This is a genomic window from Xanthomonas vesicatoria ATCC 35937 (assembly GCF_001908725.1).
GTDB lineage: Bacteria > Pseudomonadota > Gammaproteobacteria > Xanthomonadales > Xanthomonadaceae > Xanthomonas > Xanthomonas vesicatoria.
The window spans coordinates 288,358-403,700 of sequence record NZ_CP018725.1 but is presented as its reverse complement, the minus strand read 5'-3'; the positions used below and the strand labels follow the sequence as shown (position 1 = coordinate 403,700).

Annotated in this window: 92 protein-coding genes and 1 riboswitch (1 of these 93 running past the window's edge); of the genes, 55 read left to right on the top strand and 37 right to left on the bottom strand. The window is 63.6% G+C overall.

Annotated features, from left to right (window positions below):
- Positions 1 to 940 carry the end of a S8 family peptidase gene (locus BJD12_RS01655; RefSeq protein WP_005990966.1) on the top strand. It extends 1,820 nt beyond the left edge of the window, so only the last 940 of its 2,760 coding nucleotides appear in the window; its start codon lies beyond the left edge, outside the window; it ends in the stop codon at positions 938 to 940.
- Positions 941 to 1,367: 427 nt separating this feature from the next.
- Here the strand turns inward: BJD12_RS01655 and BJD12_RS01650 are convergent, their stop codons facing one another.
- Positions 1,368 to 11,567: an autotransporter-associated beta strand repeat-containing protein gene (locus BJD12_RS01650; RefSeq protein WP_005990967.1), complete on the bottom strand. Its 10,200-nt coding sequence runs from the start codon at positions 11,565 to 11,567 to the stop codon at positions 1,368 to 1,370.
- A gap of 708 nt (positions 11,568 to 12,275) precedes the next feature.
- Between BJD12_RS01650 and BJD12_RS01645 the strand changes: the two genes are divergently transcribed.
- A complete protein-coding gene (locus tag BJD12_RS01645; protein WP_039422259.1) occupies positions 12,276 to 14,087 on the top strand; it encodes an EAL domain-containing protein in 1,812 nt (603 codons plus the stop codon).
- Positions 14,088 to 14,202: 115 nt separating this feature from the next.
- On the opposite strand, the gene BJD12_RS01640 is transcribed toward BJD12_RS01645, so the two are convergent.
- The 10 genes from BJD12_RS01640 to BJD12_RS01590 all read right to left on the bottom strand — a co-directional run bounded on the left by BJD12_RS01640 (position 14,203) and on the right by BJD12_RS01590 (position 27,360).
- Positions 14,203 to 15,123 (bottom strand): M14 family metallopeptidase, encoded by a 921-nt coding sequence (locus tag BJD12_RS01640; protein ID WP_039422261.1) that lies wholly within the window; start codon positions 15,121 to 15,123, stop codon positions 14,203 to 14,205.
- Between the two features lie 111 nt (positions 15,124 to 15,234).
- Positions 15,235 to 15,744: a ferritin-like domain-containing protein gene (locus BJD12_RS01635; RefSeq protein ID WP_039422264.1), complete on the bottom strand. Its 510-nt coding sequence runs from the start codon at positions 15,742 to 15,744 to the stop codon at positions 15,235 to 15,237.
- 592 nt (positions 15,745 to 16,336) lie between these two features.
- On the bottom strand, positions 16,337 to 16,594 hold the full coding sequence (locus BJD12_RS01630) for a KGG domain-containing protein (protein WP_005990975.1): 258 nt from the start codon (positions 16,592 to 16,594) through the stop codon (positions 16,337 to 16,339).
- A gap of 612 nt (positions 16,595 to 17,206) precedes the next feature.
- Positions 17,207 to 17,953, bottom strand: a complete 747-nt coding sequence (cobA, locus tag BJD12_RS01625) for a uroporphyrinogen-III C-methyltransferase (RefSeq protein WP_005990977.1) — start codon at positions 17,951 to 17,953, stop codon at positions 17,207 to 17,209.
- 65 nt (positions 17,954 to 18,018) lie between these two features.
- On the bottom strand, positions 18,019 to 20,754 hold the full coding sequence (locus BJD12_RS01620; RefSeq protein WP_074059296.1) for a nitrate reductase: 2,736 nt from the start codon (positions 20,752 to 20,754) through the stop codon (positions 18,019 to 18,021).
- A 68-nt stretch (positions 20,755 to 20,822) separates the two neighbouring features.
- Positions 20,823 to 21,188 carry a nitrite reductase small subunit NirD gene (gene nirD, locus BJD12_RS01615; protein ID WP_005990981.1) on the bottom strand — a complete coding sequence of 122 codons (366 nt, stop codon included), beginning with the start codon at positions 21,186 to 21,188 and terminating at the stop codon, positions 20,823 to 20,825.
- Positions 21,185 to 23,602, bottom strand: coding sequence for a nitrite reductase large subunit NirB (gene nirB / locus BJD12_RS01610; protein ID WP_228861067.1), 2,418 nt, complete (start codon positions 23,600 to 23,602; stop codon positions 21,185 to 21,187). Before nirB ends, nirD begins: the two co-directional genes overlap by 4 nt.
- 58 nt (positions 23,603 to 23,660) lie before the next feature.
- Positions 23,661 to 24,830, bottom strand: coding sequence for a nitrate/nitrite transporter (locus tag BJD12_RS01605; RefSeq protein ID WP_172797238.1), 1,170 nt, complete (start codon positions 24,828 to 24,830; stop codon positions 23,661 to 23,663).
- Positions 24,831 to 25,697: 867 nt separating this feature from the next.
- Positions 25,698 to 26,783, bottom strand: a complete 1,086-nt coding sequence (locus tag BJD12_RS01595) for a CmpA/NrtA family ABC transporter substrate-binding protein (RefSeq protein ID WP_005990985.1) — start codon at positions 26,781 to 26,783, stop codon at positions 25,698 to 25,700.
- A gap of 4 nt (positions 26,784 to 26,787) precedes the next feature.
- Positions 26,788 to 27,360: an ANTAR domain-containing response regulator gene (locus BJD12_RS01590; RefSeq protein WP_039422298.1), complete on the bottom strand. Its 573-nt coding sequence runs from the start codon at positions 27,358 to 27,360 to the stop codon at positions 26,788 to 26,790.
- A gap of 83 nt (positions 27,361 to 27,443) precedes the next feature.
- On the opposite strand from BJD12_RS01590, the gene BJD12_RS01585 reads away from it, so the two are divergent.
- Positions 27,444 to 28,448, top strand: coding sequence for an NAD(P)-dependent oxidoreductase (locus BJD12_RS01585; protein WP_005990989.1), 1,005 nt, complete (start codon positions 27,444 to 27,446; stop codon positions 28,446 to 28,448).
- A 143-nt stretch (positions 28,449 to 28,591) separates the two neighbouring features.
- Here BJD12_RS01585 and BJD12_RS01580 read toward each other — a convergent pair whose 3' ends face one another.
- The 3 genes from BJD12_RS01580 to BJD12_RS01570 are packed head-to-tail and all read right to left on the bottom strand — an operon-like array spanning position 28,592 to position 30,798.
- Positions 28,592 to 28,954: a hypothetical protein gene (locus BJD12_RS01580; RefSeq protein WP_005990991.1), complete on the bottom strand. Its 363-nt coding sequence runs from the start codon at positions 28,952 to 28,954 to the stop codon at positions 28,592 to 28,594.
- Positions 28,938 to 29,507 (bottom strand): molybdenum cofactor guanylyltransferase, encoded by a 570-nt coding sequence (locus tag BJD12_RS01575; RefSeq protein WP_005990993.1) that lies wholly within the window; start codon positions 29,505 to 29,507, stop codon positions 28,938 to 28,940. The genes BJD12_RS01580 and BJD12_RS01575 overlap by 17 nt, the downstream gene beginning before the upstream one ends.
- Before the next feature lie 34 nt (positions 29,508 to 29,541).
- On the bottom strand, positions 29,542 to 30,798 hold the full coding sequence (locus BJD12_RS01570) for a molybdopterin molybdotransferase MoeA (protein WP_005990996.1): 1,257 nt from the start codon (positions 30,796 to 30,798) through the stop codon (positions 29,542 to 29,544).
- Between the two features lie 211 nt (positions 30,799 to 31,009).
- Between BJD12_RS01570 and BJD12_RS01565 the strand changes: the two genes are divergently transcribed.
- Complete coding sequence (locus BJD12_RS01565; RefSeq protein ID WP_042827853.1) at positions 31,010 to 31,285, top strand: hypothetical protein; 276 nt, start codon at positions 31,010 to 31,012, stop codon at positions 31,283 to 31,285.
- A 236-nt stretch (positions 31,286 to 31,521) separates the two neighbouring features.
- Here the strand turns inward: BJD12_RS01565 and xth are convergent, their stop codons facing one another.
- Positions 31,522 to 32,562, bottom strand: coding sequence for an exodeoxyribonuclease III (gene xth, locus BJD12_RS01560; RefSeq protein ID WP_005990999.1), 1,041 nt, complete (start codon positions 32,560 to 32,562; stop codon positions 31,522 to 31,524).
- Positions 32,563 to 32,727: 165 nt separating this feature from the next.
- On the opposite strand from xth, the gene BJD12_RS01555 reads away from it, so the two are divergent.
- On the top strand, positions 32,728 to 33,483 hold the full coding sequence (locus BJD12_RS01555; RefSeq protein ID WP_005991001.1) for an OBAP family protein: 756 nt from the start codon (positions 32,728 to 32,730) through the stop codon (positions 33,481 to 33,483).
- A gap of 227 nt (positions 33,484 to 33,710) precedes the next feature.
- Here the strand turns inward: BJD12_RS01555 and BJD12_RS01550 are convergent, their stop codons facing one another.
- Positions 33,711 to 34,286, bottom strand: a complete 576-nt coding sequence (locus BJD12_RS01550) for a DUF4142 domain-containing protein (protein WP_039422279.1) — start codon at positions 34,284 to 34,286, stop codon at positions 33,711 to 33,713.
- Positions 34,287 to 34,537: 251 nt separating this feature from the next.
- On the opposite strand from BJD12_RS01550, the gene moeB reads away from it, so the two are divergent.
- Complete coding sequence (gene moeB / locus BJD12_RS01545) at positions 34,538 to 35,680, top strand: molybdopterin-synthase adenylyltransferase MoeB (RefSeq protein ID WP_039422303.1); 1,143 nt, start codon at positions 34,538 to 34,540, stop codon at positions 35,678 to 35,680.
- Between the two features lie 404 nt (positions 35,681 to 36,084).
- Here moeB and BJD12_RS01540 read toward each other — a convergent pair whose 3' ends face one another.
- The 8 genes from BJD12_RS01540 to ndk form a co-directional block, all read right to left on the bottom strand.
- Positions 36,085 to 37,305, bottom strand: coding sequence for a molybdopterin molybdotransferase MoeA (locus tag BJD12_RS01540; protein WP_005991007.1), 1,221 nt, complete (start codon positions 37,303 to 37,305; stop codon positions 36,085 to 36,087).
- Positions 37,306 to 37,463: 158 nt separating this feature from the next.
- The gene (gene der / locus BJD12_RS01535; RefSeq protein WP_005991009.1) at positions 37,464 to 38,861 is read right to left on the bottom strand and encodes a ribosome biogenesis GTPase Der; all 1,398 of its coding nucleotides are present in this window, start codon (positions 38,859 to 38,861) and stop codon (positions 37,464 to 37,466) included.
- 10 nt (positions 38,862 to 38,871) lie between these two features.
- Positions 38,872 to 40,089, bottom strand: a complete 1,218-nt coding sequence (gene bamB, locus BJD12_RS01530; RefSeq protein ID WP_005991011.1) for an outer membrane protein assembly factor BamB — start codon at positions 40,087 to 40,089, stop codon at positions 38,872 to 38,874.
- A complete protein-coding gene (locus BJD12_RS01525) occupies positions 40,089 to 40,727 on the bottom strand; it encodes a YfgM family protein (RefSeq protein WP_005991013.1) in 639 nt (212 codons plus the stop codon). The genes bamB and BJD12_RS01525 overlap by 1 nt, the downstream gene beginning before the upstream one ends.
- 70 nt (positions 40,728 to 40,797) lie before the next feature.
- Complete coding sequence (locus BJD12_RS01520; protein ID WP_005991015.1) at positions 40,798 to 41,658, bottom strand: helix-turn-helix domain-containing protein; 861 nt, start codon at positions 41,656 to 41,658, stop codon at positions 40,798 to 40,800.
- A complete protein-coding gene (gene pilW, locus BJD12_RS01515; RefSeq protein WP_005991017.1) occupies positions 41,655 to 42,443 on the bottom strand; it encodes a type IV pilus biogenesis/stability protein PilW in 789 nt (262 codons plus the stop codon). The genes BJD12_RS01520 and pilW overlap by 4 nt, the downstream gene beginning before the upstream one ends.
- Before the next feature lie 10 nt (positions 42,444 to 42,453).
- Positions 42,454 to 43,659, bottom strand: coding sequence for a dual-specificity RNA methyltransferase RlmN (gene rlmN / locus BJD12_RS01510; protein ID WP_005991019.1), 1,206 nt, complete (start codon positions 43,657 to 43,659; stop codon positions 42,454 to 42,456).
- A gap of 18 nt (positions 43,660 to 43,677) precedes the next feature.
- Positions 43,678 to 44,103: a nucleoside-diphosphate kinase gene (ndk, locus tag BJD12_RS01505; protein ID WP_002812972.1), complete on the bottom strand. Its 426-nt coding sequence runs from the start codon at positions 44,101 to 44,103 to the stop codon at positions 43,678 to 43,680.
- Between the two features lie 219 nt (positions 44,104 to 44,322).
- On the opposite strand from ndk, the gene BJD12_RS01500 reads away from it, so the two are divergent.
- From BJD12_RS01500 to BJD12_RS01490, 3 genes are all read left to right on the top strand, one after another.
- Positions 44,323 to 44,955 (top strand): TetR/AcrR family transcriptional regulator, encoded by a 633-nt coding sequence (locus BJD12_RS01500; protein ID WP_005991020.1) that lies wholly within the window; start codon positions 44,323 to 44,325, stop codon positions 44,953 to 44,955.
- Between the two features lie 23 nt (positions 44,956 to 44,978).
- Positions 44,979 to 47,351 carry a 3-hydroxyacyl-CoA dehydrogenase/enoyl-CoA hydratase family protein gene (locus tag BJD12_RS01495; protein WP_005991022.1) on the top strand — a complete coding sequence of 791 codons (2,373 nt, stop codon included), beginning with the start codon at positions 44,979 to 44,981 and terminating at the stop codon, positions 47,349 to 47,351.
- A 162-nt stretch (positions 47,352 to 47,513) separates the two neighbouring features.
- Positions 47,514 to 48,719: an acetyl-CoA C-acyltransferase gene (locus BJD12_RS01490; protein ID WP_005991024.1), complete on the top strand. Its 1,206-nt coding sequence runs from the start codon at positions 47,514 to 47,516 to the stop codon at positions 48,717 to 48,719.
- A 320-nt stretch (positions 48,720 to 49,039) separates the two neighbouring features.
- Here the strand turns inward: BJD12_RS01490 and crcB are convergent, their stop codons facing one another.
- The 5 genes from crcB to BJD12_RS01465 all read right to left on the bottom strand — a co-directional run bounded on the left by crcB (position 49,040) and on the right by BJD12_RS01465 (position 56,548).
- Positions 49,040 to 49,441: a fluoride efflux transporter CrcB gene (gene crcB, locus BJD12_RS01485; RefSeq protein WP_005991026.1), complete on the bottom strand. Its 402-nt coding sequence runs from the start codon at positions 49,439 to 49,441 to the stop codon at positions 49,040 to 49,042.
- Between the two features lie 114 nt (positions 49,442 to 49,555).
- Positions 49,556 to 49,624, bottom strand: a riboswitch (Fluoride riboswitch).
- Between the two features lie 2 nt (positions 49,625 to 49,626).
- Positions 49,627 to 50,916: a replication-associated recombination protein A gene (locus BJD12_RS01480; RefSeq protein ID WP_172797285.1), complete on the bottom strand. Its 1,290-nt coding sequence runs from the start codon at positions 50,914 to 50,916 to the stop codon at positions 49,627 to 49,629.
- A 335-nt stretch (positions 50,917 to 51,251) separates the two neighbouring features.
- Positions 51,252 to 51,923, bottom strand: coding sequence for an outer membrane lipoprotein periplasmic chaperone LolA (lolA, locus tag BJD12_RS01475; RefSeq protein WP_005991030.1), 672 nt, complete (start codon positions 51,921 to 51,923; stop codon positions 51,252 to 51,254).
- Between the two features lie 57 nt (positions 51,924 to 51,980).
- Positions 51,981 to 53,900, bottom strand: coding sequence for a DUF3857 domain-containing transglutaminase family protein (locus BJD12_RS01470; RefSeq protein WP_005991032.1), 1,920 nt, complete (start codon positions 53,898 to 53,900; stop codon positions 51,981 to 51,983).
- Positions 53,901 to 54,190: 290 nt separating this feature from the next.
- On the bottom strand, positions 54,191 to 56,548 hold the full coding sequence (locus BJD12_RS01465; RefSeq protein WP_005991034.1) for a DNA translocase FtsK: 2,358 nt from the start codon (positions 56,546 to 56,548) through the stop codon (positions 54,191 to 54,193).
- Between the two features lie 284 nt (positions 56,549 to 56,832).
- On the opposite strand from BJD12_RS01465, the gene trxB reads away from it, so the two are divergent.
- The 4 genes from trxB (at position 56,833) to infA (ending at position 60,069) form a co-directional block, all read left to right on the top strand.
- On the top strand, positions 56,833 to 57,801 hold the full coding sequence (gene trxB / locus BJD12_RS01460; protein WP_005991036.1) for a thioredoxin-disulfide reductase: 969 nt from the start codon (positions 56,833 to 56,835) through the stop codon (positions 57,799 to 57,801).
- A 57-nt stretch (positions 57,802 to 57,858) separates the two neighbouring features.
- On the top strand, positions 57,859 to 58,977 hold the full coding sequence (locus BJD12_RS01455) for a GNAT family N-acetyltransferase (protein ID WP_005991040.1): 1,119 nt from the start codon (positions 57,859 to 57,861) through the stop codon (positions 58,975 to 58,977).
- A gap of 43 nt (positions 58,978 to 59,020) precedes the next feature.
- Complete coding sequence (aat, locus tag BJD12_RS01450) at positions 59,021 to 59,770, top strand: leucyl/phenylalanyl-tRNA--protein transferase (RefSeq protein ID WP_005991042.1); 750 nt, start codon at positions 59,021 to 59,023, stop codon at positions 59,768 to 59,770.
- Between the two features lie 80 nt (positions 59,771 to 59,850).
- Positions 59,851 to 60,069: a translation initiation factor IF-1 gene (gene infA, locus BJD12_RS01445; RefSeq protein ID WP_002813418.1), complete on the top strand. Its 219-nt coding sequence runs from the start codon at positions 59,851 to 59,853 to the stop codon at positions 60,067 to 60,069.
- Positions 60,070 to 60,178: 109 nt separating this feature from the next.
- On the opposite strand, the gene BJD12_RS01440 is transcribed toward infA, so the two are convergent.
- From BJD12_RS01440 to clpS, 3 genes are all read right to left on the bottom strand, one after another.
- Entirely contained in the window at positions 60,179 to 60,430 is a 252-nt protein-coding gene (locus BJD12_RS01440) for a hypothetical protein (protein WP_005991046.1), read from the bottom strand.
- A 172-nt stretch (positions 60,431 to 60,602) separates the two neighbouring features.
- Positions 60,603 to 62,885 carry an ATP-dependent Clp protease ATP-binding subunit ClpA gene (gene clpA, locus BJD12_RS01435; protein WP_005991048.1) on the bottom strand — a complete coding sequence of 761 codons (2,283 nt, stop codon included), beginning with the start codon at positions 62,883 to 62,885 and terminating at the stop codon, positions 60,603 to 60,605.
- Positions 62,886 to 63,027: 142 nt separating this feature from the next.
- On the bottom strand, positions 63,028 to 63,348 hold the full coding sequence (gene clpS / locus BJD12_RS01430) for an ATP-dependent Clp protease adapter ClpS (protein WP_016901748.1): 321 nt from the start codon (positions 63,346 to 63,348) through the stop codon (positions 63,028 to 63,030).
- A gap of 250 nt (positions 63,349 to 63,598) precedes the next feature.
- Between clpS and BJD12_RS01425 the strand changes: the two genes are divergently transcribed.
- The 6 genes from BJD12_RS01425 (at position 63,599) to BJD12_RS01400 (ending at position 68,457) form a co-directional block, all read left to right on the top strand.
- The gene (locus tag BJD12_RS01425; protein WP_005991052.1) at positions 63,599 to 64,057 is read left to right on the top strand and encodes an NUDIX hydrolase; all 459 of its coding nucleotides are present in this window, start codon (positions 63,599 to 63,601) and stop codon (positions 64,055 to 64,057) included.
- Positions 64,054 to 65,190: a tRNA 2-thiouridine(34) synthase MnmA gene (gene mnmA, locus BJD12_RS01420; RefSeq protein WP_005991054.1), complete on the top strand. Its 1,137-nt coding sequence runs from the start codon at positions 64,054 to 64,056 to the stop codon at positions 65,188 to 65,190. The genes BJD12_RS01425 and mnmA overlap by 4 nt, the downstream gene beginning before the upstream one ends.
- The gene (gene hflD / locus BJD12_RS01415; RefSeq protein ID WP_042827854.1) at positions 65,190 to 65,804 is read left to right on the top strand and encodes a high frequency lysogenization protein HflD; all 615 of its coding nucleotides are present in this window, start codon (positions 65,190 to 65,192) and stop codon (positions 65,802 to 65,804) included. The genes mnmA and hflD overlap by 1 nt, the downstream gene beginning before the upstream one ends.
- A gap of 145 nt (positions 65,805 to 65,949) precedes the next feature.
- The gene (locus BJD12_RS01410; protein WP_039421776.1) at positions 65,950 to 67,140 is read left to right on the top strand and encodes a methyl-accepting chemotaxis protein; all 1,191 of its coding nucleotides are present in this window, start codon (positions 65,950 to 65,952) and stop codon (positions 67,138 to 67,140) included.
- 86 nt (positions 67,141 to 67,226) lie between these two features.
- Positions 67,227 to 67,514 (top strand): hypothetical protein, encoded by a 288-nt coding sequence (locus tag BJD12_RS01405; RefSeq protein ID WP_005991059.1) that lies wholly within the window; start codon positions 67,227 to 67,229, stop codon positions 67,512 to 67,514.
- Positions 67,515 to 67,773: 259 nt separating this feature from the next.
- Positions 67,774 to 68,457 (top strand): hypothetical protein, encoded by a 684-nt coding sequence (locus BJD12_RS01400; protein ID WP_005991060.1) that lies wholly within the window; start codon positions 67,774 to 67,776, stop codon positions 68,455 to 68,457.
- A 472-nt stretch (positions 68,458 to 68,929) separates the two neighbouring features.
- Here BJD12_RS01400 and BJD12_RS01395 read toward each other — a convergent pair whose 3' ends face one another.
- Positions 68,930 to 71,716, bottom strand: a complete 2,787-nt coding sequence (locus tag BJD12_RS01395) for an EAL domain-containing protein (protein WP_172797181.1) — start codon at positions 71,714 to 71,716, stop codon at positions 68,930 to 68,932.
- Between the two features lie 119 nt (positions 71,717 to 71,835).
- Between BJD12_RS01395 and BJD12_RS01390 the strand changes: the two genes are divergently transcribed.
- Entirely contained in the window at positions 71,836 to 73,968 is a 2,133-nt protein-coding gene (locus tag BJD12_RS01390; RefSeq protein ID WP_039421783.1) for a sensor histidine kinase, read from the top strand.
- 3 nt (positions 73,969 to 73,971) lie between these two features.
- Positions 73,972 to 75,693, top strand: coding sequence for an EAL domain-containing protein (locus tag BJD12_RS01385; RefSeq protein WP_042828795.1), 1,722 nt, complete (start codon positions 73,972 to 73,974; stop codon positions 75,691 to 75,693).
- 216 nt (positions 75,694 to 75,909) lie between these two features.
- Here BJD12_RS01385 and BJD12_RS01380 read toward each other — a convergent pair whose 3' ends face one another.
- The 4 genes from BJD12_RS01380 to flgA form a co-directional block, all read right to left on the bottom strand.
- Positions 75,910 to 77,136 (bottom strand): ATP-binding protein, encoded by a 1,227-nt coding sequence (locus BJD12_RS01380; protein WP_005998229.1) that lies wholly within the window; start codon positions 77,134 to 77,136, stop codon positions 75,910 to 75,912.
- 314 nt (positions 77,137 to 77,450) lie between these two features.
- Complete coding sequence (locus BJD12_RS01375; RefSeq protein WP_005998232.1) at positions 77,451 to 77,783, bottom strand: flagellar protein FlgN; 333 nt, start codon at positions 77,781 to 77,783, stop codon at positions 77,451 to 77,453.
- Between the two features lie 15 nt (positions 77,784 to 77,798).
- Positions 77,799 to 78,110, bottom strand: coding sequence for a flagellar biosynthesis anti-sigma factor FlgM (gene flgM, locus BJD12_RS01370; RefSeq protein ID WP_005998234.1), 312 nt, complete (start codon positions 78,108 to 78,110; stop codon positions 77,799 to 77,801).
- A gap of 66 nt (positions 78,111 to 78,176) precedes the next feature.
- Positions 78,177 to 78,821: a flagellar basal body P-ring formation chaperone FlgA gene (gene flgA / locus BJD12_RS01365; RefSeq protein ID WP_005998236.1), complete on the bottom strand. Its 645-nt coding sequence runs from the start codon at positions 78,819 to 78,821 to the stop codon at positions 78,177 to 78,179.
- A 356-nt stretch (positions 78,822 to 79,177) separates the two neighbouring features.
- Between flgA and BJD12_RS01360 the strand changes: the two genes are divergently transcribed.
- The 34 genes from BJD12_RS01360 to BJD12_RS01190 all read left to right on the top strand — a co-directional run bounded on the left by BJD12_RS01360 (position 79,178) and on the right by BJD12_RS01190 (position 115,299).
- Positions 79,178 to 80,122 (top strand): chemotaxis protein, encoded by a 945-nt coding sequence (locus BJD12_RS01360; protein ID WP_005998238.1) that lies wholly within the window; start codon positions 79,178 to 79,180, stop codon positions 80,120 to 80,122.
- A 647-nt stretch (positions 80,123 to 80,769) separates the two neighbouring features.
- Entirely contained in the window at positions 80,770 to 81,171 is a 402-nt protein-coding gene (flgB, locus tag BJD12_RS01355; protein WP_005998241.1) for a flagellar basal body rod protein FlgB, read from the top strand.
- A 3-nt stretch (positions 81,172 to 81,174) separates the two neighbouring features.
- Entirely contained in the window at positions 81,175 to 81,582 is a 408-nt protein-coding gene (gene flgC / locus BJD12_RS01350; protein ID WP_005998243.1) for a flagellar basal body rod protein FlgC, read from the top strand.
- A 40-nt stretch (positions 81,583 to 81,622) separates the two neighbouring features.
- On the top strand, positions 81,623 to 82,294 hold the full coding sequence (locus BJD12_RS01345) for a flagellar hook assembly protein FlgD (RefSeq protein WP_005998245.1): 672 nt from the start codon (positions 81,623 to 81,625) through the stop codon (positions 82,292 to 82,294).
- Positions 82,295 to 82,325: 31 nt separating this feature from the next.
- The gene (gene flgE / locus BJD12_RS01340; RefSeq protein WP_005998247.1) at positions 82,326 to 83,549 is read left to right on the top strand and encodes a flagellar hook protein FlgE; all 1,224 of its coding nucleotides are present in this window, start codon (positions 82,326 to 82,328) and stop codon (positions 83,547 to 83,549) included.
- 150 nt (positions 83,550 to 83,699) lie between these two features.
- The gene (gene flgF, locus BJD12_RS01335) at positions 83,700 to 84,455 is read left to right on the top strand and encodes a flagellar basal-body rod protein FlgF (RefSeq protein WP_005998249.1); all 756 of its coding nucleotides are present in this window, start codon (positions 83,700 to 83,702) and stop codon (positions 84,453 to 84,455) included.
- A gap of 888 nt (positions 84,456 to 85,343) precedes the next feature.
- Entirely contained in the window at positions 85,344 to 86,129 is a 786-nt protein-coding gene (flgG, locus tag BJD12_RS01320) for a flagellar basal-body rod protein FlgG (RefSeq protein WP_005994332.1), read from the top strand.
- Between the two features lie 38 nt (positions 86,130 to 86,167).
- Positions 86,168 to 86,860 (top strand): flagellar basal body L-ring protein FlgH, encoded by a 693-nt coding sequence (flgH, locus tag BJD12_RS01315; protein WP_005994329.1) that lies wholly within the window; start codon positions 86,168 to 86,170, stop codon positions 86,858 to 86,860.
- Between the two features lie 10 nt (positions 86,861 to 86,870).
- On the top strand, positions 86,871 to 87,989 hold the full coding sequence (locus BJD12_RS01310; RefSeq protein WP_005994327.1) for a flagellar basal body P-ring protein FlgI: 1,119 nt from the start codon (positions 86,871 to 86,873) through the stop codon (positions 87,987 to 87,989).
- A 1-nt stretch (position 87,990) separates the two neighbouring features.
- The gene (gene flgJ, locus BJD12_RS01305) at positions 87,991 to 89,169 is read left to right on the top strand and encodes a flagellar assembly peptidoglycan hydrolase FlgJ (protein WP_005994325.1); all 1,179 of its coding nucleotides are present in this window, start codon (positions 87,991 to 87,993) and stop codon (positions 89,167 to 89,169) included.
- 11 nt (positions 89,170 to 89,180) lie between these two features.
- Positions 89,181 to 91,055 carry a flagellar hook-associated protein FlgK gene (gene flgK / locus BJD12_RS01300; protein ID WP_005994323.1) on the top strand — a complete coding sequence of 625 codons (1,875 nt, stop codon included), beginning with the start codon at positions 89,181 to 89,183 and terminating at the stop codon, positions 91,053 to 91,055.
- Positions 91,055 to 92,260 carry a flagellar hook-associated protein FlgL gene (gene flgL / locus BJD12_RS01295; RefSeq protein ID WP_005994321.1) on the top strand — a complete coding sequence of 402 codons (1,206 nt, stop codon included), beginning with the start codon at positions 91,055 to 91,057 and terminating at the stop codon, positions 92,258 to 92,260. Before flgK ends, flgL begins: the two co-directional genes overlap by 1 nt.
- A gap of 318 nt (positions 92,261 to 92,578) precedes the next feature.
- Positions 92,579 to 93,778, top strand: a complete 1,200-nt coding sequence (locus tag BJD12_RS01290; RefSeq protein WP_005994319.1) for a flagellin — start codon at positions 92,579 to 92,581, stop codon at positions 93,776 to 93,778.
- A 235-nt stretch (positions 93,779 to 94,013) separates the two neighbouring features.
- Positions 94,014 to 95,339: a flagellar filament capping protein FliD gene (fliD, locus tag BJD12_RS01285; RefSeq protein WP_058562343.1), complete on the top strand. Its 1,326-nt coding sequence runs from the start codon at positions 94,014 to 94,016 to the stop codon at positions 95,337 to 95,339.
- A 150-nt stretch (positions 95,340 to 95,489) separates the two neighbouring features.
- Positions 95,490 to 95,903 carry a flagellar export chaperone FliS gene (gene fliS / locus BJD12_RS01280; RefSeq protein ID WP_039421861.1) on the top strand — a complete coding sequence of 138 codons (414 nt, stop codon included), beginning with the start codon at positions 95,490 to 95,492 and terminating at the stop codon, positions 95,901 to 95,903.
- A gap of 8 nt (positions 95,904 to 95,911) precedes the next feature.
- Positions 95,912 to 96,205: a hypothetical protein gene (locus BJD12_RS01275; protein WP_058562342.1), complete on the top strand. Its 294-nt coding sequence runs from the start codon at positions 95,912 to 95,914 to the stop codon at positions 96,203 to 96,205.
- Positions 96,205 to 96,771: a PilZ domain-containing protein gene (locus BJD12_RS01270; protein WP_039421865.1), complete on the top strand. Its 567-nt coding sequence runs from the start codon at positions 96,205 to 96,207 to the stop codon at positions 96,769 to 96,771. The genes BJD12_RS01275 and BJD12_RS01270 overlap by 1 nt, the downstream gene beginning before the upstream one ends.
- Positions 96,772 to 96,840: 69 nt before the next feature.
- Complete coding sequence (locus BJD12_RS01265) at positions 96,841 to 97,473, top strand: response regulator transcription factor (protein ID WP_003482986.1); 633 nt, start codon at positions 96,841 to 96,843, stop codon at positions 97,471 to 97,473.
- A gap of 253 nt (positions 97,474 to 97,726) precedes the next feature.
- Positions 97,727 to 99,130, top strand: a complete 1,404-nt coding sequence (gene rpoN, locus BJD12_RS01260; RefSeq protein WP_005997155.1) for an RNA polymerase factor sigma-54 — start codon at positions 97,727 to 97,729, stop codon at positions 99,128 to 99,130.
- 8 nt (positions 99,131 to 99,138) lie between these two features.
- On the top strand, positions 99,139 to 99,522 hold the full coding sequence (locus tag BJD12_RS01255; protein ID WP_005997154.1) for a response regulator: 384 nt from the start codon (positions 99,139 to 99,141) through the stop codon (positions 99,520 to 99,522).
- Entirely contained in the window at positions 99,515 to 100,999 is a 1,485-nt protein-coding gene (locus BJD12_RS01250; protein WP_005997153.1) for a sigma-54 dependent transcriptional regulator, read from the top strand. Before BJD12_RS01255 ends, BJD12_RS01250 begins: the two co-directional genes overlap by 8 nt.
- Before the next feature lie 117 nt (positions 101,000 to 101,116).
- Positions 101,117 to 102,226 (top strand): DegT/DnrJ/EryC1/StrS family aminotransferase, encoded by a 1,110-nt coding sequence (locus BJD12_RS01245; protein WP_005997152.1) that lies wholly within the window; start codon positions 101,117 to 101,119, stop codon positions 102,224 to 102,226.
- A gap of 64 nt (positions 102,227 to 102,290) precedes the next feature.
- On the top strand, positions 102,291 to 102,515 hold the full coding sequence (locus tag BJD12_RS01240) for an acyl carrier protein (RefSeq protein ID WP_005997151.1): 225 nt from the start codon (positions 102,291 to 102,293) through the stop codon (positions 102,513 to 102,515).
- Between the two features lies 1 nt (position 102,516).
- The gene (locus BJD12_RS01235) at positions 102,517 to 103,557 is read left to right on the top strand and encodes a ketoacyl-ACP synthase III (RefSeq protein ID WP_005997150.1); all 1,041 of its coding nucleotides are present in this window, start codon (positions 102,517 to 102,519) and stop codon (positions 103,555 to 103,557) included.
- Positions 103,497 to 104,321 carry an SDR family NAD(P)-dependent oxidoreductase gene (locus BJD12_RS01230; RefSeq protein ID WP_228862732.1) on the top strand — a complete coding sequence of 275 codons (825 nt, stop codon included), beginning with the start codon at positions 103,497 to 103,499 and terminating at the stop codon, positions 104,319 to 104,321. The genes BJD12_RS01235 and BJD12_RS01230 overlap by 61 nt, the downstream gene beginning before the upstream one ends.
- Positions 104,318 to 105,097: an SDR family NAD(P)-dependent oxidoreductase gene (locus tag BJD12_RS01225; RefSeq protein WP_005997148.1), complete on the top strand. Its 780-nt coding sequence runs from the start codon at positions 104,318 to 104,320 to the stop codon at positions 105,095 to 105,097. Before BJD12_RS01230 ends, BJD12_RS01225 begins: the two co-directional genes overlap by 4 nt.
- Positions 105,094 to 105,759, top strand: coding sequence for a NeuD/PglB/VioB family sugar acetyltransferase (locus BJD12_RS01220; RefSeq protein WP_005997147.1), 666 nt, complete (start codon positions 105,094 to 105,096; stop codon positions 105,757 to 105,759). Before BJD12_RS01225 ends, BJD12_RS01220 begins: the two co-directional genes overlap by 4 nt.
- A gap of 12 nt (positions 105,760 to 105,771) precedes the next feature.
- Complete coding sequence (locus tag BJD12_RS01215; protein ID WP_039421873.1) at positions 105,772 to 106,917, top strand: aromatic ring-hydroxylating oxygenase subunit alpha; 1,146 nt, start codon at positions 105,772 to 105,774, stop codon at positions 106,915 to 106,917.
- A complete protein-coding gene (locus BJD12_RS01210) occupies positions 106,907 to 107,530 on the top strand; it encodes an LbetaH domain-containing protein (RefSeq protein WP_005997144.1) in 624 nt (207 codons plus the stop codon). The genes BJD12_RS01215 and BJD12_RS01210 overlap by 11 nt, the downstream gene beginning before the upstream one ends.
- Positions 107,527 to 109,050 carry an FkbM family methyltransferase gene (locus tag BJD12_RS01205; RefSeq protein ID WP_005997142.1) on the top strand — a complete coding sequence of 508 codons (1,524 nt, stop codon included), beginning with the start codon at positions 107,527 to 107,529 and terminating at the stop codon, positions 109,048 to 109,050. The genes BJD12_RS01210 and BJD12_RS01205 overlap by 4 nt, the downstream gene beginning before the upstream one ends.
- Positions 109,051 to 109,235: 185 nt before the next feature.
- Positions 109,236 to 110,294, top strand: a complete 1,059-nt coding sequence (locus BJD12_RS01200; protein WP_074059294.1) for a hypothetical protein — start codon at positions 109,236 to 109,238, stop codon at positions 110,292 to 110,294.
- A gap of 18 nt (positions 110,295 to 110,312) precedes the next feature.
- Positions 110,313 to 111,107 carry a class I SAM-dependent methyltransferase gene (locus BJD12_RS24025; protein WP_155759264.1) on the top strand — a complete coding sequence of 265 codons (795 nt, stop codon included), beginning with the start codon at positions 110,313 to 110,315 and terminating at the stop codon, positions 111,105 to 111,107.
- Positions 111,104 to 111,658 carry a class I SAM-dependent methyltransferase gene (locus BJD12_RS01195; RefSeq protein WP_005997137.1) on the top strand — a complete coding sequence of 185 codons (555 nt, stop codon included), beginning with the start codon at positions 111,104 to 111,106 and terminating at the stop codon, positions 111,656 to 111,658. Before BJD12_RS24025 ends, BJD12_RS01195 begins: the two co-directional genes overlap by 4 nt.
- Before the next feature lie 143 nt (positions 111,659 to 111,801).
- Complete coding sequence (locus BJD12_RS01190) at positions 111,802 to 115,299, top strand: glycosyltransferase (RefSeq protein WP_042828641.1); 3,498 nt, start codon at positions 111,802 to 111,804, stop codon at positions 115,297 to 115,299.
- Positions 115,300 to 115,343: the final 44 nt, after the last annotated feature.

Below are 115,343 nucleotides of genomic sequence, written 5' to 3'. Positions count from 1 at the left end.
GGTCGCCGCATCGCTGCCGACCCTGGCCGGCCAGGTGCATGGCATCGAGCGCACGCTGGGCTTCCAGTCGGCACTCAACGATGCACGCGTGGCTGCCGACCGCCTGCCCTACCTGGCCGACACCACCACGCTGACCACCTGGATGCAGGGCAGCTACCTGGATGGCGATCTGAGCCGCAGCGGGTTCGCCTCGGCCGACTACACCCAGCAAGCCACCACCTTCGGCGTGGACCTGCCGGTCGGCAATGCCGGCACGGTCGTGGGCGCGGCGGTGACCTCTGGCCAGGACCGCGCGCACATCGATGCATCGGCCAGCCGTCTGCGCGCGGACCGTTATGCGATGACCGCGTATCTGTATCAGCCCATCGGCCAGGCGTATGTGTCGGGCATCGGTTCGTATGGCATGAGCAATGTGGACACCGAGCGCAACGTGCAGGCCGGCAGCGTCGGCGAGCGCTTGCAGGACCGTCGCCACGACACCAACTGGTCGCTGCGTGCGGAAGTCGGCCTGCTGCCGCATGCCGGGCTGTCGCCTTTCGTCGCTGCAGGCGTGGTCAGCCAGACCCAGGACGCCTTCAGCGAAGCATCGCTGACCGGTCTGGGCCTGAGCGCCGGTAGCGACACCTTGCGCGCGGGATATGGCGAGGTGGGCGTGCGCGGTCATCTGGCACGCGGCAAGTGGGGCTTCGATGGTCTGGTCGCCTACCGCTCGTTGCTGGGCAACCCCAACGCCGACTTTACCGCCTGGTTCACCGGCTTGCCGGAGGCGCGCTTCAACGTTGCCGGGACGCCGGTGTCGAAGCAGGCCGTGCGCGCCTCGGTCGGCGTGCGTTATCAGGTCAACGACGCGTTCTCGCTGTACGGCAATGTAGGTGCCGAGCGTGGTCGTTCCGATTCCAACAGCATCAACGCCAATGTCGGTCTGCGCTGGCAGTTCTGATCCAGCGATGGCGGCGGTGACGCGACAGCATCCGCTGGCCGTGTAACGCCGGCGACGACGAAGGCCCCGGCACGCCGGGGCCTTCGTGCGTCTGGCTTGTCGAAGCGCGCAGCCCATGGCCGGCACCCCTGTGTGCATGTGTCCCGATGCGGCTGCAATGCGACGAAGTTGCTCGGGGCGATGCAGCGGGATGCAGAAAAACGCCTGAAAACTTTTGCGTCCGATCGATGCGCGATGTTGCCATGCGGGTTATCGCCGTGATCTATCGTTGATCCCGCCCCACGGTCACCCGCCCCTGCGTGCTCGTGGGTACGGACACGCTTGCGCTAGTCGACGACGACGTCTTGGTGCGCGCCTGACCAGGCGGATCGGCACACAACAAAAGCCCCGGCATGCCGGGGCTTTGGCGTTCACTGCGTAGAGCCGATCAGAAACTCCAGCCCCAGGTCACCTGCCCGCCATACGCGGTCTGTCCATCGCCATCGAGTCCCTGCAACGACAGCGACATGCGGCTGTTGGGCGAGGTGATCAGGCTGACGCCCAACTCGCCGATGGCGGCATTCTTGGCCAGCGTGACGCTTTGCACCGAAAACTCCGAGTCGGTGCCGATGAAGCCCGCCGAACGCTGCACCGCGCGATCACCGAACGCGTGCCGCCACCCCACCGAAGCATAGAGTGCGGCCTGCTGACCAAGCTCCCAACGTCCGCGCACACCCAGGGTACTGGTGGTGAACTCGTCCTTGGCACTGTCCACCGACAGCCCGGCGATCCCGCCGCGCTCAACGAATCCGTCGGTCTTCAGATGGGTGTAGTCGGCGGCAATGAAGGGGCTATATACCGCATTGGCGGTGCGCAGATTCCACGACGCCTCCAACGACACGGTCACGGCAGTGGCATCGTATTCGCTGCTGAGGCGTTCTTCGAGCACGCCGGGCAGCATCACCCGACGCGTGCCGTCCACGCTGTAGTCCGCATAGTCCACAGCGCCCTGTAGCGAAAACGCGGACCAATCGGCCTGCCCATACACACCGACATGTGTGCCATCGATATCGGCGCGATCGCCCCATTCGCGCGACCAGCTTTCGATGTCCTGGCTACCCACCGCCACACCGAACACGCTGCGCTCGCCGATGCGGCGCTCTGCACCGGCCATGATGCCGTTGTCTTCGCGGCGCACCGAAATCGCATTGGCATCGCCGTCGACACGGTTGGGCAGGCTACGCCCGGTGATCCACACGGTGGTGTCGCCGATGCGGGTGTCCTGGCTGTCACCGCGTAGATGGCTGCCGATGCCGCTGTTGAGAAAGCGGCTGTCCAGCATGGCGGTTGCGGTACTGGCATGGCTTTCCCCCGACAGCGATGCGAAGGCGGTGGCGACGGCCTGCGGGTCGTCCGGCAGACGCACCACGGCCTGATACACCGGGCTATTGATCGACAGGCCATCGACCGCAGCGGCAGTGGACTGCTGGTTGGGCGTGGTCACCGCATCCACCATGCCGACGGTATTGCGTCCCAGCGACACCGACAACCCGGTTGCGCTGGTGCTGACGTTGGGGTCGATAAACGCATAATCGGAGAAGACGTTTGTGAATTGCCCGGTGAGCCCGCCGGCGGCGTTGATCACCGGAATCTCGGTGAACAGCGGCAGGTCGGCTGCACGCACCAGTACCAACGTGCTGCCTGGTGCCACCGTGGCAGCGCCGCCCACGGCGAGTGGGGCGACCACACCACCGGCGCCCGGAGTGACCTGCAAGGTGGAGCCGGTTCCGATCGTCGCGTCGCCGCCGACGCCGATGGTGCCGTTGCCGCCGCCGATCGCCACGGTGCCGCCGGATGTACTGAGGCTGCCGATGCTGCCGCTGCCGGTCAGCGTGCCACCCGGCCCGACGCTCACCGGCCCACCGATGGCAGCGCCGGGATTGGCCGGATTGCCCACGCTCAAGGTACCGGCGTTGACCTCGGTCGGTCCTGTGAAGCTGCTGCTGTTTGCGGTGAGCAACAACGTGCCCGTGCCGAGCTTGACGAACCGGCCGACCCCGAACAGCCTGCCTGCGTAGGTCCCGTTGCTGTTCTGCAGGAACGTCAGCGTGCTGTTGTTGACGATATCGCCCTGCAAGCTGCCGGTGTTGCCGATCAAGGTACCGGCATTGATGGTGGTCCCGCCTAGATAAGTATTGGCTCCATCCAGCGTGACCGCACCGGTGCCGTTCTTGATCAGCGCACCGCTGCCGGAGACGCTGCCGGCAAAACTACCGTCGTCCGCCTGATCGAAGACCAGCACTGCGTTGTCGAGGATGTTGCCTTGCAGGCTGGTGGTGGTGCCCTGCAACGTGCCCGCGGCAACGGTGGTGCCGCCGCTGTAGGTGTTGGCAGCGGCCAGCGTGAGTGCGCCGGCGCCCTGCTTCACCACAGTGCCGGTGCCGCTGACGACGCCGGTAAATGTGCCATCGGCCGCCTGGTCGAACACCAGCGTGGCGTTGTCCACCACGTCGCCCTGCAGACTGTCGGTCGTGCCGATCAAGCTGCCGGCACTCACCAACGTGCCGCCGGTATAGCTATTGGCACCGGTCAGCTGCAGCGTGCCGCTGCCGGCCTTCTCCAGCGAGCCGGTCCCGCTGACCACGCCGGCATAGACCCCGCCGGTGGTCTGGTTGAACACCAGTGCCGCATTGTTGACGATGTCGCCCTGCACGCTGGTGCTGTCGCCGATCAGGCTGCCCGCCGCGATCGTCGTGCCGCCACTGTAGCCATTCGCACCGTTGAGCAACAGCGCACCCGCGCCGTCCTTGACCACGTTGCCGGTGCCGGTGATCGAACCGCTGAACACGCCATCGGCTGCCTGATTGAAGACCACGGTGGCGTTGTCGACGATCGCGCCTTGCAAGCTCGCGCTATTGCCTGCCAGCGTGCCGGCATTGACCGTGGTGCCGCCGGTATACGTGTTGCCGCCGTCCAACGTCAGCGTGCCGGTATTGGTCTTGATCAACGCACCGCTGCCACCGATGGCCCCAGCCAATGTCAGATCGGCCGGGTTGTCGACGGTCAGCGCCGCGCCCAGGTTGACCGCGTTGCCCAGCGCTGCGGCAACTGCATTGCTGAGCACCGAGTCGCCTGTCACCGACAACGGACCGCTGCCCAAGGCGGTGTTGCTGCCCACTGCCAGCGTGCCGGCGTTCAACACGGTGCCGCCCACGTAGCTGTTGTTGCCTGTGAGCGTGAGCGTGCTGGTGCCGTTCTTGATCAAGCCGCCCGCGCCGCTGACCGGCCCGGACAAGCTCAGGTCGTTGCTGCCGAGCAGGTTCAATGCGCCGTCGAGGATCACCGCATTGCCGACCGCCACGGCCTGATTGCTATCGAGGCTGGTGCCTGCTGCGGCGGTCAACGCCCCAGTGCCCAATGCCTGCGCATCGCCCAGTACGAGCGTGCCGCCACCGAGCGAGGTGCCGCCGGTGTAGCTGTTGGCTGCGTCGAGTACCAGGGTACCGGTGTCGAGTTTCTGCAGTGCGCCTGCGCCGCCGATGGCGACATCGATCGTGCCGGTCACGCCGGGGTCGACACGGATGATGGTGTTGGCGGCATTGGCGCTCAAGCCACCTGCCCCGCCGTCGCTCAGCACGTAGCCATCGGTGACGAACTGCATGCCGGTGATGCCTTGGGTGCCTTGCACGCCGACGGTGCCGGCAGTGCCGGCGAACACCGCAAAGCTGTTCTGCCAGGTGTCGTTGGTCAGGCCGTCGATCGATGTCCAGTTGGTGCCGCCGGCCGTCCATGCAGCGCTGCCGCCATCGATGCTGCCGTTGGCGACGGTTTGCGCACCATCCCAGAACTGCACGTTGCTGCCCGGCGCCAGCACCACCACGTTGACCTGCTGGGCCAGCGCGGTCTGCAGCGTCAGCTGGGTCGGGTCGATGGTGCCGGGCAGCGTGCCAATACCCAGGCCGTTGTCGGTCAATGCACCGCTGTAGTCGATCAGGCGATACACACCGGTGCCGAAGCCGCCGATGTCGGTGATGCTGAGCGTGCCATCCAACGTGAGGTCGCCGTTGACCGCCAGCACACCGGTCTGGCTCGGGATGCCCAGGAACGCATCGAGCGTGGCGTTGGACGCCATGCTCAAACTGCCGGTGGTCAGCAATGCGCCACTGCTCACCACCAGACGGCCGCCATCGTTGAGGGTCACCGCCGCATCGACCACGCCGCTGCCGCTCAAGCTGCCGCCCGCGCCAACGTTCAGGCCGCCCGCGCTGGCCAGCGCGCCATCCACATCCAGCGTGCCGCCAAGGACCTGCGTGATGCCGCCCAGCACGCTGGTGCCGGTGAGCTGCAGCGTGCCGGTGCCCACCTTGTCCAGGTTGCCGGCACCGCTCAAACTGCCGGCGAACGTACCTCCGGCATTGTTGACGCCCAGCTGCAGCGTGTTGCCGCCGAGGATGTCGACCGCGCCCAGCCCGGTCACCGCGCCCAGCGCTGCACTGCTGCCCAACGACAGCCCGGCACCTGCCGCAACATCCACCGTGCTGGTGGCGCCCAGGTTGCCGGTGGCAGAGGTGGCAAGCACACCGGCCTGTACCGCCACAGGGCCGCTGAAGCTGTTGGCACCTGCCAGGGTCAAGGTGCCCAGCCCGGTCTTGGTGAGCGCGCCGGTGCCACTGAGCGTGCTGGTCAGTGCCAGATCCGCGGCGCTGGCGATGGTCAGGTCTGCGCCGAGGTTGACACTGTTGCCCAGCGCCAAGGCAATCGCATTGCTCAAGGTGGAGTTGCCCAACACCGACAGGCTGCCAACACCCAGTGCCGTATTGCTGCCGACCGCCAACGTGCCCGCGTTCAACACGCTGCCACCGACGTAGCTGTTGCTGCCGTCGAGCGTGAGCGTGGTGGCGCCATTCTTGATCAGGCTGCCGGCGCCGCTGACCGAACCAGCCAAGGTCAAATTGTTGCTGCCGAGCAGGTTCAGCGCGCCATCCAGCACCACTGCATTGCCGACCGCCAATACCTGATTGCTATCGAGGTTGGTGCCTGCTGCAGCGGTCAACGTGCCTGTGCCGAGTGCTTGCGCATCGCCCAGCACCAAGGTGCCACCAGCGAGCGAGGTGCCGCCGGTATAGCTATTGGCCGCGTCGAGCACCAGGGTACCGGTGTCGAGTTTTTGCACACCACCGGGACCGGAGATGGCGACGTCGATTGTCGCGGTGGCGCCAGGATCGACGCGTATCGCAGTGAGTGAATTGGCTACCGCCAGCGTACCGGCGCCGGCATCGTTCAACAGGTAGCCATCGGTTGCGAACTGCAGGCCGCCAACGCTTTGCGCGCCTTGCACGCCGACGGTGCCGGCAGTGCCGGAAAACACTGCAAAATCGCCTTGCCAGGTGCTGTTGGCGCTGCCGTCCTGGCCGGTCCAGTTGGTGGTAGCGCCCCACACACCCGAGCCGCCATCGACCGTGCCATTGGCCGTGGTCTGCACGCCATCCCAGAACTGCACGATGCTGCCGGGCGCGGTGACCACCAGATTGATCTGCTGGCCGATCGCGGTCTGCAATGCCAGCTGGCTGATATCGACGCTGCCGGGAATGCTGCCGAACAGCACACCGTTATTGGTGAGCAAACCGGTGTAATCGATCAACCGATACACACCGGTGCCAAAGCCGCCGATGTCGATGACATTGAGCGTGCCGTCCAGGGTGAGATTGCCGTTGACCGCAAGCAGGCGCGTCGTGCTTGGCGCCGCCAGCGACACGTCCATCACGGCGCCCGGTGCCAACGTCAGCCCACCCATGCTCAGCGAGGACCCGCTGCTCAAGGCCAGCCGGCCGCCATTGCCGATGGTCACATCGCTGCCGATGCTGCCGCTGGGGCCGGTACCGGTGAGCGTGCCGCCGGCGACCACATTCAACGCGCTCGTGCCCAGGCTGCCTACCACATCCAAGATGCCGCCGCTCACCTGCGTGGCGCCGCCGGTCACGCTGGTGCCGAGCAGGTTCACGGTGCCCGGGCCAACCTTGTCAAGATTGCCGCCACCGCCCAGGCTGCCGGCGAAATTGCCGCTGCCCAGCTGCAAGGTGGCGCCTGCATCGGTATCGACGCTGCCCGCACCGGTGAGTGCGTTGATCAGGCCGCCGTTGGTCAGGTTCAAGGACGCGCCGGCCGCCACATCCACGTTACTGGCGTTGCCGAGCGATGCGGCCGTGCTGGCCACCACGGTGCCGGCCTGGATCGCCAGCGGGCCGGTGTTGGTATTGTTGCCGCTCAGCGTCAAGGTGCCGAGGCCGGTCTTGGTCAGCGCGCCCGCACCGCTGATGGTGCCGCTGGCCAGCATGTCCGCCGTGTTGTCGACGGTAAGCGCTGCAGACAGATCGATGCCATTGCTCAAGGCCACCGCGATGGCGTTGCTCAACACCGAATCGCCGGTGACCGACAAGCTGCCGGTGCCCAGCGCGTTGTCGGCCCCCACCGCAATCGTGCCGGCGTTGAGCGTGGTGCCGCCGCTGTAGGTGTTGCTGCCATTGAGCGACACCGTGGTGGTGCCGTTCTTGACCAGGCTGCCGGTGCCGCTGATGGCGCCGTTCAAGGCCAGGTCGTTGCTGCCGATCAGCGAGAGCTGGCTGTTCAGTTGCACGCTATTGCCGACAGCGAGCACCGTGTTGGCATCCAGTTCGCTTGCGCCACTGACCACCAGGCCGCCCACACCCAAGGCTGCAGCGTTGCCAAGCACCAGGCGGCCGGCATCCAGGGTGACGCCGCCACTGAAGGTATTAGCGTTGCCCAGAGTCAGTGTTGCAGCCCCTTGTTTAGCGAGACTGCCGATTCCGCTGACGACGCCATCGAGCGTGATGTCCTGCGTACCGGGCAGCGTCAATGCGCCGTTCAAGGCAAGTGCATTGGCCAGCGCCACGGCCGTGGTGGCATCGAGCGTCGTGCCGCCCGCAGCGGTGAGCGTGCCGGTACCCAATGCCGCATCGTTGCCGACTACCACGCCACCTGCCTGCAGCTGCAACCCGCCACCCCAGGTGTTGTTGCCAGCAAGCGTGAGCGTCTGCGTGCCGGTCTTGATCAAGCTTCCTGCACCATCGATCACGCCGTTGAGCGTGAGCGCTTGGCCGTCGATAGCGAGCGCGCCATTCACCGTAACGGCGTTCTGCAAGGTTGCAGCAATGGCGGCGCTGAGCAGCGTGCCATCGGCCGCGATGAGCGCACCGCTCCCCAGCGCTGTATCACTGCCAATGATCAGCGAACCTGCGTTCAACAACGTGCCACCGGCATAACCATTGTTGCCGGTCAGCGTCAACGCGCCGCTGCCCTGCTTGATCAGGCTGCCGGCACCGCTCACCGTGCCGGTCAAGTCGAGCGCGTTGTTGCCGGTCAGCGATAGCGCACCATTCAACACGACGTCGTTGCCTACCGTGGCTGCAGTGGTTGCCTGCAACTGCGTGCCGTTGGCAGCGCTCAACGCGCCACTTCCCAAGGCCGCACCGCTGTCGATCAGCAAGGCGCCTGCATTGAGATCTACGCCGCCGGCAAAGGTATTGGCGCCGGTCAGCGTCAGCGCAGCGCCGCCATTCTTTACCAGGCCGCCGGCACCGCTGACGCCTCCATTGAGCACAAGGTCCTGGCTGCCGCCAAGCAACAGATCGGCATTCAGTACGATGTCGTTGGCGAGCACGCGTGCAGCGGTGCTATCGAGCTGGCCGCCGGCAACGGTGAGGCTGCCTGTACCCAGTGCGGCATCGCTGCCTAGCACCAGGCTGCCCGCAGTCAGCAGCGTGCCACCGGTGTAGGTGTTGTTTCCTGACAGGGTCAAGCTGGCGGGGCCGAGTTTGTCCAGACTTCCGACACCGCTGATGCCGCCAGTGAGCGTCAGCGCGTTGCTGCCGCCGATGCTGACCAAACCTGTCAGCGCGATGGCATTAGCAAGCGTGCTCACCGCGACGTTATCCAGCGTGGTGCCGGCCGCTGCGGTCAATGCGCCTGCGCCCAGTGCCGTGTCGCTACCAACAACAAGCTTGCCCGCGCTCAGCAAGGTGCCGCCCGCATATAGATTGTTGCCGCTGAGGGTGAGATCGCCGCTACCGGTTTTCACCAGGCTGCCGGTACCGCTGATACCGCCGCCCAGCGTCAGCGCCTGCGCGCCATTGAGCGTCAACGTATTGCTATTCAACGCGATGGCATTGGCTAGCGTGGTAGGCGTGGTGCCCTGCAGATTGGCGTTGCCGCCGAGGCTGAGTGCGCCGCTGCCAAGCGCACCGTTATTGGTCACCTGCAAGGTGCCGCCGGCAAGCGTGGTGCCGCCACTGTAGGTGTTCAAGCCGCCGAGTGTGAGCGTACCGGTGCCGAGCTTGCTCAACGCACCGGTGCCGCTGATCGAACCACTCAAATTCAGTGCGGTGCCATTGCTGGCCACGCCCAGAATGCCGGTGAGCGCAATCGTATTGCCCAGCGTTGCCGCTGTGCTTGCATCGAGCACACCGCCGCTGGCGGTCAGAGTGCCGGTGCCCAATGCGGCGTTGGAGCCGACCACCAGGCGCCCGTTGCTCAGCGTGGTGCCACCGGTATAGCCGTTGACATTGGTCAAGGTGAGATCGCCGGCGCCGCTCTTGATCAGGCTGCCACTGCCATTGATGGCGCCGCCAAGGGTCAGTGCCTGCGCGCCGGTCCACGTCAATGGCCCGGCAAGATTGACGGCGTTGGTTACCGCCAGCGATGCGCCGGTGCTGAGACTGGAGGCGCCGGTGACATTCAACGCACCATTGCCCAGCGCGGTGGCAGTGCCCAATTGCAGGGTGCCCGCTGCCAGCGTTGTGCCGCCGCCATAGGTGTTGGCACCGTTGAGCGTCAGCGTGCCGGTGCCGGTCTTGTTGATGCCGCCGGTTCCGGCAAGCGCACCGGTCAAGGTGAGTGCATTGCCACTGGCGCCCAGCCCCAGGGTGGTATTGAGTGCAAACGCATTGTTCAAGGTCAACGGTGCGGTGGTGTCCAGCAGCCCGCCTGCTGCAGTGACGGTGCCGGTGCCGAGCGCGCCGGACGTTTCCAGCACCGTGGTGCCCGCGCTCAGCGTGGTGCCGCCGGAATAGGTATTGGCGCCGCCGAGCGTGAGCGTGCCGGTGCCGGTCTTGTTGAGCGCACCGACTCCGCTGACCACACCACCGAGCCGCACGGTATTGGTCCCGCCAATGCCCAAGTTGCTGTTCAATACAAAGGCGTTGGTCAAATTAAGTGCGGTACCGGCCAGCAGGCTCCCGCCGGAGGCGGTGACGGTTCCTGTTCCCAACGCGGCGTTGTTGCCCGCGGTCAGCGTGCCCCCGCTCAAATTGACGCCGCCGCTGAAGGTATTGCTGCCAGTGAGGTTCAATCCACCGGTGCCGGCCTTGGTCAATGCACCCGTCCCTGTCAGCGTGCTGCCGATGGTTAGCGCATTGGCGCCCTGCACCGTCAAACCGCCGGTGGCAAGCGTAATGCCACCGGCCGGTGCCAGCGTCAGCCCGGCAGCAGTGGCTTCGAGCGTGCCGCCATTGGCCGTGATCGCGGTGCCCAGCTGCGCAGGTAACGCAAATTGCAGCACACCGCCGTTGAGTACGCTGTTGCCAAAGTTGCTCGCGCCGCCCAAGGCCCAGGTCCCACTATTGACGCGCAGGCTGCCGAAATTGATGTACTGATCGGTGCTTGCCACGCCAGCGCCGGTCACGCCGCTGCCGGTTCCTGTCGCTGAATTCTGCAGGATCAGCGTGTTGGTTCCGCCCGCACCGCCATCCACCACGCCGGTGCGTGCAAAGCTCAGCAAACCGCCTGGACCAAGCAATTCCAGTCCGAGTCCGCCAGCGCTGTTGATGCTTCCGCCGGTCACTGCGGTGAAGGTATTGGTGCTGTTGGCACCCATCGACACGCTGCCGTTGATGGTGCCGGAATTGACGAAACTGTTGCCGGTGGCCGAACTCTGAAACCCGACGCGTCCATCGATGGTGCCGGAATTGACCGCATTGACGGTGCCACCGCCACTGACGGCAATCACCGGCGTGTCGGCACCCAGTACCGACAGATTGAGCAGCGTCCGGCTGCTGATCAGCCCGGCATTGTTGATCTGCACGACGCCATTGCTGGCAGATGTCATGCCCAACGCCATTCCATCGAGATTGAGCAGATTGGCGCCGAGTAACCCGCCGGTCCCGTAGATGCTGCCGCCGGCGAGATTGTTGGCAACCACCGATGTCGAACTTGCGTTGCCCATGGTGACGCCGGTACTCAACACCGACAGCAGGCCAAGCACGGATGGATCGATGGTGCCATTGTTGTTGAGCGTGGCATTGGTGCCACCAAGCGCGATGGCGGTACCGCCCAGCAGGCCAGCCGTCATCTGCGTACCAGACGCCACGTTGACGGTCAGGTTATTGGCGCTACTGGAAAAGGCATTGCTGGTCGCCGGCAGACCGCTACAGGTGACGGTTGCGCCAGCGGCGGGCAATGCCGGCGTACACGCCCCCCAGGCCAATCCAGGAGCGGTGGCCCCCACCGCCAGAACCACCAGACTCGGCAATGCACGACGCGTCGCTCCGGGCTTACGTCGACGTCGCACCAGCTCATGCGTGACGACCCAATTACCAATCGCTGCGTTCCAGACCAGCGCAAATGCACGATTCATTCTGATTCCCCTGATTGCCCGCAATAGACCAGCGCGCATACGCGTACGCGCCTTCGAAAGACGGAAGTGGATGTAGCGACCTAGTGGATTTAGAGCGTGACCCGCTTCAAATCGGCCACTTAAGGATGAGAGCGATTAATACCAATCCCTGGTAAACACGCTGCCAAATTAATAGGCGAATCGACTCGACCGAACTGTGCGGAGTATCACTAACCATAAAATCCTGCGTTACACGACCATAAACTGTCGACTTGTTTACTTGTGCCCGCTTTAAAAAAAATGAAACGGTCGTTCGATATGGCCCATAGGGCTTTATAGCGGGCACTACGGCTGAATCCAGCGCTTATTTGTGTGCGCTGAAGCTGATTTACTTACTGAGTTCGCAGACTTGAGCGAACCGGTCCATGCCCAGCCGCATGATAGCTGGCCGAACCACATAAGCAGACGCTACAAGGTTATTCCGCACTGCAAAATACGTGGCGGTTAAGACCGGCCTGCCTGAGTCCGTTTGGATCGATAAAACCAATTAGCGGTCGACGCCAGCAGGTGGAATGCGGTATTTGTACCAGCCACGGCTTACAGCGAGACGAACAGCGCCTATCGATTATTTTTTTGTTTTGCTTACGGACGCGACCGCTTGCGGTGGCAGCATGGCCCCGCTCGTCACTTGTCGATGACCTCGGTTTGTTTCTAGTAGCCCTGCAGTGTGTGATCTTCAACACGGACCCTGACGACATGACGCTTGCTTCGGGAGACAAATCGCCGGAACGCCAATTCGATTGGTCAGGCGTGCCGATCGATCTCGGCGGGATGGAACCGCTCGAACAGATCGCCCGCCTGCTCTGCCATGCGCTGGTCGCGCCCGCGGCTGCGCTGACCATTACCGAGGCCGGCCGTATGCGGGTGCTCGCATCGCGTGGCATCAGTACCCACCAGGTCGAGCACGCCATCGCGCTGTGTCGGCGCGCACCTGCCGCCGCCAATGGCGTGACAGAGTTGATCGAACATGCGGCACTCGCGCCGATTCAACTGGGCGATGCCGCCTTCCCTGGGCTGCCTGCCCGGTTTATTGCCTGCGTCCCGGTCGGTGCGCCGCAAGCCGGTATCACCGGCACGCTGTGCGTGATCGACACGCGCGAGCGCCGCCTTGCCAGCCAGGAACATCAGCAGCTGCTGATGTTTGCCAACGTGGCCGCTGCGCAGCTGGAGCTGCAGTTCGGCGCGGGCAGGCGCGAGCCGCATAGCGGCCTGCTCAACGCGCGCCAGCTGCAAGCGGATCTGGACGCCCTGGCCTTCGGCAGCCACAGCGTGCCGACCATCGCGGCGTTTATCGAGGTCTACGATACGCAGGCGGCCAATGAGGCCCGCCAGGCGCTGGGCATGCAGCCGCTGGAAGAACTGACCCGTCATGCCAGCTGCGTGCTGACGCGTGCACTGCGCGGCAAGGCGACCGTCTATCACGTCGCCTCGATGCGCTTTGCGTTTTTCCTGCTCAATTCCGCGCCCGACGAAATGGAAGACCTGTTGCTGGATTTGCGCGACATGCTGCACAAGCCGGTGGACGCCGCCGGGGTGCCGATGTCGCTGACCTTCCATGCCGGCGTGGTGCGCTTTGCACCGCAACAGCCAGACACCAACGATGTAATGCGCAAGGGCCTGGTATCGCTGGGCGATGCCATCAGCAACAACGCGGTGGTGTGCTGGTATAGCGCATCGCAGGACGACGCCATCCAGCGCTCGTATCGATTGGCGCTGGATGCGGAAAAAGCACTGGACGCTGGCGATTTCCGTTTGGTGTTCCAGCCACGCATCAACCTGCAGGATCTGTCGGTCATCGGGTTCGAAGCGCTGCTGCGCTGGCGGCATGCCAGCCTGGGGCCGATCGGCCCGGACGAGTTCATTCCATTGTTCGAAAAGACCGCGCTGATGTGCACGGTCACCAACTGGGTGATCGAAAGTGCGTTGGTGCAGCTATCGCAATGGCGCGCGCAAGGCCTGGATTTTTCGATCTCGATCAATCTGTCCTCCCGCGATTTCGGCAACATCAATCTTGCCGCCGATGTGATCAAGCGCTGCAAGGAGCTGGCCATCCCCACCCACCGGATCGAGCTGGAAATCACCGAAGGCCGCTGGTTGCGCAGCAACGTCGAAGCCGTTCCGCGCCTGCGCGCGCTCCGCGACGCTGGCGTCAGCGTGGCCATCGACGATTTTGGTACCGGCTACAGCAATTTCGGTTACCTCACCGAGTTGCCCGTCAATGTGCTCAAGCTGGATCGCTCGCTGGTGACCGGCATTGCCAACAAGACCGGGATGCAGATGCGTGCAGAAGCGGTGGTGCGCATGGCCAGCGCACTCGGCTATCGCACCGTTGCCGAAGGTGTCGAGCATGCCGACGAAATTGCGTTGCTGCGCAGCTGGGGCTGCGACGAGGCACAGGGGTATCTGCTGTCCAGGCCGATGGAAGCGCCACTGGTCGCGGCGTATATGCAGGACGCCAGGGCGCAGCAACGCCTGTCCTGAGCCAACGCGGCGTGATTGCGCTGGGTCACGCCGGTCGACATCACCTACTCGCCTTCAGGACACAGGCTGCCGAGGCGCGTCGCAAGCGTGCGCTCGGCATGTGGCTTGCGTGGATTCACGCCTCCGAGAGCGCGTAATCCAGCGCCGCACAAATCGCCGCAACCTGTGCAGCGTTGCACTGCTCCGGCGTGGCGCGCGGACTATCCGGATATACCTCGGTGGTGGTGCGATAGCGCGCATCGGTGACGCCGGCACACAGGCCCAGGCGTCGCACCGGGTAATTGATCACGCCATGACCGGTGACCGGCGCACCGATGATCTGCCCCTGTGCATCGGCCGGTGCGATATGCGTGACCTGCTCCACCGCCGCGATCACCGCCTGCTGAAACGCGGGCTGCGGGTCTTCGCTATCGCCCACCAGATAGAACCCATCCGGGATGCTGCCAGGCACGAACGGCTTGCCATCGCGCGCCGCCAGTGCTGGACGGAACTCGCTTTCGTCGCTATCGGTGGTCTCGTGCAGGTCGATATGCACCAGTATGTTGCCAGCAGTTGCAGCAACCAGTTGCATCAAAGCCGCCGACTCTGCAGCCGGACTGTCGTCACGGAACGAACGGTTTGGATCCACCGCGTTGGCATTCCAGCGCTGGATACGCTCATAGCCCCAGGGATTGATGCATGGCGCAACCAGCAGGTTGATCCTACCCACATAGTCCGCCGCCTGGTGCTGTAAAAACAGCAACGCGCCTTGCACGCCACTGGTCTCGTAGCCATGCACGCCACCTGTGACCAGTGCGCAGGGCAGCGCGCTGTCCCAGCCAGCACTGCGCAATGCCAGCAGCGGGTACTGTGCAGCGTCCGCCGCGATGGTGCCGTATTGCACGCGTTGGTAGCGCTCATCCAATGCCTCGATGATCTGTACCACCTCGGCTGCATAGCTGCGTCGCACCACCTGACGCGCACGCCAGGCCATGCGTTCGTCATCGCCCCACGGCTGGCCAGGAGTACCGATCGGATAGTGGAGATGCGTTGTCATGATCACGTTGCATTGTTTGAAAGCATCAAGGGTAAGCGCTCGCCGCGCAGAAAGAAAAAAGCCCCGCAATCATGCGGGGCTTCTCAGCGACCTACGGCGTCGGATCACGGCCTATTTTTTGGCGGTCACGCCCGGTGTAGCGTCGCGCACCAGAAACTCTTCTGTCAGCTCGGGCAAATGGGCAAGCAGCCAGTCGGCCATGGCCTGCTCCTGAGGCAAAATCTGCTCGCAGACACGCTGGGTTTCGATGTCGCCCACCGTCTTGGCTGCACCTAGCAATGCGGTGTAGGTAGCGATCTCGAGATTTTCGAACACATAGCTGGCCATCGCGCCCTTGACGATCTCGTCGGAGGTGGTCATTCCCCCCATGGCCTGACCAAACGCGGCCATCTTGCCCATGGCGTCCTTGATGACGGAAGGCGACCCGCCCAGGCGTTCGATGCACGATTCCACCAAGCGTTGCTGGCCCAAGGTTTCTTGAAGATGTTCTTCGATGCGTGCCTTGAGTTTCGGATAGTGCTCGATGCGCGCGGCCTGGGCCTTGAGCATCTGCTCTGCCTGCTGCTCCATTGCATGCGCATCGCGCAACCAGTCCATCAGGTTTTCTCGGGGTTCGGCCATGCGACATCTCCTGTTTGTTTGCGATGGCTCAAGCCTGCCGGGCTTGGCATGAAAATCATGGCTGCTTCGGGTGGACGCCGTGTTGGTCGTGCACATGCCGTTGATATAGCAGGCCGTCAGAGCAGGGAGCCCTGCGCTTATCGCGCGATGTACAAGGCGCAACGTTGTCGCGCTCGGATACTTCGCGAGCCGCAGCGACAACCAGTCGAGCTCGTTAGTTAGCGTGTGCTCGATGGCGGAGATCCGAACGCGCGACTAGATACGCCTACCGTGAGGTGTGCAAATTCTGCCGACGCATGCGCATCCAGTTGTAGGAGCTGGAAAATTTTCCCTGCAATCGTTAGCGGGCGTCCCCAACGCTGCAAAATTTTCCGACGCATTGGCAATGCTTTGCGCATCAACCAGTTATGAGCGACGCACGACCACACCGGTTTTACCGACATCCACCAAGGCTGTTTGAGTGAAATCGATTGTTTTTTTACGTGGTGTGGAATCATAGGCTTGCGCCTAAAGCAACAGGCTCCACGCCGTCACAGCGCAGAGCCTGCGTCCCCTAAATCATACCGCACGCGTTTGCGTGCTTGCCCGTCGATTAAGCGGATTCTTCCTGCGGCTTGGCCTGCTTGGAGCGTCCGCCTTTGCTGCCGATACGCGACATATGATCGCGGTCGCGGCTCACTGCCTGGCCACCCTTACGGCCTGCCTCGCGGGCTTCGTCGCTGGTGAATTCATGTGCATTGCCGCTGGCGTGCGCCGCCTTTCCACCGCTGCTGGCCAGCACGCGACGCTTCTCCGGATCCAATGCGGCAAAACCGCGCCGGCTACGAGTACTGTTTTGTCCGTCTTCCACTGTGCCTCCTCTCGATGCATCGGTACGTCATTCGGTGAGGGGCTTGACGCAACATTCGTGCCAACCCGCAAATACAGGCGGCGTGGCGGTAGACGAGCCCATGCAGGAAGAAACCGCTGCGCTCGCTGCGCAAATCTTGCACACCTGACGATGCTGGACCGCTGGGAGGGTGTAGATGGCGTAGTGCTACCAATGCGGGATGAGGATCGCTGCTTGCCGAGGCGATGTGCACCCGTGCATCTATCGATCGGCGTCCGCGGTGGAAAGCAGAAAGCAGAAAGCCCAGCGTGATCGCACCTGCACCAGATGTACTAAACGATGCGATGCCGCACTTCGGCGGTCGAGCGAGGGCGGCGCCAGTTGCATCCGAGAGCGCGGGAACGGTTTGCGCAGGGGACCGGATGCCGGCACACACAGCAAGTGCCCGGCCTGCGGCTGCGTTTTGCACAAAGGCTCGGACCACGACCGTTCAAGGATCGACGCTGCACACATCTCGCGGCCCGCTTAAACCAGGAACATCGCGATTCGCATGCCACGCGCGTGCCGATGCTCGGTGGAACGAGCGCATTCAGTGGCCACAAGAGTCAGCGGCGGCAACGGCCCACCTCCAGGTCATCCAGCCGCCTGCTGCAATGTCGCACCGAAGCGGTCGTCGCAGGCCAGTGATGCCTCAGACAATGCGTCGCCCACCAGCAGCAGGGTCGGCAGACCCGGCAATAGCGCTGCGGCAGTCGTTCCCAGCTCGCCAAGCGTGGTCAGCCTGCGCTGCTGCTCCGGCCTGGTGGCTGCCTGCACAATGGCAGCTGGCGTACTGGCAGGCAGATACGCCAGCAGCGCCGTCGCCAACGCATCTGCGCGGCGCAAGCCCATGTAGATGCCCAGCGTTGTACCGCTGGCCGCCAGCGCACCCCAGTTTGGCCCGCCGTGGTCGTGCGTATGCGCGGTGACGAAGGTGATGCCGTGACAATGCGCGCGATGGGTCAGTGATACCTCAAGCGCCGCCGCCGCCGCGAATGCCGCGCTGACCCCATTGATCACCTGCACGCCGACACCGGCGGCGCGCAGAAAGGCGATCTCTTCGCCGGCGCGCCCAAATAACAAGGCATCGCCGCCCTTGACCCGCACCACGCGCAGGCCCTGCAACGCATAACGCCGCATCAACCGGCAGATGAATTCCTGCGGCGTGGAGCGGCAACCACCGCGTTTGCCGACCCGGATCACGCGCGCATGTGGTGCCAGCTCGACGATGTCGGGGTTGGCCAGGTCGTCGAGCAACAGCACCTGCGCCACTGCCAACGCCCTTACCGCCTTGATGGTGAGCAGTTCCAGATCGCCGGGGCCGGCGGACAACAGCACCACATCACGCGCGCAGCAAGGGGTGACGGACATGAGAGATCTCGCAGTGTGTGGAGGGATGAAGTGCATCAGGCCAGCCGCGGTTGGCGGCATAGCCGGGTCAGTTGCGGAATGCAGGAGCCGCAGATGGTTCCGCAGCCCAGCCGTTGCTTGAGCTGCGCGACGTCAGCGCCATCGTTGATGGCCGTATGAATCGCCCTGGCTGTGACATGCATGCAGGTACACACGATGGGGTCGCTGGGTGCGGCACGTGTGGGGGCAAATACGGCCAGCCGGGCACCCGGCCAGGGCTTGCCAGCCAGGGCGAGGGTCAGCAGCGACCGGTCGGCGTCGCTGGGCTGTGCGGCGGTCAACAGCAGGCCATCGATATGGCTCTGGTCGTCTTGCGTGCGCCAGCCGACGCGACGCATCAATCCACGGCGCAGATCGCGGTATTCCAGAACGTCCGGCCCGGCCGGCAATTGCAACGCGGCGATCAGACGGTCGATCCACGCCGCATCGGGCGCGCGCTCGCACGCCGCTTGCAGCACCGCCCACTGCCCGCCGCCATCGTCGAGCGGTTCGGCATGCAAACGCAGGCTGGCATAGCCGCACTCACGTAGCAGCGGCTGCAGCGCCTGCTGCATCGCCAGTGCATCGCCGCGACGTGCCGCCAGCAGATGCCAGCCGAACACGGCTTTCTCCACGCGTACTGCCGCATGCTTGAGCTCGGGCTGGTACGAGCGCGTATCCACTGCCGGCGTGCTGACTTCGTTGATGCCGCCACTGGACAGTGTCTGCCCGCTCCAGTGCATTGCGGCAAACACGGTCCCCGAGCGCAGTTCGTCGGATAGTTCCAGCGGCAGCACCAACGCACCGCGCTTGCTGGCGACCTGCACCAATTCGCCGGCCACCAGCCCGCGACGCGTGGCATCGTCCGGATGCATGCGCAAGGACGGTTCCGGGCTATGGGCGTAGGCCGCGGCGACGCGCCCGGTACGCGACATGCCATGCCATTGGTCGCGCAGGCGACCGGTGAGCAGGCGCATCGGAAAACGTGCCGACGTGGCTTCGGCCACTTTGCGATACGGCGTTGCATGAAATCGCGCACGGCCATCGGCAGTGGCGAACACGCCATCGGTATAGCGGCGCGCCTGCCCTTGCGTGGCGCCTGCGGGAAACGGCCATTGCTGCGGACTCTGGTCCAGCACTGCGTAATCCACGCCCCCCATATCCAGGTCGCGCCCTACCGTCAACGCACGATGCTCGTCGAAGATCTGTGCGGTGCTGTCGAAGGCGAACAGGCCGGCACCGGTGGCCGGTGCCAGCCGCGCCTCCAGTCGTCGGGCAACTTCGTTGGCGATCCACCAATCGGCACGCGCCTGTCCAGGCGCTTCTACCGCCTTGCGGACGCGGGTGATGCGGCGTTCGGAATTGGTGACCGTGCCATCCTTCTCGCCCCAACTGGCCGCCGGCAGCAAGACGTCGGCATAGGGCACGGTGTCGGTACCGGAGAAGGCGTCCTGCACGATCACCAGTTCGGCCTGTTCCAGCGCGGCGCGAATGCCGGCCACGTCCGGCATCGAATGCACGGGGTTGGTGCAGACGATCCACACCGCCTTCAAGCTGCCGGCGCGCAGCCGCTCGAACAACGCCACCGCCGGCGTGCCCGGGTTTGGCGAAATGCGCCCCGCCGGCACGTCCCACAGCCGTTCGACCTCGGCACGATGCTCCGCATTACCGATCTCCCGGTGTGCCGCCAGCATCGTCGCCATGCCGCCCACTTCCCGCCCGCCCATCGCATTGGGCTGGCCGGTCAACGAAAACGGCCCTGCCCCCGGCTTGCCGATCTGACCGGTGGCCAGATGCAGATTGATCAGCGCAAGGTTCTTGTCGGTGCCGTGCGCGGATTGATTCAAGCCCATGCAATACAGCGACAGCGCCGCTGGACTACGCCCGAACCACTCGGCCGCCTGCACCAGGTCCTCGTGCGAGATTCCGCAGATCTCGGCGCTCATGCGCGGGGTGTACTCGCGCAACATCCGCTTGAGGGCATCGAACTCCTGCGTGCTCGCCGCAACGAAGCGCGCATCCACCAGACCCTCCCAGATCAGGTGATGCAGCATGCCGTTGAACAAAGCGACGTCGGTGCCGGGTTCGATTGCCAGGTGCAGGTCGGCCATGGCCGCGGTATCGGTACGCCGAGGGTCGATTACGATCCAGCGAATGTCCGGGTTGCGAGCGCGCGCCTCTTCGAGCCTGCGAAACAGCACCGGATGCGCGTACGCCATGTTGCTGCCCGCAAACACCACCGTGTGCGCCAGCTCCAGATCTTCGTAACAGGTCGGCGGGCCGTCGGCGCCGAGTGCAAGCTTGTAAGCGGTGACCGCACTGGACATGCACAGGCGCGAGTTGGTGTCGATGTTGTTGGTGCCGATCAGGCCCTTGGCCAACTTGTTGAAGACGTAATAGTCCTCAGTGAGCAACTGCCCCGACAGATAGAACGCCACCGAATCCGGGCCATGCGCCTGGACGATGGCCGCCAGTTTGCTGGTGACGTGGGTAAGTGCCTGCTCCCAGCTCACCGGCGCACGCGGTGCCTGCCGATGCCGGCGCAATTCCGGTGCAAGAACCCGCCCTTGCGTACTTGCAACAGTCTGCGGCAACGCCAGACCCTTGCTGCACAGACGGCCGTGATTGGCCGGATGCAGCGGGTCGCCTTCGATGCCTACAATACGTTCGCGATCGGCATCGTGCTCACTGTGGATCAGTACGCCGCAGCCCACGCCGCAATAGCAACAGGTCGAGCGCGTGATGCGATGCATCGGCCCTGCCATGCGTGGCTGGGCTGGACTGGCAGGCGACAGTGGTGACAGTGGTGACAGAGCTTGGCTCATGTTGCCGGCTCAGTCACAGCATCCGGCTGCGCCACCGGCTGCAACACGATCCACACCGCACCGGCCTCCACCTTGATCGGGTAGCGCGGCGCGCAGCCTACATCCGGTGCGCAGGCCTGCCCGCTTTGCAAGCCGATCGCCCAGCCATGCAGCGGGCAAGTCACGGTGTCGCCGGCCACGATGCCTTGCGACAACGGCCCGCCCTTGTGCGGGCAACGGTCTTGCAACGCAAACACCTGGTCGCTGGCTGTGCGGAAAACGGCGATCGCCGGTAGACCATCCACTTCCAGCACGCGCGCACCCAGCATCGGCAACTCCTGCAGCGCGCACACGTGCACCCATGCGTCGTTGTGCATGCTCATCCCTCCACGGTTGCGGCAGGCGCTGCGATGCGCAGCGGTAGATATTCCTGGCGGCGCTCGCCGGCGATGCGCGCTTTCCATGGGTCGACCAGGCCTTCGAGCGAATACAGCAGGCGCTCGTACAGCGCACGCCGGTTGGCCGCGTCGTCCACCACCTGCGCGCGGATGTAGTCCAGCCCCACCCGTGCGATGTAATGCACGGTGCGATCCAGGTAATAGGCCTGCTCGCGGTACAGCTGCAGGAATGCGCCGGTGTATTCGCGCACTTCCTCAGCGGTTGTCACCTTGACCAAAAAGCGCGCCACCTCGGTCTTGATGCCGCCATTGCCGCCAATATGCAGTTCCCAGCCCGAATCGACCGCGATGATGCCCACGTCCTTGATACCGGATTCGGCGCAATTCCGCGGGCAACCGGACACCGCAAGCTTCACCTTGTGCGGGCTCCACATATTGGCCAGCATGGTTTCCAGGTCGATGCCCATCTGGGTGCTGTTCTGGGTGCCGAAGCGGCAGAACTCGCTGCCCACGCAGGTTTTTACCGTGCGGATCGACTTGCCGTACGCATGGCCGGACGGCATGCCCAGATCGCGCCACACATCCACCAGATCCTCTTTCTTGACGCCGAGCAGATCGATGCGCTGGCCGCCGGTCACCTTGACCATCGGCACCGCGTACTTGTCTGCCACATCGGCGATGCGGCGCAGCTCGCCCGCATTGGTCACCCCACCCTTCATCTGCGGAATCACCGAGAAGGTGCCGTCCTTCTGGATGTTGGCGTGCGCGCGTTCGTTGATGAAACGCGACTGCGGATCGTCGATGGCCTCATGCGGCCAGGTCGAGAGCATGTAGTAGTTGATCGCCGGCCGGCAGGTGGCGCAGCCGTTGGGCGTGCGCCATTCCATGAACGCGTAGGCCTGCGCATGGGTGAGCAGCCTGTGCTCGCGGATAGCGCGGCGCACCTCGCCATGGCTGAGGTCGGTACACGCGCAGACGGCCTTGGTTTTCGGGGTTTCCTGGAAGTTGGAGCCCAGGCAGTTCATCAGAATCTGTTCGACCAAGCCGGTGCAAGAGCCGCAGGAACTAGCGGCCTTGGTGTGCTTTTTCACCTCGTCGACAGTGAATAGCCCTTGCTCGCTGATGGCTTTGACGATCGTGCCCTTGCACACGCCGTTGCAGCCGCAGACCTCGTCGCTGTCTGACATGGCGCTGGCACGATCCTGACCGCCGGTGCCCGAGTCTCCCAGCGCGCTTTCACCAAAGATCAGCTGGTCACGCTGCGCCTGGATCGGCGTGCCGTCCTTGAGCAGCTTGAAGTACCAGCCGCCATCGCTGGTGTCGCCGTACAGGCACGCCCCCACCAGCACATCGTCGCGGATCACCAGCTTCTTGTAGACACCACCGGCCGGGTCGGACAGCACGATCTCCTCGCAGCCATCGCCGCCCATGAAATCACCTGCGGAAAATAGATCGATGCCGGTGACCTTGAGCTTGGTCGACGCCACCGAGCCGCGATAGATGCCGATGCCGAATTGCGCCAGATGGTTCGCGCAGACCTTGGCCTGCTCGAACAACGGCGCTACCAGGCCGTAGGCGATCCCACGATGGTTTGCGCACTCGCCCACCGCATACACGCGTGGATCGAAGCTCTGCAGGCTGTCGTTGACCACGATGCCGCGCGAGCAATGGATGCCGGCTTCTTCGGCAAGGCGCGTGTTGGGGCGGATGCCGGCGGCCATCACCACCAGATCAGCAGGGATTTCGCTGCCATCGGCGAATCTGGCCCCGATCACCTCGCCCTGCGCATTGCCGAGCAGCGCGCTGGTTGCGGTGTTCAAGCGAAATTCCAGGCCACGTGCGCGCAGTGCCTGCTGCAGCAGACTGCCCGCCACCGGGTCGAGCTGGCGTTCCAGCAGCCAGCCGGCCAGGTGCACCACGGTCACGTCCATGCCGCGCGCCTTCAAGCCATTGGCCGCTTCCAGACCAAGCAGGCCGCCGCCGATCACCACCGCATGCTGCTTGCTGCGCGCGGTGTCGATCATGGTGCGGGTGTCCTGGATATCGCGGTACCCGATCACGCCCTTCAGCTCGTTGCCCGGGATCGGCAGTACGAACGGCACCGAGCCAGTAGCGATCAGCAGGCGGTCGTACTCGGCTTCGGTGCCATCGGCGGCAATGACGCGGCGACGTACCCGGTCGATGCGTGTGACTTCCTTATTCAGGTGCAGATGGATGCCGTTGTCGCGATACCACTGCAGCGAGTTGAGCACGATGTCGTCGAACTCCTGCTCCCCGGCCAACACCGGCGACAGCAGGATGCGGTTGTAGTTGGGATGCGGCTCGGCCCCGAACACGGTGATGTGGTACATGCCCGGCATCAGCTTGAGCAGTTCTTCCACGGTGCGGATGCCCGCCATGCCGTTACCGATGATGACGAGTCTGGGTTGCTTCATTGCCTGGATTCCTGTCGACATGTCAGACGCGCGCCGCGCCGGCGGTGGACCATTCGTTGCGCCACTGAGCCTTGACGCCGGCCAGCAGTGCCCAGCCCCCAAGGGCGAACGCGGCAAATAGCCACATGCCCACTGCATAACTGCCGGTGTGTTGCTTGAGCACGCCCAGGCTGGCGGCCAGCGCGAATCCGCCGATGCCGCCGGCCATACCGATCAAACCGGTCATGACGCCGATGTCCTGGCCGAAGCGCTGCGGCACCAGCTGAAACACCGCGCCATTTCCAGCGCCCAGACACAGCAACGTCAGCACGAACAACGCCAGCGTCAGCGTGGCGCCACCGGCACCGAACCCGGCGATGCCCACCAGCGCGGCCACCAGCAGATACACCGCCAGCAAGGCACGCGTGCCACCGACGCGGTCGGCGAGCACGCCACCCAGCGGACGCATCACCGAGCCGGCCAGCACGCAGGCGGCCGTGGCCCAGCCCGCAGTGCGTGCATCGAAATCGAACTGGTCGTGGAAGTAGCCCGGCAACGCGCTGGCAAAGCCGGAAAATCCACCAAAGGTGATCGCATAGAAAAACATGAAGCGCCACGCATCGCGGTTACCCACCAGGACGCGGCCGTAATCGGACCATTGCTTGCGCGCGACCGGCGCAGGCGCCTCCTTGGCAATCGACGCAAACACGATCAGCGTCAGCACCAACGGGATGCACGCCAGCCCGAACACGTTTTGATAGCCGAAGGCGGCCGCCAGCATCGGGGCGAACAACGCCGCCAGCACCGTGCCGGAATTGCCTGCACCGGCAATGCCCATCGCGGTGCCCTGGTGCTCGGGTGGATACCAGCGCGATGCGAGCGGCAATGCAACCGCAAACGAAGCACCGGCAATGCCCAGCAGTACGCCCAGCATCAACACCTGCCCCATGCTGCTGACGCCCAGTTGCCAGGCACCGAACAACGCCGCAATGACCGCAAGCTGGGCAAGCACGCCGGCACGCTTGGCACCGATGCGATCGGCAAACATGCCCAGCACCAGGCGCAGCACCGCACCGCACAGGATCGGCACGGCCACCATCAGGGCGCGCTGCTGTGTATCCAGGCCCAGCGATCGCGCAATCGGCACCTGCAACGGACCGAGCAGATACCACACCATGAAGCTCAGGTCGAAATACAGGAAGGAAGCGAACAAGGTGGGCGTGTGCCCGGATCGCCAGAACGAGCGCTGCATAGAGACCTCTTCGAATGCGATGGTCAAAAAAAAAACGGCGCCCCTCCGGTAAACCGGAAGGACGCCGTTGTCCTGGATGCGTGCGGATCGCCGTTGAACCGCTGCACCGTGTACGTGTTGTTGCAGGCACGCCGTTGCGCCCGCGAGTGAGTGCTACGCAATCAGCGTGCCAAGTCCTTCATCCGAGCGTCACGTTGCTGCAAATCATTGAAAAATAAAATCTTTCAGCGCACTTCAAAAGATGTCTTGCGGCTACCAGCGTGGCAGATGAGGCTTGCCACTCCCCTGCTTCGTGCGGCCATGCACCAATAGCGTGCGCCGATCATTTGGGGCCCATGCCAGATCCACATGTCGCACGCATCTCAAACACCGCAGCGAAGCTATGGACTGCAGCTCTGTCACAGATGCATCGGCACTGTCCGACTCTAGGTAGCAGGCCGTATGTGGGTTCGTAGGGTCGTTAACAATACAGGCGGGCGCAGCCTCGGTTTCCAACCATAGCCAGGCAGACGATGTGTCGAGCCGTCGCGTCGTTATGGATGCAGGCAGACGCTGGCGCGTCTAGGGTACGGTGCCATTGCCGCTCGCGGGACACGCTGTCAATCCATCCATCGACGCCGCTCCGTGGCGGCATCCATGCCGCCACAGGGACGCGCACGCGGTAAAGACACCGTACCCGAACGTTGGTCGGTCCCCTCTTCACTGGTCCTTGCCCACCCACCATCGTGGGACCTTATGCGGCAGGGATGCCGCGTAAGAGCCTCCAGGGACGGATTCACTGCATGTCCTGCGACGGTAGGTGGACAAGAACCAAGCAAGCAGACCGTGTCAGTCGCTTCCAGGTGCATCGAACAACAGATTGCGCCGATGATCGCTATCCGGCACTGCGATATTCACGCGTGCCGCAGCGCTGCGATAGTTGTCCAAGCGATGGATATCGCGCAGCCGCGCAATATCGTTGTCCTGGATATCGTGCCATCCCCAGCGCTGGAACTGGCTCAGGAACCACTCGCCATCCGATAGCCACGGCATGTTCACCATGCCGTGGCGATGGAACGCAAGCGAAGTCGCATCATTTGCCTGACCAGCGGCATCGGCATCGGCATCGGCATCCAGACACGTTGCCAGATGCGAGGCCGACACGCCGATATGTTGAGGCTCCGCCAGCCACTGTGCGCATTGCGCGCGGTTGTCCGCGGCGGCATCCAGCCAGCGACATGCTTCCAGCACGCAGGCCGTCAGTTGCTCGGCCAGCTCCGGCTGCAAGGCGGCAAATTCGCGCCGGCAGGCCAGCACCTTTTCCGGATGACCGGGCCACAACTGACCACTGCGGATCACCCGTGCCCCGCTGCCCTGGACTTGTGCCACGGCCGCCCAAGGTTCGCCGGAGCAGTAGCCGTCGATCAGTCCGCTGGCCAGTGCCTCGGGCATCTGCGGCGGTGGAATGCTGAGCACATCGACATCGCGCATCGGGTCTACGCCACCCGCGGCTAGCCAGTAATACAGCCACAACGCATGCGTGCCGGTGGGAAAGGTTTGTGCGAAGACAGCACGTCGCCCCAGCCCCTCCAGGACTTGGGGCAGGCGCCGACCATCCACAAGCGCTTGCGCCAACCCAGGAGCCATGGTGATCGCCTGGCCGTTATGGTTGAGCGTCATCAGCAACGCCATTGCGCATTGCGGCCCGGCAATGCCCAACTCGATGGCATACACCAGGCTCGCGAGCGTATGCGCCGCGTCCACCTCGCCCGCCAGCAGACGATCGCGCACGCCGGCCCAGGAGGCCTGCCGTTGCAGGTCAAGTTGCACGCCATGCGCGCGATCCAGGCCCAGCCGCTGCGCGGCGATCAACGGGGCGCAGTCGATCAGCGGCATGTAGGCCACGCGCAGTACGGGGAGGTTGGCTTGGCTCATGTGTTCATCCCAACAACTCGGCCATGGCCACGATGCGTCGCGCCACTTCGGCCAGCTTGACACCCTGCTTCATCGCCTGCTGACGCAGCGCGGCGTAAGCATCGGCCTCGCTAAGGCCACGTTTTTCCATCAGCAGACCCTTGGCACGGTCGATCTGCTTGCGGTCGTGCAAGGCCTGCTGCACATCGTCCAGGCGTTTGCGCATGCTGCTCTCGTGCGCAAACCGGGCCAGCGCCACCTGCACGATTGGCGCCAATCGCGCCGGTGATAGCCCATCCACCACGTACGCGGTGACGCCTGCACCCACTGCAGCGTGGATCAAGGCGTCGTCGCCATCGCCGGAGAACATCACCACCGGGCGCGGTGCATGGGCGTGCAGCATCGACAACTGCTCCAGCGTATCGCGCGAGGGCGAGTCCACGTCGATCACCACGACATCCGGCTGCTGGCTCTGCACCGCATGCAGCAACGCGCCGACCGATGCCACATCGTCGAGCACCGTGTAGCCGGCGCGCGTCAGCGCCTGGCGCAGTTCGCCAATGGGCTTTTCGGTATCGTTGACCAGCAAAACACGCATTGGCGGCTGCGAGGCGTGTGGACGTGGCCCGATGGTGCCATGCAACATGCCGTCGGTGCGAGTCATCTTTCGGAGTAGGCCTGATGCCATTGTTCCCGTTGTTCGCAAACCTGCAGGGACGCGCTGTGCTGGTGATTGGCGGTGGCGAGGTCGCCACGCGCAAGGTGCTCGCGCTGCTCAAGGCGGGCGCGCAGATCCGCCTGTATGCGCACGCGCTCTCGCCCGAGCTTGCGGAACTGATGCGCGCCGGCCGCTTCGAGCAGCTGGTCGGGCAGTTCGACCCGTCATGGATCGACACGGTCTGGCTGGTGGTCGCAGCCACCGACGACACCGACTTGAACCAGCGCGTTGCTGCTGCCGCGGGTGCGCGCCAGCGGCTGGTCAACGTGGTGGACGATGCCGAGCTGTCCACATACCAGGTGCCCGCGATCGTAGACCGCGATCCGCTGGTCGTTGCCATTTCATCGGCCGGTGCGGCGCCGATGCTGGCGCGCCGCCTGCGCGAGCGGCTCGAGCGCGAGCTGGACGTATCGGTAGGTCGCTTCGCTGGTTTGTTCGCGCGCCACCGCGAACGAATCCGCAACCAGTTCCCCGATATGAACCGGCGCAGGCGTTGGTTCGATCGCGTGATCGATGGGCAAGTGCCGTTGCTGCTGCAAGCCGGCGACGATGTCGCGGCCGAAGCCGCCTTCAACGCGGCATTGGACGACGCCGGCACCGTTCCGGCGCGTGGCAGCGTGCAATTGGTCGGCACCGGCCCCGGCGACCCTGGACTGCTGACATTGAAAGCGTTGCGTGCGATGAATCTGGCCGATGTGCTGCTTGTTGGCGCAGACGTGCCGGACACGATCCTCGAGCTGGCACGCCGCGATGCTTCACGGCGCGCACTGCCGCCCGAGCCGCAGGCACACCATGCGCTGCTGCTGGAACTGGCAGGCGAAGGCCTGCATGTGGTCGCGCTGCGCAGCGGCACCGGCTACTGCGCAGTCGCAGCGGCCTCGATCGAAGCCGCACTGCAGGCACGCGGACTTGCCTGCGAGCGCATACCGGGGATTTGCACCGAGCGCTGTAAGCAAGCCACAGGCTGAGCAGTTAGCGCCATCGACGCTCGGCGCCCTCGCGCTGGGCAACCGCGGGCAACAGCTATTGCGTGCGCACTATTGCCACTGATGACTTCGCTGCGTGTCCGCCAACCGGACGAACGCAGCGCAGGCCTACTCAAACGGTCAACTCACTGTTTCGGAAGCCGCTTGCGCGCACTATCGCGCACATCGATATCGAAGGTCACGCGCAGCGCCATGGGCTCTGCATGCCCGGCGCCCGCATCGAAGTTGAAACTCAATCCTTCGCGACTAGGCAATTGGCGTGCGTGCTCTTCCAGCGCGTCGCGCGGCACCAGCAATTGCCAGTGATCGGTGGCGCAATTGCAGGCGGCATGTCCACCGGTCAGGCTCACGCTATGCCGCACCAGGCGGGCGCCCTGCCCGCTTGGCAGGCGACTGAGGTTGTCGACGCTGCGCCCCGCGAGCAAGATGGCGAGTTCAGCTTCGTCGATACGGAACCGCAGGTGCTGGCCTTCAATCTGGATTTTCATGGATGAGCTGGCTCCACTGCTCGGGCGTATTGCAATTGACGAACGCGGTGCGTTCGCTGTCGGTCACAGCCACGCGATGGCAATGCAGTGAACGCTGCAAGGCGCGCAGCGAGCGTGACGATGCCTCACCCGCCATCAACGTCGATAACGCCTCACGCACGGTCGCGTCGATGCATAGGCGCATCGGCAGCATCTGCTCGTCAAACGCGACACAACGCTGCTGTGCGGGCGCCAGCAACCGTGCGATCAACTGCGTGGTCAACAGCGGCATGTCCACCGGCACCACCACCAGCGTGGTCATATCGGCGACCTGATCGAGCACGCTGACCAACCCGCCCAACGGTCCCAGATCCGGCTGCAGGTCGGCAATGCCCTCATACCCTGGACGAATGCCACTGATAAGCACATCCTGCGCGCCCGCGTCGCGCAGCACCGCCTGCATCTGCACTAACAATGGACGCCCGCGCCAGTGAAGCATGGCTTTGTCCTGCCCCATCCGCGACGAGCGGCCACCGGCCAGCACCACGCCGGTCCATGCAGAGGGAGCGCTCATGTAGTGAACACGCTTGTGTAGCGCGGGTAGCGGCTCATGCAATCACTACCGGCGCTGCCGGATGCAGATGGCCCAACCCGAACACCTCTGCCGTCATGCTCGGCGCCGCGGCCTCGTCCTGCGGCTCCAGCACCGCCCAGACATTGGCCTGCAGTAAGGGCGCCAGGCGAAACGACTCCTGTTGCGGCAGCATCTGCACGCGCAGCGCGCCTAGTGCTCTGCAGGACAACTGTGCGCGTAGATGCTGGCGCCAGATCGGTCGCGCCTGCATCGGTGTCTCAAGGGCGACGCGCAGGCCGCACTCGGCCGGCATGCCTAAGAATCGGCGCAAGGCAGGTTCGACAAAAAAACGCAGCCCGGCGGCGCTGGCCATGGGATTGCCCGGCAAGCCGACATACAACACGCCGTCGCTAAACCGGGCCAGTAGCACCGGCTTGCCCGGGCGTACGGCAACCTTGTGAAACAGCAGGCGCGCCGCATGCCGCGCCAATGCGTCGGGCACGAAGTCATAGCGACCGCGCGACACCGCACCGGTACTCAAGATCACGTCGGCGCCGGCATTGCGCGCCTGTGCGAGTGCGGTATCGAAGGCTGCATCGTCGTCGCCCACCTGCCCTTGCCACACAACATGGGCGCCCGCTGCATGCAACTGACTGTGCAGGTAGCGACTGGTGCCATCGCGGATCTGGCCAGGTTGCAGCGGTTGCGCAGGATCGCTGACCAACTCGCGGCCCGTCGCGATCAGCGCAACCCGTGGGCGCCGGACGACCTGGACCTGCGCGCATCCCAGACTGGCCAGTACCATCAAATGCGCGCCACGCAGCACGGTACCGGCATCCATCACGACATCACCCAGACGCACGTCGTCTCCACGGCGGCGAATATGCTGCCCCACGCGCACATCAGCACGTAGACGGATAAGGCCGGGCTGTGCGTGATGCAGCGCACGCAAGACATCCACCTGCTCGATCGGCACTACCGCATCGGCACCCGCAGGTACGCCAGCACCGGTCATGATCTCCCACGCAGCACCCTCTTCCGCTGCCGCCGCATCTGCACCTGCCGCGATTGTGCCCGCTACCTCATGTTCGCTGCCTGCTACCGCACTTAGTCCATATGTAGCAATGGCGAACCCATCCATGGCGCTGTTATCGAACGGCGGCAACTCGGCAGGACTCTGCAACGGTTGTGCAAGCACACGCCCTTCGGCATCGGCGCTATCAACCCACTCGCTGGCCAGCGGAGTAACCTGCTGGTGCACGATGGCAAGGGCTTCGGCGTAGCTGATCATGAGTAATGCGATGCCGACTGATGATGACCTGACTAGGATAGCGGCCTGCAGCGGAGCCGGTACAGCGCCGCTCGTAGCGTCGTCGCGACGCCGCTTGGCCTCGGCGCATAACCATGCCCTTCGCATCAACGCGACATCGCTTGACCCTGCTCGAACACACTGCCTACAGAGCCCGACGCAGACTGACGTGCCACACCTCATATCGTGACCCATGCACTCAGTCGAACTTTTGGGCTGGATGGCCAGTGCCATCCTGATCGCGACCCTGATCCGCCAGATCTACAAACAGTGGGCATCCGATGAAGCGCACGGTGTGTCGCGCTGGTTGTTCATCGGTCAAATCAGCGCATCGCTGCTGTTCATCCTCTATAGCTATCTCGTCGGCAATGCCGTGTTTGTCGTCAGCAACGCATTGATTCTGCTGACGGCCATTACCGGGTATGTCCTACAGCGGATTAAGCGCGGTCGCTTGGGCGATGTTGGCTGAGGCACGAGCTAGGGGTATCGGACCTTGGGCAGACAAGCGCGCCTGGGCGAGGATGGCGTAGGCGCGCATGGTGTCTTCGCGTCCGCCTAGCCAACCGGTCTGCGAGTCGGTCTGTCAGCTGGGCCCGGTGTACCGACGAGCACGGCGGCGGCCACATTGGCTTGTGGCGTGGTCTTGCCTACTGACCGCAGCCGTATCGAACATTGATAAGCCGCGCATCGATCAGCCCGTCATGGCTATTTCTCGCGAGCCGCACTTGGGTCTTTCTTGGCGGTCCGCTTGCGTGCGCTCGCGGTTTTGGCAGCGGGCACGCCCGTGGCGTTCTTCTTTGCCGCTGCTTGCCGCGCTGGCGTTTTGTCGCCGCGCTTCGAACTGGCCTTTGCTGCTTTTTTGGCCGGCGATTGGCGTGCTGGCGCGTTTTTTGTCGCTTTCAACTTGCGCGTCGTCGATGTGGCCTGAGCCCCTGCTCTCAGCTTGGTCGCTTCATCGGGAACACGCACGCTGATCCAGGTCGGCGCATGGTCGCTTGCCTTTTCCAGGGCACGCACCCACTTGTCGACGCCCGCATCCAGTAGACCTGGCGCCAACGCACGATTGAGCAACAAATGATCGATACGCAGGCCACGGTCACGCGCAAAGTGCTGGCGAAAATAATCCCAGAACGTATAGATCGGTGCATCGCCATATACTGCCAACAGGCTGTCGGTCCACCCTTGTTCCACGAGCGTCTGGTAGGCCTGCCGGCTTTCCGGTTGCAGCAAGGCATCCTTTCGCCAACCCTTGGGGTCGTAGATGTCCGCATCGGTGGGCACCACATTGAAGTCGCCGATCAAGGCCACCGGATGTGGCAAGCCCACCAGTGTTTTCGCATGCCGGATAAGGCGCTGAAACCAGGCAAGCTTGTAGTCGAATTTCGGCCCTGGCTGCGGGTTGCCATTGGGCAGATACAGGCAGGCCACCACCACACCGTGAATCGCTGCCTCAAGATACCGGCTCTGCGTGTCGCTCGGGTCCCATGGCAAGCCCCGGCGAATCTCGATAGGGTCGGTGCCGCGGGCCAGCAGGGCCACACCGTTCCATGCGCGCTGCCCTTGCCAAATCACGCCATAGCCAGCATCGCGGATTGCCTGCTCCGGAAATGCCTCCTGGGTAGCTTTCAGTTCCTGCAGGCCCACAATATCCGGCTGCTCACGCGTGAGCCATTCCAGCAGATGCGACAATCTGCTGCCGATTCCATTGACGTTGTACGTGGCGATCTTGCGTGTGGTGCCTGCCATGGAATGTCGGCTCTGTGGGCGGTCGGTGACGGCACAGCATGGCGGCTGGCGCATGAAGCCGATGCTCAAGCGAGGTGAAGCTGCAACATAGGCATGCGCGGAGACTCACGCGCTGCTGACGATTGGCGTTCTTAGAGTAATCCACGCCCCTTTGCTGGAGACCCCATGCGACATTCCACCTTATGGCTCGCCCTGGCCTTATGCGTCAGTTGCTCGCGCAGCCCGCCTGCGGTCACGCCGCCCGGCGCGCCCGAGACCACCAAAACCGATGTATTGGAAGCCGGCGCAAAGGTACTGCAGCCCAGCGGGCCTGTCGAAAAACTCGATATCTACCTGGTTGGTTTTCATCCGATGAAAGATGCGCCCGACGAGCAGATGGAAGCGCATCACTACTGCCATCAGGTCAACGAAGATATGGCGCAGTGCGCGCTTTACGACGGCAATACCGATAGCGCCAACCTGACCGGCATCGAATACATCATTTCCGAAAAAATTTTTGCGCAATTACCCGCACAGGAACGCAATTACTGGCATCCGCATAACGGAGAGATTCTTTCTGGCCAGCTGTCGGCTCCGAATCTTCCGCTGGCTGCTGAGAAGGAGCTGATGCGCAGCAAGATGAACAGTTACGGCAAGACGTGGCACACTTGGCATTCGCGCAAGGGCAGCGCAGCCGGCGACGCATTGCCGTTGGGCGAGCCGATGTTGGCTTGGTCGTTCAATCGCGATGGCGAAGTGCAGCAACCCCTTGTCGACCAGCGTGATCAGGCCGTCTCGGTCTCCACGGCCGAACGTCGCGCCAATCGCCAAGACCTCACCTCTTTGGCCAAGCCGCAGCATGGTGTGGATGCCTTGCGTCACCACTTCGGTGATACCAAGGCCATCCCTGGCGTGGTCGATGCCGACCAGGCTGAGCAGTAACGTCTGTGAGCCCTGCTGCATCCCGCAGCAGGGCTCCCGTCAACACACAAGGCCTACGCATAATCCGGCGCGGAGACAGCCATCCAACTCTGGCGCGCCCTTCCGGAGCATTGGCATCGCACCGGGCATCCAAAATCTGGTGCGGTTCTGCAAGATTGTCCTGCTGCGCAGGATGCGGTTCCGTCCGCATCGCTCGCAGCGGGAATGATCGGCAGGCCGGTCATGATTCAGCGTACTTCAGCGCTCTTCTTCTCTCCTTGCAACGCCTTGGCCGCAGCCAGGTGGTCGGCAACGTGGTGGCGCGTGGTCTGCAGATGTGCAAGCACGTCAGGCGTCTTGGCGGCAGGAATCAGCTTCTTGTCCAGTGCCGCCAACGCATCGGTGTGGTCCTTGACCATCGCGGTGACGTAGGCGGTTTCAAACGCGGTGCCGTCCAGCTTTTGCAGGGCTGCGGCCTCGGTCTTCGCCTTGGCCATTTGCGCCTTGGCGTCTGCGGCCGACGTGTTCGGTTGCCACTTCTCGAGTTTCTGGTTGTTGTCGGTATGTTCCTTGACCATGCGCATTGCATAATCACGCACGCCACCCTGCACCTGCTTCTGCAGCGCCAGATTGGCGGCGTTGATCTCTCCCACATTGATCGCGCTCAGCGTCCCGAGCGCAGCGCGTTCGGTGCCACTGGGCATGGCATCGCCCTGCTGCTGCCCTGTCACCTTCGCGGAGGGAGGCGTGTTCTGGGCGTGGGCCGACATACTGACGCCAATGCACAGTGCGAGTACCACGAGAATCGGTCGACGTGTCTTCATGAAAACTCCAGACGGATGTGTGTCTGCATGCTGGGCTGCGTTGCGTGACCCGTTTGTCGCCCGGATGTCGAGACGTGGCGAAGGCGATGTGCCGGACACGGGCGGTCATCACACCAGCTGAAGGTTGGGCAAGCCCGCGATAGGAACGCCGGTGATCGCTGAGCGCAGTCCTTGTTCAATGGGCTTGCATGTCTTGTTCCCGCAGCGAGCCACAGCACATAAAACCCGGTTATTTGCGCGACAATGGCATCATGAACCCCTATGACATTTCCCCTACCGACGCACGCGCACGCGCCCTGCAGGGAGCCCTGCTGATCGATATCCGGCAATTGCACGAGCGCGCGAGTGGCCAAGCCGAAGGCGCGTTGGCGATTGCGCAGCACGACCTTGAAACCGTGCCCGCGCAGCATGTTTCCGAACACGCACGTGAAATCGTGCTGATCTGTCAGAGCGGCAAGCGCTCAGCGCACACCGCCAATGCATTGCGAGCACAGGGATACACGCAGGTTGCATCGGTGCTGGGCGGCACCACAGCATGGATGCGCGATGGGCTGCCGCTGGTACGCCCGACACTACCGGCGGACGAGCAGGATTTTCTCGAACGGTACTCGCGGCATCTGCGCTTGCCGCAGGTCGGCGTGCAAGGCCAGCAGCGGTTGGCGGACGCGCGCGTGTTGTTGATCGGCGCAGGCGGGCTGGGTTCACCTGCGGCGTTCTATCTCGCCGCTGCAGGCGTCGGCCATCTGCGCCTAGCCGATGACGACGTGGTCGACCGCAGCAATCTGCAGCGCCAGATCCTGCACACGGAAGACAGCGTCGGCATTGCCAAGGTCGACTCTGCCGCGCAGCGTATCAGCGCGCTCAATCCGCGCGTACAAGTCGAGCCGGTGCAGACACGCGTTACCGCCGACAACGTGGAAGCCTTATTGCAGGATGTCGACGTGGTTGTCGACGGCGCCGATAATTTCGCTGCGCGCTACCTGCTTAACGATGCCTGCGTGAAACTCGGCAAGCCACTCGTGTACGGCGCGGTGCAACAGTTCGAAGGTCAGGTGAGCGTATTCGATGCCGGTCGCAACCGGGGGCAGGCACCGTGCTATCGCTGCCTGTTTCCCGAACCGCCGCCGCCGGAGTTTGCACCCAGTTGCGCGGAGGCCGGCGTGCTTGGTGTGCTGCCCGGGGTGATCGGGCTGTTGCAGGCCACCGAAGCGCTCAAGTTGCTGCTTGGCATCGGCGACACCCTGCGCGGGCGCTTGCTCAGCTTCGATGCGCTATCGATGCGGTTCCGCGAGATTCGCCTGCCGCCCGATCCACATTGCCCGCTGTGCGCGCCGGGCGTCGCCTTTCCTGGCTATGCGGACTATGCGGCGTTTTGCGGCAGCGTAGTTGGTTGAGCGCGTTCGTCGAAGCAGCATTGCAGGTCTGCAACATCTGCTCTGCACCTTGATGAAGATGGCGGCGAGATCCGCCGGCACGACTCGGCGGACCATCACCCGGTTTCAGGCGCTGGCTCGTTGCGTAGGCAGATTGAGGGGGCGACGCAACGAGGCGGTCTTTGCAGCGGGCGAAGCGAAGCAGCACACGGTTTCCGCAAGGCTTGCTCCTCGCTCAAGCGACAAGCGCGTCGCGGCGTAGACAAATCATTCAGAGCGGCTAACAAGACGCTGTGCAGCATCCGCCAGGCGAGCGCAGCGGGTGCTCGAGTCGACATGGGCCTTTCGTAATGCTCTGAGCACGCTGCCTACATCCACCTGACGACTTGCTCGCCACGTTTTGTTAGCCGCTCTGAGACGTGTGCCTACAACGCGTACGGAATCACCCGCACGATTTCGCCCGCCTCGAAGCGACGCGCCTGTTCCGGCAAGACGATCAGCGCATTGCTGTCGGCCGCGCCACGTAGCAGATGCGAGGCATCCCCCCGCTGCGGTTCCGCGCTCAGGCGCGCGTCGGCGCCGCACACCAGCCGACCGCGCAGGAATTCCAGGCGCTCGTGCCGCTTCTCCCAGGGGCTGGCCAACGCAGCGTGCCACATCGGGCGCGGCTCGGCGCGCCCCTGCAGCCCGTCCAGCAACGGCACGCCGTAGGCGATCAACGTCGCCAGGACCGACACCGGATTACCCGGCAGGCCCAACACCAGACAACGCCCGATCTGCCCCAACACCGCCGGCATGCCCGGGCGCATGCGCACACGCCAGAAATGGATCCGGCCCAGTTCCTGGATCAGGCGCGGCAGGTAATCTTTTTCGCCAGCAGACACACCGCCGCAGGTGATCACCACGTCGAAAGCCGCCGCCGCGTCTTCCAGCATGGTGCGGATGCGCTGCGGGTCGTCCGGCAGAGTCGGCCACGCGGTCGGCGCATAGCCCAGCGCCCGCAGCTGCGCCATCAGCATGTCGCGGTTGCTGTTGTAGATCTGGCCGGGACCAAGCGGCATACCCGGCTCGACCAACTCGTCACCGGTGGCCAGCACTGCAATGGTCGGTCGCGGTGCCACCGCCAACCGCGATACGCCCAGCGCCGCAGCCAGGCCGATACGCGCCGGAGTGAGCACCTGCCCGGTCTGGATCACCAGATCGCCGGCACGCACATCGCTACCGGCCAAGCGCACCGATGCACCGGCGCTCGGCGCCGCCTGGATGGTCACGACGCCATCGCGCTCTTCGGTGTCTTCCTTGGGCACCACGGTATCGGCGCCCGCCGGTAGCGGAGCACCAGTGGTGATGCGCAGGCACTGGCCATGCGCAAGCGTGCCACCCCAGTGCTCGCCGGCAAACTGCTCGCCGACAAGCTGCAAGCGCGTCTGCGCTCCAGCCAGATCAACATGCCGCAACGCAAACCCATCCATCGCGCTGTTGGCGAAGGGCGGCAACGCCAGTGGCGCAATCAGGTCGGCTGCCGAGATGCGGCCATCCGCGCGCGCGGTGGCAATGGTTTCGTCCGGCGGACGATTGGCGCCGGCCACGGCATGCAGAATCTGCAACGCCTGCGCATAAGCAATACGGGTGGGATAGTCGTTCATGGCATCAAGGATACCAGCGCCCCATCACTGCCCGGGACTCCCATAGGCATGGATCCAGATGCTGCGTGCGGGTGCATTACCCGCCGGTAGCGACCAAACACCTGCTGCTGCAATCCATCGATGCCATGGCACAAGCGGCCATGGCATGCGTCATGGACTTACTTGCCCTTGACGTGTCGCATCAGGCGGCGCTTGCGTGCCACCTGCCGCTCGGAGAGCGTGTTCTTCTTGCCTTCGTACGGATTGGCGCCTTCGCGGAAGATGAAACGCACTGGCGTCCCTACCAACTTGAAGCGCTTGCGGAAGAAGTTCTCCAGATAGCGCTTGTACGACTCCGGCAGCACCTTCAAGCGCGTGCCATGCACGATGAAGGTCGGCGGATTTGCGCCACCTGGGTGCACGTAGCGCAGCTTGGAGACATGGCCACGGATGCTCGGCGGCGGATTGGTCTCGTAGGCGATTTCCAGCGCCTGGTTCACTTCGCTGGTGCTGAATTCGTGCGTCGCCGAGGCGTGCGCGCGGTGGATGGCCTGGAACAACTCGCGCATGCCCGAGCCATGCAGCGCGGAGATCCGCACCGCCTCGGCCCAACTGACGAAACCCAGCTTGCGCGACAGCAGGTCTTCGGCTTGCGCACGTTGATAGTCGCTTTGCCCATCCCACTTGTTGATCGCAACAACCAGGGCGCGGCCGGCATCCAGAATCGCGCCCAGAATGGTCGCGTCCTGATCGGTTACGCCTTCGGTTGCGTCCAACATCAGTACCGCGACCTGGCATTGCTCGATCGCCTGCAACGTCTTGAACGCACTGAATTTCTCGACCGCCTCTTCGACCTTGCCGCGGCGGCGCAGGCCGGCGGTGTCGATCAGCCGGTACTGCCGGTTGTCGCGCTCCAGGTCCACTGCGATCGAATCGCGCGTGGTCCCCGGCACTTCGGAGGCGATCATGCGCTCCTCGCCCAGCAGGCGATTGACCAGCGTCGACTTGCCTACATTCGGGCGGCCGACAAAAGCGATCCGCACGCGCGCCGGATCGTTGTCCAGCAACTCGCCGGACCCTTCCTCGGGGAGGCGTGCACCGACTTCCTCGAGCAGTTCGTCGATACCCTGCCGATGCGCGGCAGACAAAGCGACCACGTCCGAGAAGCCATAACGCGCAAACTCCGAACGCACGGTTTCTTCGTCGGTGCCGTCGATCTTGTTGATGACCAGCACGGTCGGCCGCGCCAGCTTGCGCAACCAGGCCAGGATTTCGTCATCCAGCGATGAAGCGCCTTCGCGGCCATCGACCACGAACAACACCAGATCCGCTTCGCCTGCCGCAGCACGTGCCTGACGTGCAGTCGCGCCGGCGAGCCCTTCCTCGTCGCCGGCGATACCGCCGGTATCGACAACGATGAAGGGTTGTTGCTCGTCCAACCGGCAGACGCCGTAGTTACGGTCGCGAGTGACGCCGGGCTGGTCGTGGACCAGCGCGTCACGGGTGCGCGTCAGCGCATTGAAGATGGTGGACTTGCCGACATTGGGCCGTCCAACCAGGGCGACCAGGGGCAGCATCGCAAGGTCCTTATTGTGCCAACCGGAAGGCGGTGAGATCGCCGTCGGTGTTTTGTACCAGCAGAATGCCATCGACGACCACCGGCTGCGCCAGCAGCGTGTCGCGTCCAGCGCGAGCGCGCGCGGCCAGTGCACCGTCGCTGAGCTTCAGCCAGTGCAGGTAGCCTTTGTAATCACCAACCACGGCGTAATCGCCCTGGATGGCCACACCGGTCAGGGAGCGACGCGCCAAGGCAGCCTGCGACCACATCGCCGCGCCAGTGCTCTTGTCCAGGCCCCACACCGACCCGGCGTTATCGGATACAACCACCACGGCCGACGACACGCCCACGCCACCGGCGCCGCCGTGATCGCGCGTCCACAGCGGACGTCCGCTCGGGCCTTCCAGTGCTAGGGTTTCGTTCTTGAAGCTGGTGGCGTACAGCGTGGTGCCGTCCACAACCGGCGCACCGTCCACGTCGGACATGCGCTCCAGCTCGGTGCGGCCTTCCGGCACGCCGATGGCCTGCTCCCACAACGGGCGGCCATCCTGCAGCGCCAGCGCACTCAAGGTGCCGCTGTCGTTACCAACGAACACCACCCCCGGGCCGGTCACGATCGGCGCATTGCCGCGCACCGACAGGGTCGGGCCTTCTTCGGCATGGAACCAGCGACGCTCACCGGTCGCAGCGTCAAAAGCACTGACGCGGCCGTCGTTGCTACGCACCAGTACCAGACTCTGCGCAACGGCAGGCGCGGCGATCACCTCGTTGGGCACCTTGGCGCGCCACTTCTCCGTACCATCAGCCTGATTCAACGCAATCACGTCACCAGACAGCGTCCCGATCACCACCAGGCCTTCGCCAACCCCGGGACCACCGGACAGGCGCTGCTTGAACTTGCGATCGTTACGCTCTTCTTTCTTGGGCTTGTATTCCCACACGCGCTTGCCGGTCTGCAGGTCCAGCGCCTGTACGCCGCCGGTGATCGCTGCGGCATATACCTTGCCATCGGCCACGGCCGGGCGCTGACGCACGCCGATATGACCTTCACCTTTGCCGACGCCGGTGGACCAGATCTTGTCGACTTTGACGGACGGCTCGAACTTGACCAGCTCGGCTGGTTCCTGCGCCTTCTTGGCAGCAGCATCCTTACCAGCAAACCAGCCCTTGACCGTGCTGCAACCGGCCAACGACATTCCCATCAGGGCGATCAACGCAATGCGCTTGTACATGGTGTCCTGCTTCATCAAATCTGCTCCGCCGGATCGGGCACTTTGCCGCCCACATCAATCAGCTTGGTTTCCAGCAACCGGCGCTGCGGCGAGGCCACATCCACCGTGGTCAATGCCTTGGCGTACAGCGCACGTGCTTCGTCGGTCTTGCCCTGAACGACCAGCGCATCGGCGCGAATCTCCAGGCTGGCGTTATCCTGCGCATCGGCTAGCAGCTTGATCGCCTCGTCGGGCTTGCCGCTCTCGGTCAGCACGCGTGCAAGCCGCTGCTGCACGATGTGCTTGAGCTCGCCTTCTGCGGGTACGTCGCGCAGCGTCTTGATCGCCTCGGCGTTCTTGCCGGCATCGACCTGGGCCTTGGCCAGGCGCAGCGCTGCCAGCTCGGCATAGATGCCGCCCTTGCCATCGTCCAGCGCCACAATGTCCTTGGCGGCCTTGTCCAGGTCCTTGCCCTGGATCGACTTCACCACCGCTTCGTAACGCGCGTTGGCCTCAACCAATTCGGTGTTGGTGTGCTTCTGCCACCACTGCCAGCCCAGGATCAGGGCCAGTCCAAGCAGGACGCCGCCCACCAGTCCTGCGCCATTCTTTCTCAACCAGGAACGAACGCGTTCGCCTTGTTCGTGTTCGTCCAGCAGATCGTCGATCGCCATGCGTACTCTCGCTCCGCCATCCCGGAGGCGCGGAACATCAAAAGGGAAAAATGAAAAACCGCAGTCCGCTTCACTCGGAAGCAGGCACCACGGAGCCGTCGGAGGATACCGCAAAACGTGCCACGTTAGCGCGCTGGAACGGTTTCACATCGACGATACTGCCGCCTTGCTGAACCTCTACCGCCGACGCATTGCCCAGCACGATGCGGCCCACCTGACCCGGAGAATAACTGCGGCGTTCGCCTGCACGGATCAATGCTTTTTCGACTGCACTGCCATCCGGCGCCAGGATTTGCACCCAGCTGTCACCGCTGAAACTCAGCAACAGACTCTTGCCAGAGCCCGCCACCGCGGGTGCCGCATCGGCAGCAGGCGTTGCGCGCGGAACCGGCGTCATCGAGGCAATATATGGTGCTGGCTGCTCGCGCGGCGCTGTCGCTGGTTGCGCCGCAGCTTTACTAGACGCGGCTCCGTTCGCCGCGACGGGCATGCTGTCCAGCGATACGGTGTTAGGCGACCTGCCATCCAGATGCGAGCGGGTGGCGTACCAGACCGGCACTGCAAACACGCCGGTGATGACGACATACATCGCCTTGCGCGCGGTGCTTTCGAGAATGCGGCGCGCGCGCGGAGTGTGGGTATGGCTGACCAGCTTGACCGGTTCGACCGGCGCAATGCTCGCCTGCTGCAGCGACGGCTCCAGATCCACATGCAACAGCCGTGCGTAACTGCGCAACTGACCGCGAACGAAGACCGGCGCGCCCAGGCGCTGCCAGTCTTCCTGCTCCAGCGATCGCACCACATGTGCCGGCATGCGCAGCTTGCCCGCGACATCGTCCACGCTCAGACCCGCCGCTTCGCGAGCGTCGCGCAACTGCGGCCCGCAGCCCTTTTCCTGCTCGAAAGGGTTCGGATTGGAATCACTGATCACAATGCATTGGCCCCGGGGTTAGCGGTCGCTGCGTCAGGAAATTCCTTGACCAACCGCTGTTGGTAACGGCTGGCAGCTACCTTGTCGCCTAGCCCTTGCTCAATCTGAATCGCGAGTTGTAACACGGAAGCCGTTACCGGTGCAGCCGAAAGGCGACGTTCGATAAAGGCGCGCGCTTCGAAATAATTGCGACGTCCGGCTTCCAGACGTGCCATCGACTCCAACGCATAAGGATTGCTCGGGTCCAGTTCGAGTGCCTTGCGCAAATCGCTTGCCGCGCGCTCAGGCTGCCCCGCCTTGAGTGCGCACCCACCTGCATTGCCGAGTGCGGACGCGGGCGATGCATAGGTTCGGTCGGCGAGTGCGCGATCGAACCAGACCAGCGATTCGGCAGGCGACCCATTGGCGCACACCCACGCACCATAATTGTTCAATACATCTCCGCGTTGCGGCGCCAGCTCGGCGGCACGGCGATAAGATGCCCCCGAGCCGGCGATATCGCCGCGACCGCCCTGGATCAGAGCCAACATACCGATGGCGTCCACCGATTGCGGGTCCTTCTTCAGGGCGGCGCGGATCTGCTCCTCGGCGCCGGCATAGTCGCCGGTCCGCATCCGATTGCTGGCCAGGCCCAGCCTTTCCTGCACCGCCAAGCGGTCCTTAGTGGACTTGTTGTCGCGGAACGAATAGACCGGCGCGACTTCTTCCACGCGCTTGGCCGAACCGGCCTTGGCATTGCGACCACCACAGCCAACCGCGCACAACGCGATTGCCGCGACCGCCATTAACGCAAGTTCACGCTGCCGCATCTCGATCGGCCTGCCCTTCCAATGTGCGGCGAAATTCCGCCTGGCGACGGGTACGGTCCATGACCTGCCCCTTGAGCTGCCCGCACGCCGCGTCGATGTCATCGCCACGCGTACGGCGAACCATCGTCAGCACCTGCGCGTCGAGCAGAATCTTCTGGAATGCGCGGATCTCCGTTTCGCCGGAGCGCTCATAGCGCGTGCCGGGGAACGGGTTGAACGGAATCAGGTTGACCTTGCCGGCGTCCTTGGACTGCACCGCATTGTCGAACTGCCGCATCAGCCTGGCCAACTGGCGCGCGTGCTCCGGCTGGTCGTTGATGCCCTTCATCAAGGTGTATTCGAAGGTCACCGAGTCGCGCTTCTTGCTGCCACGCAGGTAGCGCGCGCACGACTCCATCAACTCGGCGATCGGGTACTTCTTGTTCAACGGCACCAGGCTTTCGCGCAAGCTGTCGTTGGCGGCATGCAGCGACACCGCCAGCGACACATCGCTTTCGGCAGACAGCCGGTCGATCATCGGCACCAAACCGGAGGTCGACAGCGTCACCCGCTTGCTGGCCAGGCCGTAGCCAAGATCGTCGCGCATCACGCTCATCGCGCGCACGACGTTATCGAAATTCATCAACGGCTCGCCCATGCCCATCATCACCACGTTGGTGAGGCGGCGCTGCTGGTGCGGCACGTTGCCCAGATGGCGCGCAGCAACCCACACCTGCCCGATGATCTCGGCGGTGGTGAGGTTGCGATTGAAGCCCTGGGTGGCGGTTGAACAGAACGTGCAGTTCAATCCGCAGCCGACCTGGGAGGACACGCACAACGTGCCACGGCTCTTGTCGGGGATGTAGACCGTCTCAACGGCGTTCTTGCCGTCGGTGCCCATGGCCAACAGCCATTTGTGGGTTCCGTCGGTGGAAGGCTTGTCGAAAACGACATTCGGAACCAGCACCTCGGCATGCTGGTGCAACTTCGCACGCAATGCCTTGCCGAGGTCGGTCATCTGGTCGAAATCGGTGACGTAGCGATGGTGAATCCACTTCATCACCTGATGGGCACGGTAACGCGCTTCGCCGAGAGTCTCGGCGAAGAAGCGCTCCAATCCCTCGCGATCGAGGTCGAGCAGGTTCTGCTTGCGCATCGGCGCTGCGGGGACAGCAACGTCCTGCAGCACGGAGGGGATCACGACCTCATTCACGATTCGACTCACTCGGCCTCAGCGCGAGACCACTTCGGTAGCGGCAAAGAAATACGCGACTTCGTTGGCAGCGTTCTCGACCGAGTCCGAGCCGTGGGCGGCATTGGCATCGATCGAATCGGCGAAATCGGCGCGGATGGTACCCGGCGCAGCGTCCTTGGGATTGGTCGCGCCCAGCAGGTCGCGATGCGCGGCAACGGCGTTCTCGCCTTCCAGCGCCTGGATCATCACCGGGCCGGAGATCATGAACTCCACCAGCGCGTTGAAGAACGGACGCTCGCGGTGTACGGCATAGAAGCCCTCGGCCTCGCGGCGAGACAGCTGCTTGTACTTGGCGGCTACGACCTTCAGGCCAGCCTTTTCGAAGCGGCTATAGATTTCACCGATGACGTTCTTCGCGACGGCGTCGGGCTTGATGATGGACAGGGTGCGCTCCAGCGCCATTGGGAATTCTCCGTTGGGCGGGCCACTGAAGGCCCGAGGTTATCATGAAAAAAACCCGCGTCAAAACGCGGGCTTAGGCTTCTTTGCGATGGTCAATTCTATCCCGTCGCAACGGGGTTTGCACACCGCCCCCTGAATCGTGCTGCATCGCCACATGACCTGGCCGCAACCAAACCCGTAGACTCAAACAATCGTTTGATTGAGTTCAGCACCCCGCGTATGCCCAAGCCCGCCCACTTCTCCACCAAGGACCGCATTCTCGGTGCCGCCGAGGAGCTGTTCGCCCAGCACGGGTTTGCCGGCACGTCACTGCGGCAGCTGACCACCCAGGCCGACGTCAACATCGCAGCGGTCAACTACCACTTCGGCTCCAAGGAAAACCTGGTCAACGAGGTATTCCGTCGTCGCATGGACGAAATGACCGCCGCCCGCCTACAACAGCTGGAGGCCGCGAAGAAATCGCAGCCCGGCGAGCTCACCGCGGTGCTGGCCGCGTTCGTCGAACCGGCCCTGGCGATGGCGCAGGACCGCCAGAACGGCGGCGCCTTCGTGCGCGTGATCGCCCGCGCCTATGCCGAAAAGAACGACAACCTGCGCAAGTTCCTGTCCGACCACTACGGGCACGTGCTGCGCGAATTCGGCAAGGCCATTGCCGCCTGCGTGCCGGGCCTGAGCAAGGAAGAGCTGTACTGGCGGCTGGACTTCCTGGCCGGTGCGCTGACCTATGCCATGGCCGACTTCGGCCTGATCAAGCGTCCGGCCGGCGTCAGCGAAGCCGACCACCGCGCCCGCGCGGCGCGCGAACTCATTCGTTTCGCGGAACCCGGTTTCCGCGCTCATTCCACACCGTAAACGTTCCACAAGAGGCTATTGCTATGTCCAATCCGTTGCTAGTTCGTCGCGCCGCCGTGCTCGGTGCCGGCGTCATGGGCGCGCAGATCGCCGCGCACCTCACCAATGCCGGCGTCGACACCGTGCTGTTCGACCTGCCTGCCAAGGACGGTCCGGCCGACGGCGTCGTGCTCAAGGCGATTGCCAACCTCGGCAAGCTCAGCCCTGCCCCGCTCGCCAGCAAGGCGCTGGCCGAAGCGATCACCCCGGCCAACTATGAGACTGGCCTGGAGCAGCTGCGCGATTGCGATCTGATCATCGAGGCGATCGCCGAGCGGATGGACTGGAAGCAGGACCTGTACAAGAAGATCGCGCCGTTTGTCTCCGAGCATGCGGTGCTGGCCTCCAACACCTCTGGGCTGGGCATCAACAAGCTGTCCGACGTGTTGCCGGAGCAATTGCGCCACCGCTTCTGCGGCGTGCATTTCTTCAACCCGCCGCGCTACATGCACCTGGCCGAGCTGATTCCGGCCAAGGGCACCGACAAGGCCGTGCTGGAAGGCCTGGAAGCGTTCCTGGTCACCACGCTCGGCAAGGGCGTGGTGTACGCGAAAGACACGCCGAACTTCATCGGCAACCGCATCGGCGTGTTCTCGATCCTGTCCACCATCCACCACACGCAGGAATTCGGCCTGGGCTTCGATGAAGTGGACGGCCTGACCGGCCCCCTGGTCGGACGCCCGAAGTCGGCGACCTACCGCACCTCGGACGTGGTTGGCCTGGACACCATGGCCCATGTGATCAAGACCATGGGCGACACACTGCCGGACGACCCGTGGCATCAGTATTTCAAGTCGCCAAAGTGGCTGGATGCGTTGATCGCCAAGGGCGCGCTGGGTCAGAAGGTCGGTGCCGGCATCTTCCGCAAGGTCGGCAAGGACATCGTGGTGCTAGACCTGCAGAAGCAGGATTACCGCGCCGCTGATCGCACCGCTGCGCCGGAAGTGGTCGAGATCCTCAAGATCAAGAACCCGGCCGAAAAGTTCGCCAAGCTGCGTGAAAGCCAGCACCCGCAGGCGCAGTTCCTGTGGGCCACGTTCCGCGACCTGTTCCACTACAGCGCCTATCACCTGGCCGACATCGCCGAGACCGCGCGCGACGTGGACCTAGCCATCCGTTGGGGCTACGGCTGGTCGCTGGGCCCGTTCGAAACCTGGCAGGCCGCCGGCTGGAAGCAGGTGGCGCAGTGGATTGCCGAAGACATTTCCAACGGCAAGAGCATGAGCAGCGCGCCGCTGCCGAACTGGGTGTTCGATGGCCGCGATGGTGTGCATGGTGCCGAAGGCTCGTACAGCCCGGCACGCGACGCCAAGCTGCCGCGTTCGGCGCTGCCGGTCTACAAGCGCCAGCGCTTCCCGGACCCGCTGCTGGGCGAGCAATTCTCGCCGGGCGAAACCGTGTTCGAAAACGACGGCGTGCGCATGTGGCATGACGGTGACGACATCGCCGTGGTCAGTTTCAAGACCAAGATGAATACCGTGTCCGACCACGTGCTCAACGGGCTGCAGGAAGTCGTGGGCCGCGCGGAGAAGGACTTCGCCGGTCTGGTGATCTGGCAGCAGAAGGAGCCCTTCTCTGCCGGTGCCGATCTGGCCGGCGCGCTGGGCCTGTTGCAGGCCGGCAAGGTGAATGCGTTCGAAGCCTTGGTCGCCAACTTCCAGGCCACCAGCCAGCGCATCAAGTATTCGCAGGTGCCGGTGATTTCGGCCGTGCGCGGCCTGGCATTGGGCGGCGGTTGCGAATTCCAGATGCACAGCGCCAAGACCGTCGCATCGCTGGAGAGCTATATCGGCCTGGTCGAAGCCGGCGTCGGCCTGTTGCCGGCCGGCGGCGGTCTGAAGGAAATCGCTGCACGCGCCTCGGTGGCGGCAGGCCCGGGCGGCGATGTGTTCGCCGAGCTGAAGAAGACCTTCGAAACCGTGGCAATGGCCAAGGTTTCCAATTCGGCGGTCAACGCCCAGGAGCTGGGCCTGCTGCGCGCCACCGACAAGATCGTCTTCAACAGCTACGAGGCACTGCACATCGCCAAGGCCGAAGCGCGCGCACTGGCCGAAGGTGGCTACCGCGCCCCGCTGCCGGCGCGCCGCATCCAAGTCGCCGGCGACGTCGGCATCGCCACCTTCAAGATGCTGCTGGTCAACATGCTGGAAGGCCGCTTCATCAGCGAATACGACTACGAAATTGCCACCCGCATCGCCACCGTGATGTGTGGCGGCGAAGTCGATCGTGGCGCGCTGGTGGATGAAGAATGGCTGCTCAAACTGGAGCGCAAGCACTTCGTCGAACTCGCCCAGCAGGAAAAAACCCAGGCGCGGATTGGGCACATGCTCAAGACGGGGAAGCCCCTCAGGAACTGAGATTCGGGAGTCGGGATTGGGGATTCGTAACAGCGGGTCCCCTGCCCTCCAACTTTCTCGCTTCCACCAAATTTATCCGCCGGGCAGGAACATTCGGGCACGGGGATTCGCTTTGACGAATCCCAAATTCCGAATCCCCAATCCCGGCTATCGGAGATAGCCATGAGCAAGCAGATTCAAGAAGCCTACATCGTTGCCGCCACGCGTACGCCGGTCGGCAAGGCGCCCAAGGGTGTGTTCCGCAATACCCGTCCTGACGACATGCTGGCGCACGTGTTGCGTGCAGTCGTGGCGCAGGCGCCGGGGATCGATCTGTCGCGCATCGACGACGCCATCATTGGCTGCGCGATGCCCGAGGGCGAGCAAGGCATGAACGTGGCGCGCATCGGCGTGCTGCTGGCCGGCCTGCCCAACACCGTGGCTGGCCAGACCATCAACCGCTTCTGTTCGTCCGGCATCCAGGCCGTGGCGATGGCGGCCGATCAGATCCGTCTGGGCAATGCCGACCTGATGCTGGCCGGCGGTACCGAGTCGATGTCGATGGTGCCGATGATGGGCAACAAGGTCGCCATGTCGCCGAACGTGTTCGCCGACGACCATGTGGCCATCGCCTACGGCATGGGTATCACCGCCGAGAAGGTGGCCGAGGAATGGAAGGTCTCGCGCGAGGATCAGGATGCGTTCGCGCTGGCATCGCACCAGAAGGCCATCGCCGCGATCGCCGCAGGCGAGTTCCGCGACGAGATCACGCCGTACGAAATTCTCTCGCACCAGCCTGACCTGGCCGGCAATGTCATCGCGCTGCGCAAGCGCCTGGTCGACACTGATGAAGGCCCGCGCCCGGACAGTTCGCTCGAAGGCCTGGCCAAGCTGCGCCCGGTGTTCCGCAACGGCCAGTTCGGCGGCAGCGTCACCGCCGGTAACTCCTCGCAGATGAGCGACGGTGCCGGTGCGGTGCTGCTGGCCTCCGAGCAGGCGATCAAGGATTACGGGCTGACCCCACTTGCGCGTTTTGTCAGCTTCTCGGTGGCAGGCGTGCGCCCGGAAGTGATGGGTATCGGCCCGATCGCGGCAATTCCCAAGGCGCTCAAGCAGGCCGGCCTGACCAAGGACCAGATCGACTGGATCGAGCTCAACGAAGCCTTCGCCGCCCAGGCGTTGGCGGTGATCCGCGACAGCGAACTGGATCCGTCCAAGGTCAACCCGCTGGGCGGCGCGATTGCGCTGGGCCATCCGCTGGGCGCGACCGGCGCAATCCGTGCCGCCACCCTGGTGCACGGCCTGCGTCGCCGCCAGCAGAAGTACGGCATGGTCACCATGTGCATCGGCACCGGCATGGGTGCGGCGGGCATTATCGAGGCGCTGTAAGCATCGGTTTGACAAGATTGGCCAAGGCGTCAATCTTGTGATCAGTAGTGACCGAAGGCGTGCGCAAGCACGCCTTCTTTATTTCTGACGGCAACCGCCGCCGGCCGCAGGTGCGCTGTGCGCGGGATTGCTTGAAGGAATCGATGTCTGGGGTGGATGCACCGATTGCACTGCGCTGCTCCCGCTTTAGCGACGACAGCGCCCAGCTGCGTTGTGTGGGAACTGCCGCACTAGCAACCGTACAGTCCGATATACCGCACGCAACGTGTAGCCCAGAAGCCTTCTCGGCAAACTTCAGTGCGTACAACAAAGGCGATCGCCTAGCGCGCCACCAGCCACTGACCTGCACGCGCACCAGCAAACACCAGCACTACCCCGGCCACCAGCGTCACCGCCAGATACACGCCAATCATCGTGGAACGATCGGTACGGGCGAATAGCAGGCATTCCATCATCAGCGACGAAAACGTGGTCAGCCCGCCGAGTACGCCGACGACCAGCAATGCACGCAGCGGCCAACTGGACGGACCGCGCGCGTCCAGCCATACCAGCAACACTCCAGCCAGGAAAGAACCTAGCAGGTTGACCGTCAACGTCCCCCAGGGGAAGCCGGCGCCAAAACGCTGCAGCAGCGATGTACCGATCGCAAACCGCAGCCCGGAGCCCAGCGCGCCGCCGGTCATTGCCAGCAGCAACTGCTGCCACCACACCGGCGCGTTCATGCGCGCCCTCCGCAAGCGGCCAGCGGGATGTTCAACGGGGTGTCGTGCATGGTCGGCATCGTCCAACTCCTGGGCAAGAAACGATGCCGGGGCACAGGCCTGCCGCCCCGGCGGGGACGGGCAGGCATCATCAGCGCGCAAACTGCGTGCGGTTCAAGGAGGAATGCCATCTCCTGTGCGGTGGATTATGCCGCGGGCTTGCCGCCCTTGTCAGCCCGCGCCTGTTCGCGAGCGGCACGCAGGCGATCGAGCTTTTCCTTGAGCTTGATCTCCAGCCCGCGCGGCACCGGGTTGTAGTACACCCGCTCGCCCATCGCATCCGGAAAGCCGGTCTGGTCGAGCGCGATCCCGCCTTCGGCGTCGTGGTCGTATTGATAATCCTGGCCGTAACCGAGCGTCTTCATCAACTTGGTCGGCGCATTGCGCAGGTGCAGTGGCACCTCCTGGGTGCCGGTGGCGCGCACCTCGGCCTTGGCCTGATTGAAGGCTGCGTAGCCGGCGTTGGATTTGGCGGTGCTTGCCAGGTACAGCACCAACTGTGCGAAGGCTAGCTCGCCTTCGGGGCTGCCGAGGCGCTCGTAAATATCCCAAGCCTCCAGCGCCATGCTCTGCGCGCGCGGGTCGGCCAGACCGATATCCTCGATCGCCATGCGGGTCAGGCGCCGCGCCAGATAGGCCGGGTCGCAACCGCCGTCGAGCATGCGGGTGAGCCAATACAGCGCCGCATCCGGATTGGAGCTGCGCACCGATTTATGCAGCGCCGAGATCTGGTCGTAGAACTGTTCGCCGTTCTTGTCGAACCGCCGGGTGCGGTCGGCCAGCACCTGCAGCAGCGTCTGCGGGGTGATCTCCCCGCCTTCGCCGCCTGCCAGTTCGGCGGCGATTTCCAGCAGGGTCAACGCGCGCCGAACATCGCCATCGGCGGCACTGGCGATTTCCAGCAACGACGCGTCGCTGACCTGGATGGTCTCCTGCCCCAACCCGCGCTCGGGGTCGTGCAAGGCCCGCTGCAAGGCGTCGACGATGTCCTGCGGCGACACCGATTCCAGCACGTGCACGCGGCAGCGCGACAGCAATGCCGAGTTCAATTCGAACGACGGGTTTTCCGTGGTCGCACCGACGAACAGGATGGTGCCGCGCTCGATATGCGGCAGAAACGCGTCCTGCTGCGCCTTATTGAAGCGGTGCACCTCATCGACGAACAACACGGTGCGGCGGCCGCTGGCGAACCGCTGCGCGGCCTCGGCCAGCACCTGGCGCACATCGGGCAGCCCCGACAACACTGCGGATATCGCCTTGAATTCGGCATCCGCATAATGCGCCAGCAGCAAGGCGAGCGTGGTCTTGCCGCAGCCCGGCGGGCCCCACAGGATCATCGAATGCACGCGACCGGATTCCACCGCGCGCCGCAGTGCGCTGTCGGGCGTCAACAGGCGTTTCTGGCCGACCATTTCGTCCAGCGTCCGCGGACGCATGCGTTCTGCGAGCGGGCGCAGATGATCGGCGTCCACGCTAAGCAGATCGGCGGTGCTGTCGATGGTGGTTCTGGTCCGTGCCACGACTCATTCTATCGCGGCCGGGCGTTATCGCATTGCAGAGATCAGTAGCTCCGTGGAACGGCAGGCCTCGCACGGCCCAGCGACGTTCGCCGCAGCGATGCAGGCTGGCCACCGCTTCCAGGGCACAGGAGCCGCAACGCAAAACGCCTTCGCGTAGGAAGACGTCTGCAACAACGCATCCGCTGGCAGTGCACAAAGCTCAAGTGCGCTGCCGGCAACGCAGGGATTGGTCGTTTCAAACAACCATGTTGTTATTGCGCGTCGCCCACCACATCCACGCCCTTGGCCGGGGTGTAGCGGAAGGTGTCGGGCGCAAACGCCGGGTTGCGCTTCCAGCCGCTGAAACTGATTGCCGTGCGCTGACCCACCGCATCGACCACTTCCATCTTGGTCAGGCCGTCCTTGCCGAAACCGAGCGAGGCCATCTGGAAGCTGGCTTCAGTGTCGACCTTCGGCGTCAACGACAACCATTGCAACCCATCGCGCGGCGCGGCTTCTTCGCTGACGTCGTATTGCTTGTCCAGCCGCGCGGGGTCGATCAAGGCCACCAGCGGGCTGTTCTGCTCTTCATTACCCTGCGCGCGCACGGTGACCTGCTCCAGATCGGGGTCGAACACCCACACCTTCTTGCCGTCAGCCACGATCAATTGCTTGTACGGCTTGGCGTATTCCCAGCGGAACTGGCGCGGTTGCGACACTGCGACCCGACCGCTCGAACGCTCCTTGATGCGGCCGTTGGCATCGGTGACCTGCTGGTTGAACTGCCCATCCAGGCCCTTCAGGCCACGGGTGAAGGTGTCCAGCTCCTGGCGCGCACCGGCAAACGCGGTGCCGGCGAACAGAGCGGTGGCGAGGACGGCATAACGGAGCTGGCGATGCATCGCGGTCTTCCAGAAAGGAGTGCGCCAATTCTGAAGCTTCATAGATGAATGGGCGAGCGCTATCGCAAGGACGCGTTCATGCGGCGGCAGCGGCCTGGCTCAGTGCGCGGTCTGCACCTTGGACAGATCGCCGTAAACGATCTGCCCGCGGAAGCCGCGTCGGACCTGCTGATACAACTCGCGAAATGCACGGTAATCCTGTGGCCGGCACAAGGCCTGCGGCCCATGCACTGCCGCGCGTTGTAGGCGATGGACCGCAGTGACCGTCTGCCCCTGACGCGACCAGTCCACGGCGTATTCGCCAGCTGCATTGCGAAACCTGCTGCTGCGCGGGATGGCAATGATCGGCACGGTGTCGGGCAAGGTCACCACGTAGGTTTCCTCGCGCACGCTGTCGTTGCAGTAGAACGGGGTCAGATTGTCTTCGGCCGACGTGGTGGTGTAGATCCCGCGCGTCGACTCGGCACCGGGCATGTCCGGCAAGGTCATGCCGCCGACCACCGAAAAATCCACCGCATCGCTGGCCTGGAAGCTGTAGCGATAGTTGAACGGTGCCTCCAGATCCAGCGGATCGCCCTGGATCAGCAGATCGCCGGTCCCGACGAAACCGGACTGGGCAATGATCGATTCCTCGATACGATTGCGGTTCTGCGCATTGAGCTGCACGAACATCGCGCGCAAGCCCACCTCGCCGGTCTGCCCGCTGTCCAGGGTCGTCAGGCCCTGCAATCCGCCCTGCGGCGTGAAGCGGTACTCGGTACGGGCAACGTAGCGATTGACCTTACGGTCGTTGGGCGGGGTCTGGGTGACCTTGCCGTCGCGCGTATGCACCACGGGCGCGCCAAGATCGCTGGCCGGCAACTGACCGAAGCGCGCATACGGGTTGGTTGAATCGACGTAAAGGTCGAACGCCGGGATATAGGTGATAGCGTGATTGAAGCGACCCAGCACCGGGATTGCCGGCAATGTCGGCCCGCCCTCCGCGCCGATCAGCACGGGTGTGCTGGCAATGCCCTTGGCCGCCAGCAGCGCTTCCAGAATCACTGTGTGGTCTTTGCAGTCGCCGTAATGATTGGCCAGGATGCTGTCGGCACTGTTGGGCTCCAGACCGCCATTGCCCAGATATACCGCCACGTAACGGATATTTCGCGCGACCCAGGCGTACAACGCCGCTGCCTGCGCGCGTGGCTCGGCGATCCCGGTGGTCACCTGGTCGGCCAACGCCTGGATCGCGGGCGTGACCGCGGCGGCGCGGCCACCCTTGACGTGATACGCCAGGCCCATCTGCGACCAGCTATCGAACGTGCTGGCCATCAGCGTAGGGCTGAATTCCCAGCTCGCCGCGCTCCAGTTCTGGTTCTTCATCGGTGTGGCACGCTGGTAGCGCCATTCCCAGCGCGCCTGATCGCCACGCACCTGCGGCTTGTTGCTGCCCTGCAAGCCGCGCGCGGAGAGGTGCATCGGCAGCGATTTGGGTGCGACCAGCGTCACTACCGCATTGTCGTATTGGGCGAACACGCTGAAGGTTTCCCACAGGCTGAAATAACCGGGGAAGTACGGCGTGTTCTGTGCGCGTCGCACGCGATAGACGATGCGCGCGCCCGGCGCCAGGTTCGGGAACACCACCACCTTGACCTTGCGGTCGGCGTACATCGCCGCCGAGGCGCTGGAATAGCTTTCCTGCGTGTAGATCTTGTCGGCCGCCACGTCCTGGCGCAGCCCTTCGGCGGTGACGGTGTACGCCTCCAGCACGTCGAGCGTTTCCATCTTTTCGCTATAGCTCAGCCGGACCTGGCTGAACTGCTCCACCGCCGACTTGGTCTTGAGCAGGATTTCGTATTCGTCGGTTTCCACGCTGCTGGCATCGGCACGCACTTCGTAGTCGGCGCGATAGCGCACGAAGCTGTAATTGGTATCGGCCTGGGTGCGCGCCGCGGCGGGCACGGCCTGCCGTTGCGCGTAAGCAAGCAGCGGAGCGGAAATCAACAGCACGAGCAGCAACAAGGGACGACGCAGCATGGGTCTCGATCACGACGGGCCGGAGCGGCACTTGTCCGCTAGGGTAGCCGGTGTGCCCGGCAATGACAGGTATCGACTTCCAACAATGCTGCACTGGTGCGTATGGCAGCGCTCGTTGAGGCGACCAGGCGACGCGGCCTATGCAACGACGGTCTGCGGCGCTTTGCACAGGCGCGTGTAGCGAGTGGCGGAGGGTCAAGACGCGACCTACGCAAGTCGAATCCAGTTGACCTTCGCCCTCCCACCACCCCGCATTCCACCGCCCCACGCAACGACGGCAGCCGCTGCGCTTATTTCGGCGGCGGCGGTGCCAGCACCGTGCGATCGCCGTTGTGCTCTGGCTGACTGACCACGCCGGCCGCCTCCATCGCCTCGATCAACCGCGCGGCGCGGTTGTAGCCGATCTTCAGACGACGCTGCACACCGGAGATCGATGCGCGCCGGGTTTCGGTGACGATGCGCAAGGCTTCGTCGTACAACGGGTCGGACTCGTCGCCACCGCCGCCACTGCTCTCCGGCAAGCCGGTCGCACCGACCACGGTGCCGTCGCCCATCGTCTGCACTTCGTCCAGCACGCCTTCGACGTAGGACACCGGCCCGCTGGCTTTGAGATGCTCGACCACGCGATGCACTTCCTCGTCGCTGACGAAGGCGCCATGCACGCGGTCCGGCAGCGCGGTGCCCGGTGGCAGATACAGCATGTCGCCGTTGCCCAGCAGCGCTTCTGCGCCGGATTGGTCCAGGATGGTGCGCGAGTCGATCTTGGAGCTGACCTGGAACGCCACGCGGGTCGGGATATTGGCCTTGATCAAGCCGGTGATCACGTCCACCGACGGCCGCTGCGTGGCCAGGATCAAGTGGATGCCGGCCGCGCGCGCCTTCTGCGCCAGACGCGCGATGAGTTCTTCGACCTTCTTGCCGACGATCATCATCATGTCGGCGAATTCGTCGATGAAGATGACGATGAACGGCAGCGTCTCCAGCGGCCGCGGGGCTTCGCCCAGCTCCGGGTTCGGCTTGAACAGCGGGTCCATCATCGGCTGGCCGGCGTCGATGGCGTCCTTGACCTTCTTGTTGAAGCCGGCCAAGTTGCGCACGCCCACTGCGCTCATCAGCTTGTAGCGGCGCTCCATCTCGGCCACGCACCAGCGAAGGCCGTTGGCGGCCTCCTTCATGTCGGTGACCACCGGCGCCAGCAGGTGCGGGATGCCCTGGTAGACGCTCAACTCGAGCATCTTCGGGTCGATCATCAGCATCCGCAGTTCCTTGTGCGAGGCCTTGAACAGCAGGCTCAGCACCATCGCATTGACCGCCACCGACTTGCCCGAGCCAGTGGTACCGGCCACCAGCAAATGCGGCATGCGCGCCAGATCGGCCACGGTCGGGCGGCCGGCGATGTCCTTGCCCAACGCCAGCGTCAACGGGCTGGTCGACTTGTCGTATTCCTTGGAGCGCAACAATTCGGACAGGAAGATCATCTCGCGGGTGACGTTGGGGATCTCCAGACCCACCACCGACTTGCCCGGAATCACGTCCACCACGCGCACCGACTTGACCGACAGGCCGCGCGCGATGTCCTTGTCCAGCGAGCTGATCTGGCTAACCTTGATGCCCGGTGCCGGCTCGATCTCGAAGCGGGTGATCACCGGACCCGGATAGGCACCGACCACCTGCGCCTCGATGCGAAAATCCTTGAGCTTGAACTCGATCTGCCGTGACAACGTCTCCAGTGTTTCTTCGGAATAGCCCTTGGCCTGCGGCTTGGGATCGTCCAGCAAGGCCAGCGGCGGCAGGTCCGAGCCGTCGGTGCTCACGCCCTGGAACATCGGAATCTGGGTATCGCGCTTGGCGCGCTCGCTCTTTTCCACTACCGGTGCCGGCGGCGGCTCGATCTTGACCGGCTCGCGCTTGGCCTGCTTGACAGCATCGACCTTGCGCACTTCCTCGCGCTCTTCGCGCATCACGCGGGTCTGCTGCCACTCGGTTGCCTGATGGGTCTTGCGCTGCATCAGCGGGCCCAGCGCCAGCACCCACTTGCCGATGCGCTCCATCACCGCAAACCACGACAAGCCGGTCGCCAGCGTGATCGAGACCAGCAGCAGCACCACCACGAACAGGTTGGCGCCCAATGCGCCAAAGCCGGCACCCAGCGAATTGCTGACCAGCCGCCCCAAAATGCCACCCGCACCCGCCACATCGCCGTTGAACAGGCGCAAATGCAGAAAGCCTGTCGAGGCAATCAGGAACCCGACCATGCCGACCAGGCGCAGTGCCGGCCCAAGGTCGGCCTCGGCCTGCCCTTCCTTGTCCATGCCGAACAAGGCGATCCATGCCACCGCGCCCAGCACGACCGGCAACAGAAACGCGACGTAACCAAACAGCTGCAGCAACACGTCGGCGAGCCATGCACCAACCCGTCCGCCTATGTTGTGCACCGGTGCGACCACACTGCCGGTCTGCGACCAACCCGGATCTACGGCCGAGTAGGTGAACAGGCTCGCCAGCAGATACAGCAGCAACGGCGCCACCGCGATCAATGCCAGATCGCGCCACAGCTTCTGTCGGCGCGGATTATCCGCCACCGCCGTCTTGCGCGACGACGCTTTGCCCTCTGCGGGCTTGCTGCGTTCGGGAACCTGCTTTGCCACCTGTAGCCAGACCTTAGAAAAATGCTGTTAGTGGTTGATAATAAACGACCCAGGCCACGGTTTCAGCAGTTGGATGAGCGCCGGTCGCCAACGCGGCCGGCGACCAACGAAAAACGCCGCACTAGGCGGCGTCGACATGCGTTGCGGGCGGACCATGCCATCTGCGGTTCAAGCAGTTCCATCGTGCCGCCTTGATTCACCGGGTGGGGACCGCCACTCTATGCCGCCACGGGGGCGCCTTTTGTATCGGCGCCATCCCACCAATTCCTAGATCGCGAGTATACATGAGCGCCTCATCTGCCAGTCCCGCCAAGCACTCCCGCCTGCTGATCCTCGGCTCCGGCCCGGCCGGCTGGACCGCTGCGGTCTATGCCGCACGCGCTAATCTCAAGCCGGTAGTGATCACCGGGCTGCAGCAAGGCGGCCAGCTGATGACCACCACAGAAGTCGACAATTGGCCGGGCGACCCCCACGGCCTGATGGGCCCGGATCTGATGAACCGCATGCAAGCGCACGCAGAGCGCTTCGAGACCGAGGTCATCTTCGACTACATCCATACTGCCGACCTGTCGCAGCGCCCGTTCCGGCTAATCGGCGACAGCGCCGAGTACACCTGCGACGCACTGATCATCGCCACCGGCGCCACCGCCAAGTACCTGGGCATCCCGACCGAAGAGGCCTTCAAGGGTCGCGGCGTCTCTGCCTGCGCCACCTGCGACGGGTTCTTCTACAAGGACCAGGATGTGGTGGTAGTCGGCGGCGGCAATACTGCGGTCGAGGAAGCGCTGTACCTGTCCAACATCGCGCGCAAGGTCTACCTGGTGCACCGCCGCGACACCCTGCGCGCGGAAAAGATCATGCAGGACAAGCTGTTTGCCAAGGTCGCCGCTGGCAAGATCGAAACCGTCTGGCACCACGCCATCGAAGAAGTGCTGGGCAACGATGCCGGCGTCACCGGCGTGCGGGTCAAGTCCACCCTCGACGGAAGCACCCGCGACATCGACGCGCACGGCTTCTTCGTCGCCATCGGCCACCACCCAAATACGCAACTGTTCGACGGCCAGCTGGCCATGAACAACGGCTACCTGGAAATCCGCTCCGGCCTGAACGGCGCAGCGACCGAAACCTCGGTGGCCGGCGTGTTCGCAGCCGGCGACGTGGCCGACCAGCACTACCGCCAGGCCATCACCTCGGCCGGGTTCGGCTGCATGGCCGCGCTGGATGCCGAACGTTATCTCGACAAGAGCGCCTGAGATGGCGCCTGATTGCCGGCCGCGCTACGCGGCCAGCATCGCTAGCGGGCCGAGCGCATGAGCGTGACTGCTCGCTGGTGCCGCCAGCTGGGCGAACTTCCGGCTGGCGCCTGGGATGCGCTGCACGATAGCACGCATCCCTTTGTCAGCTACGCATTTCTGCAAGGCCTCGAACGCGAAGGCTGCCTGCGCCCGGATTGGGGCTGGAATCCACTGCATCTGACCTTGTGGAAAGGCGACACCCTGGTCGCCGCCGCGCCGGGCTATCTGAAGAGCAATTCGCATGGCGAGTTCGTGTTCGACCACGCCTGGGCGCATGCCTATGCACGCTACGGTCAGGACTATTTCCCAAAGTGGCTGTGCGGCGTGCCCTACTCGCCAGTGACCGGCCCGCGCCTGCTCGGCGCACCCAAGTGGCGCGGGCACCTACTGGCCGCGATGCGCGAGCTGGTGGAGCGCAGCAGCCTGTCTTCGGCGCATGTGAATTTTCATCGAGCCGATGAAGATGCCGCGTTCGACGCCGACTGGCTGGAGCGTAACGATCTGCAATATCACTGGCACAACGCCAGCGGCTGGAGCGACTTCGAGACATTTCTGGCGGCGATGGACCACAAGCGCCGCAAAAACATCCGCCAGGAACGCGCCAAGGTGCAACGCGCAGGCGTGCAGCTGCGCGTGGTGCATGGCGATGAGGCGAGCCAGGCGGACCTGGACGCCATGTACGGCTTCTATCTCAAAACCTTCAGCGAGTACGGCAATTCGCCCGCACTGACACCAGAATTCCTACGCCACCTGGCGGACCACCTGCCGCGGCAGCTGGTGATGTTCCTGGCAGACCTCGATGGGCAGGCGATTGCCGGCGCACTGTGCCTGCGCGGCCACGACACGCTTTACGGTCGTTACTGGGGCGGCGAAGCCCTGCCCGGGCTGCACTTCGAAACCTGCTATTACCAGGGCATCGAATACTGCCTGCGCGAAGGCTTGACCCGCTTCGAGCCTGGCGCGCAAGGCGAGCACAAGATCGCGCGCGGCTTTTTGCCGACATTGGTGCGCAGCCGTCACTGGATCGCCGCCCCGGGCTTTCGCGAACCGCTGGCGCAGTGGTGCGCCGACGAACGCAAGGAGGTCGCGCGGCACGCGGTCGACCTGGCGGACCACAGCCCGTTTCGCGACTGACCTAGTGCGCGCCAAGCGTCCGCGTCGCCGCTAGACTCAAGTCATGTCGCGCGCACTGCCCCACCTGCTGTCACCGGATCCCACCAGCCCGTTCCCGCCGGTCGAGCGGGCCTTGCGCGAGCCCGATGGCCTGCTCGCCATCGGCGGCGACCTGCACCCGCAACGCCTGCTCAACGCGTATGCGCATGGCATCTTTCCCTGGTTTTCGGAAGGGCAACCGATCCTGTGGTGGAGCCCGGACCCACGCATGGTCTTTCGCACCGACCGCGTGCGCCTGTCGTCGCGCTTCAGGCGGCAGTTGCGCAATTGCCGCTGGACCCTGCGTGCAGATACCGCATTTGCACAGGTCATTGCCGCCTGCGCGTCCAGCCCGCGTCCCGGACAGGACGGCACCTGGATCACCGCGCAAATGCAGGCGGCGTATGTCGACCTGCACCATCGCGGCCACGCGCACTCGCTGGAAGTGTTTGACGGCACGCGCCTGGTCGGCGGCATCTACGGCGTCGCGGTCGGCCGCATGTTCTTCGGGGAAAGCATGTTCAGCGCGGTCAGCGGCGGCTCGAAAGTCGCGCTAGCCGCTCTGGCTGCCGAGCTGCATGCACGCGGATGGCCGCTGCTCGATGCACAGGTGGAAAACCCCCATCTGCTCAGCATGGGCGCGCAGCACATGCCACGCCCGGAGTTTTTGCTGTGCGTGCGGCGCCAGGTTGCCCTGGTGGAACCGGCCGGCAGCTGGTCCGAACGTTACGGTGAGCGGCCGGTCACGGCGCTGAGTGAAGCCCGCTTAACATAAAATTTGCGCCACCGGGAGATGGAGCGTAAAATGCCGTCCCTTACGGCCCTTCCGGGCCAGCTTTGATTGCACAGGATTACATGTCGAAAGACGACTCCATTGAATTCGAAGGCAGCGTCAGCGAGACGCTCCCCAACACCACGTTCCGGGTCAAGCTGGAAAACGGGCATGAAATCATTGCCCACATCTCCGGCCGTATGCGCAAGAACTACATCCGCATCCTGACCGGCGACCGGGTCAAAGTTGAAATGACTCCGTACGACCTGACCAAGGGCCGTATCACCTACCGCATGAAGTAAGCGGTTCTGGTGCTGAGACGCAAGGCGGCCCATGGCCGCTTTCTGTCGTTCCTGCGATTTGCCGAGGGACTCATTTCGCAGCAGAGACGACTACAAGGCATTCTTTGTCCTAGGGCTGAAGAATCCGGCAGACGAGCAACGGCGTCGTCAAGAAGATCAGCTCGTTGCGCTCGCCGAAGATGCGCCTGGCCTCATCGTAGACGGGTCGTAGGCACGTACCGACTTCCCGCGACTGCACTGCCATCAAGCGATGGGATCGATGCTGCACGCATGTCATAGGCAAATCCCGAATGTCCAACCGTGAATTGATCTCTAATTCGAGCGCGCGGGCGTTGCCCTCCAGCCGCAGACGGCGGCGCATTGCAAGGCTCTCGCCTCGCCGCCCTTACGTCATCCTTTGCAAGCGCACGGTGCGGCCCTGAGCAACTTCGGGCACTGGGCGGCGAATCGCTGTTCGCGCACCGCATCGTCCCGACAAAAAAAGCCGCTCATCCGAGCGGCTTTTTTTAAGAGACATCAACTCACGCCATCGATCAATCGACGGTTGCTGGCAGCAAACGCTCCGGTTCCGGATGCGCTTCCACCACCAGTTCGCCATCCTTCACATCGATATTGACCCGCCCGCCTTCCACGAGCTTTCCGAACAACAGTTCGTCGGCGAGCGGGCGCTTGATCTTCTCCTGGATCACGCGCGACATCGGACGCGCGCCCATCAGCGGATCGAAACCATGCTGGGCCAGCCAATCGCGCGCAGTCGGGGTAGCCGACAGGGAGACGTGCTTTTCCTGCAACAGCATTTCCAGCTCGATGATGAACTTGTCCACCACGCGCAGAATGTGGTCAAAGCCCAGCGGCTGGAACTGCACGATCGCGTCGAGACGGTTGCGGAACTCCGGCGTAAACCCGCGCCGGATTGACTCCATCGCATCGGTGGAATGGTCCTGCTTGGTAAACCCGATCGACCGGCGCGATGCCTGGGTGGCACCGGCATTGGTGGTCATCACCAGGATCACGTTCTTGAAGTTCGCCTCGCGCCCGTTGGTGTCGGTAAGGATGCCGCGGTCCATGACCTGCAACAGGATGTTGAAGATGTCCGGATGCGCCTTCTCCACCTCGTCCAGTAGCAGCACGCAATGCGGCGTCTTGACGATCTTCTCGGTCAACAGGCCGCCTTGGTCGAAACCGACGTAGCCCGGAGGCGCACCGATCAGGCGGCTGATCGAATGCGCCTCCATGTACTCGGACATGTCGAAACGCACCAGCTCGATGCCCAGCTGCAGCGCCAGCTGCTTGGTCACCTCGGTCTTGCCCACACCGGTCGGGCCGGCGAAGAGGAAGTTGCCAATCGGCTTTTCCGGATTGGCCAGGCCCGAGCGTGCCAGCTTGATCGAGCCGGCCAGCGTTTCGATCGCCGGGTTCTGCCCGAAGATCACCATCTTCAGGTTGCGCTCCAGATGCTGCAGCACGTCCTTATCGGTCGCGCTGACCTGCTTGGCCGGAATGCGCGCCATCTTGGCGACAATGGTTTCGATCTCCTCGATGTCGATCAGCTCCTTGCGCACGCCATCTGGCAGCAAACGCTGACGCGCACCGGCTTCGTCCATCACATCGATGGCCTTGTCCGGCAACAGGCGGTCGCCGATATGCTTGACCGACAAATCCACAGCTGCCTGCAGCGCATCGTCGGCATAGGTCACGCCGTGGTGCGCTTCGTACTTGGGCTTGAGCCCTTGCAGGATCTCGAACGTTTCTCCGACGGTCGGCTCGACGATGTCGATCTTCTGGAAGCGCCGCGCCAAGGCGCGGTCTTTTTCGAAAATGCCGCGGTATTCCTGGAACGTGGTCGAGCCAATGCAACGCAGCTCGCCCGAGGACAGCGCCGGCTTGATCAGATTGGACGCGTCCATGGTGCCGCCCGACGCAGAACCCGCACCGATGATGGTGTGGATTTCATCGATGAACAGGACCGCATTAGGCACCTTCTTCAGCGCCGCGAGCACGCCCTTGAGGCGCTTTTCGAAGTCGCCACGGTATTTGGTGCCGGCGACCAGCGCACCCAGATCCAACGAGAAGATGACCGCGTCGGCGAGCACTTCCGGCACGTCGTTGTCGACGATACGCTTGGCAAGCCCTTCGGCGATCGCAGTCTTGCCCACACCGGCCTCGCCCACGTACAGCGGGTTGTTCTTGCGACGGCGGCAAAGGACCTGGATGGTGCGCTCGATCTCATCGCCGCGGCCGACCAATGGATCGATTTTGCCGTTGCGCGCCTGCTCGTTGAGATTGGTAGCGTACTCGGCCAGCGCGTCGCCCTTGGCTTCGCCCTCCCCGCCTTCACTCTTGGGCTCGCCGTCGGACGCGGACGGTTGCTCACCGTCTTCGCCCAGCTTGGCGATGCCGTGGGACAGGTAATTGACGATGTCCAAGCGGGTGATGTCCTGCTGATTCAGGAAATACACCGCGTGCGAATCCTTCTCGCCGAAGATCGCCACCAGCACGTTAGCGCCAGTGACCTCCTTCTTGCCGGAAGATTGCACGTGGTAAACCGCACGTTGCAGCACACGCTGAAAGCCCAGGGTTGGCTGAGTGTCGCGGCCATCGTCTTCTGCCAGACGCGAGACCGAGGCCTCGATCGCCTGTTCCAGGTCGTTATGCAGCCGCAGCTGATCCGCGCCGCAAGCCTTGAGCACGGCTTGCGCGGAAGGATTATCCAGCAGCGAGAGCAGCAGGTGCTCGACGGTCATGAATTCATGACGCGCTTCGCGTGCTCGCTTGTAGCACTGGCCGATTGTTTGCTCTAGATCTTTGCTGAACATTGGAAACTCCGAACGGCTGTTGCCAACAATATGCGGCTTTTGTTGGGATTTTCCACAACCCTATCGGATAGGCATGTTCAGACGGCGTTAGCACGTGGTTGCAGCCACACTGTTGCGCTGCTGGAACGGCCGTCGAGCCAGCTCAGGTTTGTTCCATCGTGCACAGCAGCGGATGCTGGTTCATGCGCGAAAATTCGTTGACCTGCGCCACTTTGGACTCGGCCACCTCGCGGCTGTAGACCCCGCAAACCCCGCGCCCACGCGTGTGGACGTGCAGCATCACCTGGGTGGCCCGCTCCAGATCGAGGTTGAAAAACTGTTGCAGCACGGTCACCACGAAGTCCATCGGGGTGTAGTCGTCGTTCAGCAGCAGCACCTGGTAACGCGGCGGCGGCGCCACTTCCGGCTTGCTGGCTTCGACCGTGAGGCCATGATCGTGTTCGTGAGAGGTCTTCCGAGGCATCCGGCCATTATACGGTTCATCGCCGTGCGCATTGGACGATTTGCGCCGCGCCGCGCACAATTTGTCTCCAATTCCTCGGCTGGCCTTTGATGACCGATACCCCGACCGCGCTGCGACTGGCGCCGTCTTCCGCAGCATCCCGGCATGCCTGCGCGCCCCTGGACGCACTCCCCCATCGTGCGGATCCCCTCGGCACTGGTGCGGGGACGGGCACAATGGCCCGCCCCTCGCCTACCAAGGAGCACGATTGATGAGCACTTCCGAACAACGCTGGCACCCGGATGTCACCGTGGCCACCGTGGTAGTGCGCGATGGCCGCTTCCTGCAGGTTGAGGAAACCATCGCAGGCAGGCTGTTGTTGAACCAGCCTGCGGGCCATCTGGAGCCGAACGAAAGCCTGCTGGACGCGGCCGTGCGCGAGACCCTGGAAGAGACTGGCTGGGATGTGCGCCTGACTCACTTCATCGGCACCTACCAATGGGTGGCGCCGAGCGGCCAATGCTTCCTGCGCTTCGCCTTCGTCGGCGAGGCGGTGACCCATCACCCAGAGCGCAGCCTGGATACAGGCGTGATACGCGCGCTGTGGATGACCCCGGAGGAGTTGCGCGAGGCGGCCGATCGGCTGCGGAGCCCCCTGGTGTGGGAGGTAGTGGCCGACTTTCTGGCCGGGCAGCGGCATCCATTGACGCTGGTGCGGCACGTCGCATGAGTACGCCGCGCATCGTGGTGGGCGTATCCGGTGGCGTGGATTCGTCGGTGGCGGCGTGGAAACTGGCGCAGCAGGGCGAGCCGATCGCCGGATTGTTCATGCAGAACTGGGCCGACGACGGCAGTGGCGATTGTCGGGCGGAAGACGACCGTCGCGATGCGGTGGCGGTCTGCGGAGTGCTGGGTATCCCGTTTCACTTTCGCGACTTCTCCGGCGAATACTGGAGCGGCGTGTTCGAGCATTTCCTGGCCGAATATGCGGCCGGGCGCACACCCAACCCGGATGTCTTGTGCAACCGAGAGGTGAAGTTCAAGCATTTTCTGGACGCCGCCCAGGCGCTGGGCGCCGAGCGCATCGCCACTGGCCATTACGCGCAGGTGGCCTATCGCGGCGGACGCTGGCGGCTGCTGCGTGGGGCTGACCGCGGCAAGGACCAAAGCTATTTCCTGCACCAACTTGGGCAGACCCAGTTGGCCGCGACCGTGTTCCCGATCGGGGATCTGGAAAAGAGTACGCTGCGCCGCATTGCCCAGGACGCCGGTCTACCGACCCATGCCAAGAAGGATTCCACCGGGATCTGCTTTATCGGCGAGCGCGACTTTCGCGAATTTCTGGGGCGCTACCTGCCTGCCCGCACCGGCGAGATCCGCGACCCGCAGGGGCAACGCATTGCCGACCATCCGGGGGTGTTCTACTTCACGCTGGGTCAGCGCGAGGGCCTGAACATCGGCGGCGTGCGCGGCCGGGCAGCCGCGCCTTGGTACGTGGTGGGCAAGGACGTGGCCAGCAACGTGCTGTACGTGGATCAGGACCGCGATAGCCCGCTGCTGCAATCGCAATGGCTGCAGTCCGAGCAGGCCCACTGGGTGACCGGCGCACCGCCCGCGCGCCGTTTCACTTGCACTGCGCAGACCCGCTATCGGCAGCCGGACGAGCCGTGCACGGTGGATGTGCAGGACGACGGCAGCGTGCAGGTGCGCTTCGAACGGCCGCAGCGGGCGGTGACGCCCGGGCAGTCGCTGGTGTTGTACGACGGCGAGGAATGCCTGGGCGGTGCGGTCATTGCCGCCACCGATGCGCCGCTGGAACGCCAGCTGGCGGGATCTTCTTTTCCTCTTGAGGGTGTGGCTTGATGAGTTCTTCCATGGATCACCGTGTGCTGGCGCTTGCCGGCGTCGCCCAGGCCCTGCAGCAGGTACGGCGGATTGCCGAAACCGGGCACTCGGAAGCGGCGACGGTGCGCACCGCCATCGACAGTGTGTTCCGGGTGGACGCGGCCTCGCCGGAGGCGGTCTACGGCTCAGCCGCAGCGGTGGCCCCCGGTCTGCGCCTGTTGCACAACTACTTCCGCAACCAGGCACAGGACGATGTGCTGCCGCGCCTGGCGCTGGCAGTGCTGCAGCTGGAGCGACGTTTTGTCCGCGATACCACGACCGTGTCTACCGTGTCCGACGGCATCGAGGCCGCTGCCCGGCAGGCGCAGAACCTGAACGATAGCGCTCATCCGGATGTGCTCACCTCGCTGGGCGGGCTGTACGCGCAGACCATCAGTCACTTGCGCCCCAAGGTCATGGTGCAGGGCAACCCGCATTACCTGGGCCAGGCCGGCGTGGTCGCCGAAATCCGTGCATTGTTGCTGGCAGCGGTCCGCTCGGCTGTGCTGTGGCGGCAGATGGGGGGCAGTTTGTGGGATTTCCTGTTCGCCAAACGCGCGATGAGCGAAGCGGTAGACCGCGCACTGCGCTGAGCGCGTAACAACACGGTTTCAGGCGCCTGCAACGGGCGCTCGCGCTTGCCGACCGCGAGCGCCTTGGCAAGACGACGTGGCGATCGTCGCTAAAGACCACGGGGGTAGTGCCGATACAGCAACCGTGACTCTGCCGAGAACGCCCATGTATTCACGTCCACTGATCCGTCTAGCCGCTCCTTTGGCTCTGACCTTGCTGTTTCCCTTCGCTGTCGGATTCGACTGGCCCGCTTCGGTGCGCTGGGCGATCCTGGCGACCATGACCCTTAGTTGGTTGGGTTTCGCTGCCTGGGTGACGTATTCCCAGTTCCGGCCTAATCCGGACCAGGCACGCATCCTGCGCGAGCAGGACCAACTGCTCAACGAACTGCGTACGTTCGTCAGCAACGAAGTCGACGGTTCGCGCTCGGAAGTCGAGCGTGCCCGCGAACTGATCCGCCAGGCCGTGTCCGGTCTTGGTGGCAGCTTCGAAGCGATGAACCGTAAGTCGCGTCAGCAAAGCCAGGCACTGGCCCGCATCGTCGACCGCGCAGGTGACGATGGCAGTGCCGGCGTCGATGTCGCCCGCTTCGCCCAGCACGCCAGCTCCCGCATGGAGCAATTGGTGGAAGCGCTGGAACAGGTGAGCGGCCAAAGCACCAACACCGTCCATCACATCGATGAGATGGCCCAGCATCTGGATGGCATCTTCGCGTTGCTGGAAGACGTCAAGTCGATCGCCGACCAGACCAACCTGCTGGCGTTGAACGCCGCCATCGAAGCAGCACGTGCCGGTGAAGCCGGTCGTGGCTTCGCGGTGGTCGCCGACGAGGTGCGCAACCTGTCCGAGCGCTCCACCACCTTCAACGAACAGATCCGCAAGCTGGCACACAGCTCCAAGGAATCGATCGCCAAGGTGCGTGAAACGGTCTCGCAGCTCGCCTCGCGTCATATGGATCGTTCCCGCGAAGCCCGCCATGAATCGGCGGCGATGCTGGAGAACGTCGCTCAGATCAACGCCTCGTTGGGCGATGGCATGCGCGAAATCTCCGAGTGCGCCCGCTCCATCGACGGCAGCGTGGCCGAAGCCGTCCGCGCCCTGCAGTTCGAGGACATCGCAACGCAGACGTTGAGCGGCATCCACACCCACCTCGATCGCCTCACCGCGATCAACCGTGAGGCGGTGGCGCTGCAGGAACTGCTGCATCGCAATGGCGGTGTGTACGACAGCGACCTGGTTGCGTCGCTGGCCAAGGTGTCCAGCCGTCTGCGCGACATGCGTGTGGAGTGGGAACGCCCGCCGCACAAGCCGGTTGCACAGCAAGGCATGGGTGCCGGCACCGTCGAGTTGTTCTAAGACCGATGTCTGCCCGTAGCTTTTGATCCCGACATTCCCCGGCCTTCCGGGGATTTGTCGTTCCGCAACAACCTGGTGTTCCGCTCATGACGCTTCTTGCCTCTACCATCGATGCCGACCCCACTGCCGCACTGGAGGCAGCCGCCTTGGCGACCGCCCATGCCGCGCGCATTGCGCAAAGCGAAGCGGCCAAGCCGGTGCTGCGGCGGGTACGGTTGCCGGCCGCGCTGCACCGTCTGGAGCTTGCGGCCCGTGCGGAAGTCAAGGCATTGATCAACCCGCGCCGCGATTGCAGCGAAGACGCGCTGCTATTCGCCACCGTGGCCTGGGACCTGGGCCTGGATGGCGACGCGGTCAGCGCCTCCGGGCGCTGATGCGATACCGGCGGGGCGTGCCTCGGCAGGCGCCCCGCCGTGTTGTTGGACTGCCCGATCTCAGGCTCCTGACGCTCACTACTCCCGGCAGCGCTGATGCCGTGCGCACGCGCTCCTTGCCCCCTGCCCGGCCGAGACGCGCTCACACCGGGCTGAGGTTTGTCATGTCTGGCCAAGGCCTCTACCATCCATCTCACCTCCTGAGCCCGCCACCAACCCGGGCGATCAGCATGCTGCCTTCTTCCGAGCGCTGGATGTCATGAAAATCCGTTGCCTGGCGTTGTGTGCGGCAGCCTTTTCTCACTCGGCCACTGCGGCAGATGACAAGGTGTATCTCGAATTTCTCTGGGATGCCCGCCCACCTCATTCGATTGCCCGCCAGCAAACCATCCAGTTTTTGACCGATGGTCAGCACACTCACCAAGTGTGTGTCGCGACCAATCTCGCCGAGACCGATGTAGGTGGGTTGGTGGTGAAGGCGTTCGATGCCTCCGGGCAGGAAGTGTCGAGCCACCAGTACCCCGACTACCGTGGCATCAAGCACTGCTACGGTGCCGATCTGGGCCAGGGAGGCAAGCCTGGCCTATGGACGTTTCGCGCAAGCACAGGAGATGGGCGCACCGGGGAAGAGACATTGCAGGTCCATGCCAGGCTGGCAGACTCACCCTTGTCAAACGATCCGGGAACACCGTATGTCGTTGGCCGCCCGAACTATGACGCAGCGATCCCGCCGGCCGAGTGGCATGGCCGCCTTGTCTGGGAAATGCAGGTCAATCCGCAAGGCACGGTGACCGGGGTCACCGTCGTGACGGCAGAAGGCGTTGGCTTGAAACTTCGCAGCCGTGCGATCGCGGCCGGTTATCTGTCGCTTTTCTTCCCTGATAAACAGCGAGCGCGCACCCCGCTGCTCTGGAGGCGCGAGCTGTCGTTCGAACCGGAATGAGACCGGCACGATGTCGATTGACGACACTGCATCAGTCGATGCTTACCGCGTGAGACGAGTACGCCAGGCAGTCATGCATGCACGTACGGGACAACAGCCCTCGTTCTTCGTCGCGCTATCGAGCCATTCTGGATCCGTTTGGAAGATGCTCCAATCGCTTCCGGGGAGATTCCTAACATCCTGCACTGACCCATTAGGCGATGCGTCTTGACCGGACTGTGCCCCGTCCAGAAACGACACCGTCAAGGTGTCCAAAGGAAGTGCCAATGCCTCTGGGACGAGCAAGCGCGATCCGCGCCGCTTGCGATGCATATGCAGGACATCAGGTAGGGATTTGGATCAGATCGCCAGCAACAGGCAAGCAGCAAAGCTGTCGCCTGTCCTCGTACCGCAGCGGAACGGCACGGAGCCGATCACATCACTGGGTGATAGTGCGCGACACCACGTATGCGGCGCCAGCATGGCCAACGGCTCAGCTAGCAATCACCAGTCGCGCGCCCAGCCGCATGCCGGCTTCGGCCTCGCGCAGCCACTGCGCCATGTCGCGCGGCGACAGCGGGCGTGAGTAGAAATAGCCCTGGATTTCGTCGCAGCCCTGCTGGCGTAGCAAGGCGTCTTCCTGCACGGTCTCTACGCCTTCGGCGACGACCTGCATGCCCAGCGCGTGGCCCAGATGCACGATGGCCTGGGTGACTTCGGCGGTATTGGCGTCGTCGAGCATGCCTTGCACAAAGCTTCGGTCGATCTTCAGGCGCTGCACCGGAAAGCGGTTGAGGTAATGCAGATTCGAAAAGCCGGTGCCGAAGTCGTCCACCGCCAGCAGCACGCCGTTCTGCTCGAACAATTCGAAGCAACGGCGCAGCGCATCCGAATCGCGAATCAATGCAGATTCGGTCAATTCCAGTTCCAGGCGCGATGGCGGCCAGCTGTTGTCGCGGCAGATTTCCAACACGCGCTCGGCAAAGCCGCGTTCGCGCAACTGCACGGCCGAGACGTTGACCGCGATGCGGCTGAAATTGAGCCCGGCGCGGTCCCAGACCACAGCCTGACGGCAGGCTTCGCCGATCACCCATTCGCCCAGGCGCACGATCTCGCCGCACTCTTCAGCGATCGGGATGAATTCGACCGGGCTGCAGGGTCCATGGCCGGGGCGATTCCAGCGCATCAGCGCTTCGATCGCCGGCGATGCGTCGCCCACGGTGTTGACCAACGGCTGGTACACCAGCGTGAACTCTTCGCGCTCGAGTGCGCCTTGCAGCGCATGCTCGAGCTCAAGGCGGCGCTGCGCACGCAGCAGCACGTCCTGGCTGTAGTAATGGAAGGTGTTGCGGCCGGAGTCCTTGGCCGCGTACATCGCCGCGTCGGCGGCGCGCAGCAGGCTATCGAAGTCCGACAGACCCTCTCCCTGCAGCGCAATGCCGATGCTGGCACCGAGCTTGAGGGTGACGTGGTCCTTGCGCAGCGGCTCGCCCAGCGCGCTGATCAACTTGCGCGCCACGTGGCCGGCGTCTTCCGGCTCGGAAAGATCGCGCAGCAGCACGATGAATTCGTCGTCGCTGAAGCGGCCGAACAGATCGCTGTTGCGCAGATGCTGATGCAGGCGCGCCGAAGCGAGCTTGAGTAGATTGTCGCCGGTGGCATGGCCGAACGAGTCGTTGATGCTCTTGAAGCCGTCCAGATCGATCAGCAGCATGGCCAGCACCTGGCCGCGCTCGTTGGCTTCGCGGATGGCGTTTTCTGCCTGCTCGCGCAGCAAAAAGCGGTTCGGCAGCCCGGTCAGGCGGTCGTAGTGCGCCAACAGCTCGATGCGTTCGTTGGCCTCGCGCTCGCGGGTGACATCGCGGAACAAGGCGACGAATCGCGGAGGCAAACCTTCACGACGGTCCAGCTCGATCAGCACCTGCACCCAGATGCGTTGACCGGAGTTGCGGTAGAAGCACAGCTCCAGCTGCTCGGGCAGGCCACCGTCGGAAATGCGCAGCAGCGCCGCTTCGAAGGCATCGCGCGAATCCTGGGTGTACAGCGCAAGCGCCTGCTCCAGCGTGATGTTTTCCTTGCGCAGGCCGTGGATGCGGTAGCACTCCTCGGTCCACTGCATGCGCCGGGTATCGACCTCGATTTCGCAGCCGCCGATCTTGCCCAATGCAGACACGCGATTGAGCAATTCGGTGCGCCAGCGGATCAACGCATCGGTCTGCCGTTGTTCGGTGACGTTCTGCAACTGGCCGAGCACACGCACCATGCTGCCGTCGCCATCGAACACCGGCTGTGCCCAGACCCGCAAATGATGCGGATTGACGCCGAGCAGGCCGTTGACCTCCAGCTCGAAATGGACCGGCAGGCCTTCGTGCTTGATCTTGCGCCAGGCGCTGCGCAATTGCGCCAGCGATGGCCGGGCGAGCAGACGCAGCACGTCGCGAACGCCATGCAGGCGCACCTGGATCATGCCGAGTTGCTGCAGGAAGTCCTGCGAGATCCACAGCTGGTCCTTCAGCGAATCCCAATTCCAACTGCCCATGCTGGCAATGCGCTGGGCTTCTTCGAGCTGGGCCTGCTGCTCGCGCAACTGTTGTTCGAGCAATTTGTGGTGATGCACGTCGGTATGCGTGCCGACCATGCGCATCGGGCGCCCGTCGGCGGTGCGCGAAACCACGCGGCCACGATCCAGGATCCAGCGCCACTGGCCGTCTTGCTGGCGTAGCCGGAATTCGGCCACGTAAGTGTCGGTGCGCCCCTCCAGATGGGCCTGGACGGCGGCGCTGACGTGCGCGTGGTCGTCGGGATGAATCAGCCCGGACAGCGCAGTGAGATTGTTCGGCAGGGGTTGCTCGGAATAGCCGAGCATGCGGGTCCAGCGTTCCGAGCGGTACACCACGTCGGCGGGGATGTCCCAATCCCACAAGCCGTGGTCGGCGCTGTCCAGGCCCATTTCCCAGCGGCTGGTGCCATCGGCGCCCTTCGGCTCGGGAATGCTCAGGGTGAAGGCCATGATCTGGCCGTGCTCGTCACAGACCGCGCGCAGCCAGCCTTCCAGGCGTCCGCCGCCGGTTCCCGGCAACACGCAGGCCGCCATGCCACCAGTGTCGACGACCTGGGCCCGGCTGCTTTCCAGCACTTCGGCATACGCACCAAGGGTTGCCGGCAGCCCGAGGGACTGCGCAGCGCGATTGGCCGCCAGGGGCTGGCCATGCGCATCCAACAACACCACCGCTGAGGTCAGCGGGTGCTGCAGCATGCTTGCAATGACGCCTGAGTCCACTCTGGAACACTCCGAAGGATCGACCCCTGCCTCGGGGTCGCAATGGATAACGGCCGTCCAGCGGATTAGTTGAGGCGGGTGTTTCGAGCGCGACCGAACCGGGATCAGTTGCGGCTAAGATGTCCGCATCGCCAGCTCCAAAGGTCGTCCGCGGACCCATGCACCAACCTGTCGCCGCGCCCGCGTTTTCGTCCCCCCCCGTTTCCCGACTTCGCCTGGCCGAACGCCTGCAGCAAGGGCTGTGGACGCTGACCGGGCTGTACCTGCTGATCGGCGTCGTGTGGCTACTGCTGGGCAACCGCTTGCTCAACCTGGCTGGCGCGGAGGTACCGGAACGCTGGTCCGATGCCAGCTTCCTGCTGGTGTCGAGCGTTGTGATCCATCTGGTGCTACGGCGCTTCGTCTCCTTGATCGTGGAAGAGCATGCGCAATTGGCGCAGTCCGAGGCGTTGCTTCAGGCCAAGTTTTTGGCCCTGCCCAGCCCCGCCTTTATCTACGATCTGGCCACCATGCGCATCCTCGATGCCAACCCGGCGGCGCTGGAGTTCTTCGGCTGGGAGCGCGATGAATTTCTGCAGCAGACGCTGCAGGCGGTCTGGCCCAACGCCGATGGCGCGCGACTGGAAGACATCATCACGCAGATCCGCGGCAAGGGCGATGCCACCTGCGTACTGAACGAAGATCTGCTGACCCGCAGCGGGCTACGGCATGTGGAGGTGCGCAGCAATCAGCTCCACCTGGCCAGCGGCCCTGCCCGGCTGGTGGTGACGGTGGACCGCAGCGAAGAACGCCAGGCGCAGCATTTGCGCGACGAAGCGCTGGAGCGCCTGGAAGAGGCGCAAGGCATCGCGCGCCTGGGTTCGTGGCAGTTGGATCGCGCCACCGGCCTGGGCCGCTACTCGTCGGCGGTCTATCGCATTCTGGGGCGCAGCGTGCCGATGCATCGTCGCGAGCATCGGCTGGAAGAGCTGCTGACCGCATCCGACACCGCCACCCAGACGCGCATTGAACGCATGATCGAGGACATGTGCACCGGCGGCGAAGTGCAGATCGACGTGCTGCTGCCTCTCACCGGCGGTGATTCGCAACCGCGCACCGTGCATTTGCGCGCGGAGAGCGTGACCCTGCCCAGCGGCGCGCGGCATGTGCACGGCACCTTGCAGGACGTCAGCGAGCGCGAACAGTCGCGGCGCCTGCTGCGCGAGCGCGAAGAACAGTTCCGGGAGTTGGTGCGGGTGCTACCCGACGGCGTGCTGATTCTCGCCGACGAGCACGTGATGTATGCCAATGCGGCCGGTTCAATCCAGTTTGGCTTCCAGGGCGAGACCATTCTGGGCGAGCCGCTGCAGACGCTAGTCGGCGATTCCGACCTGTCGGTGGTGCGCGACTATCTGCGTGCCGGCAGCGATCGCAGTGAGCCGGTATCCAGCGCCCGGGCCATGCGCCGTCGTGATGGCAGCACCTTCTATGCAGGCCTGTCGGCCGGCGATATCCGCTACGGTGGACGCAGCTGCAAGCTGCTAGTGGTACGCGACCTGAGCGAGCCCGAGCGTATGCGCGACGCATTGGCCGAGAGCAATGCGGAGTTGCAGGCCATGGCCAAGCGCCTGTTCTCGCTGCAGGAAGACGAACGCCGCGCGATCTCACGTGATCTGCATGACGACATTGGCCAGGCGATCACCGCAATGAAGCTGTCTGCGCATGCGGCGCTGGATGAAACCGACCCGGTCGCGCGCCGAGAGGACTTGTTGGAAGTGGTATCGCTGGCCGACAGCACGGTCACCAAGCTGCGCAATCTGTCGATGCTGTTGCGTCCGCCGCAACTGGACGCACTGGGTCTGGAAGCGGCGCTGCGCTGGCAGGCGTCAATGTTGTTCCGCGCCTCGCAGGTCCGCCTGGAACTGGACATCCAGGCGCTCGACGTCCGCCCCGGCAACGAAATCGAACAAGCGTGCTTCCGGATTGCGCAGGAAAGCCTGACCAACGCGTTGCGCCACGCATGCGCAGGTGAGGTGCGCATGAGCCTGCACTCGATCGACAGCGAGAGTTTCTGTTTGGAGGTCAGCGATGACGGCGATGGATTTGAACCTGAGGGTCCGCGCGGGCTTGGACTGATCGTGATGCGTGAGCGCGCGCAAACCGTCGGCGGCGTGCTCGCGATAGACTCAGCCCCCGGAGCAGGCACGCGCGTGACGTTGCGTCTGCCCTATCACCCGGCCGGCGAGTCCGTCCACGAAGATGGTGGACGTTGAGTCATGTGGAGCCCCGTAATCCCGCCAGGATTGGAAATCGTCAAACCGACAAGACTGGGCGCAGGCAATCCCGAATTACTGCATCTGGTGGACGCAGCCGCGTCCGGCGGCCAGCCGTTGATGATCTTCCATGTCGATATCGACCACTTTGCCTCGATCAACGAGAACATGAGTGGTGAAGTCGGCGACCAGGCACTGACGCTGGTCGCACGCCGCCTTCAGGAATTTCTGGGCACGCGCGGCAAGCTGTGGCGCCACGGCAGCGACGAGATGATCATCGTGGCGGTGCGCCGCGACGACACGCCGCTGCCGGAGGATTTTGCCGAGGAGATTCGCCAGCAGCTTGAATTGCCGCTATCGGTGTTGCCGTACACATTGTTCATGACCGGCAAGGTCGGGATCAGCCTGTGTCCGGAACACTCGACCTCGCTCTCGGTCTTGCTCGATTACGCCGAAGAAGCCAGCTACCAAGCCGCGCGCGAAGGCGGCAACACCGTCCGCTTGTACACGCGCAATTCGGCCACCAACGCACATAGCGAAAGCATCATTGCGCGACAGATCGTCGATGCGATCCCGCATGGCGAGCTGCGCCTGCGCTACCAGCCCCTGGTCAGCGCACGCGACGGCCGCATCGTCGGCATGGAGGCGCTGCTGCGTTGGCAATCGCCCACCCTGGGGATGCTGGTGCCGGAACGTTTCATGCGCACCGCCGAACGGCTGGGTGTGATCGTGCAGATCGGTGAATGGGTGCTGCAAAATGCGGTGCGTCAGGCGCGGCTGTGGCGCGACCAGGGCTTCGACGACTTCAGCATTGCAGTGAATGTCTCCACGCTGCAGCTGTTGCGGCCGGGCTTCTTCAACGAAGTGATGGCGATGCTGCAAACCGCCGGCGTGCCGGCCCAATTCGTGACGCTGGAGATCAACGAAAGCGCGTTGACCAACAACGTCAACTTCGTCCACGAGACGATGGCTAACCTGCGCAACGAAGGCATCAGCCTGAGCCTGGACAACTTCGGCACCGGCGATTCCAGCTTGAGCGCCTTGGTGCGTTACCCGGTGGACCGGCTGAAGATCGACCGCAGCTTCATCAAGAGCGCGCCGGCCGGCAGCCGCGAGGCGGCGATTGCGCGTGCGATCATTGCAATGGGCCACCAGCTGGGCATGACGGTCATTGCCAATGGCGTGGAATCGCAGGCGCAATTGGGCTTTTTGCGCCGCAACGATTGCGACATCTTCCAGGGCTATCTGTTTGGTGAGCCGATGTCGGCCGAGTCCGCCGGCATGGCCTTGCGTCGGCGTTACCTGCGTCCGGAATCATTCGCCGAAAGCCGCCCCGACCGCACGCTGCTGTTGCTGGACGACGAAGAAAACGTGCTGCGCTCGCTGGTCCGGCTGTTCCGCCGCGACGGCTACCGCATCCTGGCTGCGGGCAACGTCCGCGATGCCTTCGACCTGCTGGCAACCAACGATGTGCAGGTGATCCTGTCGGATCAGCGCATGAGCGACATGAGCGGCACCGAGTTCCTGGGACGGGTCAAGATGCTCTACCCCGACACCGTGCGCCTGGTGCTGTCCGGCTATACCGACCTTGCCACGGTGACCGAGGCAATCAATCGCGGCGCAATCTACCGCTTCCTGACCAAGCCCTGGAACGACGACGAACTGCGCGAGCATATTCGCCAGGCCTTCAGGACCCACGACGAGCTGCGTAACGGCCGGGAATAGGGAATCGGGAGTGGGGACTCGTTGGAGCAGAAGGCGGCTTCGGCGAGCTTGGCGCTACTGCATGGCGTACCCCATCTTTCCGCTACTGACAGTCAAGGTGAGCAGGTCACCACAGTGCTCCCGCTAACGATATAAGCGCATCAGCACTTTCGTTGCAGGAATCAAACAGAGCGCAGCAATCGGCTCTAACGACTCCCCATTCCCTGCGCGTCAGCGCTACTTCGGCTGCCGGATCGGCAACACGATGCGGAAGCTGGCGCCCTGCCCTGGCACGCTTTCCACGTCGATGCGGCCGTGGTGCTTATTGATGATGCCGTAGGAGATCGACAGGCCCAGGCCGGTGCCGCTACCGACCGGCTTGGTGGTGAAAAAGGGGTCGAAAATGCGCTGCAGCAAGTCTGGAGCGATGCCGGCACCGCTGTCCTGGAACTGGATCCAGACGTTTTCCGCCTCGTCGCGTCCGGTAGTGACGGTGATCGTGCCGCGCTCGACAATCGCCTGACCAGCGTTGAGCAGCATGTTCATATAGACCTGGTTGAGCTCGGACGGCAGACATTCCACCAACGGCAACTCGGCGTAATTGCGCTCCAGGGTCACCTTGTACTTGAGCTCGTTCCAGATGATGTTGATCGTGGATTCGAGGCCAGCGTGGAGGTCCACCATCTTCCACGACTCGGAACGGTCCGAGTACGAGAAGTCCTTGAGGTCGCGCACGATGCGGGTCACCCGTTCGATGCCTTCGCGCGATTCGGCCATCAACTGCGGCAGATCGCGGCTGATGAAGTCGATATCGGCACGGTTGCGGATCTCGTCGATTTCAGGAATCAATGCCTTCGGGTCAGGTGCCTGCAGCGCGCGCTCGTAAGCTTCGATCAGTGTGAACAGGCTGCGCAGGTATTCCTGCAGGCTGCCGAGATTGGAGTGCACGTAACCGATCGGATTATTGATTTCATGCGCCACGCCAGCCGCCAGCTGGCCGATGGATGCCATTTTCTCCGACTGCAGCAACTTGTCCTGCGCGCCGTTCAAGCGCATATACGCCTGGCGTAATTCGGCGTGACGCTGTTGCAGCTCGCGCTCGTAATCCTGCTGGCCTTCGATGTTGTGGAACAACGCCAGAAAGTGGCCGACGCCCTGCTCTTCGTTGTAATACAGATGCGCGATGACCACGCGGTCGGCCACTGGCAGACTGCCGGTCCAGCTGCCCTTGCTGCGCGCCTGGTTGAGTGCATCCGATGGCAATACCTGTGAGATCCGCTCGCCCAGATTGCGATCGTCGGCGGGGTCTTCCTTGCACAGGCTCTGACGCGCGACGGCGTTAGCCAGAATCAGCTGCCCGTCGGCACGGAACAGCAACACACCTTCGAGCATCTGGTCGCCGAAAGCGCGCAGGATGGTCGAAGACGGCAACAATGCTTGATTGAGAAAAAACTTGGCGGTCACGGGACACGGCGGCAGCAAGGACGCCTCAATATACGCCGAACCGTTCGGGCGCCGTATCGCCGCTTGGTCTTAGAGACGTCTTTGAACGAGATCATGCATGGCTGGCAGGCATGGCTGGCAGGCGCGGCCGGTGACCTGCATCGGCGCGCGTGCGCGCTGTCACGGCGGTGATTGCACGCCGGTGTTCTTTGTCGGGACTTCACGACGCCTGCCCGCCCGCCTAATGGATGGCTGCAAACCCAGATCGCGTTTTGCCAAGGCATCCATCTGCGCACAACACACAAGGCGCCTAGGCCCGATGCAGGAGGACTACCTCAGGCAACTGCCAGCGAACGTCCGCCGCGCAGCACGCTGGATTGGCCCTTGGCATCGTACGAGGGCGCGCTTTCAGTTCGCCCCAGGTGACGCAATGCCCAGTTCACCTCGCGGCGTCGGCGTGCCAGCAGCGCGCCATTGGCGCGGTTGGCTTCGGCTAGCTCACGCAGGCGGTCTTCTTCGCCTTCGGGCATTGCCGCTTCAAGCGCGCGCAGTGCCGACAGCTTGTCCTGCGTGTGTCGCATCAACCCGTCGATGTCGTTCTCGAGTAATGCCTGGCGCTCGCCGGCCAGCGCATCGCTGAGACGTTGCAGGAACTCGTTCACGTTCATCCTTTCAGTCGGGAATCAACCCGCCAGTTGCTGATTCAGATCCATCATGCGGCTGGCGATGGCATCCGGGTTGATGGAGTAGCTGCCGTTCTGCAGAGCTTCTTTCACGGCCTGGACGCGACCGGTGTCGATCGCCGAGGACTGCGAAAGCTCGCGCTGCAAGTTCTGCAGATTGGTGGCCTCGCCGGTCAGCTTGACGCTGTCGGTCGGCGGGGTTGCGGCAACCGGGGACGCGCGATCTTCACCAGCCGAGGCGATCTTGCTGCTCGTGGCCGTGGTGCGAAGGGTGGCGGCGGTCGGTAGATTACCTTCGATTTTCTGGGTCATGTCAGGAACTCCTCTACAGGTCGTAGGGGATAACGGCACCCAGAAAAAAAACTTTATAGAAAATTTTTATCTGGAGACCACAACGGTTCCGCTTGCTTCAACAATCCCCTGCACCACCCGCCGCGACGAGGAATTTTCAACCGAAACGCGCTCGTTCTCGCCGGCATCGGACAGCGCGCGACCGCTCATGCGCACCTCCAACCCACCATTGCGCGACACCAGCGGGACGGTGTCGCCGCGCCGGACCAGCCGCTGCGTCACCAGATCGTTGGCCGAGAGCAGCGAGCCGGCCGGCAGGACGCGGCGGGCGGACTTGCCAACTGCGGCCACGGGGTCGGCCAGCACTGCACCGACGATGCGGGCAGCGTCACGCTTCTCGATACTGATATCGGCCAGCGAGATGGTTTCTCCAGCGCTGATGCCCCGACGCAACACCAGCACATCCTGGTTGCGGCGGACCTTCAACGGCACGAACAGGCGCCAGCCGGCCGGCTGCGGGCAGGACACTTCAACGGTGTTGGTGCCGGTAGGCTGGGCCTGCAGCGCGATCGGACAGGCCGGCATGCGCAGACCCGGGTCGAGCGTTGCCTCGGCTTCGGCGTCCGGGCCAACCGTGGCCAACGCTGCGGCACGAATGGAATCGACCGCCTGGTACCCATCGGCCCAGGCCGGGGCGGCCACCAACAAAATGACAAGCAGGAGCAGGCGCATGGGACCAGATCCGGAGGAAGACGCGGAAGCTCATGCAAGCGGTGTGCCTGTTTTGCCGGGATTGGGGAGTCGGGATTGGGATTCGTCAAAGTAGCTTCCTGGGTGATGTATCACCCCGCTGCCGGGGGCCCTTTCACCGACCGGACCCCTCCGGCAACTATCACCGATGCTCTCAACGATGAAGCAGTAGCGGTCAGACCAACTCGCTAATGCACGCTCTTGAGTGAATCCCTACTCCCAAATCACCTAATCCCGGCGCTTGAGCGAATCGCTACTCCCTACTATCGAACCCCAGCAGCCCCGCGACCAACCACAAAGCCCTCAAGTTTCCCGAGGACGCTGTCGATATCTGCCCCATGACCCACGATCTGCTCAACCGCATCGACCAGCGCACCCGACTGGCTGGCCACAATCGACTGGCGCTGCTGCTGTTTAGGCTGGGCGGACGCCAGCTTTTTGGCGTCAACGTCTTCAAGGTGCAGGAAGTGCTGCGCCGGCCGGAACTGTTCCAGGTGCCTGGCCTACCCGCCGAGTTTGCCGGCGTTGCCGACGTGCGCGGGCGGTCGGTGCCGGTGCTGGACCTGGGCCTGGCCATCGGCCACCCGGAGCGCGACTCGCACTCCGAGAACGGGCCTGGCTACCTGGTGGTGGCCGAGTTCAATCGCTCGGTGCAGGGATTTCTGGTCAGCGGCGTGGAGCGCATCGTCAACATTGCGGTGGAAGACATCCACCCGCCGCCGGAACTTGGCGCCGAAGCCACTTATTTGACGGCGGTAACGCGATTCCAGGGCGAACTGATCCAGGTGATCGACGTGGAAAGCGTGCTGGCCGACATCGCCAAGGTCAGCAAGGACGTGCAGCTTGATCCATCGCTGCAGCTGGTTGCCTACGACCGCCAGTTCCAGGTCTTGGTGGTGGACGACTCGCGGGTGGCACGTCAGCAGATCCGCAGCGTGCTCGACCAGTTGGGCGTGTCGGCGACCTTGTTGTCCGACGGCCGCCAGGCGCTGGATCACCTGCTGCAGGTGGCCGCGTCGGGCGAAAACCCGGCCGACCGCTATGCGATGGTGATCTCCGATATCGAAATGCCGGCAATGGACGGCTACACGCTGACGACGGAAATCCGGCGCACCCCGGGCCTGCAAGGCTTGTACGTGCTGCTGCACACCTCCCTGTCGGGCGTGTTCAACAACGCCATGGTCGAGCAGGTGGGCGCCAATGCCTTCGTCGCCAAGTACAGTGCCCATGAGTTGGCCGATTACGTGCTGGCGCGCCTGAAAGTGGTTGCCGAAGCGGCCTGAGCAAGAGGTCGGCGTGCGGGTTCAGCGGTAGCGCCTCTGCGCAGCGCCTGCCGCTTGTCGCTGCAGTGTCGATGGCAACAAGAAACAAGGAGGAATGCCTTGCAGGCATTCCCGGCGCAGGTCTCCCGCGACAGCAACGCTGCTTGCGACGCGAATTCGGCGACTTGGCGGCCCGTCGGCGTGAATTACCGTCGACAGTGGCTTCGCGAGACACCCTACTTATGCCGTCAGACAAGACGTCCAACCGCGGTAGCGCGCCATCTTCGGCAACGCGCTCGCTTTTCGAGATAGTGCGTCCGTTGAACGCAGCGCCTTTCTAGCGCGGCGAGCCGCTATCTGTGCCACGCGCCCCTTCCCGATAATCCCGATAATCCCGACCGTTGCCGGCCGCAGCCGATAGCGACGCGCTGGCTCGCTGTGCCACGCGCCCCTTCCCGATAATCCCGACCGTAGCCGGCCGCAGCCGATAGCGACGCGCTGGCGCGCACAGGATTTGCATCAGGTGTCCGGCGGGCTGAAAACGCGGCCTTGAGCTATCCAGGCATCGTCAGCAGCCCTAGCCGCCCTTCCCGCCCAGCGGGCTCCGCCACACCCTGATTTGGCACAAACATTGCTTCCTCCCTGGCAACACTTCGCGGGAGAGCACCGTGTCCAGTCCCTTCTCTTCGTTCCTCGGCGTCCATGGCGACGCATTGTCGCTGCGCGAGCAGCGCATGAAGCTCATTGCCAGCAATCTGAGCAATGTGGACACCCCCGGGTACAAGGCCAAGGATCTCAACTTCGAAGCGGCGCTGAAGTCGGCCCAGGGCATGCAGGATGGCGGCCTGATGCAGGCCACCGACGCCAAGCATTACGAAGTGGGTGGCAGCGCCGGGCTCAACCCGTTCCAGATTACCCGCGAAGCCGATCAGCCCAGCCTGGACGGCAACACCGTCGATCCCGATGCAGAACGCGCCGCCTACGGCCGCGCCGCGCTGGAATACCGCGCGTCGCTGAGCTTCCTCGAATCCAAGGTGCGCTCGATGCTCACCGCGATCACGGGCCAATAAGTCATGAGCAATCTTCCCATTTTCGACGTGGCCGGCTCGGCGCTGCATGCGCAGTCGGTCCGCCTGAGCACCATCGCCTCCAATCTGGCCAATGCCGATTCGGTGGCCGGTTCTGTAGAAGCGACCTACAAGCCGATCGAGCCGATCTTCCAGGCCCAACAGAGCCGTCAGGATCCCAGCCTGACCTCGGTGAACGTCAAGGAGATCACCACCACCAACGCACCGCCGATCCGTCGCTACGAGCCCGGCCACCCGCTGGCCGATGCCGACGGCTACGTGTTCTCGCCCGACGTGGATCCGGTCTCGCAGATGGTCAACATGATTTCCGCCTCGCGCAATTACCAGGCAGGCGTGGAAATGCTCAATACCGCCAAGGAACTGGCGCTCGCGACCCTGACCATGGGTCGCTGACCCTTCCTAGCTGACCTTTAACCCTTACGGACTCCTCAAGATGAGCACGATCGGCAGTGACCTCTACGCCAGCCTCGGGCTGAGCACCAGCAGCGCCGCCTCCACGAAAAAGAAGGAGGAGTCGCTTGGCCAGGCCGACTTCCTCAAGCTGATGACCGAGCAGCTGCAGCACCAGGACCCGCTCAAACCGATGGAAAACAGCGCGTTTTTGGGCCAGTTGGCGCAGTTCTCCACCGTGCAGGGCATTGGCGACCTCAATACAAAGGTCGGCAACTTCTCCGATTCGATGAATGCCGACCAGGTGCTCAAGGGCGCCGCGCTGGTAGGCCACAACGTGTTGGTGCCCTCTGCGCAGCTAGCGATCGATGCCACCGGCTCGGCGAAAGGCGTTGTCGCCGCGACCTCTGCCGGCTTCGTCAATTTCGAAATCACCGATGCCAACGGCACCTTCGTCAAACAACTCAGCGTGCCGGCCAGCGCCGCCGGTGAGGTGTCGTTCGCCTGGGATGGCACCGACGCCAACGGCAACCGCATGGCCCCAGGCAAATATGGCATTACCGCAACCCAAACCGACACCGCCGGTGCCAAGAGCAAGTTATCCACCTACGTCGATGCACCGGTGGACAGCGTCACGATCGGCTCGGACGGCCTGTATCTCAACCTGACGGGGCTCGGCACTTCCCCGCTCGCCAACGTGCTCCGCGTCAGCTGAGCCGGCAACCGACACTTAAAGGAACTCATCCATGGCTTTTAACACCTCGTTGTCCGGCATCAACGCAGCCAATGCCGATCTGAACGTCACCTCCAACAACATCGCCAACGTCAACACGACCGGGTTCAAGGAATCGCGCGCCGAGTTTGCCGATATGTTCCAGAGCACCAGCTATGGCCTGTCGCGCAATGCGGTGGGCTCCGGCGTGCGGGTCAGCAACGTGGCGCAGCAGTTCTCGCAGGGCAATATCGACCCAACCGGGCGCAGCCTGGACCTGGCGGTCTCCGGCGAAGGCTTTTTTACCGTGTCCTCCAACGGCGCCAAGATGTACACCCGCGCCGGTAACTTCCAGACCGATTCCAACGGCTATGTGATCAACCCACAGGGCGCGCGCCTGCAGGTGTTCGCGCCCAATCCCAGTGGCAACGGCTTCGATGCCGGCCGCCTGTCGGACCTGCAATTGCTGACTACCGACAGCCCGCCCAAGTCGACCTCAACCGTCAACCTGGCCTTCACCCTGCCCGGCAACGCCACCGCGCCAACGGTGACCCCGTTCAGCCCGGCCGACGACAAGACCTATAGCCACTCCACTGGCGGCATCAACGTCTATGACTCGCTGGGCGTCAGCCATGTGCAGACCTCCTACTTCGTCAAGACCGCCAACCCGAACGAATGGCAGGTGCACAACTACGTCGACGGTACGGCGGTCGGTGCGCCGACCACGCTGCAGTTCTCCGACACCGGCGCGCTGACCACTCCGGCCAACGGCGTCATCGCAATGGACCCGTTCACCCCGAGCACCGGTGCCGGCGTACTGAACATGCAGCTCAATGTCAGCGGCGCCACCCAGTACGGCGAAGCATTCGCCTTGCGTGACACCCGGCAGGACGGCTATGCCAGCGGAAAGCTCAATGAGATCAGCATCGACACCAGCGGCGTGGTATTCGCGCGCTATTCCAACGGCGCCGACAAGCCGCTGGGCCAGGTCGCGCTGAGCAGTTTCGTCAACCCGCAGGGCCTGCAGTCGCAAGGCAACAACATGTGGGCCGAAAGCTACACCTCCGGCGCTGCCCGCACCGGTGCGCCGGATACCTCGGACTTAGGCCAGATCGAGTCCGGCTCGTTGGAAGCCTCAACGGTGGACCTGACCGAGCAGCTGGTGAACATGATCGTGGCCCAGCGTAACTTCCAGGCCAACTCGCAGATGATCTCGACCCAGGACCAGGTCACGCAGACGATCATCAATATTCGTTAAGAGCCGGGAATCGGGAATGGGGAATAGGGAATCGTAAGAGCCGGCGTCGCGCGTAAGCGATGCCGGCCTTGCCCCCTACTCTCCCAGCCCCGCCATCCCGCTGTTGCGATTCCCGATTCCCGATTCCCGATTCCCGATTCCCGGTGCACCATGGATAAAGCCCTCTACGTCGCAATGACCGGTGCCCGCGCCTCCCTGCAGGCGCAAAGCACGGTGTCGCACAACCTTGCCAACGTGGATACGGTGGGGTTCAAGGCCGCCTTGGCCAATACCGAGGCCTTCAAGATTCAGGGCAAGGGGTATCCGTCGCGGATCGATGCGCTGCATGTGGACCAGGGCTTCGATCGCAGCCAGGGCCATCAGAAGGTCACCGGTAACCCGCTGGACGTGTCGCTACAGCAGGATCGCTGGCTGGCCGTGCAGTCGCCCGACGGCAGCGAGGCCTACACCCGCAACGGCGAATTGGCGCTTACTGCCAATGGCCAGCTGGTCACCGCCAACGGGCACGCGGTGCTGGATGAAGGCGGCAACCCGATGACCATCCCGCCGCACCAGGCGATGGAAATCGGTAGCGACGGCAGCATTTCCATCATTCCTCAGGGCGAAGGTCCGCAGGCCATGGACATCGTCGGCAAGATGAAGGTCGTCGACGCCCCCGCCGACCGTTTGACGCGGCGCCCTGACGGGCTGATGCGCAACACCAGCACCGACCCGGCGCAAGCGTTTGCGGTGGCCACCGGCAAGACCGTCAACGGCGGCATGCTGGAAGGCAGCAACGTGGATGCCGCTGGCGCGCTGGTGGAGATGATCCAGCTACAGCGCCAGTTCGAAATGCAGGTCAAGATCATCAAGAACGGCGACGACAACGCGCAATCGGCCAATTCGCTGCTGCGGGTGAGCGGCTAAACGCGGCGCAGGCCGCCAACATCGCCGCTGGGTGGCTTTCTACCTGCGCCGATACGCGATAGCAGCCGAGCGTGGCTGGCGCCCACTCGACATCCCGAAAATCCGGGGCTTCATTACAGACCGACTGATCTGCGGCTTAGCCGCAGAGCGGCTAGTGCGTGACTTGTCTGCAGGGCCCTTGCCCGCTCACCATCGCGGGACACGCCGTGAATCCGTCCCTGGAGGCTCTGGCTCGGCATCCATGCCGCTCAAGGTCCCGCGACGGTGAGCGGGCAAGGACCAGTAAAGATTGTCGGTGTCTGTCTGAGAGCAGTCAAAGTGCTCTGTTGATCGCCATTCGCTCATCCCGTCGTTTGCGCGCATCGAGTGCCAATCGAACGCCCAAAAGCGACCAGGGCTGCGAACTGGCCGAGGAGTGCGCTGACCCGCTTTCGGTCGGTTATCAGCCAACTGTCTGGCGCGGTGTCCTCACCGATTGCGGGACCGTTGGCGGCATGGATGCCGCCATCGAGCCCCCATGGACGGGTTTACGGCGTGTCCCGCAAGCGGTGAGGGCATCGCCCCCTCGACCGACTGAGCGTCTGCCCTGGTATCTGTCGACATCGATAACAACGCGGCCAACGAACCCACCACGCCAGCGCTCAAACAAGTGCCCGCCAAATGATCAGCCGCCCTCACCGGCAACAAGCCACCCGTTGATCAGCCACGTAACCGCTGCCGCCTGGCGACGGCCTGCCGCCGCCCCTTCTGCCATGCACAGACAGCCGCGCACTCAGGCGACGTGATCCCGCGCACACCCGGCAGAAATCCGACGCGGCTTTGGCACGGCACGTGCATATACCCACCCGTGCCCGGAACACATCCCCGGGTCTAACGAGGAATCGGGTCATGAATCAGGCTTTGTGGGTCGCCAAAACCGGACTGGATGCGCAGCAGACGCGCATGTCGGTCATTTCCAACAACCTGGCCAATACCAATACCACCGGCTTCAAGCGCGACCGTGCCGCGTTCGAAGATCTGCTGTATCAACAGGTGCGTGCGCCGGGCGGTTCCACTTCCGCGCAGACGCAGCTGCCGACCGGCCTGCAGTTGGGCACCGGTGTGCGCGTGGTGTCCACCTTCAAGGGCTTTGACCAGGGCAGCCAGCAGCAGACCGGCCGCGCGCTCGACGTGATGGTCAACGGTCGCGGCTTCTTCGAAGTGCAGATGCCCGATGGCACCTCCGCCTATACCCGCGACGGCACCTTCCAGATCAATGCGCAGGGTGAGGTCGTCACCAACAGTGGCTATCCGCTGCAGCCGGGCATCCAGGTACCGGAAGGCGCACAGTCACTGACCATCGGTAACGACGGCACCATCAGCGTGACCCTGGCCGGCCAGGCCGCCGCGCAGGAAATCGGCGCATTGACGCTGACCGACTTCATCAACCCCTCGGGCCTGCAGGCCAAGGGCGAGAACCTGTTTGTCGAAACCACCGCCTCCGGTCCCGCACAGAACGGCACCCCCGGTCTCAATGGCCTGGGCACCACCGTGCAGGGCGCACTGGAAGGCAGCAACGTCAATACGGTGGAAGAGCTGGTGAGCATGATCGAGACGCAGCGCGCCTACGAAATGAATGCCAAGGCGATCTCCACCACCGACTCGATGCTCGGTTACTTGAACAACAACGTCTGATCGGCTCGCCGCTCGTCGCCCTCTCAGGAACTTACGCCATGTCCCGCCTGCCCTCTCTATCCTCCCTGTGCTTCGCCATCGCCTGCAGCGCGCTGCTGGGTGGCTGCGTGGCAGCCGGCGATGTACGGCCGTTCGCCGAACTGGCGCCGATCGTGCCGGTGGTCGCGCCGGTGGCGCAGCCCACCGCCGGTGCGATCTATGCCGCCGGCCCGAGCCTGAACCTGTATGGCGACCGCCGCGCCCGCGACGTCGGCGACCTGCTGACGGTGAACCTGGTGGAAAGCACCACCGCCTCGTCCACCGCCAACACCAGCATCAGCAAGGCCGACACCGTCGACATGAGCACGCCCACGCTGCTCGGCGTGCCGCTCACCGTCAACGGCACCGACGTGCTGCGCAACTTCACCAACGGAGACCGCAGCTTTGCCGGCAAGGGCAACACAGCGCAGAGCAACCGCATGCAGGGCAGCGTGACCGTCACCGTGATGCAGCGCCTGCCCAACGGCAATCTGGTGATCCAGGGGCAGAAGAACCTGCGCCTGACCCAGGGCGACGAGCTGGTGCAGGTGCAAGGCATCGTGCGCGCCGCCGACATCGGCCCGGACAACACCGTGCCGTCCAGCAAGGTGGCCGACGCCCGCATCGCCTACGGCGGCCGCGGCGCCATCGCCCAGTCCAATGCGATGGGCTGGCTGAGCCGCTTCTTCAATTCCCGTCTGTCGCCCTACTGAGCCTGCGACCATGAATCTGTCTTCCCTGCCCTTCCGTCTGCTCGCCGCCGCCGTCGCGCTGTGCGCGATTGCCGCACCGGCATCGGCCGAACGCATCAAGGATCTCGCCCAGGTCGGCGGCGTGCGCGGCAACGCGCTGGTCGGCTACGGGCTGGTGGTTGGCCTGGATGGCAGCGGCGACCGCACCAGCCAGGCGCCCTTCACCGTGCAGAGCCTGAAGAACCTGCTCGGCGAGCTGGGCGTCAATGTTCCGGCGAACGTCAACCCGCAGCTGAAAAACGTCGCGGCCGTGGCGATCCACGCCGAGCTGCCGCCGTTCGCCAAGCCCGGCCAACCAATCGACATCACCGTCTCCTCGATCGCAAACGCCGTGTCGCTGCGCGGCGGCTCATTGCTGATGGCACCGCTGAAAGGCGCCGACGGCCAGGTGTATGCCATGGCCCAAGGCAACCTGGTGGTCGGTGGCTTCGGTGCGCAGGGCAAGGACGGTTCGCGCGTGTCGGTCAATATTCCCAGCGTTGGCCGCATCCCCAACGGCGCCACCGTTGAACGCGCGCTGCCGGACGTGTTTGCCGGCAGCGGCGAGATCACCCTCAACCTGCATCAGAACGACTTCACCACCGTCTCGCGCATGGTCGCGGCGATCGACAGCAGCTTCGGCGCCGGCACCGCGCGCGCGGTGGATGGCGTGACCGTGTCGGTGCGCTCGCCGACCGACCCGGGCGCGCGTATCGGCCTACTGGCGCGACTGGAGAACGTCGAACTCTCGCCCGGCGACGCGCCGGCCAAGGTGGTGGTCAATGCACGCACCGGCACCGTGGTCATCGGCCAACTGGTGCGGGTGATGCCGGCCGCCATCGCGCATGGCTCGCTGACCGTCACCATCAGCGAGAACACCAACGTCAGCCAGCCGGGCGCCTTCAGTGGCGGCCGCACGGCGGTGACACCGCAGTCCACGATCACGGCCACCTCCGAAGGCAGCCGCATGTTCAAGTTCGAAGGCGGCACCACGCTCGATCAGATCGTTCGCGCGGTCAACGAAGTGGGCGCGGCTCCCGGCGACCTGGTCGCCATTCTTGAAGCCCTGAAGCAGGCTGGCGCGCTGACGGCGGAGCTAGAGGTGATCTGACATGCGTATCGCAGCCTCGCCCATTGATCTCAACCCGAGCACCAAGGCCGATCCGGCCAAGATCGACAAGGTCTCACGTCAGCTCGAAGGCCAGTTCGCGCAGATGCTGGTCAAGAGCATGCGCGATGCGAGCTCCGGCGACCCGATGTTTCCGGGCGAAAACCAGATGTTTCGCGAGATGTACGACCAGCAGATGGCCAAGGCGTTGACCGAGGGCAAGGGGCTGGGCCTGTCGGCGATGATCTCCAAGCAGCTGAGCGGCGATGTCGGCGGCCCGGCGTTGAACACCTCGCTGAGCACCGCCAACGCCGCCAAGGCGTATGCGCTGGTGGCCGGCAAGCGCGATGCCTCGTTGCCGTTGCCTGCCCGCGATGGCGCCGTCGACAGCGTCGCCGCCGGCACCGGCACGATGGGTGGACTCACTGCAGGCAGCCTGGGCGGCGTGGGCATGAGCCAGGTGCTGGATCTGATCGCCGGGCGTAGCGGCGGCAGCGATGCCGGCAGCGACGACGCTGCCGCGCTGAGCTGGCCGTCGGCCAACGACCGCTGGGCCGATGTGGCCGCCAGCGACGCCGCCGATGCCAACGCAGCGGTCAGCGCGAGCGCGGCCAGCAGCGCTGCTGCCAGCCTGGGCGAGCGCACGCCGGAAGGCTTTGTCGCCAAGATCTGGACGCATGCACAGAAAGCCGCGCGCGAATTGGGTGTGGACCCACGTGCATTGGTCGCGCAGGCCGCGCTGGAGACCGGCTGGGGACGGCGCGGCATCGGCAACGGCGGCGATTCCAACAACCTGTTCGGGATCAAGGCCAGTGGCTGGAGCGGCAACAAGGTCACTACCGGCACCCACGAATACGTCAACGGCGTCAAGACCACCGAAACCGCAGATTTCCGTGCCTATGGCTCGGCCGAGGAAAGCTTTGCCGACTACGTGCGCCTGCTGAAGAACAACAGTCGCTACCAGCCCGCACTGCAGGCCGGCACCGATATCAAGGGTTTTGCACGCGGCTTGCAACAGGCAGGTTACGCCACCGATCCAGGCTACGCCGCCAAGATCGCGGCGATCGCCAACGGCCCGACCATCGACCGTGCGGTCGCCGCCATCGGCAACGCAACGGCAGATCTGTCCAACCGTTACGCAAGCACTGCCGAGCCTGCCGGGCTTGGCACCATCCGTCGTTGAGGTAAACGCCCATGTCCATCATGTCCACCGGGACCAGCGCGCTCATCGCCTTCCAACGGGCGTTGTCAACCGTTAGCCATAACGTCGCCAACATCAATACCGAAGGCTACAGCCGCCAACGCGTGGAATTTGCAACGCGTACGCCCACCGACATGGGCTACGCGTTCGTGGGCAATGGCGCCAAGATCACCGATGTAGGCCGGGTGGCCGACCAGCTGGCCATCTCGCGCCTGCTCGACAGCGGCGGCGAACTGTCGCGGCTGCAGCAGCTGTCGTCGCTGTCCAACCGCGTGGACGCGCTGTATTCCAACACCGCCACCAATGTCGCCGGGCTGTGGTCGAACTTCTTCGACTCCACCAGCGCGGTGTCGTCCAATGCATCGTCCACCGCCGAGCGGCAGAGCATGCTCGACAGCGGCAACTCGCTGGCGACGCGTTTCAAGCAACTCAATGGGCAGATGGACAGCCTGAGTAATGAGGTCAACAGCGGATTGACGTCCGCAGTGGACGAAGTCAACCGTTTGACGCAGCAGATCGCCAAGATCAACGGCACCATCGGCAACAGTGCTGCCAACGCCGCACCGGACATGCTGGACCAACGCGATGCGTTGGTGAGCAAACTGGTCGGCTACACCGGCGGCACTGCGGTGATCCAGGACGGCGGCTTCATGAATGTCTTTACCGCCGGCGGCCAGGCGCTGGTGGTGGGGACCACCTCGTCCAAGCTCACCACCGTTGCCGACCCGTACCAGCCGACCAAGCTACAAGTCGCGATGCAGACCCAGGGGCAGAATGTCAGCCTCAGCGCCAATTCGTTGGGTGGCCAGATCGGCGGCCTGCTCGAGTTTCGCAGCAGCGTACTGGAGCCGACCCAGGCCGAACTGGGCCGGCTTGCGGTGGGCATGGCCAGCACCTTCAATGCCGGTCACGCGCAAGGCATGGATCTGTACGGCGCGATGGGCGGCAATTTCTTCAATGTCGGCTCGCCCACGACTGCCGCTAATCCAAACAACACCGGCACCGCCGCGCTGACCGCCAGTTTCAGCAACATGTCGGCCGTGGACGGGCAGAACGTCACGCTCAGCTTCGACGGCACCGCGTGGAAGGCCACCAGCGCCAGCACCGGCGCGGCCGTACCGATGACAGGCACCGGCACTGCAGCCGACCCGTTGGTGCTCAATGGCGTGCGCATGGTGGTGGGCGGCGCGCCGGCCAGCGGCGACAAGTTCCTGCTGCAGCCCACCGCCGGGCTGGCCGGCACGCTGTCGGTTGCCATCACCGACCCGTCGCGCATTGCCGCGGCGACGCCAGTCAAGGCCACCGCCACGATCGCCAACCTGGGCACCGGCAAGATCAGCGACGTCAAGGTCACCAATGCGCAGAACCCGGCGCTGCTGACCCCGTCGTCGGTGGAATTCATCGATGCCAATCAATACACCATCGACGGTACCGGCCCATTCGCCTACACCGCCGGCCAGACCATCAGCGCCAATGGCTGGAGCTTCGCACTGGACGGCGCGCCCAAGGCCGGCGACACCTTCGGCGTGGGCCCGATGGGCGCCGGCTCCAGCGACAACGGCAATGCCAAGTTGCTGGCCAAGATCGACGATGCCAAAGCCCTCAACAGCGGCACGGTCACCCTCAATGGCGCGCTGTCGGGGCTGACCACCTCGGTGGGCTCGGCCGCGCGCGCGGCCGATTACGCCGCCGACGCGCAGAAGGTCATCAACGATCAGGCGCAAGCCAGCCGCGATTCGATTTCCGGCGTCAACCTCGATGAGGAAGCCGCCAACATGCTCAAGCTGCAGCAGGCCTATCAGGCAGCCGCGCAGATGATTTCCACCGCCGACACCATCTTCCAAGCCATCCTGGGCGCCGTACGCTGATGACCGACCGTATCTCCACCAGCATGATGTACAGCCAATCGATCGCATCGATGGGCGCCAAGCAGACGCGGCTCAACCAGCTCGAGTCGCAGCTCTCCAGCGGGCAGCGCCTGGTCACCGCCAAGGACGACCCGGTGGCGGCAGGCACCGCGGTGGGCCTGGATCGCGCCCTGGCGGCAATCACCCGGTTCGGCGAAAACGCCAACAACGTGCAGAACCGGCTGGGTCTGCAGGAAAACGTCCTCGCGCGCGCCGGCGATGCCATGGCGCGCGTCAATGAGCTGACGATCCAGGCCAACAGTTCCGCGCTCGCCCCCGACGACCGCAAGGCCATCGCCTCGGAACTGAGTTCGCTGCGCGACAGCATGGTGAGCCTGGCCAACAGCACCGACGGCACCGGGCGCTATCTGTTCGGCGGCACCGCCGACGGCAGTGCGCCATTCATCAAGAGCAATGGCGGGGTCACCTACAACGGCGACCAGACCCAGAAGCAGGTCGAAGTGGCGCCGGACACCTTCGTCAGCGACACCCTGCCCGGCAGCGAAATTTTCATGCGCATCCGCACCGGCGACGGCACCGTGGATGCGCACGCCAACACCGCGAACACCGGCACCGGGCTGCTGCTGGATTTCAGCCGCGATGCCAGCACTGGCAGTTGGAACGGCAGCAGCTACAGCGTGCAATTCACCGCCGCCAACACCTATGAAGTGCGCGACAGCACCAATGCAGTGGTCAGCACCGGCACCTATAAAGATGGCGCAGACATCACGGCGGCCGGCCTGCGCATGCGCATCAGTGGCGCACCGGCAGTGGGCGACAGTTTCCAGATTGGCGCATCCACCACCAAGGATGTGTTTTCCACCATCGACGATCTGGTCGGCGCGCTCAATTCCGACGCCCTGACACAGCCGCAGAAGGCCACGATGATCAATACGCTGCAGACGTCCATGCGCGACATTGCTCAGGCCTCGTCGAAGATGATCGACGCGCGCGCCTCAGGCGGCGCGCAGCTGTCGGCCATCGACAATGCCAACTCCTTGCTCGAATCCAACGAAGTCACGCTCAAGACCACCCTGTCGTCGATCCGCGATCTGGATTACGCCTCGGCCATTGGGCAGTACCAACTCGAGAAGGCCTCGTTGCAGGCCGCTCAAACGATTTTTCAGCAGATGCAGTCGTCGTCGTTGTTCAACCTGATCCGCTGATTTTGCCGCAGGAAAACTGGGTTTTCTTCGCTCCTGCGTGCGGGCACTTGCGCAGGCGGACGGAGTTTATTTTTCGAAGAGTTATACCAACGCTAAAGATTGGCGGGGTGCTGCCGAATAAACCAAACCCCTTGATACACAACGCTTACGCTTTTCGTCCTTACGCAGAAAAACAGTAAAAAATACTGAATTTCGCTAAAGGTTCCCGACGCAACGCCGTTATTCATCTCAGCAGCGGCAACGGCCAACTTGATGGCCCCCCTGCGGAGGCTCCGGGCAAGTCCCCCTTGCCGGAAAAATCGCTTAGGAGAAATCAAAATGGCACAGGTAATCAACACCAACGTAATGTCGCTGAACGCTCAGCGTAACCTCAACACCAACAGCTCCAGCCTGGCGCTGAGCATCCAGCAGCTGTCCTCGGGCAAGCGCATCACCAGCTTCTCGGTCGATGCGGCCGGCGGCGCAATCGCCGAGCGCTTCACGACTCAGATCCGTGGCCTGGACGTCGCCTCGCGCAACGCCAACGACGGCATCTCGCTGTCCCAGACCGCTGAAGGCGCGATGCAGGAAATCGGCAACAACCTGCAGCGTATCCGCGAGCTGTCGGTGCAGTCGGCAAATGCGACCAACTCGTCCACCGACCGCGAAGCGCTGAACTCCGAAGTCAAGCAGCTGACCAGCGAAATCGACCGCGTCGCCAATCAGACCAGCTTCAACGGCACCAAGCTGCTCGACGGCTCGTTCAGCGGCGCGCTGTTCCAGGTCGGTGCCGATGCTGGCCAGACCATCGGCATCAACAGCATCGCCGACGCCAACATCGATTCGCTGGGCAAGGCCAGCTTCGCTGCCGCCGTCTCCGGCGCCGGTGTGAGCGGCACCGCCACCGCCTCGGGTTCGGTCAGCGGCATCAGCCTGTCGTTCAATGACGCCAGCGGCTCGGCCAAGAGCGTCACCATCGCCGACGTCAAGGTCGGTGCCGGCGACACTGCGGCTGACGTGAACAAGAAGGTGGCCGCGGCGATCAACGACAAGCTGGACCAGACCGGCATGTATGCCTCGATCAAGACCGACGGTACGCTGCAGATCGAATCGCTGAAGGCTGGCCAGGACTTCACCTCGCTGTCGGCCGGTACCTCCAGCGCCGCTGGCATCACCGTCGGCGCCGGCATCACCACCGCCTCGGCCGCGTCCGGCTCGACCGCTTCGACCCTGGGCAGCCTGGATATCTCCACGTTCTCCGGCGCGCAGAAGGCCCTTGAAATCGTCGACAAGGCATTGACCACGGTCAACTCCTCGCGCGCCGACATGGGTGCGGTGCAGAAACGCTTCACCTCCACCATCGCCAACTTGAGCGCGACCTCGGAGAACCTGTCCGCATCACGTAGCCGCATCGCGGATACGGACTACGCCAAGACCACCGCAGAGCTGACCCGCACGCAGATCCTGCAGCAGGCTGGTACCGCGATGCTGGCCCAGGCCAAGTCGGTTCCGCAGAACGTGCTGAGCCTGCTGCAGTAACTTGCCGCAGTCATCCAGCAAAGCGTTGCAGCAAATCGAAAGCCCCTCTTCGGAGGGGCTTTTTTGTGGGTGCGGTTTTTTTGACGCCGGTCGATTGGCACGGCCGGCATGCAAGTTGCATCGGTTGGAGGTCAGCAAGACGCGTCGGCGCCACTAAAGTCCTCCCGGATGCGGCCGATACCCGTCTTGTGATCCCATGCATCCGCTGTCCGGATGCCCAGACGAGGAATGCAACATGGCATCGTTGATCAGTACTTCTGCTTCAGGACTGGATATCCCCACCGTGGTGTCCACCCTGGTATCCCGTCAGCGGGATCCGGAGCAGGCGCGCATCAACAAGGCCGGCACCGCAGCGACCACCCAACTGTCGGCCATCAGCCAGATCAAGAGCAGCATGACCACGCTCAAGTCTGCGCTGGACAAGGTCGTCATCAGCGCCGACACCAACGCCTACAAGGCCACGGTGCCGACCGATGCCGGTTTCACCGCCACCACCACCAGCTCGGCCGCGCCCGGTAACTATTCGGTGGAAGTGGTCTCGCTGGCGACTTCGCAAAAACTGGCCTCCGGCGCGTTCACCGCCGATGCCACGGTCGGCAGCGGCACGCTGACGATCGGCTACGGCGACAACAGCGTCACCGTCGACATCAGCGGCACCGACAAGCTCACCGACATCGCTGCCGCCATCAACAAGGCTGCTGGCGGCAAGGGCGTCACGGCCAGCGTGGTGACCGCCAACGATGGCCAGCATCTGGTCTTCAATGCAGTGGATCCAGGCACCAAGGGCGCGTTGACCATCAGCGCCAGCGACCCCAGCCTGAGCAGCCTCACCTTCGGCGCCGGTGTCACCGGCGGCATGACACAGCAGGTGGCCGCTGCCGATGCGCTGGTGCGCGTGGATGGCTTCGAGCGCACTTCCAGTTCCAACACGATCAGCGACATCGTGCCGGGCGTGGTGCTCAACCTGACCAAGGCCGCCGAAGGCACCAAGTTCAACCTGGGGATCGCCGCCGACACCAGCGGCCTGAAGGGCAATCTCACCGCCTTCGCCGCCGCCTATAACACCGCCAATACCTTGCTGGCCAAGAGCAGCGCGTACGACACGGTCACCAAGACCGCCTCGGCACTGACCGGCGATGCGCTGGTGCGTGGCCTGCAGCAGCAGTTGCGTGGCCAGGTCAGCGGCAACGTCAACGAGCTCAAGGCGCTGGGCCTGACCATCGACAAGGATGGCGTGATGAGCTTCGACGGCGCCAAGTTCGACACCGCCATCGCCTCCGACGGCGGCGCTGCCGCCGAGGTGCTCGGCAAGGACAGCAAGTTTGGCGCCGGCATGACCAAGCTGCTGGACAGCAACGTCAACGCCAACAACGGCACGTTGACCTTGCGCTCGGACAGCTTGAACAAGACCATCAAGGGCTACGAGTCGGACCTGGACGACCTCGATGCGCGCATGGAAAAACTCAGCGACCGCTACACCGCCCAGTTCAGCGCGATGGAAGCCATGATCAGCAAGCTGCAGGGCAGCACCAGCTCGCTTAGCAGCCTGCTCACAGGCTGATTTCCGTGATGCAGATCCTCAAGTCCTGCAAGGGTCTTGCCGATACAAGAAGGGCCTATCGTGATTTCGGCCTTGCCTTCCGGCAGGAGCGTCGTCGCAGGAGCACAGCGCTCCGGGACCCGCGAAGGTCAGCCCATTGAGGAGTCATCCATGTACGGTTCCAATCGTCAGTACGCCGAGCAATACCGCAAGGTCGGCGTGTCCACCAGCGTGACCGAAGCCGACCCGCACAAGCTGGTGTCGCTGCTGTTTGCCGGTGCCTGCCAGCGCATCCGTCTGGCCCAGGCCTGCCTGGCGCAGGGCGACCAGGCGCGCAAGGGCAAGGCCATTGGCGAGGCCTGCGCGATCGTCGGTCACTTGAACGGTTCGCTCGATCACGAAGCCGGCGGCGAGATCGCTGGTAACCTGTCGGCCCTGTACGACTACGTCATGCAACGTCTGACCGCAGCCAATCTGCACAACGACGACACCGCGTTGACCGAAGCGCTGGATCTGCTCAGCGAAATCGATTCGGCGTGGAACTCCATCCCCCTCGAACAACGCGGCCTCGCTGCGGTTTCCTGAGTTCAGCCATGCATAGCGCGCAAAGCCTTCAAGCCGAAATTGCCGACCTCCGCCTTGCCATGGCGCAAGAGGATTTCGAGGCGATGCCGTTCCTGCTCGACAACCACGACCTGCACCTGCGCGAGTATGCGCAGCACGTGGATCTGAGCCAGGACCGCGACGCGCTGCAGACCTTGCAGACGATGCAACAGGATTTGATGCGGATGATGCTCGATCGTCGCCGCAAGCTGCTGGATCTGATCCGCGCCCAGCGCACCTCGTCGTCGGCCAGCCTCGCCTACGCCCGGGTCGGACGGATCTGATGACCGCGTTCGGCACACTCGCGCCATCTGCCGATGCCGAGCTGTTTGCCGACACGCTCAGTTGCGAACTGCGCCTGCCTGCCGGGTTCCACGCCGGTGCCGATGCGGGCTCGCACAGCGCCGCGGAAACACTGCTGCGCAGCCTGGGACAGGTCGAAGACCTGCGTAGCGAAGAAACCAGCGAAGACCGCGGCGACCTGCCGCTGCTGGTGCAACGCATGGATGCCAAGCTCGATCTGATGCTGGCACTGATCGGCCGCCTGGTCCGCCAGGGCGACAGCGGCCTGATCCAGAACGTGGTGCATTGGTCGGTCCGCGGCATCCGCTTGAACTGCGCAACCAGCCACGCACCTGGCACCACCGGCAACGTTTGCCTGCAGCCGTCCGACTGGCTTCCTGAATTGGTACAGCTTCCCGCCGCGGTGCTGGCAAGTGCCAGCGACGGTCACGATCAGTGGCTATGGCTGCGGTTCGGGCCGCTGTCGCCAGGTTTGCAGGACGCCCTGGAACGTCATCTGTTTCGTTTGCACCGCCGTCAGATCGCAGACGCCCGTCGCCAACGCTAATACCAATGGTTGGCGTCAGGCGCCGGGTCGGCTAAGGTGCCCTATACCGAAAAAGGTCTCTTCTGCGCCGTGCGAGTCATCATCGTCGACGATCACACCCTTGTCCGTGCAGGCCTGTCCAGGCTGCTGCAAACCTTCGCCGGCATCGATGTCGTCGGTGAGGCCAGCAACGCGCAACAAGCCCTGGACATGACATCCCTGCATCGACCGGATCTGGTGCTGATGGACTTGTCCCTGCCCGGCCGCAGCGGCCTAGATGCCATGACCGACGTGCTGCGCGCTGCGCCACGCACACATGTGGTGATGATGTCGATGCACGACGACCCGGTGCACGTGCGCGATGCGCTCGATCGTGGTGCAGTCGGTTTCGTGGTCAAGGACGCTGCGCCGCTGGAGCTGGAACTGGCGCTGCGCGCCGCCGCTGCTGGCCAGGTGTTCTTGAGCCCGCAGATTTCGTCCAAGATGATCGCGCCGATGCTGGGCCGCGAAAAACCCGTCGGCATCGCGGCCCTGTCCCCACGTCAGCGCGAAATCCTGCGCGAAATCGGCCGTGGACAGAGCAATAAGGAAATCGCTGCCGATCTGGGTATCAGTGTAAAGACGGTCGAAACCCATCGTGCGCGCATGATGGAGTCGCTGGGCTGCCGCCGCGCCAACGACTTGGTCTTGCTGGCCGCCAAGCATCACAACGAACTGGTCTGAGCGATTGCCGCTGCAATCGCCGTGATCGGTGATTCGAAACACAGGCGTGGCCCGCGCAGGGCCGCTGCAACGAAAACTGTGACGGAATTCCGGCTGGCACGCTTGAGCCCGCCTATGATGTCAGGAGCCTCCTGACAGGCTGTCAGGAAAATCATCAGTCACCTCACCTGACTCCCTGATTAGAAACCCGTCGCTTTGTCCTGCAAGATGCGTTCCATCGCTGCTGCACGCAGTGCCCTTCGGAAGCGCTTCCATGAAGACGACCATTTCCGCCCAGCTTGGCCAGCAACTGCACCTTACCCCGCAGCTGCTGCAGTCGATCCGTCTGTTGCAATTGGACGGCATGCAGTTGGAACTGGAAATCCGTCGCGCCCTGGAAACCAATCCGTTGCTGGAGTTGGAAGAGCTGGCCGATAACGGGGACGAGGCCACTACCAACGACGATGGCGCCAGCGATATCGCCGCGTTTGACGAGTTGCCGGAAAGCACGATGTGGGACGTGCAGAGCAGCAGCTGGAACGATGGCGACGACGATCGCATGCAGCGCGTGGCCGCCGGCGAGTCCACCGACCCGCATGTGCGCATCCTGCGCGAACTGGCGCTGGACCTGGACGAGGCCGCATTGGGGGCCGCCGCGTTCTGGTTGGAGCAGACCGACGATGCCGGGTATCTGACCGAGGCGCTGTCGACGCTGCAGCGGCTCGGCGCCACGCGCTTGGGTATGACCGTCGAGGCAGTGGAAGCGATCCGCCAACGCCTGCTGCACGGCGACCCGGCCGGCCTCGCCGCCTGCGACCTGCGCGAGTGCCTGCAAGCCCAGTTGAACGCCCTGCCCGGCCGCGTCCCGGCCCGCCATCTGGCCGCGCGCATCCTGGCCGGCGATCTGGATATGCTGGCCAGCCACGATTACGCGCTGCTGGCGCGTGCGCACGATGCCGAAGTGGACGATGCGCGGGAAGCGGTGCGACTGATCCTGTCGCTGCAGCCGCGCCCGGGCGACGACCTGCTGCAGGAAAGCAACGCCAGCGTGATTCCGGATGTGCTCGCCTGGCATGCCGACGGCAGCTGGCGCGTGGCGTTGAATCCGGCGACCACCCATCGCGTCAGCATCAACCCGGTGCACGAACGCGCACTGGCCGAGGCCGGCGACGCCGCCCAGCCGCTGCGTGACATGCTGCAGGAAGCGCGCTGGCTGACCCGCGGCCTGTCGATGCGCTACGAAACCTTGCTGCGCGCCACGCGTGCGATCGTCGAACGCCAGGCTGCTTTCCTGGCGCGCGGCGAAGAAGCGATGGCACCGCTGACGCTGAAGGAAATCGCCGACGAGATCGGCATGCACGAATCCACCATTTCGCGCATCACCACCGGCAAATACCTGCAAACCCCGCGCGGCACCTTCGAACTCAAACATTTCTTCGCCGTGCGGTTGGAAGGCGCCAGCGTCTCCGGCCAGGCCGTCAAGGCCATGGTGCGTCGTTTGATCGAGAGCGAGCCGGCGGGTCGCCCGCTGGCCGACGAAGCCATCGCCGGCCTGTTGTCGCGTCAGGGCGTTAATATTGCGCGCCGGACCGTGGCCAAGTACCGCGAACAACTGGACATCGCCCCGGCCCGCGAGCGCCGCCGCACTAACAAACCGCTGCTTGCGCGAGCGGGATAAGGACTACTATGAGCAAACTCACCGTGCTGCTGGTCGACGACCACGAGGGCTTCATCAACGCTGCGATGCGTCATTTTCGCAAAGTGGAGTGGCTCAACATCGTGGGCAGTGCCGCCAATGGGCTGGAAGCGATCGAGCGCTCTGAGTCGCTGCGCCCCAATGTCGTACTGATGGATCTGGCCATGCCCGAGATGGGCGGCCTGCAGGCCACGCGTCTGATCAAGACACAGGATGATCCGCCGTATATTGTCATCGCGAGCCACTTCGACGATGCCGAGCATCGTGAACACGCTCTTCGCGCGGGTGCTGACAATTTTGTCAGCAAGCTGTCCTATATCCAGGAAGTCATGCCAATCCTGGAGGGCCTGACGGAAGGAGCCAGGAATGAGTGAGTCCCGCATTCTGTTGATCGACAGTGACGCCGTGCGCGCCGAGCGCACCGTGTCGCTGCTCGAATTCATGGACTTCAATCCCCGCTGGGTCACCGACGGCGCCGACATCAATCCTGGCCGTCACCGCCACGATGAGTGGATGGCGGTGATGGTGGGCTCGGCGCAGGACGCCGCGCAGGCCGACAAATTCTTCGACTGGCTGGCCGATGCCAAGCTGCCGCCACCGGTGCTGTTGATGGAAGGCAGCCCGACCACGTTTGCGCAGACCCATGGCCTGCACGAGGCCAATGTCTGGGCGCTGGACACGCCGCTGCGTCACGCACAGCTGGAAGCGCTGCTGCGCCGCGCAAGCCTCAAGCGCCTGGATGCCGAGCATCAGGCTGGCGTGCAGCAGGACACCGGCCCGACCGGCAACAGCGAGGCGGTCACCCGCCTGCGCCGGCTGATCGACCAGGTAGCCGCGTTCGACACCACCGTGCTGGTGCTTGGCGAATCCGGCACTGGCAAGGAAGTGGTCGCCCGCGCCATCCATCAGCACTCGCCGCGCCGCGATGGGCCGTTCGTGGCCATCAATTGCGGCGCGATCCCGCCGGATCTGCTGGAAAGCGAACTCTTCGGGCACGAGAAGGGAGCCTTTACCGGCGCGCTGACCACCCGCAAGGGCCGTTTCGAGATGGCCGAAGGCGGCACGCTGCTGCTGGACGAAATCGGCGACATGAGCCTGCCGATGCAGGTGAAGCTGTTGCGCGTATTGCAGGAGCGCAGCTTCGAACGTGTTGGCGGTGGTCAGACCATCCGCTGCAACGTGCGCGTGATTGCCGCGACCCACCGCAACCTGGAAACCCGCATCAGCGACGGCCAGTTCCGCGAGGACCTGTTCTATCGCCTCAACGTGTTTCCGATCGAGATGCCGGCGCTGCGTGAGCGCGTGGACGATCTGGCCATGCTCGTGCAGACGATCGCCGGCCAGCTGGCACGTACCGGTCGCGGCGAAGTGCGCTTTGCCGACGAAGCCCTGCAGGCGCTGCGCAGCTACGACTGGCCCGGCAACGTACGCGAACTGACCAATCTGGTGGAGCGCCTGGCGGTGCTGCATCCCGGTGGGCTGGTGCGCGTGCAGGATCTGCCGGCGCGGTATCGCGGCGACTTTGCATCGTCCATTCCGGTCGAGCTGCCGCCGGAGCCGGCCTTGGTGGCGACGCCTGCCGACGTCAATGCATTGCCGAGCAATGTGGTGACGCTGCAGCCCAAGACCGCCGATGCCGAACCGGCCTCTGCTGCCAGCCTGCCCGACGATGGCATCGATTTGCGTGGCCACATGGCCAACATCGAGCTGGCACTGATCAACGAGGCGCTGGAACGCACTCAGGGCGTGGTCGCCCATGCGGCGCAACTACTAGGCCTGCGCCGCACCACCCTGGTGGAGAAGCTGCGCAAGTACGGCATCGACCGCGAGCAGACCGAGCTGGCGAACTGAGCCGGCCACGGCTCCGCCAGCGCCCGCTGGCATAGCGCTTGCTTCCTCCGGAGTAGACCGACCGCAGCCATCGGCTGCGGCGGAATCCCGACATTCACCCGTCCCAGCGAGGCATTGATGCCCATCCCCGTCACCAGTCCGCTGCTGCCGCCGCTGGAAGACTTTCTGCCGTATCTGGAACGGATCTGGACCAGTCGCATCGTCAGCAACGGGGGCGAGATGCACCGTGCGCTCGAGCAGGCGCTGTGCGACTACCTGGGCGTGCCGCACCTGGCCCTGCTGACCAATGGCACCACCGCGTTGATCACCGCCTTGCAGGCGCTGCGCATCACCGGCGAAGTGATCACCACGCCCTACTCGTTCGTGGCCACGGCGCATTCGCTGCTGTGGAAAAGCATCACCCCGGTGTTCGTGGATATCGACCCGGTGACCCTCAACATGGATCCGTCCAAGATCGAAGCGGCCATCACCCCGCAGACCACCGCGATCATGCCGGTGCACTGCTATGGCACCGCGTGCGATACCACTGCCATCACGCGCATCGCCGACATCTACAACCTCAAGGTGATCTACGACGCGGCGCATGCGTTTGGCGTACGCGATGACGGCGGCTCCATCCTGCGCCACGGCGACCTCAGCGTGTTGAGCTTTCATGCCACCAAGGTGTTCAACACCTTCGAGGGCGGCGCCATCGTGTGCCCGGACGAAAGGACCTATCAACGCATCGGGCATCTGAAGAATTTCGGCTTCGTCGACGAAACCACGGTGGTGGCGCCGGGCATCAACGGCAAGATGAACGAGATCAGCGCAGCGTTCGGCCTGTTGCAGCTCAAGCACATCGACGAGGCCATTGCGCAACGCAGCGCCATCGATGCGCAGTACCGGCAACGATTGAGCGAGGTGCGCGGCATCCGCTGCGTCGCAGCACCGCAGCATTCCAGCGCCAATCATGCGTATTTTCCGATCCTGGTGCAGGACGACTACCCGCTGGCGCGCGATGCGCTATACCAATTGATGCGCGAGCACGGCATTCTGGTACGACGTTATTTCTATCCATTGATCAGCGATTTCCCGATGTATCGCGCCCTGCCCTCGTCGGCGCCGGCATGGCTGCCGGTGGCGCGTTCGGTGGCGGCGCAGGTGTTGTGCCTACCGATCTTTCCCGGCTTGCACAGCGATCAGGTCGACAGCATCGCCGACCTGATCGCCGGCGCACAGGCAACATGATCGCAACACGCTGCATCTGCACTTCAGACTCCCATCTCTTCAACAGGCAACCAGGCGAGATCGTATGACCCAGGCAACATTTATCGAGAACTTCCTCTCCGCCACCGACTTCCAGGAACCGGTGGAGGTCACGTTGGACACCGTGCTGCTGGAATTGCCGGAGTGGGATTCGCTGGCCGCGCTGGGCGTGATCGTCATGTTCGACATGGAATACAGCAAGACCATCACCGGCGATGACTTGACCACTGCAATCACTGTGGGCGATCTCTATAAACTGACCGAGGCGTAACATGCCGACCTCCACGCTGCACAACGTCCGCTTTGCCGGCATGGCGACCTGCGTGCCGAAGCGGGTCGTGTCCAATCTCACCGATTGCCGGCCGCAGATCCGTTCCGAGCGCGAGCGCCTGGTGCGCAACATCGGCATCGAGACGCGGCGCATGGCCTCGGAGTGGCAGTGCTTCTCCGACATGGCCTTCGATGCGACGGAAGTGCTGCTGGAAAAGCTGCAGTGGAAGCGCGAAGAGATCGATGCACTGATCGTGGTGACGCAATCGCCGGACTATCCGATTCCAGCCACCGCCATCATCCTGCAGGACCGGCTCGGCCTGTCGCATGCCACGGTGGCGTTCGACGTCAACCTGGGCTGCTCGGCCTACCCGTTCGGCATCAACCTGCTCGGCTCGATGATCGCCGCCGGCGGCGTCAAGAAGGGCCTGCTGCTGGTGGGCGACCGCAGCGCAAACCTGGAAGACCCGATCTTCTCCGACTCCGGTACCGCTACCGCGCTGGAATTCAGTGCAGACGCACCGCCGATGCATTTCGACCTCAACAGCGATGGCAGCGGCTACAGGGCGATCATCCTGCCAGTGGGCGGGCATCGGGAGCCGGTCGGCATGCAGCACTTGGTGCCGTATCGCGATGAGCCAGACGGTGCGTGGAAGCGTGGTGTAGACCTGCAACTGGATGGCGTGGCAGTGCTGAGCTTTTCAACCCAACGCATTCCGCCTGCGGTACAGAAGCTACTCGACTACACCGGCATGTCCAAGGACGAGGTGGATTACTTCGTCTTCCACCAGGCCAATCGCATGATCAACGAGACCATCCGCAAGAAGCTTGGCCTGCCGTTGGAAAAGGTGCCCTCCACGTTGCGCGATTTCGGCAACACTAGTGGCGCATCGCTGCCGGTAACGATGACCGCACGCATCAACAAGGAACTGGAATCAGGACCCAAGCGCGTGCTGCTGTGTGGCTTCGGCATCGGGCTGTCGTGGGGTACCTGTCTGGTGGAGATCGATGGTGCAGTGTTTCCAGGTCTGATCGAGTCATGAGCATGGCTTCAATCGCAACAACCGATGCATTCGGGCTGATCGATAAAACAATCTTGGTCACGGGTGCGTCCTCGGGTATCGGCGCAGCAGTTGCTACGTTATGCGCCCGGTTAGGCGCCACTGTCGTGCTCAATGGCCGCGACATGCAACGTTTGGAAGATGTAGCTGCCGACTTGGCTGGGAGTGGTCACAGCGTCATCGCGGGCGACCTGACCGACGAGCAGACCCGGGTCCGCTTATTGGGGGCATCCGAGCGCTATCACGGCGTTGCCTCATGCGCAGGCGTCGCTGCACTTGTGCCATTCCGGATGGCGGCAGAAAAACATCTGCAGCACATGCTGTCGATCAATTATCTGGCACCGATCACCTTGACGCAGCAATTGCTTTTCAAACGGCGGCTGGCCGAAGGCGCATCGCTGGTCTACGTGTCTGCGCTCTCTGCACGCGCCGCACCACAGGCCGCTGCCGGCTACGCCGCATCCAAGGCCGCATTGGAGGCAGCTGTGCGCACGCTCGCGCTTGAGCAAGCCAAGCACGGCATCCGCGCAAACTGCATTGCGCCCGGCTATGTCGACACGCCGATGCTGAAAAAGTTGGGCGTCGCTGCGGACATGGACGACAAGATCGGACTGACACCACTTGGACGCATCGACCCAAACGACGTTGCAAACGGCGTGGCATATCTGTTGTCTGCCGCGAGCCGCTGGATCACACGAAGCACCTTGACCATCGACGGTGGCATTTCCTTGCCGATTCGCCTATGAGCAGCCAGACCACCATGCATTCCACGGACGCCACCTCAGTGCTGCTGCACACCTTGTTTGGGCTGGCCGGCAAGACAATTCTGGTTACCGGCGCGTCCAAAGGCATTGGCGAGGCCGTTGCACGGGCCTGTGCCGGTGCAGGTGCGCGAATGGTCGTTGCCGGACGTGACGAACAGCGCCTGCGCACCGTGCTGGCGTCGCTGCATGGCGAAGGCCATTGCCTGTTCGTTGGCGACTTGAGCGACGCAACCGTGTTGCAGCAGTTGGCCACTACCTGCGGGCAACTTGACGGCGTAGTTCATAGCGCCGGCATTCGTGGGCTTGCGCCCATGAAATTGGTCAGCGAAAAGTTTTTGCGCGAGGTCATGGACATCAATTATCTCGCACCAGTGATGTTGACCAGGCACTTATTGGCACGCCAGTCACTGCGGCTCGGCGCTTCGGTGATCTTTCTGTCGTCCATCGCCGCGCTCACGGGTACCGTCGGTGTCGGTCCGTATGCAGGATCAAAGGCCGCTCTGATCGGAACCTTGCGCCCGCTGGCGCTGGAATTGGCGCGCCGCAAGATTCGTGCAAATGCACTGTGCCCCGGTTTGGTCGAGACATCGCTGATCAACGAAGACAAGGCCTGGTTCGAAGAAAGCCGCAAGCGCTACCCGCTCGGCATCGGCCAGCCGGAGGACGTGGCGATGGCGTGCCTGTATTTTCTGTCCGATGCGAGCAGCAAGGTAACCGGACAGGCCTTCAGCATGGATGGAGGTGTGGAATTCGTATGACAGCCGATGCATCCACTCCGCCCTATCACCTGCTGATCGTTGGCGCGGGTGGCTTCGCACGAGACATCGCGTCGCTGGCGTATCACCAGGACCCGGCGCATGGTGTCGAATGGGATATCAAGGGTTTCCTGGATGATCGCACGCATTTGCAGGGCACATCGCGCTGGCCGATCGTCGGCGACCCTGCAACCTACCAACCGGTGGAAGGCGACATCTTCATCTGCGCAATCGGCAACCCCGCGGCGAGGCGGCACTATGCCCAGGCGCTTATCGAAAAGGGCGCCGACTTCATTGTGTTCCATCCTCCCCCCTCGCGCGAAGCAGCTGCCGGTTACATAGGCCGGGGCAGCGTGTTCGATTCGCGCGTCTCCATCGGCTCCGGCAGCCGGCTCGGCGAATTCGTCACCGTGCTCTCTACCTCGATCATCGCGCACGAGGTCAGCATCGGCGACTACGTGCAGATCGGCAGCTTCGTTTTCATCGGCGGCGGCGTGGTGATTGGCAATGAGGTAGCGATCCACCCCCACGCTACCATCCTGCCCGGCATCCACATCGGCGACGGCGCTGTGGTCGGCGCCGGTGCAGTCGTGGTCAAGGACGTGCCGGCCGGCGCCAGCGTGTTTGGCAACCCGGCCAGGGTCATTTACCACAAGGATTCTTGAGAAGCCGCGCCGATGCGATCGCGAATGCACCCCAGCTACTACCTGTCGACGGACATCTTCGCCCGCGAACAGCGCAAGATCTTCCGCAAGGCTTGGCTGTTTGCCGGCCTCAAGATGCTGGTGCCTGATAACAACTGCTTCATCACCCGCAGGCTCGCCGGCATTCCGGTGCTGATCCAGAATTTCCAGGGCCGGCTGCGCGCATTCGAGAACGTCTGCCTGCACCGCAGCGCACTGCTGCAGACCACCGCAGTGGGAAGGCGTCCGCTCGTCTGCCCCTACCATGCATGGAAGTACGATGCCGACGGCCGGGTAGAGAGTATCCCCGAATGCGATGCCTTTTATGGCTTCGGCGAGGACGAACGACGTAGTCTGAAATTGCGGGAGTTCGCCTTGCGTGAGATGGGAAATCTGCTGTTCGTCAACCTCGCCCCCAACCCGATGCCGATTGAGGAGCAGTTTTCGCCTGACTTCATCGCCTTGCTGGAAAGTAGTTCCAACGCCTACGACACTGAGGTCATGGTGACCACATGGCGTGGCCGGTACAACTGGAAACTCGCTTACGAAAATCTTCGGGATGCCAATCACCCGCGCTTCGTCCACCCCAAGACCCTGGCCAAGAGCGTCAGCTTCGTTCCGCAGGTGAACGAGGAACAAGCCAAGGAGTCCATGGAGGCCTTGCAGGGCACATCGCCCTCTGCCTTGAGGCGCGAGATGCGCCGCTTCAGTTTCGGTGGCGCGGAAGCACCTATACCTAACCTCAAGCACTTCCACTGGCACGATAAAGTGGAACGCTGGGGCAAGCAGGATGCCTACTTCAACTGGCTGGCCTTCCCAAACCTGCATATCGCCAGTGGCAACGGCGGTTATTCCTTCACCCTGGAGCACCATATCCCCGTTGGGCCGGACACAACCGACCTGGAAATCTATTGGTTTAGCGCACGCAAGAAACAGCCTTACGGTTCTTCCAGCCAAGTGCTACTGGCACAGATGCACGGCAGCAAGGTGGTGGTGGGCGAAGACGTGGACATCATGGAGCGGGTACAGGCGGCATTGCACACAGACGCGCCTCTGCCCATCCAGGGAGCCTATGAATCCATGAATCGCCTGGTCGAGCGCTGGTACACGACGCTGATGGAGACCGACCATGAAATCTAGGTGGATCATCGGCAGCAGCGACTACCTCGACCTGGCTTTTCATGGCTGGAAACAGGCGCGTCAGGATGAGGCGGTCATCAAGATCGATGTCCCGCAAGACGAGAAACACGAATTCGATTTCCGCATACTGGATGGACTGAATCCAAGTGACGGGGCCATGTTCGTGGCATTTGACGAACGCCTCGGCAACTTCAAGCGCACAGAACTGATGCAGGCAGCGCTGCAACGTGGCTTCAAGCTGGAGCCCTTCATCCATGCCAGCGCAGCCATCGGATCTGACACGGTCATCGGGCTTAACGCATTCGTGGGTGCCAATGCGGTCGTCGGGCACGGGTGCAGGATCGACTACAACACCGTCATCCATGCCGGCGCGCACCTCGGACCGGCATGCCGCGTCAAATCTTCATGCTGGATAGAGAATGGTGTGCAAATCGGCGCGGGCGTCGAGATCGGCGGCAACAGCATCCTGCGGACCGGCGCCATTGTGCGGGAGGGCGTCAAGGTGGGGCGAAGCTGCGAACTTGGCTGGCCGCGTGCCTACTGCGAGGACGTGCCTGCGAAGACCTATTTCAACGCCCGCTACGACAGCCCCATTCATACTTACGGGACATGACGTTCATGAACTCAAGAAACGAGCAGCTTCGCGAACAAATTCTGCGTATTGCGGAGCAAGAGCGCCCTGCGCTTGAGGATGTCATTGCGCGCCTACCCGCGATTGCCAACCGCCCGGTATTCCTCGTCGCTCCCGAGTCTTATATCGGTATGGTGCATGGTCCCAGGGTCGTTGCTGACCTGCGCCATGTTGTTGCCGCAATTGATGACCAAAACACCCACCTGGACCACATCCACGGCGCGCCGCGCTGGAGCAGTCAGGAGTTTCTTGCCAAGGCTGGGCAATATGCCGATGCGATCGCTATCGATTTCGCTTGCAGCCCGCGCGGACGGGCGTTTGCACACGACATCTGCACCAGCGCGGGCATTGAGCAACTGAGCGTGGCGCCTTCTTTGGAACCGCTGATCCCACATTTCGAGCAGCGCCCCCTTTTTTTGCTCCAACCGCGCTCGGGCCTTGGCAACATTTATGGCCCACAGATCGTCCAGCGCTCCAGCCATATCATTGCCGCCGTTGATGATCAGCCAAGCGACAGCGACACCGTTCATGGGGTTCCGCGTTGGAGTTCGCGCCAGTTCATCGAGCAAGCGGCCCAGCATTCCCAGGCGTTAGCCATCGATTTTTCTTACAGCCCGAAGGAATCGGGCTTGGCCCGCAAGCTCTGCGATCAAGCAGGCATTGAAAGGGTAGATGCCTGCATGGCGGTTGCTCACTGCGGACTGCTCGCCGTATACGAGCCTGCCCAGGTATACCGTCAGCGGACGCTTCTGCGCCTAGACGAATTTCTGCGGTTTGCAGATCGACTGGACGATGATTTAAGCGTCTTTACGCTCTACAGCAACCTGTTGTTCCGCGTGACCTACGATTCCAGCTTCCTGTTGGACTGCTGGGCTACGCCGATCAACGAGTACTTTTCAGAATATGCTGATAGCAGCACATTCCAGCTCGGCCAGAGTGAACATTTCTGCGATGGCGGTGCCTTCCAGGGCCCAGTCGTGCATAAATTTATCGACGCGTCCCGCTATCGCTACGAAAGCATCACCGCCTTTGAACCCGATAGCATCAACTTCCAGACATTGGAGGGCATCGCGAGTGCTCTCCCAATTCCCCCGCACAATTTCAAGGCCATCAAAAAAGCCATCTCTAACGAACATGCGACGCTGCGCTTTGAGGAGACGGGCACCGTTTCCAGCCATGTATCGCCGAACGGCGGCATCTCCGTGGCGACTACGCGCCTGGACGATGAACTGGAAAAGCTGACGCTACTGAAGTTGGACATCGAAGGGTTCGAAGCCAGGGCACTAGAGGGCGCATCTCACCTGATCCGGACCCAGCGCCCCCGTATGGCTATTTGTGTCTACCACTACGCCCAGGACTTACTGGATATCGTGGAACAACTGGACAGATTGGTGGAAGGCTATCACTTCCGCCTACGCCAGCACTCTCCTGGCCACTACTACGACCTCGTTTTGTATGCATCGCCCGTCGCCGGTGCCGCACCGCCGCCCTGGGCGATGTGAGCCTGAGAAACTTCATGAATTGGAAAGGGTGGAGCGATGACCGACGCCCGCAAAAAAATTTCAATTCGACCCTTCCCGAGTTCCCAGAAATATCAGAAATTTCTTAAAAGCATAGGGCCGTACTCTTCCACGAAACTATTCTTTATTTCAGACAGTCAGAATTCCTGTATTGGATACACATTAAGATGACCACCAACATCATTCTGGTTCCAGATTTACTGAGAGATACGCGAGTCTTTCCGGAAGCTTTTTTCGATCTGATCAGAGAACCCATTTTACAGGGCTCAGGAATCGAGATCGGCTTTGCACTCGATAGCGAATACTGCCACCACCATGGCTTTGATCTGGATTCTTTTCACAACCTCGCATTTGCGGATTCTGGCTCTTGGTCTAAGCACTACTACCAGCTGCCGCAAGCGGCTGCAGAATATTTGAGGCAGCACTTGCCGCCATGCGACCTATTAATTTCGCTTGAGATGCCGCCGTGGCTGATGGATTTCTGCGTTCAGGCGAACATCCCTTTTCTCGATATCCGTGTCTCGCCGCTTCGCTTCGCGCGTGATCTGTACGTGGCGCTGTATAGTTCGCAGCAGTTGGCGACCAAGCGTTTGACCATGCATGCCGTTAGCTCGGAGGAACTACGTCTCGAGGCCGCGACACTTGCAGCAAACGTGCGAATGCATCGACGTCGCCTGCACGACGAGCGCGCATATTCCTTTACACCACTTGACGGCGGCATCGTCTTCGTCGGTCAGGCGCCATACGATGCTTCATTGATCGCTCCAAGCGGGCATGTATTGCAATGCGCGGACTTTTCTGAGCAGTTGAGGACGCTATGCGAGGGCCGGCGCCTCATGTACAAAGCGCATCCCATGGCTGAAGGCGCCGCGAGCGCCGAAATGGCAACTCTACAGCGAATCACTGGCCAATCCCCAATCCGCTGCCTGCACAATGCTTACCAGATTCTCGGTACGCGTGAGGATGTAGAGCTGGTTGGCATTTCGTCAGGCCTTTTACAAGAAGCCGAATGGTTCGGAAAAACTGCACACACGCTTTTTAAACCATTCGTTCCGCTTAACCAGCAACGACATGACGATACACAGATCTACCAGCAGATTCATTTCCAGACATTGCTTTCGCCGGCCTTCTGGCACCAGTTATTATGCCCGGAGCGGGCAGCGCCACGCCTCCCCGCTTTGCCCGCGGTGGCACATCACCATGCCCGCGAAACATTCGATCATTAGTGGGACTATTCCAAAGTCATGCTCTGGGAACGCAGCTTTCCGGTTGAGGCATTCACCCGATCGGGGGGAGGACTGGTTAATCAACGTCTTGAACAGATCGAAAGCACGATTGAGAGCGGCAGCGTATCTACGAACGAAGGAATAAAGGGCGGAACTTCAAAAGACGCTGCGCTTCAAAAGGAACTTTCCATTTCGCTCTATACAAGGTTAGCAGCGACCTACACTTCGATCGGACACGCACTGAGCGAAAACAGCGCTCCTGCCGCATACGCAGACAAGGTATTGGATGCGGCGTACTACCAAAAATTGCATGAAAAAAACCCACTGTTTCAACGCAATAACTGGCTTATGCCATATACCAAATTTCTTGGCAAACGTCGGTTCACGAACGTGCGCGAGGTTGGCTGCGGAAATGGCGCCTTCGTCGCCGAAATAGCAAAGTCAGTACCTCGCGTTATTGGCTTGGATTGGGCAAGGTCGCCGGACTTTCCAGAAGGCGACAACATTGAATTCTCTCAACAGGATCTGACCAGTTCCACCTTGGAGCATGTTGACCTCAATTGTTCTGCCGATGTTCTCGAGCATATCCAGACCCATGAGCTAGCAGAGTTAACACGCTCCTTGCACCGGACAGCTCGATTCAATTTTCATGTCATCGCTTGCTACGACGACGGCCATAGCCATGTCTCAATCTTTCCGCCAGACGTTTGGCTGTATCTCTTCAGACAACAATCTCCTGACTATCGCATCTACGATATTTCGATCCGGCACGAGAACGTCACTCATGTCGTCTGTGCAGTGACCAACCTATGAACGAGCTCAAGCTACACGTCGGGTGTGCTTCTAGACGACTGGATGGCTACCTCAACATTGACTCAAGGCAGACTGAGGCTACCGACCACGTTTGTGATGCTGGTGCGATCACGATCTCGCCTGTCGGTAGCGTTGTAGAGATCTATTCCCGGCACATGTTGGAACATCTCGATCCAAACGATGCGCGTGCCACATTGAAGCACTGGCACGAGCTACTTGCACCTGCGGGCATGCTGCATGTGATTGTCCCCGACATCGCATTCCATGCGCGCCAACTCCTCGGCTTGGAGTGCAGCTCCCTTGAGGACCAGAACTTGCATGCATTTGCCGGGTTCTGGGGTTGGCGCGACGAGGCACGCGGAGGCAGTAGGGAAGATGCGCATCGGTGGGGTTATACCGAGGAATCTCTGATATCCCTCCTCACCGATATCGGCTTCACCGACGTGCAAAGACTGCTGGAAGGCCAGGACAGCGAGCCGTGGCACCTGAATTTGATTGCGCGGCGAGAGGCTGCCACCGATCTAAGGCAAATCGACGCTGCGGACGTCTGACTACAAGTTTGCCACGTCGACGCTAGCGAACCCCAGCACTTTGTTGCCCCTACAGTTTGACCGCCATAACCCTACTCGCCACTGCCTTCATCACGCCGATGCCTGACGCTCCCCTACCTTCGACTGCCCTCGTCAGCATTGTCATGCCGACCTTCAAGCCGCGCTATTTCGCGCAGGCGCTGGACAGTGTGCTGGCGCAGACCTACCCGGCGCTGGAGCTGGTGATCTGCGACGACAATGGCGATGGCGCGATCGAGTCCCTGCTGGCGCTGCGCTTGGCGTCTGCTCCCTTCCCGATCCGCTACTCCCGCAACGCGACGCGCCTCGGCGAACTCGGCAGCACCATCAAAGGCATTGGGCTGGCGCACGGCGAGTACATCAAGTTTCTGCACGACGACGATGTGCTGGAGCCCGATTGCATTGCGCAATTGGTGGAAGCGATCGAGCGCAACCCGGGCACGGCAATGGCGTCCTCGCGGCGGTTGCGCATCGACGACGATGGCGCGCCGTTGCCGGATATCCTGGCCACCAGCTTTCCTTTCAACGAAGACGTGCTGATCGACGGGCCTGAGCTGGTGTCGTTCCTGGCCGACCACGCCATCAACTTCATTGGCGAGCCCAGCTGCGTGCTGGCACGCCGCGCCGAGCTGCTGGCGCTGGGCAATGAGCTGATGATGTTGAACGGCAAACCGATCCACTGGGTCGGCGATCTGGCGATCTATGTGAAGCTGCTGCGCCACGGCAACCTGGCGTTTCTGGCCAGCCCGCTGACGCACTTCCGTGTGTCCAGCGCGCAGTTCAGCCAGGCCGGCCGCGATCAGGTCGGGGTCGGCGATCAGGGCCATGAGGACCTGCGCCAGGGCATCCGGCAGCTCGGCTGGCGGCGTGAGAGCGGCGACAATCGTCAGGTGCGGGTTGCGCCGCTCAGTCCGCACAAGGCGCGGGTGTTCAAGTCGGTGGATCTGGTCAATGCGCTGATGCGCAGCGCCGGCATGGCCGAGCAGGTCTCGCCGGCCACTTGGCTGGGCGTGCGCCACCCCAGCGATGTGCAGCGCGCGTTGATCGATGCGCGCCTGCAGGCACATGCCGGAGGGCCACGGATTGCGGTGATGCTGATCGACCGCGATGGGGACGCCGCCGCAGTCGCCGCAACACGGGCCAGCATCGATGCAGTGGCCTGCTATCGGAATCAGCAGACCTGGGTGGTCAGCAGCGCACCGCACCAGCTGGACGACCACGGCGAGCGTGGGCTACTGATTGGCGAGGCGGGCCTGGTGGCCGCGCTCAACCAGGCCATTGCAGGGCAACAGGATGTCGAGTGGGTGGTACTGGTGGAGGCCGGCAGCATCTTTACCGTCAGTGGCCTGACGATGCTGGCATTGGGCATGATCGGGCTGCCCGAGCAGTGCCAGGCCGTCTATGCGGACGAAGTGGTTGCGCTGGACACCGCGCAGCTTGGGCTGGCGCTGCGGCCGGCGCTGTATCTGGATGTACTGCTGAGCGCGCCGTCCACGCTGTCGCGGCACTGGCTGTTCCGCCGCAGCGGCCTGGTGGCCGACGGCGGTTTTCCGGCAGACCTTGGGCAGGCCTTCGAACTCGGCTATCAGCTTGGCCTAGTCGAGCGTTACGGCCTGGCCTGTGTGCAGCACATCGCCGAGCCATTGTTGGTGGCCGCAGCACAGACACGGCAAACCGATGCGGACGAGCAACGTGCCATCGCCCGCCACTTGGCCGCGCGCGGGTATGCGGATGCACGCGTGCACAGCGCCGGCCCCGGACGGCATGCAGTGGAGTACCAGCATGCCCAGCAGCCGCTGGTCAGCATCCTGGTGCTGGTCGATGGCCGTTTGCCGCAGGTGCAGCGCTGTCTGGAAAGCATCCTGGCCAACACCGCCTACCCGCATTACGAGGTACTGCTGCTGGACCGCGACAGCACCGCCCCGGACCTGCGCGCGTGGCTGGCCGGCATCGATGCGCTGGGCATGCAGCAGATCCGCGTGCTGCGCTTTGCCGCGGAGCCTGTACGCGAGGCGGTCTGCAACGCGGCCGCCGAGCATGCACGTGGGGACGTGCTGCTGTGGCTGTCGGCCGGCGCTGCGGTGATGAAGGCCGATTGGTTGGAGCAACTGCTCAACCACGCGCTCCGCCCGGAAGTGGGCGCGGTGGCCGGCAAGCTGTTACGCAGCGACGGCACCGTGCACCACGCCGGTCTGTTGCTGGGCCTGGGGGCACCGGTAGCGCGCGCGTTCGAAGGCAGTGCATTCGACGAATCCGGCTATCTGCAGCGCCTGCAGCTGGACCAGAACTACACCGCCTTGAGTGGCGAGTGTCTGATGCTGCCGCGTCAGCTATTTATCGACGCAGGCGGCTTTGCGCTGGAGCCGGCATTGGCGCAGTGGAGCGATGTCGACCTGTGCCTGCGCCTGCACCAGGCCGGGTACTTGAATGTGTTTGCCGCGCGCGCGCAGTTGTTGATCGACCCGCCCGATGCCACCACCGCCACGGCCCTCGACGAAGAGGCGATGTACGCGCGTTGGTTACCGGTGATGGCCAACGACCCGGCCTACAACCCGGGTTTCTCGCTGGACCCGGGCGCCGGCTTCACGCTGGCCGACCCGCGCGCCAGCTGGCGGCCGTTGCAGTCGTGGCGGCCACTGCCGAGCGTGATCGCACTGCCGGCCGATATCGAAGGCTGTGGCCACTACCGGGTGATCCAGCCGCTGCGCGCGCTGCGCGAGGCCGGGCTGGCCGAGGGTGTGCTGTTCAACGGCTATCTGGAGATCGCCGAACTGGCGCGCCAGGATCCCGACGTGGTGATCCTGCAACGGCAGGTCGGCGAGGCGCGGCTGGAGGCGATGCGGCGGATGAAGGCGTTGTCGCGCGCGTTCAAGGTCTACGAGCTGGACGATTACCTGCCTAATCTGCCACTGAAGAATGCCCATCGCGAACACATGCCCAAGGACATTCTCAAGACCGTGCGGCGCGGGCTGGGCATGGTGGACCGCTTCGTGGTCTCCACCCCTGCACTGGCCGAGGCGTTTGCCGGGCTGCATAGCGATATTCGGGTGGCCGAAAACCGCCTGCCGCCACATTGGTGGGAACATCTGCCTGCGCGAGCCGAACGCCAGGGTGGCAAGCCGCGGATCGGCTGGGCTGGGGGCGCCAGCCATACCGGCGACCTGGAATTGATTGCCGACGTAGTGAAAGAGCTCGCTGGCGAGGTGGAATGGGTGTTCATGGGGATGTACCCGTTCGCACTGCGCCAGCACATCCACCAGTTCCAGCCGGGCGTGCCGATCGACCAGTACCCCGCCGCGCTGGCGGCGCTGGACCTGGATCTGGCACTGGCGCCGGTAGAGCAGAACCTGTTTAACGAGTGCAAGAGCAATCTGCGCCTCCTGGAGTACGGTGCATGCGGCTATCCGGTGATCGCCAGCGACGTGCGCTGCTACCAGGGCACCCTGCCGGTGACACTGGTGAAGAACCGTTACCGCGACTGGATCGGCGCCATCCGCGAGCATTTGGCCGACCTGGACGCAGCACGCGCCAAGGGGGCGGCCTTGCGCGAGGTGGTGCGACGCGACTGGATGTTGAGCGGCAGCAATCTGGAGCGCTGGCGGGAGGCATGGCTGCCGGACTGATCACCCAGCCGCGCGATGTGCTCGAACACTGATGCGCACACCCG

Coding starts and splice junctions, on each gene's coding strand:
- BJD12_RS01650 (WP_005990967.1), bottom strand. CDS start 11,567: ATGAATCGTGCATTTGCGCTGGTCTGGAACGCAGCGATTGGTAATTGG.
- BJD12_RS01640 (WP_039422261.1), bottom strand. CDS start 15,123: ATGACAACGCATCTCCACTATCCGATCGGTACTCCTGGCCAGCCGTGG.
- BJD12_RS01635 (WP_039422264.1), bottom strand. CDS start 15,744: ATGGCCGAACCCCGAGAAAACCTGATGGACTGGTTGCGCGATGCGCAT.
- BJD12_RS01620 (WP_074059296.1), bottom strand. CDS start 20,754: ATGCATCGCATCACGCGCTCGACCTGTTGCTATTGCGGCGTGGGCTGC.
- nirD (WP_005990981.1), bottom strand. CDS start 21,188: ATGAGCATGCACAACGACGCATGGGTGCACGTGTGCGCGCTGCAGGAG.
- nirB (WP_228861067.1), bottom strand. CDS start 23,602: ATGGCGGGCATCCGCACCGTGGAAGAACTGCTCAAGCTGATGCCGGGC.
- BJD12_RS01595 (WP_005990985.1), bottom strand. CDS start 26,783: ATGAGCCAAGCCAACCTCCCCGTACTGCGCGTGGCCTACATGCCGCTG.
- BJD12_RS01590 (WP_039422298.1), bottom strand. CDS start 27,360: ATGCGTGTTTTGCTGGTCAACGATACCGAAAAGCCCATTGGCGAACTG.
- BJD12_RS01585 (WP_005990989.1), top strand. CDS start 27,444: ATGCCATTGTTCCCGTTGTTCGCAAACCTGCAGGGACGCGCTGTGCTG.
- BJD12_RS01580 (WP_005990991.1), bottom strand. CDS start 28,954: ATGAAAATCCAGATTGAAGGCCAGCACCTGCGGTTCCGTATCGACGAA.
- BJD12_RS01575 (WP_005990993.1), bottom strand. CDS start 29,507: ATGAGCGCTCCCTCTGCATGGACCGGCGTGGTGCTGGCCGGTGGCCGC.
- BJD12_RS01570 (WP_005990996.1), bottom strand. CDS start 30,798: ATGATCAGCTACGCCGAAGCCCTTGCCATCGTGCACCAGCAGGTTACT.
- BJD12_RS01565 (WP_042827853.1), top strand. CDS start 31,010: ATGCACTCAGTCGAACTTTTGGGCTGGATGGCCAGTGCCATCCTGATC.
- xth (WP_005990999.1), bottom strand. CDS start 32,562: ATGGCAGGCACCACACGCAAGATCGCCACGTACAACGTCAATGGAATC.
- BJD12_RS01555 (WP_005991001.1), top strand. CDS start 32,728: ATGCGACATTCCACCTTATGGCTCGCCCTGGCCTTATGCGTCAGTTGC.
- BJD12_RS01550 (WP_039422279.1), bottom strand. CDS start 34,286: ATGAAGACACGTCGACCGATTCTCGTGGTACTCGCACTGTGCATTGGC.
- moeB (WP_039422303.1), top strand. CDS start 34,538: ATGAACCCCTATGACATTTCCCCTACCGACGCACGCGCACGCGCCCTG.
- BJD12_RS01540 (WP_005991007.1), bottom strand. CDS start 37,305: ATGAACGACTATCCCACCCGTATTGCTTATGCGCAGGCGTTGCAGATT.
- der (WP_005991009.1), bottom strand. CDS start 38,861: ATGCTGCCCCTGGTCGCCCTGGTTGGACGGCCCAATGTCGGCAAGTCC.
- bamB (WP_005991011.1), bottom strand. CDS start 40,089: ATGAAGCAGGACACCATGTACAAGCGCATTGCGTTGATCGCCCTGATG.
- BJD12_RS01525 (WP_005991013.1), bottom strand. CDS start 40,727: ATGGCGATCGACGATCTGCTGGACGAACACGAACAAGGCGAACGCGTT.
- pilW (WP_005991017.1), bottom strand. CDS start 42,443: ATGGCGGTCGCGGCAATCGCGTTGTGCGCGGTTGGCTGTGGTGGTCGC.
- ndk (WP_002812972.1), bottom strand. CDS start 44,103: ATGGCGCTGGAGCGCACCCTGTCCATCATCAAGCCCGACGCCGTCGCG.
- BJD12_RS01500 (WP_005991020.1), top strand. CDS start 44,323: ATGCCCAAGCCCGCCCACTTCTCCACCAAGGACCGCATTCTCGGTGCC.
- BJD12_RS01495 (WP_005991022.1), top strand. CDS start 44,979: ATGTCCAATCCGTTGCTAGTTCGTCGCGCCGCCGTGCTCGGTGCCGGC.
- BJD12_RS01490 (WP_005991024.1), top strand. CDS start 47,514: ATGAGCAAGCAGATTCAAGAAGCCTACATCGTTGCCGCCACGCGTACG.
- crcB (WP_005991026.1), bottom strand. CDS start 49,441: ATGAACGCGCCGGTGTGGTGGCAGCAGTTGCTGCTGGCAATGACCGGC.
- BJD12_RS01480 (WP_172797285.1), bottom strand. CDS start 50,916: ATGCGTCCGCGGACGCTGGACGAAATGGTCGGCCAGAAACGCCTGTTG.
- lolA (WP_005991030.1), bottom strand. CDS start 51,923: ATGAAGCTTCAGAATTGGCGCACTCCTTTCTGGAAGACCGCGATGCAT.
- BJD12_RS01470 (WP_005991032.1), bottom strand. CDS start 53,900: ATGCTGCGTCGTCCCTTGTTGCTGCTCGTGCTGTTGATTTCCGCTCCG.
- trxB (WP_005991036.1), top strand. CDS start 56,833: ATGAGCGCCTCATCTGCCAGTCCCGCCAAGCACTCCCGCCTGCTGATC.
- BJD12_RS01455 (WP_005991040.1), top strand. CDS start 57,859: ATGAGCGTGACTGCTCGCTGGTGCCGCCAGCTGGGCGAACTTCCGGCT.
- aat (WP_005991042.1), top strand. CDS start 59,021: ATGTCGCGCGCACTGCCCCACCTGCTGTCACCGGATCCCACCAGCCCG.
- infA (WP_002813418.1), top strand. CDS start 59,851: ATGTCGAAAGACGACTCCATTGAATTCGAAGGCAGCGTCAGCGAGACG.
- BJD12_RS01440 (WP_005991046.1), bottom strand. CDS start 60,430: ATGCGCCGCCGTCTGCGGCTGGAGGGCAACGCCCGCGCGCTCGAATTA.
- clpA (WP_005991048.1), bottom strand. CDS start 62,885: ATGTTCAGCAAAGATCTAGAGCAAACAATCGGCCAGTGCTACAAGCGA.
- clpS (WP_016901748.1), bottom strand. CDS start 63,348: ATGCCTCGGAAGACCTCTCACGAACACGATCATGGCCTCACGGTCGAA.
- BJD12_RS01425 (WP_005991052.1), top strand. CDS start 63,599: ATGAGCACTTCCGAACAACGCTGGCACCCGGATGTCACCGTGGCCACC.
- mnmA (WP_005991054.1), top strand. CDS start 64,054: ATGAGTACGCCGCGCATCGTGGTGGGCGTATCCGGTGGCGTGGATTCG.
- hflD (WP_042827854.1), top strand. CDS start 65,190: ATGAGTTCTTCCATGGATCACCGTGTGCTGGCGCTTGCCGGCGTCGCC.
- BJD12_RS01410 (WP_039421776.1), top strand. CDS start 65,950: ATGTATTCACGTCCACTGATCCGTCTAGCCGCTCCTTTGGCTCTGACC.
- BJD12_RS01405 (WP_005991059.1), top strand. CDS start 67,227: ATGACGCTTCTTGCCTCTACCATCGATGCCGACCCCACTGCCGCACTG.
- BJD12_RS01400 (WP_005991060.1), top strand. CDS start 67,774: ATGAAAATCCGTTGCCTGGCGTTGTGTGCGGCAGCCTTTTCTCACTCG.
- BJD12_RS01390 (WP_039421783.1), top strand. CDS start 71,836: ATGTCCGCATCGCCAGCTCCAAAGGTCGTCCGCGGACCCATGCACCAA.
- BJD12_RS01385 (WP_042828795.1), top strand. CDS start 73,972: ATGTGGAGCCCCGTAATCCCGCCAGGATTGGAAATCGTCAAACCGACA.
- BJD12_RS01375 (WP_005998232.1), bottom strand. CDS start 77,783: ATGAACGTGAACGAGTTCCTGCAACGTCTCAGCGATGCGCTGGCCGGC.
- flgM (WP_005998234.1), bottom strand. CDS start 78,110: ATGACCCAGAAAATCGAAGGTAATCTACCGACCGCCGCCACCCTTCGC.
- flgA (WP_005998236.1), bottom strand. CDS start 78,821: ATGCGCCTGCTCCTGCTTGTCATTTTGTTGGTGGCCGCCCCGGCCTGG.
- BJD12_RS01360 (WP_005998238.1), top strand. CDS start 79,178: ATGACCCACGATCTGCTCAACCGCATCGACCAGCGCACCCGACTGGCT.
- flgC (WP_005998243.1), top strand. CDS start 81,175: ATGAGCAATCTTCCCATTTTCGACGTGGCCGGCTCGGCGCTGCATGCG.
- BJD12_RS01345 (WP_005998245.1), top strand. CDS start 81,623: ATGAGCACGATCGGCAGTGACCTCTACGCCAGCCTCGGGCTGAGCACC.
- flgE (WP_005998247.1), top strand. CDS start 82,326: ATGGCTTTTAACACCTCGTTGTCCGGCATCAACGCAGCCAATGCCGAT.
- flgF (WP_005998249.1), top strand. CDS start 83,700: ATGGATAAAGCCCTCTACGTCGCAATGACCGGTGCCCGCGCCTCCCTG.
- flgG (WP_005994332.1), top strand. CDS start 85,344: ATGAATCAGGCTTTGTGGGTCGCCAAAACCGGACTGGATGCGCAGCAG.
- flgH (WP_005994329.1), top strand. CDS start 86,168: ATGTCCCGCCTGCCCTCTCTATCCTCCCTGTGCTTCGCCATCGCCTGC.
- BJD12_RS01310 (WP_005994327.1), top strand. CDS start 86,871: ATGAATCTGTCTTCCCTGCCCTTCCGTCTGCTCGCCGCCGCCGTCGCG.
- flgJ (WP_005994325.1), top strand. CDS start 87,991: ATGCGTATCGCAGCCTCGCCCATTGATCTCAACCCGAGCACCAAGGCC.
- flgK (WP_005994323.1), top strand. CDS start 89,181: ATGTCCATCATGTCCACCGGGACCAGCGCGCTCATCGCCTTCCAACGG.
- flgL (WP_005994321.1), top strand. CDS start 91,055: ATGACCGACCGTATCTCCACCAGCATGATGTACAGCCAATCGATCGCA.
- BJD12_RS01290 (WP_005994319.1), top strand. CDS start 92,579: ATGGCACAGGTAATCAACACCAACGTAATGTCGCTGAACGCTCAGCGT.
- fliD (WP_058562343.1), top strand. CDS start 94,014: ATGGCATCGTTGATCAGTACTTCTGCTTCAGGACTGGATATCCCCACC.
- fliS (WP_039421861.1), top strand. CDS start 95,490: ATGTACGGTTCCAATCGTCAGTACGCCGAGCAATACCGCAAGGTCGGC.
- BJD12_RS01275 (WP_058562342.1), top strand. CDS start 95,912: ATGCATAGCGCGCAAAGCCTTCAAGCCGAAATTGCCGACCTCCGCCTT.
- BJD12_RS01270 (WP_039421865.1), top strand. CDS start 96,205: ATGACCGCGTTCGGCACACTCGCGCCATCTGCCGATGCCGAGCTGTTT.
- rpoN (WP_005997155.1), top strand. CDS start 97,727: ATGAAGACGACCATTTCCGCCCAGCTTGGCCAGCAACTGCACCTTACC.
- BJD12_RS01255 (WP_005997154.1), top strand. CDS start 99,139: ATGAGCAAACTCACCGTGCTGCTGGTCGACGACCACGAGGGCTTCATC.
- BJD12_RS01250 (WP_005997153.1), top strand. CDS start 99,515: ATGAGTGAGTCCCGCATTCTGTTGATCGACAGTGACGCCGTGCGCGCC.
- BJD12_RS01245 (WP_005997152.1), top strand. CDS start 101,117: ATGCCCATCCCCGTCACCAGTCCGCTGCTGCCGCCGCTGGAAGACTTT.
- BJD12_RS01240 (WP_005997151.1), top strand. CDS start 102,291: ATGACCCAGGCAACATTTATCGAGAACTTCCTCTCCGCCACCGACTTC.
- BJD12_RS01235 (WP_005997150.1), top strand. CDS start 102,517: ATGCCGACCTCCACGCTGCACAACGTCCGCTTTGCCGGCATGGCGACC.
- BJD12_RS01225 (WP_005997148.1), top strand. CDS start 104,318: ATGAGCAGCCAGACCACCATGCATTCCACGGACGCCACCTCAGTGCTG.
- BJD12_RS01220 (WP_005997147.1), top strand. CDS start 105,094: ATGACAGCCGATGCATCCACTCCGCCCTATCACCTGCTGATCGTTGGC.
- BJD12_RS01215 (WP_039421873.1), top strand. CDS start 105,772: ATGCGATCGCGAATGCACCCCAGCTACTACCTGTCGACGGACATCTTC.
- BJD12_RS01210 (WP_005997144.1), top strand. CDS start 106,907: ATGAAATCTAGGTGGATCATCGGCAGCAGCGACTACCTCGACCTGGCT.
- BJD12_RS01205 (WP_005997142.1), top strand. CDS start 107,527: ATGACGTTCATGAACTCAAGAAACGAGCAGCTTCGCGAACAAATTCTG.
- BJD12_RS01200 (WP_074059294.1), top strand. CDS start 109,236: ATGACCACCAACATCATTCTGGTTCCAGATTTACTGAGAGATACGCGA.
- BJD12_RS24025 (WP_155759264.1), top strand. CDS start 110,313: ATGCTCTGGGAACGCAGCTTTCCGGTTGAGGCATTCACCCGATCGGGG.
- BJD12_RS01195 (WP_005997137.1), top strand. CDS start 111,104: ATGAACGAGCTCAAGCTACACGTCGGGTGTGCTTCTAGACGACTGGAT.
- BJD12_RS01190 (WP_042828641.1), top strand. CDS start 111,802: ATGCCGACCTTCAAGCCGCGCTATTTCGCGCAGGCGCTGGACAGTGTG.